Source organism: Nocardiopsis sp. EMB25, assembly GCF_026797795.1.
In the GTDB taxonomy this organism is placed as follows: domain Bacteria; phylum Actinomycetota; class Actinomycetes; order Streptosporangiales; family Streptosporangiaceae; genus Nocardiopsis; species Nocardiopsis lucentensis.
The window spans coordinates 747,234-862,576 of record NZ_JAMTDN010000001.1; the positions used below are offsets into that span (position 1 = coordinate 747,234).

At 71.0% G+C, this 115,343-nt stretch carries 109 protein-coding genes, 1 tRNA gene and 1 pseudogene (2 of these 111 cut by a window edge); 82 read left to right on the top strand and 29 right to left on the bottom strand.

Features of this window, described 5'->3' with window-relative positions:
* Positions 1-228 carry the end of a nucleotidyltransferase family protein gene (locus KIK06_RS03145; RefSeq protein WP_268645834.1) on the top strand. Its footprint begins 345 nt before the window's first position, so 228 of the gene's 573 nt are visible here — the last part of the coding sequence; its start codon lies off the left edge, out of view; the stop codon is at positions 226-228.
* A gap of 66 nt (positions 229-294) precedes the next feature.
* On the opposite strand, the gene KIK06_RS03150 is transcribed toward KIK06_RS03145, so the two are convergent.
* The 3 genes from KIK06_RS03150 to KIK06_RS03160 all read right to left on the bottom strand — a co-directional run bounded on the left by KIK06_RS03150 (position 295) and on the right by KIK06_RS03160 (position 4,233).
* On the bottom strand, positions 295-2,982 hold the full coding sequence (locus KIK06_RS03150) for a protein kinase domain-containing protein (protein WP_268641828.1): 2,688 nt from the start codon (positions 2,980-2,982) through the stop codon (positions 295-297).
* A 208-nt stretch (positions 2,983-3,190) separates the two neighbouring features.
* Entirely contained in the window at positions 3,191-3,445 is a 255-nt protein-coding gene (locus KIK06_RS03155) for a DUF2470 domain-containing protein (protein ID WP_083924267.1), read from the bottom strand.
* Between the two features lie 245 nt (positions 3,446-3,690).
* Complete coding sequence (locus KIK06_RS03160) at positions 3,691-4,233, bottom strand: YceI family protein (protein ID WP_017600268.1); 543 nt, start codon at positions 4,231-4,233, stop codon at positions 3,691-3,693.
* Between the two features lie 143 nt (positions 4,234-4,376).
* On the opposite strand from KIK06_RS03160, the gene KIK06_RS03165 reads away from it, so the two are divergent.
* From KIK06_RS03165 to KIK06_RS03215, 11 genes are all read left to right on the top strand, one after another.
* Positions 4,377-4,853 carry a MarR family winged helix-turn-helix transcriptional regulator gene (locus tag KIK06_RS03165; RefSeq protein WP_268641829.1) on the top strand — a complete coding sequence of 159 codons (477 nt, stop codon included), beginning with the start codon at positions 4,377-4,379 and terminating at the stop codon, positions 4,851-4,853.
* 43 nt (positions 4,854-4,896) lie between these two features.
* On the top strand, positions 4,897-5,604 hold the full coding sequence (locus KIK06_RS03170; protein WP_268641830.1) for an SseB family protein: 708 nt from the start codon (positions 4,897-4,899) through the stop codon (positions 5,602-5,604).
* An 84-nt stretch (positions 5,605-5,688) separates the two neighbouring features.
* Positions 5,689-6,621, top strand: coding sequence for a prepilin peptidase (locus KIK06_RS03175; RefSeq protein ID WP_268641831.1), 933 nt, complete (start codon positions 5,689-5,691; stop codon positions 6,619-6,621).
* Positions 6,622-6,666: 45 nt separating this feature from the next.
* Positions 6,667-7,848 (top strand): chorismate synthase, encoded by a 1,182-nt coding sequence (gene aroC, locus KIK06_RS03180; RefSeq protein ID WP_268645835.1) that lies wholly within the window; start codon positions 6,667-6,669, stop codon positions 7,846-7,848.
* A gap of 181 nt (positions 7,849-8,029) precedes the next feature.
* Positions 8,030-8,545 carry a shikimate kinase gene (locus KIK06_RS03185; RefSeq protein WP_026127895.1) on the top strand — a complete coding sequence of 172 codons (516 nt, stop codon included), beginning with the start codon at positions 8,030-8,032 and terminating at the stop codon, positions 8,543-8,545.
* The gene (gene aroB / locus KIK06_RS03190) at positions 8,542-9,624 is read left to right on the top strand and encodes a 3-dehydroquinate synthase (protein WP_268641833.1); all 1,083 of its coding nucleotides are present in this window, start codon (positions 8,542-8,544) and stop codon (positions 9,622-9,624) included. The genes KIK06_RS03185 and aroB overlap by 4 nt, the downstream gene beginning before the upstream one ends.
* 159 nt (positions 9,625-9,783) lie before the next feature.
* Entirely contained in the window at positions 9,784-10,344 is a 561-nt protein-coding gene (gene efp / locus KIK06_RS03195) for an elongation factor P (protein ID WP_017600261.1), read from the top strand.
* Entirely contained in the window at positions 10,344-10,757 is a 414-nt protein-coding gene (gene nusB / locus KIK06_RS03200) for a transcription antitermination factor NusB (RefSeq protein WP_017600260.1), read from the top strand. Before efp ends, nusB begins: the two co-directional genes overlap by 1 nt.
* 54 nt (positions 10,758-10,811) lie before the next feature.
* On the top strand, positions 10,812-11,603 hold the full coding sequence (locus KIK06_RS03205; protein WP_268641834.1) for a methyltransferase domain-containing protein: 792 nt from the start codon (positions 10,812-10,814) through the stop codon (positions 11,601-11,603).
* Between the two features lie 79 nt (positions 11,604-11,682).
* A complete protein-coding gene (dinB, locus tag KIK06_RS03210) occupies positions 11,683-12,969 on the top strand; it encodes a DNA polymerase IV (protein ID WP_268641835.1) in 1,287 nt (428 codons plus the stop codon).
* 243 nt (positions 12,970-13,212) lie between these two features.
* Positions 13,213-13,617: a DUF3040 domain-containing protein gene (locus KIK06_RS03215; RefSeq protein WP_268641836.1), complete on the top strand. Its 405-nt coding sequence runs from the start codon at positions 13,213-13,215 to the stop codon at positions 13,615-13,617.
* 254 nt (positions 13,618-13,871) lie between these two features.
* On the opposite strand, the gene KIK06_RS03220 is transcribed toward KIK06_RS03215, so the two are convergent.
* The 3 genes from KIK06_RS03220 to KIK06_RS03230 are packed head-to-tail and all read right to left on the bottom strand — an operon-like array spanning position 13,872 to position 18,480.
* The gene (locus tag KIK06_RS03220; protein WP_268645836.1) at positions 13,872-16,202 is read right to left on the bottom strand and encodes a transglutaminase family protein; all 2,331 of its coding nucleotides are present in this window, start codon (positions 16,200-16,202) and stop codon (positions 13,872-13,874) included.
* 17 nt (positions 16,203-16,219) lie between these two features.
* Positions 16,220-17,491 carry a DUF58 domain-containing protein gene (locus KIK06_RS03225; protein WP_268641837.1) on the bottom strand — a complete coding sequence of 424 codons (1,272 nt, stop codon included), beginning with the start codon at positions 17,489-17,491 and terminating at the stop codon, positions 16,220-16,222.
* Complete coding sequence (locus KIK06_RS03230; RefSeq protein WP_017600254.1) at positions 17,488-18,480, bottom strand: AAA family ATPase; 993 nt, start codon at positions 18,478-18,480, stop codon at positions 17,488-17,490. The genes KIK06_RS03225 and KIK06_RS03230 overlap by 4 nt, the downstream gene beginning before the upstream one ends.
* A 411-nt stretch (positions 18,481-18,891) precedes the next feature.
* Here KIK06_RS03230 and mraZ point away from each other — a divergent pair, with 411 nt between their 5' ends.
* The 4 genes from mraZ to KIK06_RS03250 all read left to right on the top strand — a co-directional run bounded on the left by mraZ (position 18,892) and on the right by KIK06_RS03250 (position 23,059).
* Positions 18,892-19,323, top strand: coding sequence for a division/cell wall cluster transcriptional repressor MraZ (gene mraZ / locus KIK06_RS03235; RefSeq protein WP_017600253.1), 432 nt, complete (start codon positions 18,892-18,894; stop codon positions 19,321-19,323).
* Positions 19,324-19,603: 280 nt separating this feature from the next.
* Complete coding sequence (gene rsmH / locus KIK06_RS03240) at positions 19,604-20,644, top strand: 16S rRNA (cytosine(1402)-N(4))-methyltransferase RsmH (RefSeq protein WP_268645837.1); 1,041 nt, start codon at positions 19,604-19,606, stop codon at positions 20,642-20,644.
* Positions 20,645-20,660: 16 nt separating this feature from the next.
* Positions 20,661-21,092: a hypothetical protein gene (locus KIK06_RS03245; protein WP_017600252.1), complete on the top strand. Its 432-nt coding sequence runs from the start codon at positions 20,661-20,663 to the stop codon at positions 21,090-21,092.
* Positions 21,089-23,059: a peptidoglycan D,D-transpeptidase FtsI family protein gene (locus KIK06_RS03250; RefSeq protein WP_268641839.1), complete on the top strand. Its 1,971-nt coding sequence runs from the start codon at positions 21,089-21,091 to the stop codon at positions 23,057-23,059. The genes KIK06_RS03245 and KIK06_RS03250 overlap by 4 nt, the downstream gene beginning before the upstream one ends.
* A gap of 193 nt (positions 23,060-23,252) precedes the next feature.
* Here the strand turns inward: KIK06_RS03250 and mmuM are convergent, their stop codons facing one another.
* Positions 23,253-24,164, bottom strand: a complete 912-nt coding sequence (mmuM, locus tag KIK06_RS03255; RefSeq protein WP_268641840.1) for a homocysteine S-methyltransferase — start codon at positions 24,162-24,164, stop codon at positions 23,253-23,255.
* A 175-nt stretch (positions 24,165-24,339) separates the two neighbouring features.
* On the opposite strand from mmuM, the gene KIK06_RS03260 reads away from it, so the two are divergent.
* The 15 genes from KIK06_RS03260 (at position 24,340) to KIK06_RS03330 (ending at position 42,659) form a co-directional block, all read left to right on the top strand.
* Positions 24,340-26,010 carry a UDP-N-acetylmuramoyl-L-alanyl-D-glutamate--2,6-diaminopimelate ligase gene (locus KIK06_RS03260; protein WP_017600249.1) on the top strand — a complete coding sequence of 557 codons (1,671 nt, stop codon included), beginning with the start codon at positions 24,340-24,342 and terminating at the stop codon, positions 26,008-26,010.
* Between the two features lie 379 nt (positions 26,011-26,389).
* Positions 26,390-27,838: a UDP-N-acetylmuramoyl-tripeptide--D-alanyl-D-alanine ligase gene (locus KIK06_RS03265; RefSeq protein ID WP_268641841.1), complete on the top strand. Its 1,449-nt coding sequence runs from the start codon at positions 26,390-26,392 to the stop codon at positions 27,836-27,838.
* The gene (gene mraY, locus KIK06_RS03270) at positions 27,835-28,908 is read left to right on the top strand and encodes a phospho-N-acetylmuramoyl-pentapeptide-transferase (protein WP_268641842.1); all 1,074 of its coding nucleotides are present in this window, start codon (positions 27,835-27,837) and stop codon (positions 28,906-28,908) included. The genes KIK06_RS03265 and mraY overlap by 4 nt, the downstream gene beginning before the upstream one ends.
* A 4-nt stretch (positions 28,909-28,912) precedes the next feature.
* Positions 28,913-30,355, top strand: coding sequence for a UDP-N-acetylmuramoyl-L-alanine--D-glutamate ligase (gene murD, locus KIK06_RS03275; protein WP_268641843.1), 1,443 nt, complete (start codon positions 28,913-28,915; stop codon positions 30,353-30,355).
* Positions 30,356-30,519: 164 nt separating this feature from the next.
* Entirely contained in the window at positions 30,520-31,950 is a 1,431-nt protein-coding gene (gene ftsW / locus KIK06_RS03280) for a putative lipid II flippase FtsW (protein WP_268641845.1), read from the top strand.
* Complete coding sequence (gene murG, locus KIK06_RS03285) at positions 31,947-33,107, top strand: undecaprenyldiphospho-muramoylpentapeptide beta-N-acetylglucosaminyltransferase (RefSeq protein WP_268641847.1); 1,161 nt, start codon at positions 31,947-31,949, stop codon at positions 33,105-33,107. Before ftsW ends, murG begins: the two co-directional genes overlap by 4 nt.
* Positions 33,104-34,558 carry a UDP-N-acetylmuramate--L-alanine ligase gene (gene murC, locus KIK06_RS03290; RefSeq protein WP_268641848.1) on the top strand — a complete coding sequence of 485 codons (1,455 nt, stop codon included), beginning with the start codon at positions 33,104-33,106 and terminating at the stop codon, positions 34,556-34,558. Before murG ends, murC begins: the two co-directional genes overlap by 4 nt.
* Before the next feature lie 398 nt (positions 34,559-34,956).
* Positions 34,957-35,721: a cell division protein FtsQ/DivIB gene (locus KIK06_RS03295; RefSeq protein WP_268641849.1), complete on the top strand. Its 765-nt coding sequence runs from the start codon at positions 34,957-34,959 to the stop codon at positions 35,719-35,721.
* 487 nt (positions 35,722-36,208) lie between these two features.
* Positions 36,209-37,744, top strand: coding sequence for a cell division protein FtsZ (ftsZ, locus tag KIK06_RS03300; protein WP_268641850.1), 1,536 nt, complete (start codon positions 36,209-36,211; stop codon positions 37,742-37,744).
* Positions 37,745-37,984: 240 nt separating this feature from the next.
* Positions 37,985-38,704, top strand: coding sequence for a peptidoglycan editing factor PgeF (pgeF, locus tag KIK06_RS03305; protein WP_268641851.1), 720 nt, complete (start codon positions 37,985-37,987; stop codon positions 38,702-38,704).
* A 155-nt stretch (positions 38,705-38,859) separates the two neighbouring features.
* A complete protein-coding gene (locus KIK06_RS03310) occupies positions 38,860-39,588 on the top strand; it encodes a YggS family pyridoxal phosphate-dependent enzyme (RefSeq protein ID WP_017600238.1) in 729 nt (242 codons plus the stop codon).
* A gap of 136 nt (positions 39,589-39,724) precedes the next feature.
* Positions 39,725-40,252: a cell division protein SepF gene (locus KIK06_RS03315; protein ID WP_017600237.1), complete on the top strand. Its 528-nt coding sequence runs from the start codon at positions 39,725-39,727 to the stop codon at positions 40,250-40,252.
* A 39-nt stretch (positions 40,253-40,291) separates the two neighbouring features.
* On the top strand, positions 40,292-40,591 hold the full coding sequence (locus KIK06_RS03320; protein ID WP_017600236.1) for a YggT family protein: 300 nt from the start codon (positions 40,292-40,294) through the stop codon (positions 40,589-40,591).
* A 127-nt stretch (positions 40,592-40,718) separates the two neighbouring features.
* Entirely contained in the window at positions 40,719-41,606 is an 888-nt protein-coding gene (locus KIK06_RS03325; protein WP_017600235.1) for a DivIVA domain-containing protein, read from the top strand.
* 93 nt (positions 41,607-41,699) lie between these two features.
* Positions 41,700-42,659, top strand: coding sequence for a hypothetical protein (locus tag KIK06_RS03330; RefSeq protein ID WP_268641852.1), 960 nt, complete (start codon positions 41,700-41,702; stop codon positions 42,657-42,659).
* A gap of 83 nt (positions 42,660-42,742) precedes the next feature.
* Here the strand turns inward: KIK06_RS03330 and ileS are convergent, their stop codons facing one another.
* Positions 42,743-45,943, bottom strand: a complete 3,201-nt coding sequence (gene ileS, locus KIK06_RS03335) for an isoleucine--tRNA ligase (RefSeq protein WP_017600233.1) — start codon at positions 45,941-45,943, stop codon at positions 42,743-42,745.
* A gap of 367 nt (positions 45,944-46,310) precedes the next feature.
* Between ileS and KIK06_RS03340 the strand changes: the two genes are divergently transcribed.
* The 4 genes from KIK06_RS03340 (at position 46,311) to KIK06_RS03355 (ending at position 48,697) form a co-directional block, all read left to right on the top strand.
* Positions 46,311-46,571 carry a hypothetical protein gene (locus tag KIK06_RS03340; RefSeq protein WP_268641853.1) on the top strand — a complete coding sequence of 87 codons (261 nt, stop codon included), beginning with the start codon at positions 46,311-46,313 and terminating at the stop codon, positions 46,569-46,571.
* A 187-nt stretch (positions 46,572-46,758) separates the two neighbouring features.
* Positions 46,759-47,169: a TraR/DksA family transcriptional regulator gene (locus tag KIK06_RS03345; RefSeq protein WP_017600231.1), complete on the top strand. Its 411-nt coding sequence runs from the start codon at positions 46,759-46,761 to the stop codon at positions 47,167-47,169.
* A gap of 29 nt (positions 47,170-47,198) precedes the next feature.
* Positions 47,199-47,774 (top strand): signal peptidase II, encoded by a 576-nt coding sequence (lspA, locus tag KIK06_RS03350; protein ID WP_268641854.1) that lies wholly within the window; start codon positions 47,199-47,201, stop codon positions 47,772-47,774.
* Positions 47,771-48,697: an RluA family pseudouridine synthase gene (locus tag KIK06_RS03355; protein WP_268641855.1), complete on the top strand. Its 927-nt coding sequence runs from the start codon at positions 47,771-47,773 to the stop codon at positions 48,695-48,697. Before lspA ends, KIK06_RS03355 begins: the two co-directional genes overlap by 4 nt.
* A 55-nt stretch (positions 48,698-48,752) precedes the next feature.
* Here KIK06_RS03355 and KIK06_RS03360 read toward each other — a convergent pair whose 3' ends face one another.
* A complete protein-coding gene (locus tag KIK06_RS03360) occupies positions 48,753-49,718 on the bottom strand; it encodes a DMT family transporter (protein WP_268641857.1) in 966 nt (321 codons plus the stop codon).
* 73 nt (positions 49,719-49,791) lie between these two features.
* Between KIK06_RS03360 and KIK06_RS03365 the strand changes: the two genes are divergently transcribed.
* Complete coding sequence (locus KIK06_RS03365) at positions 49,792-50,697, top strand: LysR family transcriptional regulator (protein ID WP_268641858.1); 906 nt, start codon at positions 49,792-49,794, stop codon at positions 50,695-50,697.
* A 35-nt stretch (positions 50,698-50,732) separates the two neighbouring features.
* Here KIK06_RS03365 and KIK06_RS03370 read toward each other — a convergent pair whose 3' ends face one another.
* The 3 genes from KIK06_RS03370 to KIK06_RS03380 all read right to left on the bottom strand — a co-directional run bounded on the left by KIK06_RS03370 (position 50,733) and on the right by KIK06_RS03380 (position 52,700).
* Positions 50,733-51,050 (bottom strand): AzlD domain-containing protein, encoded by a 318-nt coding sequence (locus KIK06_RS03370; protein WP_017600226.1) that lies wholly within the window; start codon positions 51,048-51,050, stop codon positions 50,733-50,735.
* On the bottom strand, positions 51,047-51,772 hold the full coding sequence (locus tag KIK06_RS03375) for an AzlC family ABC transporter permease (RefSeq protein ID WP_442789734.1): 726 nt from the start codon (positions 51,770-51,772) through the stop codon (positions 51,047-51,049). Before KIK06_RS03375 ends, KIK06_RS03370 begins: the two co-directional genes overlap by 4 nt.
* Before the next feature lie 70 nt (positions 51,773-51,842).
* Positions 51,843-52,700, bottom strand: a complete 858-nt coding sequence (locus KIK06_RS03380; RefSeq protein ID WP_268641860.1) for an AraC family transcriptional regulator — start codon at positions 52,698-52,700, stop codon at positions 51,843-51,845.
* Between the two features lie 63 nt (positions 52,701-52,763).
* Here KIK06_RS03380 and KIK06_RS03385 point away from each other — a divergent pair, with 63 nt between their 5' ends.
* From KIK06_RS03385 to KIK06_RS03400, 4 genes are all read left to right on the top strand, one after another.
* A complete protein-coding gene (locus KIK06_RS03385) occupies positions 52,764-53,207 on the top strand; it encodes a GNAT family N-acetyltransferase (RefSeq protein ID WP_017600223.1) in 444 nt (147 codons plus the stop codon).
* A 134-nt stretch (positions 53,208-53,341) separates the two neighbouring features.
* Positions 53,342-54,010, top strand: coding sequence for a PaaI family thioesterase (locus tag KIK06_RS03390; protein ID WP_268641861.1), 669 nt, complete (start codon positions 53,342-53,344; stop codon positions 54,008-54,010).
* Between the two features lie 249 nt (positions 54,011-54,259).
* A complete protein-coding gene (locus tag KIK06_RS03395) occupies positions 54,260-54,571 on the top strand; it encodes a chorismate mutase (protein ID WP_017600221.1) in 312 nt (103 codons plus the stop codon).
* A gap of 102 nt (positions 54,572-54,673) precedes the next feature.
* Positions 54,674-55,618: a hypothetical protein gene (locus KIK06_RS03400; protein ID WP_268641862.1), complete on the top strand. Its 945-nt coding sequence runs from the start codon at positions 54,674-54,676 to the stop codon at positions 55,616-55,618.
* A gap of 10 nt (positions 55,619-55,628) precedes the next feature.
* On the opposite strand, the gene KIK06_RS03405 is transcribed toward KIK06_RS03400, so the two are convergent.
* On the bottom strand, positions 55,629-56,816 hold the full coding sequence (locus tag KIK06_RS03405) for an endonuclease/exonuclease/phosphatase family protein (RefSeq protein ID WP_268641863.1): 1,188 nt from the start codon (positions 56,814-56,816) through the stop codon (positions 55,629-55,631).
* Positions 56,817-56,942: 126 nt separating this feature from the next.
* On the opposite strand from KIK06_RS03405, the gene KIK06_RS03410 reads away from it, so the two are divergent.
* Positions 56,943-57,791: a hypothetical protein gene (locus tag KIK06_RS03410; RefSeq protein WP_268641864.1), complete on the top strand. Its 849-nt coding sequence runs from the start codon at positions 56,943-56,945 to the stop codon at positions 57,789-57,791.
* Here the strand turns inward: KIK06_RS03410 and KIK06_RS03415 are convergent.
* Together KIK06_RS03415 and KIK06_RS03420 are read right to left on the bottom strand one after the other, a co-directional pair.
* A complete protein-coding gene (locus KIK06_RS03415; RefSeq protein WP_017600217.1) occupies positions 57,788-58,096 on the bottom strand; it encodes a helix-turn-helix domain-containing protein in 309 nt (102 codons plus the stop codon). The genes KIK06_RS03410 and KIK06_RS03415 overlap by 4 nt on opposite strands.
* On the bottom strand, positions 58,096-58,452 hold the full coding sequence (locus KIK06_RS03420) for a type II toxin-antitoxin system RelE/ParE family toxin (RefSeq protein WP_327084672.1): 357 nt from the start codon (positions 58,450-58,452) through the stop codon (positions 58,096-58,098). The genes KIK06_RS03415 and KIK06_RS03420 overlap by 1 nt, the downstream gene beginning before the upstream one ends.
* 173 nt (positions 58,453-58,625) lie before the next feature.
* Here KIK06_RS03420 and KIK06_RS03425 point away from each other — a divergent pair, with 173 nt between their 5' ends.
* Positions 58,626-58,796, top strand: a complete 171-nt coding sequence (locus KIK06_RS03425; protein ID WP_268641865.1) for a hypothetical protein — start codon at positions 58,626-58,628, stop codon at positions 58,794-58,796.
* On the opposite strand, the gene KIK06_RS03430 is transcribed toward KIK06_RS03425, so the two are convergent.
* Positions 58,793-59,113: a hypothetical protein gene (locus tag KIK06_RS03430; RefSeq protein WP_268641866.1), complete on the bottom strand. Its 321-nt coding sequence runs from the start codon at positions 59,111-59,113 to the stop codon at positions 58,793-58,795. The genes KIK06_RS03425 and KIK06_RS03430 overlap by 4 nt on opposite strands.
* A gap of 264 nt (positions 59,114-59,377) precedes the next feature.
* On the opposite strand from KIK06_RS03430, the gene KIK06_RS03435 reads away from it, so the two are divergent.
* The 5 genes from KIK06_RS03435 to KIK06_RS03455 all read left to right on the top strand — a co-directional run bounded on the left by KIK06_RS03435 (position 59,378) and on the right by KIK06_RS03455 (position 65,746).
* Positions 59,378-60,259 carry a helix-turn-helix domain-containing protein gene (locus KIK06_RS03435; protein WP_268641867.1) on the top strand — a complete coding sequence of 294 codons (882 nt, stop codon included), beginning with the start codon at positions 59,378-59,380 and terminating at the stop codon, positions 60,257-60,259.
* Positions 60,256-60,453: a DUF397 domain-containing protein gene (locus tag KIK06_RS03440; protein WP_017600212.1), complete on the top strand. Its 198-nt coding sequence runs from the start codon at positions 60,256-60,258 to the stop codon at positions 60,451-60,453. The genes KIK06_RS03435 and KIK06_RS03440 overlap by 4 nt, the downstream gene beginning before the upstream one ends.
* A gap of 320 nt (positions 60,454-60,773) precedes the next feature.
* Positions 60,774-61,028 carry a DUF397 domain-containing protein gene (locus tag KIK06_RS03445; protein ID WP_268641868.1) on the top strand — a complete coding sequence of 85 codons (255 nt, stop codon included), beginning with the start codon at positions 60,774-60,776 and terminating at the stop codon, positions 61,026-61,028.
* 141 nt (positions 61,029-61,169) lie between these two features.
* On the top strand, positions 61,170-64,733 hold the full coding sequence (gene dnaE / locus KIK06_RS03450) for a DNA polymerase III subunit alpha (RefSeq protein ID WP_268641869.1): 3,564 nt from the start codon (positions 61,170-61,172) through the stop codon (positions 64,731-64,733).
* 200 nt (positions 64,734-64,933) lie between these two features.
* Positions 64,934-65,746, top strand: coding sequence for a PadR family transcriptional regulator (locus KIK06_RS03455; RefSeq protein ID WP_268641870.1), 813 nt, complete (start codon positions 64,934-64,936; stop codon positions 65,744-65,746).
* 49 nt (positions 65,747-65,795) lie between these two features.
* Here the strand turns inward: KIK06_RS03455 and KIK06_RS03460 are convergent, their stop codons facing one another.
* Complete coding sequence (locus KIK06_RS03460) at positions 65,796-66,083, bottom strand: hypothetical protein (RefSeq protein ID WP_268641871.1); 288 nt, start codon at positions 66,081-66,083, stop codon at positions 65,796-65,798.
* A 109-nt stretch (positions 66,084-66,192) separates the two neighbouring features.
* Between KIK06_RS03460 and KIK06_RS03465 the strand changes: the two genes are divergently transcribed.
* Positions 66,193-66,735 carry an ABATE domain-containing protein gene (locus KIK06_RS03465; protein WP_268641872.1) on the top strand — a complete coding sequence of 181 codons (543 nt, stop codon included), beginning with the start codon at positions 66,193-66,195 and terminating at the stop codon, positions 66,733-66,735.
* A 16-nt stretch (positions 66,736-66,751) separates the two neighbouring features.
* On the opposite strand, the gene KIK06_RS03470 is transcribed toward KIK06_RS03465, so the two are convergent.
* Positions 66,752-67,282, bottom strand: coding sequence for a DinB family protein (locus KIK06_RS03470; RefSeq protein WP_268641873.1), 531 nt, complete (start codon positions 67,280-67,282; stop codon positions 66,752-66,754).
* A 77-nt stretch (positions 67,283-67,359) separates the two neighbouring features.
* Here KIK06_RS03470 and KIK06_RS03475 point away from each other — a divergent pair, with 77 nt between their 5' ends.
* Positions 67,360-68,031 carry a hypothetical protein gene (locus KIK06_RS03475; protein WP_268641874.1) on the top strand — a complete coding sequence of 224 codons (672 nt, stop codon included), beginning with the start codon at positions 67,360-67,362 and terminating at the stop codon, positions 68,029-68,031.
* 10 nt (positions 68,032-68,041) lie between these two features.
* Here the strand turns inward: KIK06_RS03475 and KIK06_RS03480 are convergent, their stop codons facing one another.
* The 4 genes from KIK06_RS03480 to KIK06_RS03495 form a co-directional block, all read right to left on the bottom strand.
* Entirely contained in the window at positions 68,042-69,910 is a 1,869-nt protein-coding gene (locus KIK06_RS03480; protein ID WP_268641875.1) for an AMP-dependent synthetase/ligase, read from the bottom strand.
* Positions 69,911-70,019: 109 nt separating this feature from the next.
* Positions 70,020-70,478: a Cys-tRNA(Pro) deacylase gene (gene ybaK, locus KIK06_RS03485; RefSeq protein WP_026127888.1), complete on the bottom strand. Its 459-nt coding sequence runs from the start codon at positions 70,476-70,478 to the stop codon at positions 70,020-70,022.
* A 121-nt stretch (positions 70,479-70,599) separates the two neighbouring features.
* Complete coding sequence (locus tag KIK06_RS03490) at positions 70,600-71,376, bottom strand: LON peptidase substrate-binding domain-containing protein (RefSeq protein WP_268641876.1); 777 nt, start codon at positions 71,374-71,376, stop codon at positions 70,600-70,602.
* A 126-nt stretch (positions 71,377-71,502) separates the two neighbouring features.
* Entirely contained in the window at positions 71,503-72,063 is a 561-nt protein-coding gene (locus tag KIK06_RS03495; RefSeq protein ID WP_017600201.1) for a ferritin, read from the bottom strand.
* Between the two features lie 250 nt (positions 72,064-72,313).
* Between KIK06_RS03495 and hisD the strand changes: the two genes are divergently transcribed.
* The 10 genes from hisD to KIK06_RS03545 all read left to right on the top strand — a co-directional run bounded on the left by hisD (position 72,314) and on the right by KIK06_RS03545 (position 82,746).
* Positions 72,314-73,615, top strand: a complete 1,302-nt coding sequence (gene hisD, locus KIK06_RS03500; RefSeq protein WP_268641877.1) for a histidinol dehydrogenase — start codon at positions 72,314-72,316, stop codon at positions 73,613-73,615.
* A gap of 40 nt (positions 73,616-73,655) precedes the next feature.
* Positions 73,656-74,738, top strand: a complete 1,083-nt coding sequence (locus KIK06_RS03505; RefSeq protein WP_017600199.1) for a histidinol-phosphate transaminase — start codon at positions 73,656-73,658, stop codon at positions 74,736-74,738.
* Positions 74,739-74,806: 68 nt separating this feature from the next.
* Positions 74,807-75,400, top strand: a complete 594-nt coding sequence (gene hisB, locus KIK06_RS03510; RefSeq protein WP_017600198.1) for an imidazoleglycerol-phosphate dehydratase HisB — start codon at positions 74,807-74,809, stop codon at positions 75,398-75,400.
* Positions 75,401-75,559 carry a hypothetical protein gene (locus KIK06_RS03515; RefSeq protein WP_268641879.1) on the top strand — a complete coding sequence of 53 codons (159 nt, stop codon included), beginning with the start codon at positions 75,401-75,403 and terminating at the stop codon, positions 75,557-75,559.
* Between the two features lie 16 nt (positions 75,560-75,575).
* Complete coding sequence (gene hisH, locus KIK06_RS03520; RefSeq protein ID WP_040690415.1) at positions 75,576-76,232, top strand: imidazole glycerol phosphate synthase subunit HisH; 657 nt, start codon at positions 75,576-75,578, stop codon at positions 76,230-76,232.
* Between the two features lie 46 nt (positions 76,233-76,278).
* Positions 76,279-77,031 (top strand): bifunctional 1-(5-phosphoribosyl)-5-((5-phosphoribosylamino)methylideneamino)imidazole-4-carboxamide isomerase/phosphoribosylanthranilate isomerase PriA, encoded by a 753-nt coding sequence (priA, locus tag KIK06_RS03525; RefSeq protein ID WP_017600195.1) that lies wholly within the window; start codon positions 76,279-76,281, stop codon positions 77,029-77,031.
* On the top strand, positions 77,028-77,801 hold the full coding sequence (gene hisF / locus KIK06_RS03530; protein WP_268641880.1) for an imidazole glycerol phosphate synthase subunit HisF: 774 nt from the start codon (positions 77,028-77,030) through the stop codon (positions 77,799-77,801). The genes priA and hisF overlap by 4 nt, the downstream gene beginning before the upstream one ends.
* Positions 77,802-77,960: 159 nt before the next feature.
* On the top strand, positions 77,961-78,557 hold the full coding sequence (locus KIK06_RS03535; RefSeq protein ID WP_017600193.1) for a peptidoglycan-binding domain-containing protein: 597 nt from the start codon (positions 77,961-77,963) through the stop codon (positions 78,555-78,557).
* 275 nt (positions 78,558-78,832) lie between these two features.
* On the top strand, positions 78,833-80,896 hold the full coding sequence (locus KIK06_RS03540) for an ABC transporter ATP-binding protein (RefSeq protein WP_017600192.1): 2,064 nt from the start codon (positions 78,833-78,835) through the stop codon (positions 80,894-80,896).
* A complete protein-coding gene (locus tag KIK06_RS03545; RefSeq protein WP_017600191.1) occupies positions 80,896-82,746 on the top strand; it encodes an ABC transporter ATP-binding protein in 1,851 nt (616 codons plus the stop codon). The genes KIK06_RS03540 and KIK06_RS03545 overlap by 1 nt, the downstream gene beginning before the upstream one ends.
* 25 nt (positions 82,747-82,771) lie before the next feature.
* Here the strand turns inward: KIK06_RS03545 and KIK06_RS03550 are convergent, their stop codons facing one another.
* Positions 82,772-83,773, bottom strand: coding sequence for an SIS domain-containing protein (locus KIK06_RS03550; protein WP_017600190.1), 1,002 nt, complete (start codon positions 83,771-83,773; stop codon positions 82,772-82,774).
* Positions 83,774-83,934: 161 nt separating this feature from the next.
* Between KIK06_RS03550 and hisI the strand changes: the two genes are divergently transcribed.
* The 14 genes from hisI (at position 83,935) to KIK06_RS03620 (ending at position 96,403) form a co-directional block, all read left to right on the top strand.
* Entirely contained in the window at positions 83,935-84,279 is a 345-nt protein-coding gene (hisI, locus tag KIK06_RS03555) for a phosphoribosyl-AMP cyclohydrolase (RefSeq protein ID WP_017600189.1), read from the top strand.
* Positions 84,276-84,986 (top strand): Trp biosynthesis-associated membrane protein, encoded by a 711-nt coding sequence (locus tag KIK06_RS03560; protein WP_268641881.1) that lies wholly within the window; start codon positions 84,276-84,278, stop codon positions 84,984-84,986. Before hisI ends, KIK06_RS03560 begins: the two co-directional genes overlap by 4 nt.
* The gene (locus KIK06_RS03565) at positions 84,986-85,303 is read left to right on the top strand and encodes an HGxxPAAW family protein (RefSeq protein WP_017600187.1); all 318 of its coding nucleotides are present in this window, start codon (positions 84,986-84,988) and stop codon (positions 85,301-85,303) included. Before KIK06_RS03560 ends, KIK06_RS03565 begins: the two co-directional genes overlap by 1 nt.
* A 267-nt stretch (positions 85,304-85,570) precedes the next feature.
* Positions 85,571-85,966, top strand: coding sequence for a CD225/dispanin family protein (locus KIK06_RS03570; protein WP_017600186.1), 396 nt, complete (start codon positions 85,571-85,573; stop codon positions 85,964-85,966).
* A gap of 110 nt (positions 85,967-86,076) precedes the next feature.
* Positions 86,077-86,598, top strand: coding sequence for a DUF2752 domain-containing protein (locus KIK06_RS03575; RefSeq protein ID WP_017600185.1), 522 nt, complete (start codon positions 86,077-86,079; stop codon positions 86,596-86,598).
* Positions 86,599-86,688: 90 nt separating this feature from the next.
* Positions 86,689-87,036, top strand: a complete 348-nt coding sequence (locus tag KIK06_RS03580; protein ID WP_017600184.1) for a CD225/dispanin family protein — start codon at positions 86,689-86,691, stop codon at positions 87,034-87,036.
* 251 nt (positions 87,037-87,287) lie between these two features.
* On the top strand, positions 87,288-88,094 hold the full coding sequence (trpC, locus tag KIK06_RS03585; RefSeq protein WP_017600183.1) for an indole-3-glycerol phosphate synthase TrpC: 807 nt from the start codon (positions 87,288-87,290) through the stop codon (positions 88,092-88,094).
* Between the two features lie 285 nt (positions 88,095-88,379).
* Positions 88,380-89,597 carry a tryptophan synthase subunit beta gene (gene trpB / locus KIK06_RS03590; RefSeq protein ID WP_268641883.1) on the top strand — a complete coding sequence of 406 codons (1,218 nt, stop codon included), beginning with the start codon at positions 88,380-88,382 and terminating at the stop codon, positions 89,595-89,597.
* A complete protein-coding gene (gene trpA, locus KIK06_RS03595; RefSeq protein WP_268641884.1) occupies positions 89,594-90,409 on the top strand; it encodes a tryptophan synthase subunit alpha in 816 nt (271 codons plus the stop codon). The genes trpB and trpA overlap by 4 nt, the downstream gene beginning before the upstream one ends.
* Positions 90,410-90,848: 439 nt before the next feature.
* Complete coding sequence (locus KIK06_RS03600) at positions 90,849-91,364, top strand: MauE/DoxX family redox-associated membrane protein (protein WP_268641885.1); 516 nt, start codon at positions 90,849-90,851, stop codon at positions 91,362-91,364.
* A 57-nt stretch (positions 91,365-91,421) separates the two neighbouring features.
* Positions 91,422-92,402, top strand: a complete 981-nt coding sequence (locus tag KIK06_RS03605) for a DsbA family protein (RefSeq protein WP_268641886.1) — start codon at positions 91,422-91,424, stop codon at positions 92,400-92,402.
* A gap of 51 nt (positions 92,403-92,453) precedes the next feature.
* Positions 92,454-93,569, top strand: a complete 1,116-nt coding sequence (gene lgt, locus KIK06_RS03610; RefSeq protein WP_268641887.1) for a prolipoprotein diacylglyceryl transferase — start codon at positions 92,454-92,456, stop codon at positions 93,567-93,569.
* Positions 93,570-94,013: 444 nt separating this feature from the next.
* Positions 94,014-95,189, top strand: a complete 1,176-nt coding sequence (locus KIK06_RS03615; protein ID WP_268641888.1) for a hypothetical protein — start codon at positions 94,014-94,016, stop codon at positions 95,187-95,189.
* Between the two features lie 392 nt (positions 95,190-95,581).
* Positions 95,582-96,403, top strand: coding sequence for a hypothetical protein (locus KIK06_RS03620; protein ID WP_327084625.1), 822 nt, complete (start codon positions 95,582-95,584; stop codon positions 96,401-96,403).
* A 76-nt stretch (positions 96,404-96,479) separates the two neighbouring features.
* Here KIK06_RS03620 and KIK06_RS03625 read toward each other — a convergent pair whose 3' ends face one another.
* Positions 96,480-98,246, bottom strand: coding sequence for a bis-aminopropyl spermidine synthase family protein (locus KIK06_RS03625; RefSeq protein ID WP_268641890.1), 1,767 nt, complete (start codon positions 98,244-98,246; stop codon positions 96,480-96,482).
* A 582-nt stretch (positions 98,247-98,828) separates the two neighbouring features.
* Here KIK06_RS03625 and gltB point away from each other — a divergent pair.
* The 4 genes from gltB to KIK06_RS03645 all read left to right on the top strand — a co-directional run bounded on the left by gltB (position 98,829) and on the right by KIK06_RS03645 (position 106,293).
* Positions 98,829-103,385 (top strand): glutamate synthase large subunit, encoded by a 4,557-nt coding sequence (gene gltB / locus KIK06_RS03630; protein WP_268641891.1) that lies wholly within the window; start codon positions 98,829-98,831, stop codon positions 103,383-103,385.
* A 33-nt stretch (positions 103,386-103,418) separates the two neighbouring features.
* Positions 103,419-104,873: a glutamate synthase subunit beta gene (locus KIK06_RS03635; RefSeq protein ID WP_268641892.1), complete on the top strand. Its 1,455-nt coding sequence runs from the start codon at positions 103,419-103,421 to the stop codon at positions 104,871-104,873.
* A 66-nt stretch (positions 104,874-104,939) separates the two neighbouring features.
* Entirely contained in the window at positions 104,940-105,317 is a 378-nt protein-coding gene (locus KIK06_RS03640) for a DUF2784 domain-containing protein (RefSeq protein WP_268641893.1), read from the top strand.
* A gap of 82 nt (positions 105,318-105,399) precedes the next feature.
* Positions 105,400-106,293: a prenyltransferase gene (locus KIK06_RS03645; protein ID WP_268645839.1), complete on the top strand. Its 894-nt coding sequence runs from the start codon at positions 105,400-105,402 to the stop codon at positions 106,291-106,293.
* 31 nt (positions 106,294-106,324) lie between these two features.
* On the opposite strand, the gene KIK06_RS03650 is transcribed toward KIK06_RS03645, so the two are convergent.
* On the bottom strand, positions 106,325-107,035 hold the full coding sequence (locus KIK06_RS03650; protein WP_268641895.1) for a maleylpyruvate isomerase N-terminal domain-containing protein: 711 nt from the start codon (positions 107,033-107,035) through the stop codon (positions 106,325-106,327).
* A 180-nt stretch (positions 107,036-107,215) separates the two neighbouring features.
* Between KIK06_RS03650 and pyk the strand changes: the two genes are divergently transcribed.
* The gene (gene pyk / locus KIK06_RS03655) at positions 107,216-108,649 is read left to right on the top strand and encodes a pyruvate kinase (RefSeq protein ID WP_017597185.1); all 1,434 of its coding nucleotides are present in this window, start codon (positions 107,216-107,218) and stop codon (positions 108,647-108,649) included.
* Positions 108,650-108,777: 128 nt separating this feature from the next.
* Here the strand turns inward: pyk and KIK06_RS03660 are convergent, their stop codons facing one another.
* The 4 genes and pseudogenes from KIK06_RS03660 to KIK06_RS03670 form a co-directional block, all read right to left on the bottom strand.
* Entirely contained in the window at positions 108,778-109,740 is a 963-nt protein-coding gene (locus KIK06_RS03660) for a DUF1266 domain-containing protein (protein WP_268641897.1), read from the bottom strand.
* Positions 109,741-109,956: 216 nt separating this feature from the next.
* Positions 109,957-110,280, bottom strand: a complete 324-nt coding sequence (locus KIK06_RS29215) for an LAGLIDADG family homing endonuclease (RefSeq protein WP_327084691.1) — start codon at positions 110,278-110,280, stop codon at positions 109,957-109,959.
* Between the two features lie 366 nt (positions 110,281-110,646).
* Positions 110,647-110,766: pseudogene (locus KIK06_RS29220) on the bottom strand (helix-turn-helix domain-containing protein); the annotation flags it as partial.
* A 94-nt stretch (positions 110,767-110,860) separates the two neighbouring features.
* Positions 110,861-110,933: transfer RNA gene (locus KIK06_RS03670), tRNA-Leu, on the bottom strand.
* A 161-nt stretch (positions 110,934-111,094) separates the two neighbouring features.
* Here KIK06_RS03670 and KIK06_RS03675 point away from each other — a divergent pair.
* The 4 genes from KIK06_RS03675 to KIK06_RS03690 all read left to right on the top strand — a co-directional run.
* Positions 111,095-111,664 (top strand): ANTAR domain-containing response regulator, encoded by a 570-nt coding sequence (locus KIK06_RS03675; RefSeq protein WP_017597188.1) that lies wholly within the window; start codon positions 111,095-111,097, stop codon positions 111,662-111,664.
* A 322-nt stretch (positions 111,665-111,986) separates the two neighbouring features.
* Entirely contained in the window at positions 111,987-113,549 is a 1,563-nt protein-coding gene (locus KIK06_RS03680; RefSeq protein ID WP_268641899.1) for a branched-chain amino acid ABC transporter permease, read from the top strand.
* 12 nt (positions 113,550-113,561) lie between these two features.
* Positions 113,562-114,551, top strand: a complete 990-nt coding sequence (locus KIK06_RS03685; RefSeq protein ID WP_017597190.1) for a branched-chain amino acid ABC transporter permease — start codon at positions 113,562-113,564, stop codon at positions 114,549-114,551.
* A protein-coding gene (locus KIK06_RS03690; RefSeq protein ID WP_268641900.1) for an ABC transporter ATP-binding protein crosses the window boundary here: on the top strand, positions 114,541-115,343 show its 5' portion. Its footprint extends 79 nt past the window's final position; the window shows 803 of its 882 coding nt (coding positions 1-803); it begins with the start codon at positions 114,541-114,543; its stop codon lies beyond the right edge, outside the window. Before KIK06_RS03685 ends, KIK06_RS03690 begins: the two co-directional genes overlap by 11 nt.

A 115,343-nucleotide genomic window follows, 5' to 3' on the forward strand; every position in this document is an offset into this window, starting at 1 on the left:
GCCGCCGTGGCCACCTACGCGGGAAATCCGCGCAACCCCGTCCTCCTGGGCCGGGAACACTGGTCCACGGTGCACGCCATGGCCGTGCGCGACGTGGGAGCACGCCCCTTCCTGCGCACCTACTCGCACCTGGTGACCACCGTGGAGTGCGACGACGTCGCCAGCCCCGAGGACATCGACACCACCGAGGACCTCGTACGGGTCAGCGGCATGATCGACGGCCACTGACGCGCGCGTGGGCCCGTGAGGGCGACGGGTGGGCCGAAGCGAAGCGGCAGGCCCGAACAGGCACTGCTAGCCCAGCAGCCCGTCCAGCGGGATGAGCACCCCCGAGCCCAGCGCCAGCAGCCCCGTCGACAGCAGGATCAGGAGCATGGACAGCGATCCCGCCACGGCCAACCGGAAGGCGGCGAGTCGGCGCCGGGCACGGGAGGAGCTGCGCTGGTTGGCCGCCGACCGTCCCAGCAGCACCAGGACCACGGCCAGCACCACCGGCAACCACCACGCGGTCTCCACCGGTTCCGGCAGGAGACCGGTCACCATGCCCGCGGCCCGGGACAGCCCCGCCAGGACGCCGTCGCGAGCGGAGTCCACCAGGCCGCTGTAGAGCGGGGTGACGAACGCGCTCTCCGGGTAGTAGCCGCCGTCGGGGCGCAGTGCCCGGCCCAGCCCGTCGATCAGGCCGAGCAGGGCGGCGGGGTAGGCGAACCGACGGCACCGGCCCGCCCGCATCGCCCGCTGGATCTGGTTCATCGTCCGGTCGACACGGCGCCTGGCCCGCTCCTGGGCACGCCGCGACCTGGACGTCTCCTCGGGGCCCTGCGGTACCGGGCGGCCGAACTCGTCGACCCTCGGGGGGCCGTCCGGTCGTACCGGTGCGGTGGCGGCCTCGGCGCGGCGCCGGCGGGCGCCCTCCCAACGCTCCTTGGCCCCGTCCCACCGCTCCCGCGCGGACCCGGCCAGTGACGCCCACCGGTCCTGCCGCCGTGCGCGGCCGTCGGCACGCTCGCGGTCGGCGATCAGGCCGCCGACCCGGTCGGCTTCGGGCAGCAGCGTCGCGGCGGCGACCAGGGCGGCACGTGTCGTGACCGCCTCGCCGCCCTTGCCGTCACGCAGGGCCAGGCGCCGCTGTTCGACCCACCAGGGGGCGTGCGGCGCGGCGCTGCGCTCGGTCGGGTGCCAGGACTGGCGGCGCAGCACGGAGCGGTGGTTCGATGCGGTCTCCGGGTCCAGCACCAACTCGACCGCCCGGGCCCACGCCGTGTCCATCTCGTGCGGTTCGGGCCGCCGGGGCGCGTCGGCGCCCGACACGACCACTCGCTCGACGGTCTCGACCACCTTGCGCATGACCAGCGGTACCTCGTGCTGGACGCGCTCCAGCAGGGCGCACCGCCCGGAGCCGCCCGAACGGCAGGACGGGTGCGGGCACCAGTGCTGCGCGGCCAGCCCCACGACTCCCGAGGCGACCGCCTCACGCACCACCGCGTGGCGGCTCGCCTCACCGGTGGCCAGCGCCATGAGTCCGTCCGCGCTGATCTCGTGGCCGCGGAACCTGGGCGGCATGCCCGGGACGTAGCGGGCCGCCAGCGCGCTGATCGCCACGTGCGCCAACCGGGGATCGGCGTCCAGACCGGTCAGGTACGAGCGGTCGAAGGTGTAGTCGTTGACCTCGCGGTCCAGCCAGCTGCGCAGCTCCGGCCAGTGCGTGCGCAGCCACATCGCGCCGGTGTCGGAGCGGTCGAGCAGATCGAAGGCCAGGCTCGGCGGGTCCTCGTGGCTGGCGCCGGCGAACACGATCGGACGGGTGCGGCGTGCGGTCCGGATCTGGGGCCGCTCACCGGCCAGCCACTGGGTCACCTCGTCGTGGCCCCATCGGGCGGCGGGGGAGGGCGCGAGCAGTCCGCGTGCGAGCAGGCGCCAGCGTTCGTCGGTGATCGCCGAGACGTCCACCTCGGTGTTGCGGGCGGTGAGCCAGTTGCCGCCGCGTTCGGGACGGCGTCCGGTGACCAGCTCGTGGACCATGACGCCGAGGGACCACCAGGCGGCCGGGGCCTCCCGGCGACCCTCGATCACCTCGGGCGCGGCGTAGTCCTCGGTGACGGCCAGTCCGCCGTAGACACGGCTCATCGTGGCGCGGACCGCGCCACCGAAGTCGGTGAGGGCCACGACCGGCGGGTCGAGGGAGCGCAGCAGCAGGTTCTCGGGCTTGACGTCGGTGTGGTTGTGCTGGAGGTCGTGCTGCCAGTGGTGCAGGCACTCGGCGACGGCGGACACCACCGCGCGGGCGCGCCCGTCGTCGAGCGGCGCCTCGTCCATGAGCGTGCGCAGTGATCCTCGCGCGAAGTACTCCTGGGCCTCCCAGGCCAGGTCCTCGCCCCAGGAGCTGGAGGAGGACCCGTAGCCCTGGATGGCGGGTGTGTGCGGTGAGGAGGTGCCTCGGGCGCGCAGCCGGTCCAGGAGTTCGCGGTTGATGTCGTGACCGGGGCGGTACACCTTGAGGGCCAGTTCGCGGCCGGGTTCGTCGGTGGGTTCGGCGAGGTAGACGACGGCCTCCCCGCCCGAACCCAGGTGGCCGCGGATCTGGTAGCGGCGGCGCAGGTCGGCGGGTACCGCGTAGTCCAGGTCGTTCGCCGGCCCGACGACCACGCGGGAGACCAGACGGGTCAGCCAGCCCAGCACGGGGCCGAGGAGTGTCCGCCACCACGCGCCGTGGCCGGGGGGCCGGCCGCCGGTGGCGCCGCCGCGCGGCCGGGCGGTCGGCGGCGCGGGGGAGTCCACACGCGTGCCGTTGGGCGGGACGGAACCCGCCCCGGGGCCGACCACGCGCGTGGGAGCGTCGTCGTCCGCGTGCGCTGAGCCGGGCCGCAGTACGCGTGTGACCCACCGCGTGGCACCAGCGGTGGGACCGGTCCGCGTGGTTGGCGCGGCGGGCTCGATCCTTCGTGTCGGCGCGTTCTCGTCACCGGGTTCGGGCGTGACCATCGAGGTCGGGGCCACCCTTCGGCTAGCTGGTCGGGTACGGGTTCCGGGGGACCGGCGGACCCTTCCACACTAGGTCGCACGCCCGACCCCTCGTGTGGGGTCGCGCGTTCGGGTCACCGCTCACTCCTGTCTCTCCTTGGACTCCCGACGGAGGGCGGGAGTTCCGGATCAGGGGTGTCGTCTCCGGCTCGCCCCGTGCGCGTGGCGATCAGTGCCCGCGAGGGGTGACGCCGAGCCGCTCGCAGGCCTCCTGGTACATGCGTACGACCTCGGTCCGGATCTGCGCGCGCTCGGTGAGCGGGTGGGACCAGGGGACGCGTACGGTGCGCTCGGCGCCCTCCACCACGACCGCGTAGTCGCCGCCGTCGCCGTCCAGACCGGTCATCCGGGCCGCCGTGGCCTCGGGACAGCCGCCCAGGGCACGGCAGATGAGCAGGGTGTCCTCCGGGTGGTCGCCGTTCATGTGCGCGGTGACGGCGGAGACGACCTCGTCGGAGAAGGGCTTGGAGGGCACGAGCGCTCCCGTGGGTGGGTCGGGGACACGAGTGGGGGAGGGCACACGAGGCCCTCCCCCAACGACGATATCCGACATCCACAGTTTCATGACGGTGTGTCGTCACCTGTGGCGCGTGCTCGCCCCTCTCCGGCGCGCGGGGCCGGTCCGGTGTCCGCCCTCGCGTCCGTCGCGCGCCGTTCGCCCGACCGGTCTCAGGCCTGGCGGGTGAACTCGGCGTCGATCTCGATCGCGATCTTGTCGCCGATGACCACGCCGCCTCCGTCCATCGGCAGCTCGATGTCCACGCCGAACCGCTTGCGGCTGATCGTCGTGGTGGCGGCGAACCCGGCGCGCTCCAGGCCGTAGGGGTCGAGGGTGGAGCCGTTGAACTCCAGCGCGAGCTCGACCGGGTTGGTGATGCCCTTGATGGTCAGGTCGCCCTTGAGGACGAACTCCTCGCCCTTGGCCTCCAGGCCGGTGGAGCGGAAGGAGAACTCCGGGTGCGTGTCGACGTGGAAGAAGTCGGCGGACCGGACGTGGTTGTCGCGGTCGGCGTTGTCGGTGTTGATCGAGCCGGCGTCGATGGTCGCGACCACCGAGGCCTTCGCCGGGTCCTCGGGGACGGTCAGCGTGGCGTCGAACTTCTCGAAGCGTCCGCGCACCTTGCTCACCATCATGTGGCGGACCGAGAAGCCGACCACCGAGTGGGTGGGATCGATGCTCCAGGTGCCGGCCTTGAGTTCCTGTGCTGCCATGGTCTGTCTCCCTGTGCTGGCTGGACCCGGGCGCGGGCCCTTGTGCTTGCTAGTAACAAAGTACTCCAGAAGTATCTTCCTGGGAAGGGGAATTGCGTGCGTGTCCCCGCTCACACGACGGATTCGCCGATAGAATGGGCGGTATGGAGAAGGCCACGTGGCTCAGCGCCGACGAACAAAGCGTCTGGCGGAGCATCCTGAGAGTCAACGCGGCGCTCTACGACGGCCTGGAACGGGACCTGCGCTCCCGGTGCGGCATCTCACTCGTGGAGTACGGCATCCTCGTCCACCTCTCCGAGGCCGAGGACCGACGGCTGCGCATGCGCGCTCTGGCCGACAGCGTCATCGTGTCCAAGAGCCGCCTCTCACACCAGGTCGCGCGGCTGGAGCGCGACGGCTACGTGCGTCGCGAACACTGCGACGACGACCGCCGCGGCCTGTGGGCCATCCTCACCGACGAGGGCGCCGAACTCCTGGAACGCGCCGCCCCCGGCCACGCCACGAAGGTGCGTGAACTGCTGTTCGACCGACTCAACGCCGTGCAGCTCGTCCAACTCGGCTCGGTGGTCACCGCCCTCGAAGGTGACACCTCCGCGGGAACCGGCCGGAACCCCGCCTGACGGCCGGCCACCGATCCGTCGACGCCCGGTAGAGTCGGGATCCGTGAGCAGACCATCCATCATCGGCGCCCAGAACTTCCGCGACGACGACGGCAGCGCCGACCCCGAGGTCGAGACGCGCCTGCGCGACCACGCGGCGGGCCGGGTCGGGGACCGCCAGGTCCTGTCCGCGCTCGCCGACTCCCGTGTGCTCATCCCCGTCGTGGCCGTGGCCACGGAGACGGAAACGGGCGCCGCCGGGCTCACCAAGGACAAGTCGAGCGAGGTCGCCGTCCCCATCATGACCGGCAAGGACGGGCGTCGCGGCGTGCTCGCCTTCACTTCCGTCGACGCGGTGCGGCGCTGGCGCCCCGACGCCCGTCCCGTCCCCTTCACCACCCAGGACGCGTGCAAGGCCGCGGTCGAGGAGGGCGCCGACGCCCTGGTCGTCGACGTGTCCGGACCCCAGCCCTACACCATCCAGGGCCGGTTCCTCGGACTGCTCGCCGAACACGGGCACGTCCCCGAACCCAAGGACGACCCGCAGGTCCTCGCGCTCATCTACCGCGTCACACACGCCGAGTTCGGCATCGATCGAGTACGCGTCCACCGGTCCGAGCGCGCTGAGATCGGCATCCGCCTCGAACTCGACGAACGGGACGACGAGGTCCTGCGCCGGGTCGCCGAGCGCCTGCGGGCCGAGCTCGGCCACGTCCTGCCCGGGGGCGTCGAACTCAGCGCGGTCGTGCGCGCACGCCGGGACGCGGACTGACCCGCGTGCGGGTCGTCCAGGGTTTGTCCACAGGTCGAGGTCGGGTACTGTCGCCGCACCCTCGCCGCGGGTAGGTTTCCTACCATGGCCACCCCCTCGCTGCTCGCGCTCCCGGCCCAGCTCTGGCCGGTCGCCACCGCCGTCGCGGTCCTGCTCGGGCTGTCCGGGGCGCTGGTCGGCCTCGTCACCGGACGACTCGTGTACCTGTTCGCCGCGGCCCGCCCGGACACCCGCTCGCGCGGACGCGCCGCCGTCCACGCCGTGGAGGCGGCTCCCTCCGCGCCCGGCGCGGACCCGGACCCCGCCCTCGACGAGGACGAGGGGCCGCCGCCCCCGCGCTGCCCGCACTGCCGCGCCGAACTCCGCTTCGTCCGCGGACTCCCCACCGTCGCGGACCGCGGTTTCCGGCGCCGGGGCAGATGCCCCCACTGCGAACAGGTCGTGGGTCCGCATCCCGCGGCCGTCGCCGCCACCGCGGTCCTGTACGCGCTCGTCGGCGCCCTGGCGGTCCACCACGTCTCCTGGTTCCCCCTCGGTCACCTGGCCGTGCTCTGGCTGGTGACGATCGGGGTGCCGCTGGCCGTCGTCGACCTGCGCGTGATGCGGCTGCCCAACGACCTCGTCGCCCCCGCCTACCCGGTGGCGGGACTGCTTCTGGCCGGCGCCGCCCTCACCGCGCCCGGCGGACCCGACCTCGGCGCGGCGGTGGGGGCCCTCACCGGCATGGTGCTCGTCGCCGTGCTCTTCTGGCTCCTGTGGCGCGTCAACCCCCGGGGTATGGGCTTCGGCGACGTGAAACTGTCTGGACTGACCGGGCTCTACTGCGGCTGGGCGGCCGGGCCCATGGGCGCCCTGGTGGCGATCTTCTGGGCCTTCGCCGCCTTCTGCCTGGTGGTGGCGGTCCTCCTCGCCCTGCGCCGCCTCGCCCGGAGCGAACCCTTTCCACTGGGGCCCTTCCTGTTGGCCACGACCCTCGCCACTGTTCTGGCAGGTCAGCCCCTGGTGTCCGGATGGTGATATCCGATGCCGCGTCCAGCGGCGATCCATGGGAAGATCGTGCACATGTTGCGTTGGCTGACCGCGGGGGAGTCCCACGGGCCGGCACTCGTCGCGATTCTGGAGGGCCTTCCGGCCGGTGTGTCCGTCACCTCTGACGACATCGCCGCCGCACTGCTCCGCCGACGCGCCGGGTACGGCCGTGGTGCCCGGATGAAGTTCGAACAGGACCAGGTCTCCGTCATCGGAGGCATTCGCCACGGCCGGACCCAGGGGGGACCGGTCGCGATCGAGGTGGGTAACACCGAGTGGCCCAAGTGGGAGAAGGTGATGTCGCCCGACCCCGTGTCCGCCGAGGAGCTGGCGGACATCGCGCGGGGCGCGCCGCTCACCCGGCCCCGCCCCGGGCACGCCGACCTGGTCGGCATGCAAAAGTACGGCCACGAGGAGTCCCGGCCGATCCTGGAGCGCGCCAGCGCCCGTGAGACCGCGGCCCGGGTCGCCGTCGGCGAGGTCGCCCGGCAGTTCTGCCGCCAGGCGCTGGGAATCGAGATCCTCAGCCACGTCGTGTCCATGGGGCCTGTCGCGGTTCCCGAGGGCTCCGCCGAGCCCCGCCCCGAGGACCTGGCCGCCGTCGACGCCGACCCGGTGCGCTGCTTCGACGCCGAGACCAGCGCCCGCATGGTCGAGGAGATCGACGACACCAAGAAGAGCGGCGACACCCTCGGGGGCGTGGTCGAGGTGCTCGCCTACGGCCTGCCTCCCGGTCTGGGCAGCCACGTCCACTGGGACCGCCGCCTGGACGCCCGGCTGGCCGGAGCCCTCATGGGCATCCAGGCCATCAAGGGGGTGGAGGTCGGCGACGGCTTCCGCACCGCCGCGCGCCGCGGCTCCGTCGCCCACGACGAGATCGAGCCCGGCCCCGACGGCGTACGTCGCCGGACCAACCGCGCGGGCGGTGTCGAGGGCGGCATGAGCACCGGCGACCCGCTGCGCGTGCGCGCCGCGATGAAGCCGATCGCCACCGTGCCCAGGGCGCTCGACACCATCGACACGGAGACGGGTGAACCCGCCCAGGCCCACCACCAGCGCAGCGACGTCACCGCGGTCCCGGCCGCGGGCGTGGTCGCCGAGTCCATGGTCGCGCTGGTCCTGGCCGAGGCCGCCGTGGAGAAGTTCGGCGGGGACTCGGTCGCCGAGACCACCCGCAACCTGCGCGGCTACCTGGACTCGCTCACCATCCGGTAGGGCGTGTGCGCCGAACACGCCCTGAGCCGGAGGCGGTGGTCCCGGCCGGGTGCCGGGCCCACCGCGTGCGCGTGGTCGCGGGACGGGCGGGTCTGCTAGACAGATGTTGGACGAGGACGACATGCGGTTCCCCGCGTGCGCGGGGATGGACAGGCGGGCGAGTGTGGCCAGAGCGATCGCGGTGCTCATCGGATCCCCAGGGTCGGGCAAGTCGACCGTGGGGCGTGCCCTGGCCGAACGCCTGGGCGCCGAACTCCTGTGCACCGACACCGAGATCGAGAAGCGCGCGGGCAAGCCGATCGGTGACATCTTCGTCGAGGACGGCGAGCCGCACTTCCGCGCGCTGGAACGCGAGGTCGTCGCCGAGGGGTTGCGCTCATGGGAGGGCGTGATCGCCGTCGGCGGCGGCGCCGTCCTGGACGAGGACACCCGAGCCGACCTCGCCGACCACCACGTGGTCTACCTCCAGGTCGAGTTCGCCGAGGCGGCCAAGCGCGTGGGCATGGACGTCGCCCGGCCCCTGCTCGCGGGCAACCCGCGCACCCGGCTCCGCAAGCTCCTCGACGAGCGCCTGCCCATCTACGAGGGCCTGGCCACGGTCACCGTGCCCACCACGGACCAGCACCCCGAAGAGATCGTCGACGCCATCCTGCCCACCCTCGGGTCCGGGCGGACGACTGGAAAGGCCCAGCAGTGACCGTGACCCGCATCGGCGTCGGCGAACCCTTCGCCCGCTACGACGTGGTGGTCGGCAGCGGCGTCCTCGCCGAACTGCCCTCGTTGGTCGGTTCAGCGGCCCAGGTCGCCGTCATCCACCCCCGGAGCCTCGGCGAGATCGCCCGTCCCGTCATCGGCGCGCTGGAGGCCGCCGGGTACACGGTCCGGCCCATGCCGGTACCGGACGGTGAGGCCGCCAAGACCGCCGCCGTGGCCACCGACCTGTGGTCCCGGCTCGGCCAGCACAACTTCACGCGCACCGACGCGATCGTCGGCGTCGGTGGCGGCGCCACCACCGACCTGTCCGGCTTCGTCGCCGCCTCCTGGCTCCGCGGCGTCCGCTCGGTCCTGGTCCCCACCACCCTGCTCGGCATGGTCGACGCCGCCGTCGGAGGCAAGACCGGGATCAACACCCCCGAGGGCAAGAACCTCGTCGGAGCCTTCCACCCGCCCGCCGGGGTCCTGTGCGACCTGGCGACTCTGCCGAGTCTGCCTCGGGCGGACTACGTGGGCGGCCTCGCCGAGGTCGTCAAGGCGGGGTTCATCGACGACCCCGTCATCTGCGACCTCATCGAGGACGACCCCGAGGGCGCCACCCTCCCCGAGGGCAAGCACACCCGCGAACTCATCGAACGCGCCATCCGGGTCAAGGCCGACGTCGTCTCCGGCGACCTCAGGGAGAGCGGTCGCAGGGAGATCCTCAACTACGGCCACACGCTCGGCCACGCCATCGAACGCGCCGAGAACTACACCTTCCGGCACGGCTACGCGGTGTCCATCGGCATGGTCTTCGCCGCCGAACTGGCCCGCCTCGACGGCCGTATCGACTCCGGTCTGGTCGAACGCCACCGCTCGTTGCTGACCTCGGTCGGCCTGCCCGTCTCCTACGCCGCCGAGGCCTGGCCCGAGCTGCGGGCCGCGATGAGCGTCGACAAGAAGGCCCGCGGGGCCACCCTGCGCTTCGTCGTGCTGGACGCTCTGGCGAGCCCCACCATCCTCAGCGCCCCCGCCCCCGAACTGCTGGACGCGGCCTACCGCGCGGTTACCGGCGGCGCCTGAGTCCCGCGAAGCCACTAGACTGCCCATAGGAGGGGTGCGCCCCGGCGGCCCGACGCCGCTGGTCAGTACCTGAGGACTTCCGGTCCCCACCCCACCGATCACCGGCCGGAGCACCGCGCCCGGTCCCGACGTGTCAGACCCCTTGGAGAGACGACCGAAGTGGCCACGACGAACGACATCAAGAACGGCAAGACCCTGCGACTCGACGGCGTCCTGTGGAACGTCCTGGAGTTCCAGCACGTCAAGCCGGGCAAGGGCGGCGCGTTCGTCCGCACGAAGCTGAAGAACGTCCTCACGGGCAAGATCGTCGACAGGACCTTCAACGCCGGGGCCAAGGTCGAGTTCGCCGATGTCGACCGCCGCGACATGGAGTACCTGTACAACGACGGCGCGAACTTCGTCTTCATGGACTCCACCACCTTCGACCAGCTCGAGGTCGGCTCCGCGGTCGTCGGCGACAACGCCAACTTCCTCCTGGAGAACACCAAGGTCACGGTGGCCACCCACGAGGGCGACCCGCTCTACATCGAGCTTCCCGCCGCCGTCGAGATGGAGATCACCCAGACCGACCCCGGTGTCCAGGGCGACCGCTCCACCGGCGGCACCAAGCCCGCCACCGTCCAGACCGGCGCCACCATCCAGGTGCCCCTGTTCATCACCACCGGCGAGCGCGTCAAGGTCGACACCCGCACGGGTGACTACCTCGGGCGAGTCAACTGATGAGCGGAGCACGGCGCAAGGCGCGGCGGCGCGCGGTCGAGGTCCTCTACGAATCCGAGGTCCGCGGTATCTCGGTCGACGACGTCATCAGTCGTCGCCGGGCCCAGCCCGAGCCGCCGATCAACGAGTTCACCGAGAACCTGGCCCGGGCGGTCGACGAGCGGCGCACGCGTATCGACGAACTGCTGGACACCTACGCCATCGGCTGGACCCTGGAGCGCATGCCCGTCGTCGACCGCAACATCCTGCGGATGGGCGCCTACGAGCTGCTGTGGGCCGAGGACATCCCCGACGGTGTGGCGATCGCCGAGGCGGTCGGTGTGGCCAAGGAGCTGTCCACCGACGAGTCGCCGAACTTCGTCAGCGGACTTCTGTCACGCTTGATGGAGAACAAGGCACAGCTCGCCCTCTGACGGCGGCCACGCGAGGGCGGCCACGGGCGGGGACACCGGATTGAGGGGACGCAGGTGACTGACAGGACCAGCGCGACCGCGACCACCAGCGGCTTCGGCGCGGGCGGCGCGACCGGGCCGGGACGGGCGGCCAACGCGGCGCGCACCGCCGTGGTGTGGGACGCCCTCGCGGAACTGCTGGCCCGTCTCGGGTCGGGGCCCCTGGAGATCGTCGACGCCGGTGGCGGCACGGGCGGTGCCGCCGTCCCGCTCGCCGAACTCGGCCACCGCGTGACCGTCGTGGAGCCCAACCCCGACTCCCTGGCCGCCCTGGAGCGCCGCGCCGCGGAGCGCGGTGTCACGGTGCGCGGCGTCCAGGGCGAGACCCGTGACCTGGCCTCGCTGTTCGCCCAGGGCAGTGCCGACCTCGTCCTTGTGCACAACGTGCTGGAGTACGTGGAGGACCCCGCCGGGGCACTGCACGACGTCGTCGGAGTCACCCGCCCCGGCGGGGCGGTGAGTCTGCTGGTCACCAACGCCGTCGCCGGGGCACTGCACCGGGCGCTGGCCGGGCACATCGCCGATGCCGCTCACCTGCTCGCCGACCCCGAGGGACGGTGGGGCGAGGGCGACCCGATGCCGCGCCGCTTCACCCGCCAGCAGCTCCTGGCCCTGATCGGTGAGGCCGGTCTCACCGGCGAGCGGATCCGCGGCGTGCGCGTGTTCGCCGACGTCCTGCCCGGGCACGCCTGGGAGGGCGACCTCCACGCCGGGCAGCGCCTGGTGGAGTTGGAGAAGGCCGCCGCCGACCACCCGGAGCTGGTCGGTATCGCCACGCAGTTGCACGCCGTCGCGCATCGCCCCTGAGGCTGCCCGCCCCGCGCGGCCGCGACGGTCGGCCCGCGCGGTGGGGCGGCCGTCCCCGGAGCGGGCGTAACCTGGGCCCATGAGCCGACGCCAACTGGAGCGCGGTGCCGCGCTGCGCGGAATGGCCACCCCCGACGGGATCGTCGCGCTGGGATCGGACTTCCCCGCGGACGGGTCGGGCCCCGACGCGGGATGCGACATCCTGCACCTGGACATGGACGCGTTCTTCGCCAGCGTCGAGCAACGGCGCGACCCCGAGGCCAGGGGGCGCCCGGTCATCGTCGGCGGGACCGGACCGCGCGGGGTGGTCTCCTCGGCCGACTACCTCGCCCGGGCCAAGGGCGTCCACTCGGCGATGCCCATGGTGCGGGCGACGCGCCTGTGTCCGGAAGCGGTCGTGTTCCCTCCGGACGGAGCCGCCTACCGTGCCGCCTCCGAGGCCGTCATGGACATCCTGCGGTCGGTGACCCCCCTCGTCCAGCCGCTCTCCCTCGACGAGGCCTTCCTGGACGTGTCCGGGGCGCGCAGGCGGCTCGGCGGACCCGTGCGCATCGCGGCGATGATCCGGGAACGCGTCCGATCCGAGCAGCGGCTGACCTGCTCGGTGGGTGTGGCCGCCACCAGGTTCGTCGCCAAACTCGGCTCCACGCACTGCAAACCCGACGGTCTGCTCTTGGTCCCCACCGACCACACGCGCTCCTTCCTGGACCCGCTCCCGGTGGGGGCGCTGCCCGGTGTGGGAGACCGGACCGAGCAGACCCTGGCGAGGCTGGGACTGCGCACGGTCGGCGCCCTGGCCCGAACCGACCCCCACCTGTTGCGGATGGAGCTGGGAGCCAAGGCGGGCACCCGCCTGTCGGAGCTGGCACGCGGTGTGGACGGGACTCCGGTGGTGCCGGAGACCCACGACAAGAGCGTCGGGGCCGAGGAGACCTTCGACGCGGACGTGGGTGACCCGGAGGTGATCAACCGCGAGCTGTTGCGGCTGTCCGAGAAAGTGGCACGGCGCCTGCGCACCTCGGGGCAGGTGGGGCGCACGGTGAGCGTGAAACTGCGGCGGGCGGACTTTTCCACCATCACCCGGTCGCGGACCCTTCCCGAAGCCACGGACGTGGGCCGGGAGATCAGCGCGGTGGCACGCGAACTGTACGCCGCGGCGGGACTGGAACGGATGAAGTTGCGGCTGGTCGGCGTTCGGGTGGAGGGGGTGCTCCCCGCCGCTCAGGCTCCGCGTCAGCTGGCCCTGGGCGAGAAGGAGAGCGGTTGGCGTGACGTCGAACGCGTGATGGACCGGGTGACCGCCCGGTTCGGTCCTGGCGCGATACAGTCGGCGGTACTGGCCAAGCGTGACGAAAACGACGTATGATTCCGCAACTTCCGGACCCCTCCGAGCGTTCTTACGGTAGGACCGGAGTCAGGGTAGGCAGAGAGGCATGGAAGCCGGTGTTTCCGATACAGGGTGTGGGTACCGTGACCCAAGTGGGTCAGGTGGTCACGCAGCTTTTCTTTCCAGCAGGCGCTAGCGCGCCGTATTCTGGGCATACCACTGACCGAGAGACTGTTCATCAGTACCCGTCACCCCAACCGGGGACTGTCGTAGGGAGGCGCCGTGCCGCTCTCTGAACACGAGCAGCGCATGCTCGACCAGATCGAGCGGGCGCTGTATGCCGAGGACCCGAAGTTCGCGAACACCGTTCGGCAAACGAACCCCGCGGTCCATTACAAGCGCTGGATCATCAAGGCCGTACTCGGTTTCGTCATCGGTGTCATATTGCTGCTGGCGGGCCTCCTGATCGGTAACCCGGTCATGCAGGTACTCATCAGCGTCCTTGGCTTCATCGTCATGCTGGCGTGCTTCCTATGGGGCGCCAACGCGTGGCGCAAGGCAGCCGGAGGGGGAGCCGAGGCCGCGGTGCCCGCCGCGGACACGAAGCAGAAGCGCAAGGGCACACGTCCGGGCATGATGCACCGGTTCGAGGAGCGGTGGCGTCGCCGCCAGGAGGGCGAGGAGTAACCCCTCCCTCGCGGTGGGCCCGGACGGCGCTCCGGCTCCCACCCCTTGGAGTGATGCGTCGGCGCGGCCGGGGACGGCACGAAGAGCACGGAAGCGGCGGGGTCGGGATGAGGACCCCGCCGCTTCTCGTGTTCGGGGGCGCAGCCGCCGACCGGGGGCGCCGGTCAACCCCTCCCGCCCGGACGCCGGACACGGAAGACCCCCGGGCCCGTCCCGGGACAAGGGACCGGCTCGGGGGTCTGCCCGCGGTTCTCTCAGGCGGTCGTCGGCGCGGGTCGCACGGTTGGTCGCGGACGGTGCCACGGCGCCAGCGAACGCGGTAGCAGCACCGCCCTGAACCTGGCCCATCGGCCGCTGGCCGCGACCAGTCCGGCACGGGCCACGCGCAGGTCCTCCCGCGCACCCGGAGCGGCGGCGGGCTCGGGCGCGTACCGGGCGGACTCCTCACCCAGCGCCAGGCGCCACAGCGCCGCACGGGCCTCCTCCGGGACCGCTTCCCGCGCCGCGAGGCGTGCGGCCGTCGCCCGCGGGCTCTCCGTCAGATCCCACGCCACACCCAGGTCCAGGCAGGTGTCCCGCAGCTCCCGCCACGCGGCGTGTGCCGCGACGGCGGCGGAGCCCCCCGTGAGGGCGGCCGTGCGTGATCCGCGCACCGCGATCCGGGCGAGGGCGGGAAGGGCGACCAGCAGCAGCGCGCCCAGGACCGCGCCCACGACCGGCAGCCACACGAGGGCGGCCCAGCCGCCCGAGTCCGACTCCGTGTCGGCGCCCGCCGCCGTCTCGTCCGTCTCCTCGTCCTCGGGGGCCGCGCTCCCCTCGGGCCCGTCGGTCGGCTCGTCGTTCTCACGCTCGTCGTCGGCGGAGGGCTCGGTCTCCGGACGCTCCGTCTCCTCGTCCTCCGGCTCGCCGACACCCTCGCCTTCGGTGTAGTCGGGCACGGTGGCCGTCTCCTGGCCGTCGGTGGGGGTCGGCTCGAACCGCACCCAGCCCACGCCCTCGAAGTACAGCTCCGGCCAGGCGTGCGCGTCACCCGTGGACACCGACCAGCGGCCGTCGCCCATCCGCTGGCCCGGAGTGAAACCGGTCGCCACGCGGGCGGGGATGCCGGCCTGGCGCGCCATGACCGCCATCGCGCCCGCGAACTGCTGGCAGTACCCCACCCGCTCCTCCAACAGGAAGTGGACCAGCGGGTCGCCTCCCTCAGGGACCGGGGGCGGACTCAGGTCGTAGCGGAAGTCCCCCTGGGTGAAGTGCTCCCGGAGGGCGACGGCCCGTTCGTAGGGCGAGTCCGCGCCCTCGGTCACCGTCTCGGTCAGCTCCGCCACGCGTGGGTCCACGTCGTCGGGCAGCCAGAGGAAGGAACCCGGCACCGACCGCGGCCGCCCCGTCTCCGCCAGCTCGTCCGCCGACAGCGTGACCGACGCGGACTCGACGGTGTAGCTGAGGCCGGTGCGCGGGCTGTCGGTCGTGAACACCACGAGGCTCTCGGGGTCGGCGTACCACTCACCGGACACCTCCACCGAGCGCGGCCAGTACGGCATCGGCAGGAAGTCCGGGCCGAGAGCGTCGGAGTCCATGGAGATCCGCGTGGTCGCGGTGGGACCGTCGGGCTCGCCGGACCACCCCGTCGGCAGCGGCAGGTCGTCCCCGATCCGGGAGTCGCGGTCCGCCTCGACCGGCGTCATCGTCCAGTCCACGCCGTCGAACTCGTCCAGCACGTGCGTGCGCAGGTAGTCGGGCTCCTCGGCGTCGGTGGTGTAGGTGAACAGCGTTCGGTTCGAGTCGGCGTTCAGGTTGCTGCGGAGCGAGACCAACGGGTCCGTGATGGTGATGCCGTTCGGCCCGTTGCCGATGTAGGTGCCGTCCGCGGCCTGGTGGATGACGTCGCTGCGCAGCGACGGAACCGCCAGCGGGACCGTGAGCGCCAGCAGCACCGCCGCCGCGACGGACACCCCGACGACGGCCGTGCGCCGCAGGCCGACCAGGAACCGCGTCGAGAGGTCGCGCCGGTCGGGCACGAGGATCCCCCATTCCCGTCCGCGCAGCCACACGTCCACGGCCAACAGGGCGAGGAACCCGACCGAGGCGCTGATCGCGGCTCCCGGGGCCACCCCCCCGTCGTCCACCACCAGGGGGACCGCCAGCAGCGCGACCAGTAGACCCCCGACCATCCCGGGACAGCGGGCGGTCACGGCGAGGAAGTCCGCGGCCATCGCGATGACGCCGAAGGCCACCGCGATGATCAGTGCGACCCCCGCGGTCCCGGTGACCGGAGGCGTGCCGGTGTCGATGGCGTCGATGCCACGCTCCAGCACGCGTACCAGTTCGAGGAAGGTACCGGAGGTGGGGACCACCCCCAGGACGGCGGTGTGCGCCGCGAACAGCGGGGTGAGCAGCAACGTCATGACGAGGATCTGGAGGAAGGGCACGGCCGTGGCGCTCCACCCGGTCAACCGGTAGAGCGCCGAGGCCGCCGCCGCGCCGACCATCATCGCCACGGCCGGGAACCACCAACCGGAGCCGGTCACGACCGTGCCGAGCAGCGGAACCGCCGTCACGAGGCTGACCAGTGTGACCGTCGGCATCAGGGCGGGCAGGGCTCTCAACGCGGACCCTCCAGGGGGGTGGTCGGCCCGGCCGCCGGGGCGGGGGCGCTCGCCCGCCGCCACAGGGGAGGCAGCTCACGGGGCGTGGAGACGGTCAGGACTCGCCACCCGGCGGACGCCAGGAGCTCACCGGCGCCGTTCAGGGCGTCGGCGGAGGACCAGGCGGCCCGGGCGCACAGTACGGCCAGGCGCGTGCCGCCGCGGATCGCCGACAGCGCCGCGACCTCCTCGGGGTCCATCGCTCCCAGGACCGCCACCACCAGGCTGGGGGATCCGCCCCTCTGGGCGCCGAGCATGTCGAAGCCGCCGAGCAGCCCCGGGACGTCGGAGGGCGCGGTCACGGCCAGACTGTCCAGGGCCTCGGAGGAGACGGCGGTGGGAACACGACCGCGCTCGGTGTACAGCCGCAGTTCGTGGCCGTTGTCGATCAGATGCACCGCGACCGAGGCGGCGGCGGACACGGCGGTCTCCAGTGAACCGGCCGGGCCCTCGCCGAGATGGGCCCGCAGTCGGGTGTCCAGCAGGACCGCGCTGTGCTCGCGCCGGTGCTGTTCGTCGCGGCGCACCATGAGTTCACCGTGCTTGGCGGTGGACCGCCAGTGCACCCGGCGCAGCTCGTCGCCGTACCGGTACTCGCGGGGAACCGGATCCTGCTCGCCGACGCCGGTCACCGACCGTCGCGGCGACTCCTCACCCTGGGAGCCGTCGACCGCCCCGAGAGGGGACAGCGGCACGGTCGACGGTGTGACGAGCAGGTGTGAGGGGGACCCGACCACGCGGGTGACGCGCACGCATCCGAGCGGGTCGGTCATTCCCACCATCAACGGGCCGATGGCGTAGCTGCCGCGTACGGCGGGGCGCACGAGGTAGGACACGTCGCGGACCGCGCGTGCCCCCAGGTAACCGATGGTGAAGCGGGGGTGGGTGCCCAGGGGCACGGGCAGGCCGTCCTGGACGAACACCGACGTGACGGGCCAGACGGAGGAGGCGTTGCCGATCCGCACCAGCACGCGCGCTTCGTGCCCGGCCGGGACCCGGTTCGGGACGAGGGTCCGGCCGTTCACGATCCGCGCCGCCGCGCCGACCAGGACGAGCGAGGCGACCGACGGAACGGCGATCAGCAGCACGCCCAGGCCCACGGCCTCGCGTTGGCGCGTGACGAGACCGGCCACGAGGGCCAGGACGCCGAAGAAGAGCACGAGGCCGCCGCGTACGGTGAGGGTCCGCCTGGTCCGGGACGGTTCCGGGGGCGTCGACTGTCCGGTCACTGCGGGCCGGGGACGGGGAGACGGGAGACCAGCTTGGCGACGATCTGCTCGGCGGACAGACGCTCCATCCCCGCCTCGGGGCTGGGCAGCAGCCGGTGCGCCAGGACCGGTACGGCCAGGGCCTGGATGTCGTCGGGGACGACGTAGTGCCGACCGTCCAGGGCGGCGTAGGCGCGGGCGGCGCGTACCAGGTGCAGTGTCGCGCGGGGGGAGGCGCCCAACCGCAGCTCGGGGCTGGTTCGCGTGGAGTTGACCAGGTCGACGATGTAGCGGCGCATCCCGGGCGCGACGTGCACCGAACGTACCTGGTCGGCCAGGTCGCGGACGTGCGCCGCGTTGGTGACCGGCGCCAGGGCGTCCAGGGGCGAGTGGGCGCTGTGCGCGTCGATCATGTCCAGTTCGGCCTGGGGCGCGGGGTAGCCGACGGAGACACGGGCCATGAACCGGTCCCGCTGCGCCTCGGGGAGGGCGTAGGTGCCCTCCATGTCCGAGGGGTTCTGCGTGGCCACCACCATGAAGGGGCGCTCCAGCGTACGGGACTGGCCGTCGGTGCTGACCTGGCGCTCCTCCATGCACTCCAGGAGGGCGGCCTGGGTCTTGGGGGAGGCGCGGTTGATCTCGTCGCCCAGGACGATGTTGGCGAACACCGGGCCGGGGTTGAACTCGAACTCGTGCCGGTCCTGGTGGTAGACGTTCACGCCGGTGATGTCGCTGGGCAGCAGGTCCGGGGTGAACTGGATCCGCTGCACCGAGCAGTCGACCGCCCGGCCCAGGGCCTTGCCGAGCATCGTCTTGCCCACGCCGGGCACGTCCTCGATGAGGAGGTGGCCCTCGGCGAGCAGGACCGTCAGCGCGACGCGCAGGACCTCCGGCTTGCCCTCGATGACGGTCTCGATCGCGCCGCGGACGCGGTCGGCGACGGTGACGATCTCGCCGACGTTGGCTTGGACCCCGCCCTCGTGACCGCCGTGGTGTGTGCCGAGTGACACGAGACCCCTCCCGCTCGTCCTGGCTCTGTGTGTCGGTGTCGCTCCGAGGCTAGGCCCATTCGGAGCGATTGCAAATCAAAGTGCCGGAATCGGTCGCCGTTCGTGCTGGTCGGCGAGGTCTGACGTGAGAACCGGGGGTGCGACGCTCCGAAACCCCGCCACCCGCCTCCGTTCCGGCTCCCTTTTCCTCTTCTTCCCTATCCCCCTACTCCCCGCGCGCGGGCGCGAGGGGGCGGGCCGGACTCGGGCCGCCCGGCGCCCCACCCGGACCCCACGCTCGTGACCTGCGTTTTCGAGGACGAATCGGCGCAGGGACACGGGTTGGCGCTGTTGACGGTGGGGGAGAGTGGAGTAAGGTGGGGAATCGTGGGGAAAACGAGGTTCCCACGACGGGGTGAGGGAGGTGAGGCCGTGTTTCTCGGCACTCACACGCCTCGCCTCGACCAGAAGGGGCGGCTGTTCCTTCCGGCGAAGTACCGCGACGAACTGTCGGGGGGGTTGGTGATCACGAAGGGTCAGGAGCACTGCCTCTACGTGTTTCCGGTAGAGGAGTTCCGGCGCGTCACGGAGGCGCTCAGCTCCGCCCCGGTCACCGCCAAGGCGGTTCGCGACTACGGTCGGGTCCTCTTCGCCAGCGCGTCCGACGAGTCCTGCGACAAGCAGGGCAGGATCACCATCCCGCCGAAACTGCGTGACTACGCGGGTCTGGACCGTGAGTGCGTCGTCATCGGCGCCAACACGCGGTTGGAGATCTGGGCGGCTCAGGCCTGGTCGGACTACGAGGCCGAGCAGGAGCAGGCCTTCGCGCGACTCTCGGAGGAGGTGCTGCCCGGGGTGCTGTGACACCGGCGTTGTCGCCGGTGTGTCCAGCACGACAGTCCACACCCTCGCAAGCCGGGGTCCGGCCGGACCCGCGGACACGGCACGGACGAGCTGGCGCGACTTCCCCGGCGCCAGGTCGTCAACGCGAGCCCGCCGAAAGGTGGACAATGGCGGCCGTGTCCGGACGAGGTTCGGCCGGAACCCGGTCGGGCCACGCCAAGGACACCGCGTGACGCACACATCCGTGCGCCCGCGTGGACACTCAGGGGGAGAGGGCGACAGCGTGGAGGAACGGCACGGCATGGGGGACGACCGGCGGCACGGGGGCCCGGGCGGTTCGGACGACGCCGACGGCATCGCCGCCCGGATCGCGGCCGCCAGGGCAGGGCTCGATCCCCTGCACGTACCCGTCATGCTCGATCGGATCGTGGAACTGCTCGCGCCCGCGCTCAGCCATCCCGGCGCCGTGTTCGTCGACGGCACCCTCGGTCTGGGCGGCCACTCCGAGGCCCTGCTGAAGGCGTGCCCCACCGCGCGCCTCGTCGGGGTGGACCGGGACACCACCGCGCTGGAACGCAGCGCGAGGCGGCTGGCCCCCTACGCCGACCGCACCCACTTCGTGCACGCGGTCTACTCCGACATCCCGCGCGCCCTGGACGAGGCGGGCGCACCCGAGGCCGACGCGGTTCTGCTCGACCTGGGTGTGTCCTCACCCCAGCTCGACGAGACCGAACGCGGCTTCGCCTACGCGCACGACGCCCCCCTGGACATGCGCATGGACCGCACCCAGGACCTCACGGCCGCGGACGTCGTCAACACCTACCCCGTCGCCGAGCTCACCCGGGTCCTGCGCGTCTACGGCGAGGAGCGCTTCGCCTCCCGCGTCGCCCGCGCGATCGAGCGGCGGCGCGCCAAGGCCCCCATCGCCTCCACCCGCGAACTGGCCGAACTCGTCCGCGACGCCATCCCCGCCGCCACCCGCCGCACCGGAGGGCACCCGGCCAAGCGCACCTTCCAGGGGCTGCGCATCGAGGTCAACGCCGAACTGTCCATCCTCGAACACGCCCTGCCCGCGGCGGTCTCCCGCCTGTCGGTCGGCGGACGGATCGCGGTGCTGTCCTACCACTCCCTGGAGGACAGGATGACCAAACGCGCTCTGGCCGACCTGGCCACCGACACCACCCCCGCCGACCTCCCCGTCCCGCTCCCCGACCGGCAGCCGGAGCTGCGGCTGCTCACCCGGGGCGCGGAACTCCCCACGGACGCAGAGATCGAAGGCAACCCACGTGCGCAGTCCGCCCGCCTCAGGGCGGCCGAGCGCGTACGCCGGGCATCGCGGTAGAGCGGTAGGAGAGCAGATGAGTTCGAGTACGGACACACGCCGCGCACCCGACCGCGGGGAGGGCGCCGGGCGGACGCGGTCGGCCCGCGGCGGCGCGCGGGCGTCGGCCAAGACGGGTGCCGCCCGCGACGCGGGCGGGCAGGGCCGCGCCCCGCGCATCCCGTTCGTCCTGCTCATCCTCTGCCTGCTCGGCGGCGCGCTGGTCAGCCTCCTCGTGCTGCGCAGCGTCATCGCCCAGGAGGCCTTCACCATCACCCGGCTCCAGGCCGAGAACCGTGAACTCGCCTATACCCAGCAGCAGTGGCGCGACCGGATCGCGCGGCTGGAGAGCTCCCAGCGCATCGCGGACGAGGCCGAGAACCTGGGCATGGAGCGACCCGAGGAGGGGCCGCGCTTCCTGGACCGGGACCGCGGTGAGGTCCTCGGCGGCACCGGGGGCGACGAGTGAGCTTCCCGCGCGACCGACGCCCCCGCGACCCGAAGCGGCCCGGGGCGACCGGGCGTTCGGGGTCGCGGCCCGACAAGCGCCCCCGTAAGTCGTCGAGCCGTCCCGCGGGCGGCAGCCGTCCCAGCGCCAACACGCGCTCCGCGGGACGCCCGACCCGTGGATCCGGACGTGACCGGGAGCGCACGCGCGGACGCGCCGCGCCGCCGCCCCCGCCACTGCTCAGGCGTACCTTCCACAAGGGCGACCCGCACAAGCGCATCAAGTTCGGCGGTGTGCTGATCGTCGTGGTGCTGCTGCTCTTCGCCGGACGGCTGACCCAGATCCAGGGCCTGGACGCCGAGACCTACGCCGAGGCGGCGTCCAACCTGCGCCTCCAGACCATCGACATCCCCACGTTGCGCGGCCAGATCACCGACGTCAACGGCAGCCCGTTCGCGCTGTCGGTGGAGGTGCGCAGGATCTTCGTCGACCCGGAGGAGGTCGAGGAGGACGAGCGGGCCCAGCTCATCGACGAGCTCGTCACCCGGTTCGACCTGGATGAGGACGAGGTCACCGCGCGGGTGGACGCCCGCCCCAGCCGGTACCAGGTCGTGGCCACCGACATCCTGCCCCGCGACTGGGCGGACCTGCGCGGCCTCGGCCTGTCCGGGGTCGGCGCCGAGGTCGACTACCGGCGCGTCTACCCCGAGGAGACCGGAGCCGCCGACCTGGTGGGCTTCGTCGGATCCGAGGGCTACGGACTGGAGGGGCTGGAAGGCTACCTCGACTCCACCCTCGCGGGTGAACAGGGCAAACGCCAGGTCGAGGTGGGCAGCGACGGCACGCAGATCCCCATGGCCGGCGGCCTGGTCCGCGAACCCGTCCCGGGCCAGGACGTGCGCCTCACACTGGACCGCGACATCCAGTGGTACACGGCCCAGGTCCTGGCCGAACGGGTCGAGGAGCTGGAGGCCGAGGGCGGCAGCGCCATCGTCATGCGCCCGAACGGGGAGATCCTCGCGATGGCCGACTACCCCACCTACTCCCAGGACGACATCTCCGACGCCAGCCCGGCGGACTGGGCCAACGGGGCGGTCCACGACACCTTCGAGCCGGGCAGCACCAACAAGGTCATCACGATGGGCGCGGCCCTGGAGGAGGGGGTCACCACCCCCGACACCGTCTACACCGTGCCCTACGCCATCCAGTACTACGACCAGACCTTCCGCAACTCCAGCAACCGCGGCACCCAGCGGCTCACGGTCAACGGCATCATGGCCCAGTCCAGCAACGTGGGCACCATCAAGGTCGCCGACCAGGTCGGGGCGGGGGTCCTGCACTCGTACCTGGAGACGTTCGGGCTCGGCCAGCCCACCGGACTCGCGCTCCCCGGCGAGGAGGCGGGCATCCTCACCGACCCCGAGGACTGGTGGGGCACCCAGCTGCCGTCGGTGTCCATCGGCCACGGCCTGTCCGTGAACGCCGCCCAGATGGCGTCGGTCTACGCGACCATCGCCAACGGCGGGGTTCGGGCCGAGCCGCGGGTCGTGGCCGGGACCGTGGACAGCGAGGGCGAGTTCACCCCGTCCGAACAGGGTGAGCGGCGCCGGGTGCTCAGCGAGGAGACCGCGGAGCAGCTCGCGCTCATGCTGGAAGCGGTCACCAGCGACGAGGGCACCGCACCCCAGGCCCGCATCGACGGTTACCGCGTGGCGGGCAAGACCGGTACCGCCAACCGGATCGACCCCGAGACCGGCCGCTACGAGCGCGGCGCCTACACCGCGACGTTCGCCGGGTTCGCCCCCGCCGACGACCCCGAGCTGGTCGTCCAGGTGGTCCTGCACAACCCGCAGGAGTCCTACTACGGTGGCGAGGCGGCCGGGCCCGTGTTCAACGACATCATGTCCTTCGCGCTCCGGTCGATGCGCGTCCCGCCCACGGACACCGAGCCGCCCGCCATCCGCCTCTTCGGCGACGAGCAGGGTTAGGACGAGCGGGCTAAGACAGTGTTCCTCGGGGTCCGCCGCCGCGCTTCGGCCCGTGTTCGGGCGCCCACGGGGCAGGGGTCCTTCGTCCTCGGCCTCGCCTGCCGCTCGTTCCTCGCTCGCGGCTCGCCTCGTCCCGCAGAACCCCGCCGACGCCCGAACAAGGCCCCTGGGGTGACCCTCCGGGAGGCAGGCCTCAGGCGAACCGCTCGTCCACACGGGCGCGGATCGACCGCACGTGCTCGGGTCCGGTGCGGCAGCACCCGCCCACGAGCACGGCGCCGGCCTCGCACCAGGTGACGGCGGCCGCCCCGAACTCCTCGGGGTCGCTCGTGCCGGTCCACCTGCGTCGACGCGCGTCCCACACCTCACCCGAGTTGGGGTAGGCCACCGCGGGCAGTCCGACCGCCGCGACGGCGCGTACCAGCGACGGGACGAACCGGGGCGCGGTGCAGTTGACCCCGACCGCCACCAGCCGCCCCTCGGCGTGCCGCGGGGCGAGTTCGGCAGCGACCTCCGCCAGCGGCGTGCCGTCGCCGATGTGTTCCCCGTCCACGCACGAGAAGCTCATCCACGCGCGCACCCCCGGCGTCCCGTCCAACAGTCGTGCCAGGGCCCGGGCCTCGTCCAGTGACGGAATCGTCTCGCACGCCACCAGGTCGGCTCCCGCTCCGGCGAGCAGTTCCCACCGCTCACGGTGCCACGCCACGAGTCCGTCCTCGTCCAGGTCGTAGTCCCCGGTGTACTCCGAACCGTCCGCCCGCGCCGCGCCATAGGGCCCCACCCCCGCCGCGACCAGCCCCGCACCGAACGCGTCCCGCGCCTCGCGGGCCAACTCCACGGATCGCACGACCAGCTCCCGGCCCCGCGTCCGGCCGGTCCCCCTCGCGACGAACGCCTCCACGGTCGCCTGGTAACCGGCGGCGATCGCCACGTCAGCGCCCGCCTCGAAGTAGTCCGCGTGCACCCGGCGCACCAGCTCGGGCTCCTCCGCCAGCAGCCGCGCCGACCACAGCCCGCCGCCCAGGTCCCGTCCGTAGGACTCCAGACGGGTCGCGAGCCCCCCGTCGAGGACGAGCGGCCGCTCACCCGAAGCGATCCGAACCATGGGCTGCCTCCCAGTCGTGTGTGATCCACCGTATCGATGCGCCGTGGACCGCCCTCTCCGGGCGCACCCCGCGTAACCTGGGGGAAACTCCCGCGCGGGGAAACCACGCCGCGCGCAGCGTGGAAATTACCGAGCGGTCGTCCACAGCCGTTAACCTCCACTCGTGCCACCGGTAATGCGACCTGAACACACCCAATTCCGTCCGCTGTCCGCCCTCGCGACGCTGCTCGGGCCGGACACCACACTGCTGCGCCCCAACCCCGGCGCCGACGACACCGCCGAGGTGCCCGGCGAGGAGGTGCACGTCCGCGGCATCACCCACGACTCACGCCAGGTACACCCCGGCGACCTCTACGCCGCCCTGCCCGGTGCGCGCGCCCACGGCGCCGACTTCGCCGCGCAGGTCGCCGAGGCCGGGGCCGCCGCGATCCTCACCGACGCCGCCGGAGCCGAGCGGGCGTCGGCCACCGGACTGCCGGTGCTCGTCGTCCCGGACGCGCGGGCCGCACTCGGCACCGCGGCCGGATGGGTCTTCGGCGATCCCGCCCGGGACCTCCTCCTGGTCGGGACCACGGGCACCAGCGGCAAGACCACCATCACCTACCTGGTCGAGTCGGGCCTGCGCCAGGCCGGGATGAGCACCGGTCTCGTCGGCACCGTCGAGATGCGGGTCGGTGACGAGCGAGTCGCCTCCTCCCTCACCACCCCCGAGGCCACCGACCTGCACGGCCTGTTCGCGGTCATGCGTGAGCGCGGCGTCACCGCCGCCGCCATGGAGGTCTCCAGCCACGCCCTCGCCCTGGGCCGGGTCGGCGGCACCCACTACGACGTCGCCATCTTCACCAACCTCTCCCAGGACCACCTGGACTTCCACGCCGACCTGCGCGACTACTTCGACACCAAGGCGCGCCTGTTCACCCCCGAGTACTGCGACATCGCCGTCGTCAACACCGACGACCGCTTCGGCCGCGCGCTCGTGGACATGGTGCGGGGGGACGGCGCCGTGCCCGTCACCACCTTCGCCGTGGACGGTTTCTCCGACGCGGCCCCCGAGGCGGGCGGCATGCCGGCCGACTGGCGCGCCGTGGACGTGCGCCTGGGCGCCACCGGCAGCACCTTCCGCATCGTCGGTCCCGGAGGTATGGAGGCCAACGCCTCCGTCTCCCTGCCCGGGCCGTTCAACGTGTCCAACGCCATGGCCGCCATCGTCGGCCTGGTCGAGGCCGGGTTGCCGCTGGAGACCGCGATCGCCGGGGTGGCCGCGGCGCCCGGTGTGCCCGGACGCATGGAGCCCGTCGTCGTCCACGACGTGCCGAGCGCGGTCCAGGACTTCACCGCGATCGTCGACTACTCGCACAAGCCGGGCGCGATCGAGGCGGTCCTGACCGCCCTGCGCACCACCACCCGAGGGCGGCTGACCATGGTCGTCGGCTGCGGAGGCGACCGCGACCGCGCCAAACGCCCGCTCATGGGCGAGGCCGCCGCGCGCCTGGCCGACCACCTGGTCATCACCAACGACAACCCGCGCACCGAGGACCCCGTCACCATCGCCACCGCGATGCTGGAGGGCGTGGCCAAGGTCTCCGAGGACGTCCGGGCGCGCGTCACCGTCGAACTCGACCGGGCCGAGGCCATCCGCCTGGCCGTGGCCGGGGCCGACGCCGGGGACGTGATCGTCGTCGCGGGCAAGGGCCACGAGACCGGCCAGTACGTCAAGGGAGAGGTCCTGCCCTTCGACGACCGCGAGGTCCTGCGCGCCGCGTTGGAGGAGCGGCTCAGCGTCAGCGCCCGCGAGCGCCTGGGGGTCGCCCTCCAGGACATCCACCGGGCCCCTGACGAGGGCTGACGGCGCCACACGCCCGGACGTGACCGTTCGGGTCGCCCGGGGCGTGGCCGCGCCATCGCCCCGGGCGTGTCCGTGGGGCGCGCCGCATCGAGTACGGCCCGGTGCGGCGGTACGGTCACGAAGTGGCGCATATTGCTCTACACGGGCCCCGACAGGACCTCAGACACCTCAACATGTTCTAAGGTAGGTCCGGCAATCGCAGCCCGGAAGCGTGCCGCCCATGGTGGCTCCCACGGCAGTGGCGCGTGCCGACCCCGTGGTGAGGCCCGCGCGCCGTCGCGCGCACGGCATCCGCGGTGCCATCCCCTGACCTGAACTCCGGCCGGGTGGCCAAGCGCTCCTGCGGCGCCGTGAGCCGGGCCTGACATGAGGAGTGGATTTGATCGCGCTCACGCTCGATCGGATCGCTGAGATCACCCATACCGCGATCGGCGGATCAGCGCGCCCCGACACCGTCGTGGACGGCCCGGTCGTCATCGACTCGCGCCAGGCCGCGCCGGGAGCGCTCTTCGTCGCCCTGGCCGGCGAACGCGTGGACGGGCACGACTTCGCGGCCGCCGCCGTCGAGGCGGGGGCGGCGGCCGTCCTGGCGTCCCGCCCCGTCGACGCGCCACACCTGCTGGTGGACGGCGGCGACGACGAGGTCGTGGCGGCGTTGACGCGACTGGCCGCCCACGTGGCCGGGGAGCTCGGCGATCCCCGTCGGGGAGCGGACACCACCGAGGTCGTCGGGGTCACCGGGTCCTCCGGTAAGACCACCACCAAGGACCTCATCGCCCAGGTCCTCGCCCGACACGGCACCACGGTCGCCACCGCCGGTTCGTTCAACAACGAGATCGGCCACCCGCTCACGGTGCTGCGGGCCGGCACGGACACGCGCCACCTCGTGCTGGAGGCCGGGGCGCGAGGGATCGGGCACATCGCCCACCTGTGCCGTGTCGCGCCTCCGCGCATCGGTGTCGTCCTCAACGTCGGCAGCGCGCACATGGGCGAGTTCGGCGACCGCGACGCGATCGCCCGGGCCAAGGGCGAACTCGTCGAGGCGCTCCCGCCCGGCGGGCGGAAGCGCGGCGGAGGCGGCGTGGCCGTCCTCAACGCCGACGACCCGCGGGTGAGCGCGATGGCCGGACGCACCGAGGCGCGCGTGGTCACCTACGGTCTGGCCGAGGACGCGGACGTGCGCGCCACCGACGTGGTCCTGGAGTCGACCGGGGCCCCGTCCTTCACGCTTCACCTGGGCGGCGACTCGGCCCGGGTGCGGTTGGCGCTCGTGGGCGCCCATCAGGTGCACAACGCGTTGGCGACCGCCGCGGTCGCCGACGAACTCGGCATGGACATCGCGGAGGTCGCCGACGCCCTGGGAGCGGCGACCCCGGTGAGCCGGTGGCGCATGGAAGTCACCGAGCACGACGGCGCCACGCTCGTCAACGACGCCTACAACGCCAACCCCGAGTCCATGCGCGCGGTCCTGACCACCTTGGGCTCCCTCGCACGCGAGCGCCGTTCCATCGCCGTGCTCGCCCACATGGCCGAGCTGGGCGAGGACGGACACGCGGAGCACGAGCGAGTGGGCGAGTTCGCCGCCCAGACCGGTGTGTCCCACCTGATCGTGGTCGGAGAGCAGGCCGAGGGGATCGCCGTCGGCGCCGAACGCGCCGCCAGAGAGGGGCGGTGGCGTGGCGAGACCGTCCGGGTGCCGGACGCCGGGGCAGCTGCCTCGGCGGTGCGCGAGCGGATGCGCACAGGAGACGTCGTCATTGTGAAGGGATCGCGGGTGGCAGCGCTCGAAAGGGTTATCGACCTCATCACCAAGGGTGATGTCCAGTGATCGGCATCTCCATCGCGGCGGCGATCTCGCTCATCGTCTCCATGGCGCTGATGCCGCCGCTGATCAAGCTCCTGTACCGGTTCAAGTTCGGCCAGGAGGTCCGCGACGACGGTCCCGAGGGCCACAAGACCAAGCAGGGCACGCCCACGATGGGCGGCATCGTCATCATCCTCGGCGCGGTCGTGGGCTACTTCGGCTCGCACCTGGTGCTGTGGCTGGTCCAGCCCGGCGCGAACGGACCCACCGCCTCCGGCCTGCTGGTGATGTTCCTCTTCGTCGGCATGGGGTGCGTCGGTTTCCTCGACGACTTCATCAAGATCTACAAGCGCCGCAGTCTGGGCCTGCGCAGCGGGGCCAAGATGGTCGGCCAGGCCGTCGTCGGCGTCGGCTTCGCCTACGGCGTCACCCAGTTCCCCAACGGCTACGGATACACGCCGGCCGCCCCCAGCCTGTCCTTCCTCCGCGACTTCGGCCCCGCGCTGATGCTCCCGCTGTTCATCCTCTGGGCGCTGTTCCTCATCGTCGGCTTCTCCAACGCGGTCAACCTCACCGACGGCCTCGACGGCCTGGCCACCGGCGCGACGATCCTGTCACTGGTCGCCTATGTCATCATCGGCAACTGGCAGCTGCGCCAGTCCTGCGTCTCCTACCTGGCCACCAACTGCTACACGGTCCGCGACCCCCTGGACCTGGCCGTGGTCGCCTCCGCCGTCCTCGGCTCCTGCATCGCCTTCCTGTGGTTCAACGCCCCTCCCGCGAAGATCTTCATGGGCGACACCGGCTCCCTGGCCCTGGGCGGTCTCATCGTGGGTCTGGCCATCACCACCCGCACCCAGCTCCTGCTGCTGCTCATCGGCGGTCTGTTCGTCATCATCACCATGTCCGTGATGATCCAGATCAGCTCGTTCCGCCTGACCGGCAAACGCGTCTTCCGGATGGCCCCGCTCCAGCACCACTTCGAGCTCAAGGGATGGGCCGAGACGACCATCGTGATCCGCTTCTGGATCATCCAGGGCTTGTTCGTGGCGATCGCCATCGGACTGTTCTACCTGGAATGGATGCCAAGGTAGAGGCATGGCGAACCACGAGAACCCCGACACCGCGACCGCCTTCGCCGACCGCACGGTCTGCGTCGCCGGGCTGGGCGTCTCCGGTCCCCCCGTGGCCCGGGCGCTCCTGGCCCGCGGCGCCCGCGTGGTCGTCGTCGACGGTCGCGACGACGACACCACCCGCCCGGTGGCGGCCGAACTGACCGCGGCCGGCGCCGAGGTCGTCCTGGGGGACACCCCGCTGCCCGAGGGGTGTGACCTGGTCGTCACCTCGCCGGGGTGGCGGCCCGACTCCCCGCTGCTGCTCCGCGCCGCGGAGGCGGGGATCGAGGTCGTCGGCGACGTGGAGCTGGCCTGGCGGCTCAAGCCCGCCGACCAGGTCTGGCTGGCCGTCACCGGCACCAACGGCAAGACCACCACGGTCCGGATGCTGGAGGCGATGCTGCGCGCCGACGGGCGTGACGCGCTGGCCGTGGGCAACGTCGGCACCCCGATCATCGACGCCGTCCTGCCCGACGCCGACGGACACGTCCACGACGTCCTGGCGGTCGAGCTGTCCAGCTTCCAGCTGCACTGGTCCTCCACCGTCCGCCCGCACGCCGCCGCCGTGCTCAACGTCGCGCCCGACCACCTGGACTGGCACGGCGGACTCACCGCCTACGCCCGTGCCAAGGGCCGGGTCTTCGCGCGCGGCACCGTGCGCGTGGTCAACACCGCCGACCCCTGGTCGGTGCGCCTGGCCGAGGAGGACGGCGACCCGCACACGCCGATGGTGGGGCTGCGTCTGGAAACCCCCAAGGCGGGGGAGCTGGGCGTGGTCGAGGACCTGCTGGTGGACCGGGCGTTCGTCGCGGAGCCGCACAGCAGCGCCGAGGAGCTCGCCACCCTCGCCGACGTGCGTCCAGCCGCCCCGCACAACGTGGCCAACGCCCTGGCCGCCGCCGCGCTGGCCCGCTCGATCGGTGCGGCTCCGGGGTCGGTGAAGGCCGGACTGACGGCCTTCGTCCCCGAACCGCACCGCATCGCGTACGTGGCCACGGTGGGCGGTGTCGACTACGTCGACGACTCCAAGGCCACCAACCCGCACGCCGCGGCGGCCTCGCTCAGCGCCTACCGCTCGGTGGTGTGGATCGCGGGCGGACTGCTCAAGGGCGCCGAGGTCGACGATCTCGTGGCCATGGCCGCGGACCGGCTGCGCGGCGCGGTGCTCATCGGCGCCGACCGGGCCAGGTTGCGCGAGGCCCTGGCCGAGCACGCGCCCGACGTTCCGGTGGTGGAGGTCGAGGGACCGGCCGCGGACGCCCCCGAGGGGCACACGGTCATGGACGCGGTGGTGTCCGCCGCCGCGGAGCTGGCCGCGGAGGGCGACACGGTGCTCCTGGCGCCAGCCGCCGCCTCCATGGACATGTTCACCAATTACCCCGAGCGGGGCCGATTCTTCGCCGAAGCGGTCGAACGACGACGCTGAGTATCGGATTGACGCCCGCGCGTCACGAATGTGCGCGCGGGCGCCTCCAGTGTGCCCGGTACCACTCACCCGGGCGCCAAAGATAGCCAACACGCGGGAAATGTCCGCGCTCTCGCACGTGCCCGTACGCCAGTATTGAGGCGCGAATCGTGCGGAGGGTGTGGATGGCGGCGACGACAACGGTCCCAGGGGTGACCCGGCCCAGGGGACGCGCGGCGACCGGTGGGCGCCAACGGGCGCTCTGGCGTGAGTGGGCGCGGTCCCTCGACCGTCCCCTCACCTCCTACTACCTGGTCCTGGGCACCGGCGTGATGCTCATCGCCCTGGGCCTGGTCATGGTGCTGTCGTCGACGATGGTCAACTCGATCACCGAGACCGGCTCAGCCTTCTCGATGTTCCAGCGCCAGATGGTGTCGGCGTGCATCGGCCTGCCGCTCATGCTGCTCGCCTCCCACCTGCCGCAGTGGGTGCTGCGCATCGCGGGCTACCCGGCGATGATCATCTCCGTGGCCTTGCTGCTGCTCACCACGTTCCAGGGCACCGAGGTCAACGGCGCCATGCGGTGGCTGGAGATCGGTGGTCTGACCATCCAGCCCTCGGAACCGGCCAAGCTCGCCTTCGCCCTGTGGGGCGCCAACGTGCTCGCGCGCAAGGAGGAGCTGCGGGAGCTCACCGAGTGGCGGCACCTGCTCTTCCCCCTGTTGCCCGGATGCGGGCTGCTCGCGCTGCTCGTGCTGCTGGGGTCGGACCTGTCCACGACGCTCGTCCTGCTGCTCGTCTTCCTCTCCCTGCTGTGGGTGGTCGGTGCGCCCGGGCGGCTGTTCGTGGCCATGTTCGGGCTGGTCACGGCACTGGCCGTGATCGTCATCGCGATCGAGCCCTACCGCATCACCCGCGTCACCGCCTTCCTGGACCCCGGCTCCGACCCCACCGGGAACGGCTTCCAGTCACTGCACGGGCTGTACGCGCTGGGCACCGGTGGGGTGTTCGGCCTCGGTATCGGGGCGAGTCGGGAGAAGTGGGGCTTCCTGCCGTTCGCCGAGTCGGACTTCATCTTCGCGATCATCGGTGAGGAGTTCGGCCTCATCGGCACGCTCGTGGTCATTTCCCTGTTCGGCGTGCTGGGGTACGCCGGACTGCGCGTGGCCCGCAGGGTCGATGAACCCTTCGCGCGCCTGGCCGCCATCGCGCTCGTCGCCTGGATCCTCGGCCAGGCGATGATCAACATCGCCGCTGTCATCGGCCTGGTCCCCGTCACCGGGATCCCGCTGCCCCTCGTCTCCTACGGCGGTTCCGCGCTCATTCCGACCATGGTGGCCCTCGGTGTCCTGCTCGCCCTGGCCAAGGCCGAGCCCCAAGCGAGGAAAGCCCTGGCGGCCCGGGGTCCCAGTGGGGCCCAAAGGGCTCTAAGCTGGCTGGGCCTGGACAATGTCGGTACCGCGGTGCCCAAACGGAGTGGCGCCGCGGTCCCCAGGCGCTCCACCACAGCGCGCGGCTCCCGGACGGCGGGCCCCCGTGGTGGCAGGACGACGGCCAAGCACAGGAGCGGACCGGTCCCGGCGGGTGACCGGCCAAGGAGGAATCGGCGACGATGAGGGTAGCCCTAGCCGGAGGCGGCACGGCCGGGCATATCGAGCCCGCACTCTCCCTTGCCGACGCGCTCAGGCGCGTCGACCCCAGCACGGAGATCCTCTGTCTGGGCACCGAACGGGGGCTGGAGACCAGACTGGTTCCCATGCGCGGTTACGAGCTCGGCCTGATCCCGGCGGTTCCCCTGCCACGCAAGCTCACCCCCAAGCTGCTCACGGTCCCGGGCAAGCTCGCCGGCGCGCTCAGCGCCGCGGGTGAGCAGCTCGACCGGCTCCAGGCCGACGTCATCGTCGGTTTCGGCGGCTACGTGGCCACACCCGGCTACCTGGCCGCTCGGCGGCGGCGCATCCCGATCGTCGTGCACGAGGCCAACCCGCTTCCCGGCCTGGCCAACCGGCTGGGGGCGCGGTTGACCCCGCACGTGTACACCGGGCACCCGCACACCCAGATCCGCAACGGCCGTTTCGTCGGCATCCCCCTGCGCGAGCAGATCACCAAGCTGAACCGGCTGGCGATGGGCGACAAGGCCCGTGCCTACTTCGGCCTGCGCCACGATCTGCCCACCCTGCTGATCTTCGGCGGCTCCCAGGGCGCCCAGCGCATCAACGAGACCGCCTTCGCCGCCGCCCCCTACTTCCGGCAGAGCGGTGTCCAGGTCCTGCACGTCGTCGGCCCCAAGAACGCCGAGGAGCCCCAGGACCTGACCCAGGACGGCATCCCCTACGTCGCGGTCCCCTACGTGGACCGGATGGACATGGCCTACGCCGCGGCCGACATCGCGATGTGCCGCTCCGGTGCGATGACCTGTGCCGAACTCACCGCCGTCGGTCTGCCCGGCGCCTTCGTCCCGCTGGCCATCGGCAATGGTGAGCAGGCCCTGAACGCCGAACCGATCGTGCAGGCGGGCGGCGGCCTCATGGTCAACAACGCCGACGTCTCCGTCGAGTGGATCACCGGTCAGCTCATCCCCCTGCTCACCGACACCGACCGGGTCGTGACCATGTCCGAGGCGGCCGCACGGATGGGCCGCAGGGACGCCGACATGGAGTTGGCCCGCGAGGTCATGGCTATCGCCCGCGGCGACAAACCCACCCCGGAGCTGCCCGTCGAGGACGGCGACGGCGACGAGGTCTTCTACGACGACGGCAAGGACGCTCGATGAGTCTTGTTCCTCCCACCGACCCGGTCCCCGTGGACAAGCTCGGCCGCACCCACTTCATCGGCCTGGGCGGCGCGGGCATGTCCGGTATCGCCCGTGTCCTGCTCCAGTCCGGGGTCGAGGTGTCGGGCAGTGACGCCCGGGACAGTGAGACCCTTCGCGAACTGGAGGAGATGGGCGCGAGGACACACGTCGGCCACGCGGCCGAGCACCTGGGCGCCGCCGAGACGCTCGTGGTCTCCTCCGCCATCCGCGACGACAACCCCGAACTGGTCGAGGCCCGCCGACGCGGTCTGCGGATCCTGCCGAGGGCCGCCGCCCTGGGCGCGCTGCTGCTGGGCCGTGAGGGCGTCGCCGTGTCCGGTACGCACGGCAAGACCACCACCACGTCGATGGTCGCCGTCGTGCTCCAGCACCTGGGCGCCGAGCCCGGCTACGTGATCGGCGGCAAGCTGGTCACCACCGGCCTGGGCGCCGACGCGGGGATCGGCCCGGCCATCGCCGTGGAGGCCGACGAGAGCGACGGCTCCTTCCTCATGCTCTCCCCGAAGATCGCCGTGGTCACCAACGTCGAAGCCGACCACCTGGACAACTACAGCGGTCTGGACGAGATCCACGCCAATTTCGCCGCGTTCGTCGACCGGGTCGAGCGCACCCTGATCGTCGGCGTTGACGACCCGGGCGCCCGTCGGGTCGCCGAGATCGCCCGTGAGCGCGGCAAACGCGTCGTGACCTACGGAGAGGCCGACGACGCCGACTACCGGATCACCCGGACGGTCGCACGCGGCTTCACCACCGAGTTCACGATCGAGACCGCCGGCGGCGATCCCATCGACGGCACCCTGGCGGTCCCGGGGCGGCACAACGTGCTCAACGCGGCCGCCGCGCTCGTGGTCGCCGACGAACTCGGCCACGACCTGGACGTCGCGGTGGAGGGTATCGCCGACTTCGCCGGTGCCGCGCGCCGCTTCGAGCTCAAGGGCGAGGCGGACGGTGTGGCGGTCTATGACAGCTACGCCCACCACCCCACGGAGATCGAGGCCGACCTGCGCGCCACCCGGGCCGCCCTGGAGTCGGTGGCCGGGGAGGCGGCGGAGCGGGGACTGCCCCAGGGCCGGGTCGTCGCCCTCTTCCAACCCCACCTGTACAGCCGCACCCGCTTCTTCGCCGACGAGTTCGCCGCCGCGCTCAGCCTCGCCGACGAGGTCGTCGTCATGGAGGTCTACGCCGCCCGTGAGGACCCCGATCCCGGGGTGACCGGCGAGCTGATCACCTCCAGGGTCGACCACGACCGCGTGTGGTACGTGCCCGGAAGGGACGAGGTCGTGCGCCGTGTGGCCGAACTCGCCCGCCCCGGGGACATCGTGCTCACCATGGGCGCGGGTGACGTCACCGAGCTGGGGCCGCGGATCGTGGAGGCCTGTGCCGAGGCCGCGGAGATCGCGGCCGGGTAGGCCGTCCGGGCGACGGGCGGGCGAGGCGAGCCGCGTGGCGAGGAACGAGCGACAGGCGTGGCCGAGGATGAGGCATCCCTGCCCTCGGGGCGCCCGAACACGGGCCGAAGCCAAGCGGCAGGCCCAAAGTAAGCAGGGGGAGACACGTGAGCGCTGACCAGGGCGGGACGAAGACCAGCACGAAACCGGCTTCGAAACCTGCTTCGAAGCCGGGCACGAGAGCGCGGAGGAAGTCCGACCCCTGGAAGCTCGCCTTCGTGGCGCTGCTGGTGGTCGCCCTGGTCTGCGTGGTCACAACGAGCGACAGGCGTGGCCGAGGATGAGGCATCCCTGCCCTCGGGGCGCCCGAACACGGGCCGAAGCCAAGCGGCAGGCCCAAAGTAAGCAGGGGGAGACACGTGAGCGCTGACCAGGGCGGGACGAAGACCAGCACGAAACCGGCTTCGAAACCTGCTTCGAAGCCGGGCACGAGAGCGCGGAGGAAGTCCGACCCCTGGAAGCTCGCCTTCGTGGCGCTGCTGGTGGTCGCCCTGGTCTGCGTGGTCACCTGGGTGCTCCTCGGGTCCCGGCTGCTCGTGGTGCGCGACGTCGCCGTCACCGGCCTGGACAGGGTCTCGGCGGAGGAGGTCGTGGCGGCCGTCGACGTGCCCACCGGCACGCCGCTGATCCGTGTCGATCTGGAGGGCGGCGCGCAACGGGCGGAGTCCGTCGAACTGGTGGAGTCGGCCACGTTGACACGCGGCTGGCCCGCCACCCTCCGCGTGGAGGTGGTCGAGCGCCAACCGCTGTTGGCGGTCCGGGCCGGTGACGAGTACCGCCTCGTGGACGGGGACGGCGTGCGCATCGAGGATTCGCCGACGCGCCCGGGCACCCACCCGGTGGTGCGCGTCACCGGTGAGGTCGAGGGGAACGAGGCGGTCCGGGCGGCGGCGGACATCGTCGAACGCGCACCGGACTCGCTCCTGGCGCAGATCCAGCTCATCGACGCCACCGAGACCGACGCGATCACCCTCGACCTCGGTGACGGCTCCCTCGTGGAATGGGGCGACCCCTCAGGCACCGCCGACAAGAGCGCCGTCCTGCGCGTGCTCATGCGTGAGCACCCCCCGCAGGACGGGCTGGTCTACGACGTGAGCGTTCCTGACCTGGCCATCGTTCGGTGAAGCGTTACCCAGTGCGAGGAAAAGGAACGACAGGGTCGCTCACCGCGCCCAGGAGGAGTGTCGTGGGCCACCCCGCGGGACGTTTTGCCGATCGGCGCGGACATTCCAGACGCGACGCGCCGAGTGCGCACATCGCTTCCCCGTGTTATGCGCGGTTAGGCTGATCCCAGCACGGTTGCCCGTACTCGGCAGTCCGCTTACTGTCGGGAAGCACAACCACCGTCAAGAACGTAGCAAAACACGCTTTTCGGGGTACGCAGGAACCGTTCTCATCCGTCCACGAGGCGGAGGGCATCGGCCGGTCGGCCGGATGCGGAACGGGATCAGGTGGCCCCGGGTCCCTTGACACCGGCGTCGTGGACGCCGCGGTGTGGGGAACCCGAAACGCACATGGAGTAAACCGGATGCCGAACCTGAGGCGTCTCCGGCGGCCAGAGCCCCGGACACGGTGAGGGGACGGCTCATGCGAGCGGAAAGGCCCCTCGTCGTGGCAGCACCGCAGAACTACCTCGCGGTCATCAAAGTCGTCGGCATCGGCGGCGGCGGTGTCAACGCCGTCAACCGAATGATCGAAGAGGGGCTCAAGGGCGTCGAGTTCATCGCCATCAATACCGATGCCCAGGCGCTGCTGATGAGTGACGCCGACGTCAAACTCGACGTCGGTCGTGAGCTCACCCGCGGTCTGGGAGCCGGAGCCAACCCCGACGTCGGCCGTAAGGCCGCCGAGGACCACCGTGAGGAGATCGAGGAGGTCCTCAAGGGGGCCGACATGGTCTTCGTCACGGCAGGCGAGGGCGGTGGGACGGGCACCGGAGGGGCACCCGTCGTCGCCAACATCGCCCGCTCCCTCGGGGCCCTCACCATCGGTGTGGTCACCCGCCCCTTCGGGTTCGAGGGCAAGCGGCGGGCCACCCAGGCCGAGTCGGGAATAGCGATGCTCCGTGAGGAGGTCGACACACTCATCGTGATTCCCAACGACCGGCTGCTGTCCATCTCCGACCGTCAGGTCAGCGTGTTGGACGCCTTCAAGGCGGCCGACCAGGTCCTGCTCTCGGGTGTTCAGGGCATCACCGACCTCATCACCACCCCCGGCCTGATCAACCTGGACTTCGCGGACGTGAAGTCGGTCATGCAGGGCGCCGGCTCCGCGCTCATGGGAATCGGATCGGCGCGCGGGGACGATCGCGCGGTCGCGGCGGCGGAGATGGCGATCTCGTCACCGCTCCTGGAGGCGAGCATCGACGGGGCCCACGGGGTCCTGCTGTCCATCCAGGGCGGCTCCGACCTGGGCCTGTTCGAGATCAACGAGGCCGCCCAACTCGTGGCCAACTCGGCCGCGCCCGAGGCCAACATCATCTTCGGCGCCGTCATCGACGACGCGCTCGGCGACGAGGTGCGCGTCACCGTGATCGCCGCGGGCTTCGACGAACCCGAAGTGACCGGTCCCGTGGTGCGGGAGCGCCGCCCCGTGGACCCTTCTGAGGCCGCCGCCCCCAAGGCGATCACCGAGACCGCACCGGAGGCGCCGAAGGAGCGGGCGTCGTCCGTGGCGGACACGGGTGGGGCGACGGCCGGCACCGTGCCGTGGACCGCTCCGACGCGACCGGAACCGACCAGCGCCCCGGAGCCCGCGCGCCCGCAGGCCCAGCCGGTCCAGTACCAGCAGGTGGAGCCGGAGCGGCCGACGCCGGCCGTCCCGACCGCCTCCTTCGCGCCGACCACCCCGGCCACGCCGTCGACTCCGTCGGCGCCGACCGAATCGGAGCCGCCCGCGGAGACGCCGTCGCACGCCCCGACCTCCTTCCCGGAGAGCCACGCCGAGCCCGCCGCCGAGGCGGCGCCCGCTCAGGAGCGGCCGGTCGAGCGGGAGACGGAGGAACCCGCTGCGCGGGAGGGGCGCAACGGTCCCATCCACGCCGTCACCGACTCCACCGCCGAGCGGCGCGGCGAGGTTCCCACACCCCGGCGCCGTGTCATCTTCGACGACCCCGACGACCTGGACATCCCGGAGTTCCTGAAGTAACGGGATCCAACCCCGGTAGCATCTGAGTGCCGACGGCCCCGCCTTCCGTGGCGGGGCCGTCGTCGCCCCCGGGGATGTCGTTCACACGGCCGTGCCTCCCCGTGCGGGCCCGAGGACAGACCACCGTTCCGCGAAGCCGCTCCCTGGGCGGTGGTGGGCGGCGAAAAGGTAGAACTGCGCCGGAGGCGTCCGTTGAGGGGGTCCCCCCACGAAGCGGCCTCCGGGCTAGGGGAGGGCCGGATGGGCAACGTCATCGACCTGGGCCGCGGCGTACGCGCGGCCGTCACCGAGCGGAGCGGCGGTGTGAGCGCGCCGCCCTACGACTCCCTCAACCTCGGACTCGGCACGGGGGACGCGCGCGAGGCGGTTTCGGCCAACCGGGAGACCGCGGCTCGGAACCTCGGCTTCGACGTGGACCGTGTCGTGTGGATGAACCAGGTGCACAGCGCCGACGTCCTCGTGGCCGCCGGACCGGGGGAGGTGGGCACCTGCGACGGGGTGGTCACCACCCGTTCCGACCTGGTCCTGGCCTCGATGGCCGCCGACTGCCTGCCCGTCCTGGCCGCCGACGCCGAGGCCGGAGTGCTGGGCGCGGCCCACTCCGGCCGCCTGGGGACGGCGGAGGGTGTGGCCGCCAACCTGGTGGAGACCATGGTCGCCCAGGGCGCCGACACCGACCGGATCACCGTCTTCCTCGGCCCCGCCATCTGCGGCAAGTGCTACGAGGTGCCCGAGCACGTACGGGACGAGACCGCCCGGAACACGCCCGAGGCCGCCTGTGCGACCCGCCAGGGCACGGCCGGTGTGGACATGCTCGCCGCCGTCACCGCCCAACTGCGCCGCGCCGGGGTCACCGACATCACCGCCGACGGCCGCTGCACCCTGGAGAGCCCCGAACTCTTCTCCCACCGCCGCGACGCCCCGACCGGACGGTTCGCCTCGTTCCTCTGGCGGGTCTGAGCCCCGGACCGGGTCACCCGGTACCGTTCCCCACCCCGGGAGACGGGACGCCAGGTCGTACTCTGTGTCTGCGATGGTGGGTGGGCCCGTCACCACCACGGGCCACCTCGAATGACTCGATTCACCCCGGTCCTGCGGGGAACAGAAGGGAAACAGTGTCACACCCCGACCCCGCGCGCGTAGCCCAGGTCCGCGCGAACCTCGACGCCGTACGGGCCAGGATCGACGCCGCCTGCGCCAAGGCCGACCGTGACCCCGCCGAGGTGTCGCTGGTCGCCGTCACCAAGACCTACCCGGCCAGCGATGTGCGCGTCCTCGCCTCCCTCGGCGTCACCGACGTCGGGGAGAATCGCGACCAGGAGGCCGCGCCGAAGGCCGCCGAGACCGCCGACCTGGATCTGACCTGGCACTTCGTCGGCCAGTTGCAGACCAACAAGGCCCGCTCGGTGGCCGGTTACGCCGACGTCGTCCACTCGGTGGACCGGGCTCGTCTGGCCCGGGCCCTGGGCGAGCGCGCCGCGGCCGCCGGACGGCATCTGACCTGTCTGATCCAGGTCAACCTCGACTCCGACTCCCAAGCGGGCGTGATCGGACCGCGCGGCGGAGTCGACCCACGGGACGCACTCGACCTGGCCGAGCGGATCGACGAGCACGAGGCGCTCACCCTCGGGGGTGTCATGGCGGTGGCTCCGCGCGAGGGTGACGCCCACGCCGCCTTCGCCCGATTGCGGGCGGTCGCCGACCGTGTCCGCGACCGCTACCCGGGGGCCGCGGCGATCTCGGCGGGGATGAGCGGTGACCTGGAGGCGGCCGTCGCGCACGGTTCGACACACCTGCGACTCGGCACGGCGTTGCTCGGCGACCGGGCGCCGATCGTGGGGTAATGTCCCCACATAGACCTTGGGGCCCGTCTGTGGAGTTCGCCCCAATGGGCGCTCCGCCCCGCGAGGGTGGTGAGGGACGGGTGAAGATGGAGGAGCTGGCTGCGGTGAAGGCCGCGGGGACGACGGAGGGCATGGGATGGCCGGCGCGATGCGCAAGATGGCGGTCTACCTCGGCCTCGTGGAGGACGACCGTTACGATCACCGCTATGCGGACGAATATGATGAGTTCGACGAATTCGACGAGGGGTCGGATGAGGGGCGGGACGGCGACGCCGACGCTCCGCGAGGCGAGGAAGCACGGGGCGACTCAGTGACGGACACCGACGACTACCTGGGTTCGGGCGACCGGCGCGGTGGCTCGACCACGGTGGCCTCCACCGCCGACCTCGCGCGGATCACCACGCTCCACCCCCGCACCTACAACGAGGCGCGTACCATCGGAGAACACTTCCGGGAGGGTACACCGGTGATCATGAACCTGACCGAGATGGTCGACAGTGACGCCAAGCGTCTCGTCGACTTCGCGGCTGGTCTGATCTTCGGTCTCCATGGCAGTATCGAGAGGGTCACCAACAAGGTGTTCCTGCTCTCTCCGGCGAACGTCGAGGTGACCGCCGAAGACAAGGCGCGGATTGCTGAGCGAGGGTTCTTCAATCAGAGCTAGACCATCACACCTGTCCAAAGATTGGGTCGGGGAACGACCGTGAGTATCGTCCTGTCAGTGCTGCTCATCGCGCTCCAGATCTTCCTTTTCGTGCTGATCGCGAGAGTGGTCCTGGAGATGGTGCAGTCCTTCTCCAGGACATGGCGTCCCACGGGGTTCGTGCTCGTGCTCGCTGAGATCGTGTACACGATCACCGACCCACCACTGAGGTTCCTGCGTCGGTTCATCAAGCCGGTGCGACTGGGGAGCATCGCACTCGACCTGAGTGTGTTGATCCTGTTCATCGCCGTGTGGCTGCTGATGAACGTACTCGGGGGCCTCGCAGCTACGGTCGCGTAGGGATACACAGGGCAACGAGATACCCCTGATTCCGTTATGTGGTCTTGGTCATGATCTGGATTGCCGTAAGGTCACGATCAGGTAGCGTCCCTACGGACAGACTCCCAAGCGCGCCAAGGAGACGAAGATGCCGCTGACACCCGCGGACGTGCGGAACAAGCAGTTCAGTACCACCCGGCTCCGACCGGGATACGACGAAGAAGAGGTCGATGCCTTTCTCGACGAGGTCGAGTCCGAGCTGGACCGGCTGATCCAGGAGAACGAGGAACTGCGCGGCAAGCTCGCCGAGTGTCTGCGCGGCAAGGTCCCCAACGCCGGCATGCAGGACTTCCAGCAGCAGGAGGCCGCTCCCGAGCCCCAGCAGCACGTCGAGCAGATGCGCCCGGAGCCCGTCCAGCCGCCGCAGGCCGTCGAGGCTCCCCAGCCTCCCGCCCAGCCCGCCCAGATGTCGATGACCGGTGCGAACCTGGCCATGGGCGGCGAGGAGAACATGGACACGGCCGCCCGTGTCCTGGCGCTCGCCCAGCAGACCGCCGACCAGGCGATCTCCGACGCCCGCCGCGAGGCCGACGAGACGCTGGGCCGCGCCCGCCACGAGTCCGAGGACATCCTCGGCAAGGCGCGCCGTCAGGCCGACCAGATCATCGGTGAGGCCCGCGCCCGCTCCGAGAACCTGGACCGCGACGCCCAGGAGCGCCACCGTCAGGTCATGGGCAGCCTCGTGCAGCAGCGCGAGGAGCTGGAGCACAAGGTCAACGTCCTCAAGGACTTCGAGCGCGAGTACCGCAGCCGCCTGAAGGACTACTTCGAGCGGCAGCTGCGCGAGCTCAACGAGGAGGGCAAGTCCGGTGAGCCCAACCCGAACACCACGGGTGGCTTCCAGACGATGGCTCCCCAGTCCGGAGGGGCTCCGTCGCTCCAGCAGCACGGCCCCGCGGGCAACCCGTTCGGGCAGCCCGAGCCCGCCCCGCACGGTGGTTTCCACCCGGGTGAGGCTCCGCACGAGCGCCGCTGAGCTCGGCGGTGTGCGGTTCCGAACAACTGAAGACTCCGGCTCAACGCGTGTAAAGGCCCTGGTCGACCCGTGATCCTTAGCGTCATCGCAACCGTGGCGGTGCTGGCGGCCATCGCCGTCATCGCGGCTGCCCTGCTGTTCGCCGAGACCACCTTGGTGTACGTCGCACTCGGACTCGGCGCGGTCAGCGCCCTCCTCCTGGTGGGGGCGATGATCCAGGGCCGGTTCAGCGGGGGAGGATCGCAGCGGGAACGTTCCGGGACGGACGGTTTGGGGAAGGCGTCCGTCCCCGTGACACCCCCGGTTCCCCACGAACGGCCGGAGGACCCAGGGCGTGTACCCGCACCGGTGCCGGAACCGGTGCGGGAGGTCACCACGGCCCAGGAGCCACGCCTCCAGGACACACGGGTCGTCGAGGAGCCCGGCGAGCCGGAGCCCGGTCCTCCCGGTGGAGAGACGCCCGTGGCGGCCGCGTGGCCGAAACCGGACACCGGGCCTCCCGCCCCCGAAGACTCCCGCGAGCGGATCGCGGAGGAGGAGACGAGCCCCGCGGACACACCGGACACGGTGTCCGCCCGGGAGGCCGCGGACGAACCGGCCCCCGCGCACGACGACGGGACGCCCCCCGAATCCCCCACCGAGCGGGACACCCCCGCCTCCGAGACCATTCCTGACGGGGACGATACTCCCGCCACCCCCTTCAGCTACCGGATCCCGAGCCTTCAGGACACGGTCGACGCGGCCGCACCGGCCCCCGCGGCGACCGATACGGTGCCCGCCGCATCCGATGCGGCGGAGATCGCCGCGCCGACCGCCCACGAGGTGACCGAAGCCGACGACGAGCCCTCACCGAACGACGCCGGGGAGCGCGAGGAGGCCCGCGCCGAACCGGACGAGGACGCCGCCGACGGGGAGGCCGGGGCCGAAAGCCACGAGCCGGAGCCGCAGACCCCGGCGGACACGGTCGAGGACGACACCGACACCGCCCCCACCACGCCCGCGGAGGACCGTGCCTCCGCCACCGAGGACGAGGAGCCCGACCGAGTCCACTGACACGGACCCGAACGCACGACGGGCGCCGCTCCACCCTCCGGAGCGGCGCCCGTCCGCCTTCACGGTCAGTCGGAGCCCGACCGTCAGACCCGGCGGAACCCGAAGGTCACACCGAACTCCTCGGACGAGGCGGTGAACAGGTCCTCACCCGACTCACCGGCGACGAAGGCGTCCGCCAGGACCTCCCCGGCGATCGCGTCCCCGTGCTCGACCAGAGCCTGTTCGGTGCTCTCCTGCGACGCCGACCACCACACGTGGATCCGGTCGGAGACCTCCAAACCGCTGCGCTTGCGGGCGTCCTGGAGCATCCGGACCATCTCCCGGGCCAGGCCGGCGCGGCGCAGCTCGGGAGTGAGCTCCAGGTCCAGGGCGACGGTCTCCCCGGACTCGGAGGCCACCGTCCAGCCCTCCCGGGGCTGCTCGGTGACCAGCAGCTCGTCGGCGCTGACGTCGACGGGTTCGTCCTCGACGCGCACCTGCGCCCAACCGGTGTCGCGGACCCGGGCGACCAGCTCGGCCGGATCGGCCGCCTGGATCGCCTTGGCCACCAGCGGGGTGCGCTTGGCGAACCGCTTGCCCAGGGCTCGGAAGTTCGGCTTGACGACGTAGTCCACCAGGTCGCCGCCCACGGAGGACAGCGCGTCCAGCCGCTCGACGTTGAGCTCGTCGGCGACCTGGTCGCGCAGCTGGACCGGCAGTTCCGCGAACCCGGGCGCGCCCACCAGGGCACGGGCCAGCGGCTGGCGGGTGCGCACCGCCGAGTCGACGCGGGCCGACCGGCCCAGTTCGACGAGACGGCGGGTGAGCCCCATCTGCTCGGACAGCCCGGTGTCGATCAGGTCCTCGTCCACCGTCGGCCACGACGCCAGGTGCACCGAGTCGGGGGAGTCCGGTCGGCGCAGCGCCGACCACACGTGGTCGGTCAGGAACGGCACGATCGGCGCCATCAGCAGGGTCACCGTCTCCAGCGCCTCGAACAGCGTCGCGAACGCGGACGCGCCCTCCGGGGTGTTCGCCCCGCCCCAGAACCGGCGGCGGGAGCGGCGCACGTACCAGTTGGACACGTCGTCGACGAACGCGGTCAGGCGCCGCCCGGCCGTGGTGGTGTCGAAGGAGTCCATCGCCTCGGTGACGTCGCGGACGACCTCGTTGAGCTCCGACAGCAGCCAGCGGTCCAGCAGCGGACGGTCCTTCGGAGCGGGCGCCTGCGCCAGCTTGGCGTGGTCCCAGCCCTCACCGGCGTTCGCGTACAGGGTGAAGAAGGAGACCGTGCTGTAGTAGGTCAGCAGGACCTTGCGGACGATCTCCTCCAGGGCGGCGTGACCGACCCGCCGGGCCGTCCACGGGGAGCCGCTGGCGAGCATGAACCAGCGCAGCGCGTCGGCGCCGTGCCGGTCCATCACCGGGATGGGCTCCATGACGTTGCCCAGGTGCTTGCTCATCTTGCGGCCGTCCTCGGCGAGGATGTGGCCGAGCACGACCACGTTCTCGAAGGAGTTGCGGCCAAAGACCAGGGTGCTCACGGCCAGCAGCGAGTAGAACCACCCGCGCGTCTGGTCGATCGCCTCGGAGATGTACTGCGCCGGGAAGTTCTCCTGGAAGGTGTCGGCGTCCCGGTGCGGCGCGCCCCACTGGGCGAACGGCATCGACCCGGAGTCGAACCACGCGTCGATGACCTCCGGCACACGGCGCGCCACCCGCTCCTCCTCGGGCAGCGAGGGGTCGGCGTCGGGGTCGGGGATGACGACGTCGTCGACGTAGGGGCGGTGCGGGTCGAGGTTGGACAGGTCCTGCCCGCTGAGCCGGCTCAGCTCCTCCAGGGAACCGACGCAGATCTGGCGTCCGTCGGGGAACTCCCAGATCGGCAGCGGCGTGCCCCAGTAGCGGTTCCGGGAGAGCGCCCAGTCGACGTTGCCCCGCAGCCACTCGCCGAAGCGGCCCTCCTTGACGTTCTCCGGAACCCAGTTGGTGACGTCGTTCTGGGCGATGAGCTCGTCCTTGACCGCCGTCGTGCGGATGTACCAGGACGGGACCGCGTAGTACAGCAGCGCGGTGTGGCAGCGCCAGCAGTGCGGGTAGGAGTGCTCGTACTGCTGGTGGCGGAACATCAGGCCGCGGTCCTTGAGGTCGCGGACCAGGGTCTTGTCGGCCTCCTTGAAGAAGGTCCCGCCCACCAGCCCCAGGTCGCCCTCGAACGTGCCGTCGGGGCGCACCGGATTGACCACCGGCAGGCCGTAGGCGCGGCAGGTGGTCATGTCGTCCGCACCGAAGGCGGGGGCCTGGTGGACCAGGCCGGTACCGTCCTCGACGGTGACGTAGTCGGCGAGCAGGACGAAGTGCGCGGGCTCGTCGAAGGGGACGAGGTCGAAGGGGCGCTGGTAGGTCCAGCGCTCCATCTCGTCACCCTCGAACCGCTCGCCGGTCAGCTCCCAGCCCTCGCCCAGGACCTTCTCGAACAGGGGCTCGGCCACCACCAGGCGCTCGGTGCCGTCCGTGGCCACCACGTACGACACGTCCGGGTGCACGGCGACGGCCGTGTTGGAGACCAGCGTCCACGGGGTCGTGGTCCACACCAGGAGCGAGGTCGGGTGCTCGGGCGTGGCCAGCGGACCGGAGGTCACCGGGAAGCGCACGTAGACGGACGGGTCGGTGACCGTCTCGTAGCCCTGGGCGAGCTCGTGGTCGGACAGCGTCGTGCCGCACCGGGGGCAGTAGGGGCTGATCCGGTAGTCGCGGACCAGGAGCCCCTTCTCCCAGATCTGCTTGAGCGCCCACCACACGGACTCCACGTACTGGGGGTCCATGGTGCGGTAGGCGTCGTCCATGTTCACCCAGTAGCCCATGCGCTCGGTCATGGCGGTGAAGGCGTCCACGTTGCGCAGGACGGACTCGCGGCAGCGGTCGTTGAACTCGGCGATGCCGAAGCTCTCGATGTCCTTCTTGCCGGACAGGCCCAGTTCCTTCTCCACGGCGACCTCGACGGGCAGGCCGTGGCAGTCCCACCCGGCCTTGCGGTCGACGTGGTAGCCGCGCATGGTGCGGAAGCGAGGGAAGACGTCCTTGAACGCACGGGCCTCGACGTGGTGCACGCCGGGCTGGCCGTTGGCGGTGGGCGGCCCTTCGTAGAAGACCCAGTTGGGGCCGCCGCGGGTCTGGTCGAGCGAGCGCTGGAAGACGTTCTCCTTCGACCAGCGGCCGAGGATCTCGCGCTCCGTCGCGGGTAGATCGATCTGCGCGGGCAGTTGGGGCAGCGCGCGGGATTCGGGCCGGGGGTCGTTGGCCACCGTCGTACCTTTCCATCAGGGGTGTGCCTGACGGAGGGACGAGGCTCAAGCCCCGCGGTACCACCCTCCTTGGAACCGCGGCCGATCCGCTGGGCGGTCGGCGGGCGGGTCCCTCTTCGTTACGCCGGTGCCGGTTCTACTGGGGAGCGCGGGGCTCCCGTTCCTCCGGCGGCTCCGGGGTGATCTTCGCGCTGGTCGTGCCCCCGGGCTCCCACCAACCCCGGGTCGCTTGGACGGAGTGGGCCCTCTAGGCTGTGTCCGTCCGGTCGGGGCCAGCGTTACTCGTCCCCATCGACGCCTTGAGAGTCAGGATAACGCAGCGCGGTGCGGTGCACGGCGCGATTTCGCCCAGGGGAGGGTGCCGGTCATGGCGGAGGGCACGCGCGGCGCGGTCATGGTGAGCCTGCCCGACCGCGAGGACGCCGACGAGCTGGCCGAGCAGTTGCTGGAACAGGGCTACGAGCCCTGTCACGTGCACCGGGACATGCTCGCCGGGGAGGACGACGCGGAGGACGTGGACTGGGTGATCGAGGTGTGTACCGGCCCCCACGGCGGTCCGGCCGTGTTCGACGAACCCCACCTGTCCGCGCTCGCGGAGGACTACGGCGGGTTCGCCTCCGCGCAGTAGCACCGGGAAGCACCGGGGCTTGGCCGTCGTTTGAACCAGGTGAGACGAGGGCACACCGCCTGGATCATTGCCTTGGGCTCGTGTTTTGCCTAGGCTTCCGGCACCGCTCGCGCAACGTCCCACGTGGGGGAGGTCCCGCGGTCCGCGGGGCATGGGGCGGGCGAGCCCGTCTGGGAGGGGAAGTGCGATGAAGGCCACTGAAGCCGCCAGGCTGCCAGTCCGTCCGGGGGAGGAGCCCTGGACACCGGAGGAGATCGCCGAGGTCCGCGAACAGCTCCAGAACGAGATCGCGGCCCTGCGCGAGGAGATCCGCGAGAGCGAGGACGAGCTCGCCGCCCGGCTGAGCGACCCGGTCGAGGGGGCGGGGGACGACCCCGCGGACACCGGGGCCAAGGCCTTCCAGCGCGAACACGATCTGGCGTTGGCCTACAATACTCGTGACCTGCTCGCCAAGAGCGAGCGGGCGATCGAACGGATGGACGCGGGAACCTACGGGGTCTGCGAGTCTTGCGGCCAGGCCATCGGGAAAGCACGCCTGCAGGCCTTCCCCAGAGCCACCCTGTGCGTCACCTGCAAACAGCGCGAGGAGCGTCGCTGACTGAGGTAGAGCCCTCCGGGGACAGCAACATGACCACGCCCGACACCGCCGGGGCGCGACCGCGCAGGTACCTGCTCCTGCTGCTGGTCGCGCTCGCCGCGGTCCTCGCCGACCTCGCCACCAAGCAGTGGGTCCTGTCGACCTTCTCCGAGGGGGAGAGCGTCGACGTGATCGGCGGGCTCCTCCAGTTCACACTGGTGTACAACACCGGGGCGGCGTTCTCACTGGGCACCGACCACACGTGGATGTTCACCGGCATCGCCATCGTCGTGGTGGCGGCCATCGCCTACCTGGGTCTGCGCGTGCGCAACGTCTGGTGGGGGATCACCCTCGGCCTGATGATGGGTGGGGCGGCCGGAAACCTCCTGGACCGTCTCTTCCGTGACCCCGCCCCCTTCCACGGCGCGGTCGTCGACTTCATCCGCGTGCCGTACTGGCCGGTGTTCAACATCGCCGACTCCTGCGTCGTGGTGGGCGCGTGCCTGGTGGTGCTGTTGACCTTCAAGGGGATCAATCTGGACGGCAGCCTGGCCGTGGACGAGAAGAAGAAGGACGGCGCGGCGGACCGTTCGGACGATGACACCGACGAGGGGACGGGCAAGTGACCGACACACGGAGCCTGCCGGTGCCCGACGGGCTGGAGGGCGACCGGCTCGACGCGGCGATCGCCCGCATGTTCGGTCTGTCGCGCACCCGCGCGGCCGAACTCATCCTCGACGGCAGTGTTCTGGTCGACGGGGCCGAGGCGGGCAAGTCCGACCGGGTCCAGGCCGGCGCCTGGCTGGAGATCACGCTCCCGCCGCCGCCCGTCGCGCCGGTGCCGCGCCCCGAAGCGGTACCGGGTCTGCGGATCGTGCACGAGGACGCCGACATCATCGTCGTGGACAAACCGGTCGGCGTGGTCGCCCACCCCACCGTGGGCTGGACCGGGCCGAGCGTCCTGGAGGGGCTGCTCGCCTCCGGTATCCAGGTGGCGACCAGCGGAGCGGCCGAGCGACAGGGGATCGTGCACCGCCTGGACGCCAACACCACCGGTCTGATGGTCGTGGCCAAGAGCGAGACCGCCTACAGCGTGCTCAAGCGGGCGTTCAAGGAACGCACCGTGGACAAGCGGTACCACACGCTGGTGCAGGGGCACCCCGACCCGTTGCGCGGCACCGTCGACGCGCCGATCGACCGGCACCCCTCAGGGGACGGGCGTTGGGCCGTGGTCGCCGGGGGGCGTCCCTCCGTCACCCACTACGACACCCAGGAGGCCTTCCGGGCCGCCAGCCTGCTGGAGATCAAGCTGGAGACCGGGCGCACACACCAGATCCGCGTGCACATGTCGGCGTTGCGTCACCCGTGCGTGGGAGACATGCTCTACGGAGCCGACCCCACACTCGCCGAGCGGCTGGGCGTGCGGCGCCAGTGGCTGCACGCGGTGCGGCTGGGCTTCGACCACCCGACGGAGCACCGCCCGGTGGAGTTCGCCAGTCCCTATCCGGACGACCTGGCAGCGGCGGTGGAGACGCTGCGCGAGGACTGAACCGCCACACGCGCCGAGGGGGCGGTCATGGGGGGCACCCACCTGACCGCCCCCGTCACGTTTCCCGGGACGGGGGGCGACGGGTGCGTAGAACCCCCTGGCACAGGGCCGCGCCCAGGATGATGACCACGGCGCCCAGCGGCTGGTTCCACGTCAGCGTCTCGCCCATGAGCACGATGCCGGCCGCGATCGCCACGACCGGCACCACGTAGGTGACCGTCGTGGCCACGGTGGCGCCCGCGGCGCGCACGATGGCGTACTGGAGGATGTAGGCCGCTCCGGTGCCCAGGGCGCCCAGCGCGACCACCGAGGCGACCACCCGCCAGCCCATGTCCGCGGGCGCGTCGGTGACCAGCGGCGCCAGGATGACCAGCGGTACCGATCCCAGCAGGAGCTGGAGCGTACTCAGCTCCAGGGCGCCGTGTGAACTGCCCGCCACGAACCGCCGCAGGTAGGGCGTGCCGAGCCCGTAGCAGGCGGTCGCGCCCACCACGAGCAGCATGCCGACCAGGGCGTCCTGGTCTCTGACCGACACCTCGCTCAGGGAGTTCCACACCCCGAACACGGTGAGGACGCCGACGAAGCCGATGACCAACCCCAGCATCCGGTCCCGGTCGGGACGCTCGTCGGCGAGCAGGAGCATGGAGAACACCACGGCGAACAGCGGTGTGGAGGCGTTCACGATGCCCATGAGGGCGGAGGGAATGAGCTGCGCGGCGTATCCGAACAGGGTGAACGGCACCGTGTTCAGCAGCAGCGCGGTCACGAACAGGTGACCCCAGAGCCGGGGTGAGCGCGGTAGCCGTCCGCCGCGCAACAGCAGGACGGCCAGGAGCGGGAGCGCCCCGCAGACCATCCGTCCCAGCGTGAGTTGGATCGGGGGCAGCGCCTCGGCGCCGATCTTGATGAAGACGAAGCTGGTGCCCCAGATCAGGGCCAGGAGCACGAACTTGGTACGCCAGTCGGACAACACACGGGTGACGGTCCCGGACGTGGTCGGGGACGGGGAGAGCACGGACATACGACCGTTGTACCTTTGTCGGACGTCTTAGGTCTACTTACAGTTCCTTAATCAGTGAGTTAGAATTCCTTACATGCTCAGTGTCGACCGGCTCCGCGTCCTCCACGCCGTCGCCGCGCACGGTTCCCTCAGCGCCGCGTCCCAAGCCCTCCACGTCACCAACTCCGCCGTGTCCCAGCAGCTCACCAAGCTGGAACGCGAGGTCGGTCAGCCCCTGGTGGAGCGGACCGGGCGGGGCGTGCGCCTCACCGACGCTGCCGAGCTCCTCGTCGAGCACACCGCCCGCATCCTGTCCCTGGTCCAGCGGGCCGAGGCCGAACTGGAAGCCCACCGCGACGACGTCGTCGGACACCTGCGGCTGTCGGCCACCCCCACCGCCGTGCGCGGCCTCCTGCCGCACGCCCTGGTCTCCCTCCGCGAGGCCCACCCCGGACTGCGCCTGGAACTGCACGAGGAGGAACCGCACGAGAGTCTGCCCGCCATGGCGCGGGGGGACGCCGACCTCGCCATGGTCGTGGACTGGGACGGCGCCCCGCTGGATCTGCCCAGCGGCATGAGCCGGGCGCCCCTCATGGAGGACGTCGGTGACATCGCGCTGCCCGCCGACCACCCCCTGGCCCACCGTGAGCTGCTGGACCTGGAGGAGATCCTCACCCTGCCGTGGATCAGCTGGTCGCGCAGGTCGATCTGTGACGACTGGCTGCACGACATGATCCGCTCGCGCGGCGCCGAGCCCGTCATCATCCACAACGTCGAGGAGCACCAGACCAAACTGGCCCTCATCGCCGCCGGGATCGGCGCCGCGGTCATGCCCCGGCTGGGACGGGGACCCGTGCCCGAGGGGGTGCGGATCGTTCCCGTCCAACCCGCGCTGGTCCGCCAGGTGTACGTCTTCTGGCGCAGCGACGGCTCACGGCGGCCCGCCATCCGCGCGGTCGTGCGCGCGCTGAGGGAGTCCGCCGCGACCTACACGGAGTGACCGGGCAGCGTCCGACGCGGGCCCGCGGCTTCGCCTCAGCCCACACCCCACCACCGGAGCGCGGCCGTGGCCGTCGCGGCCACCACGACCACGACGAGGAAGGGCGCCCGCAGAACGAGGGCGACCACGGCCGCGCCGATCCCGCCCATCCGCGCGGTGTCCCAGGCCAGCGCCTGGCCCTCGCCTCGCAGTGCCTCCACGGCGATCAGCGCGGCGAGCAGGGCGATGGGGACGGTCATGGCGAACCGCTGGAGCCAGGGGTTGTCCAACAGGCGACGAGGGGCGGCGAGCCCGGCGTACTTGAGCAGGTAGCACCCGGCGGCGGTGGCGACCAGGGCGATCCACAGGGTCATGGCCGACCCTCCTCGACGGTCGCGCGGCCGGTCCGGGGCACCGTTTCCGGAGCGGGGCCGAGGAGCCCGACCAGGGCGGCCGAGGCGGCCAGCAGTACCGGCACCCCGGGTGGCAGGAGGGGTGTGGCGGCCAGCGCGACACCCGCGCCGAGCAGGGCGATCACGCGCACCCGTGTGTCCCCGTCGCGCAGCCGCGGCCACAGCAGCCCGAGGAAGACCGCCGGTCCCACCGCGTCGAGTCCGAACGCCGACACGTCGGCCACCCGGTCCGTGGCCAGTGACCCCACCAGGGTCGTGGCCACCCAGAACGCGCCCAGGACCACGTAGGTGGCCGTGAACGCCTCGCGGGCCGAGGCCCGGTCGGTGTGGGGCAGGGTCATCGCTGCGGTCTCGTCGATGACCCCGTGGGCCGCGACGGCCCGCCGTAGGCCGCGCCATCCCAGGATGTCGGCCAACCGCAGGCCGTAGAGGGTGTTGCGGGCGCCGAGCAGCAGGGCCCCGAGCACGCCCGCGACCAGACTGCCGCCCCCGGCGACCACACCGACCAGGGCGAACTGGGAGGCGCCGGTGAACGCGAACAGACTCAGGAACACCGCCTGCGCGGGCGAGAGCCCGGCGGTCACCGCCGCGGTGCCGAAGGCCAGGCCCGCCGCGCCCACGGCGACACCGAGCCCGACGCCGTCGCGCACGGCGGTGGAATGAAGGAACGAGGGAGCTTTCACGTCCACCGACGGTAGGTACGCGCCCCGGTCCAGGTCTTGAACGTTCTTGCGCGCGTGGACGGCGGCCGCCTCAGGAGGCCAGGATCGCCCGTTGGTAGGTGCCGGGCGGCACGCCCAGATGGCGTTTGAAGTGGCGGGTCAGGTGCGATTGGTCGGCGAAGCCCACCTCGGCGGCGACCTCGCCCACACGGCGGCCGGAGCGCAGCAGGGAGCGGGCGCGGTCGATCCTGAGCTGGTTCAGGTAGGCGTGCGGGGGCAGGCCGTGGGCGGCACGGAAGGCCCGGGTCAGCGCGAACGGCCCCATCCCCACCCGCGCCGCCAGTTCCTCCAGCGTGGGCGGGTCCACCATCCGCTCCGCCAGGACCTCGCGGGCCAGGGCGACCTGCGGTCGGGCGGTGCGCTCGACCGGCTCGGCGGCGCGTTCGCGTCCGTGGGAGCTCAGCAGCAGCCCCATCCCCAGCCGGGCGTGGGAGGAGGCGTCCAGCGGCTCGCCCCGCTCGGCGGCCAGGTGCGCGCGGGCCAGGGCCCGGGCGGCCTCGGGCGCGTGGATGCCCGAGTCCGTGAAGGCGGGCGTCCCGCGCATCCCCAGTTCGCGGGCGACGTCCTCGACCACCGCGGGGGAGGGGTAGAAGACCCGGTAGCTCCACCCCTCCGGGGTCCCGGCGTGGCCCGTGTGCACCTCACCCGGGCCGACGACGGCCAGACCGCCCGGACCCACGCGCGCGTGGCCGCGCTCGTGGGTGTACTCCTCGATCCCGCCCGTGATGACCCCGATCGTGTACGTGGGGTGGGTGTGTCGGACGAACGCGGTGGTGACGAAGCGCGCGGTGAGCAGTTCGGTGTCGGGCAGCCCGGAGAAACGCCAGTAGCGCGCGTGCTCCGCGCGCGGGTCCTCGACTGGCGGGTGAACGGTCTCGGGCTGGCCCATACGCCCAAGACTAGGTGCGGCGCCGGCGGCCCGACCGGTTCCGGGTGCGGTTAGTCTGCGGACATGACCAGTACCGAACCGCTGATCCGCCTGGCCGTGGACGAGCCCGACCGCGCCGCCGTGTTCGTCATCCGGGGCGCCGTGTTCGTCTCCGAGCAGCAGGTGCCCATCGAGGAGGAGTGGGACGAGCGCGACGCGACCGCGGACCACCTCCTCGCCCTGGTCGACGGTGTCCCCGTGGGCACGGTCCGACTCGTGGAGGAGGACGGGGGAGTCGGCCTGCTCGGTCGGCTGGCCGTCCTGCCCAAGGGAAGGGGGACCGGCACCGGAGCGGCCCTGGTGCGCGCCGTGGAGGACCGGGCCAGGGAGCGCGGTCTCACGGCGGTCGAACTGCACGCGCAGACCCACGCGCTCGGCTTCTACGAACGGCTCGGCTACACCGCCCACGGCGAGGAGTTCCTGGACGCGGGCATCCCCCATCTGCACATGGTGCGCCACCTGGGCTGACCGCTGACCGCGGCTCGGGGCGCGGACACGAGCGCAGGGCACGAGACGTCTTCCCGGAATACTACCGAGTAGGATTCGGTTTTGACGTTCGTGCCCCCCACCTCCCGTGCACATCCCGATCCGACGAGGAACACATGACGGTCAACACGCAGCCGGTCTCCGCACTGCCCGACCCCCGGGAGTTCGGCCTCCCCGTCGTCGACGGCGCCAGCATCCCCCCGGAACTGCGTTCCCTGGTGGCCCGTGTCCACGACCTCATCGACGCCGTCGCCAACACCGAAGCCGACGCGGAGGCCCTCGCCGAGGCCGCCGCCGCCGTCGAGACGCTCACCGACCGGCTCAACGTCGCCCGCCGCGAGGTCGGCACCATGGTCGAGCGCGATCTACGCGACGGCACGACCGAGTACGGCACCATCACCAACATCGTCGCGGGCGACACCAACCCCGCCGCCCCGCCGCTCTCCCTGGAACGCACCGCCGAGGGCCTGCGCGGTGAGGTCACCCTCAACACCGTCTACCAAGGGCCGCCCGGGCTGGTCCACGGCGGATGGGTCGCCGCCCTGCTCGACCAGGCCCTCGGCAGCGCCGCCGCGGTCGCGGGCATGCCCGGCCTCACCGCCAGACTCGAGACCGACTACCGCAGGCCCACCCCGCTGTTCACCCCGCTGGAGATCACCTCGCGCGTGACCGGGGTGGAGCGGCGCAAGGTGTTCGTCTCCGGTGAGATCCGTGCGGGCGGCGAGGTCACCGCCGAGGGAACCGCCATCATGGTGCAGTTCAAACTGCCCGAGCCCGGCGCGTAACGAGGGTCGGGCGGGCGAGCGCCGGACGGAGGAGGTAGGATCGGCGCCATGATCCACCGCTATTTCGTGTTTAGCCAGCCGACGGTCCCGTCGGCCGCTGACACGTAGGCGGACACAGGGATCGTCGGCAACGGAGCACTCGGGCATCGCCCCGGTGCTCCTTCGTCTTTCAGGCGGCCGATGCTCCCCACCGACGGCATCCCGACGGGACGTTCGGCCGCACCACGCCCACACCCGTTGGAGAGCACCGTGCACCGTCAGGCCACCACGCCCGAGCCCGCCGCCGACGAGCGGATCCGCCACCTGCGCGGCCGCATCGACCGGATGGACGCCGAACTCGCCGAGCTCCTGGAGCGCCGCGCCCTCGTCGCCGCCCAGGTCCAGCGGCTCAAGCCGGTCGGCTACTTCGCCGGACGCGACGCGCGCCGCGAGCGCGAACTGGTCGAGCGCATGGCCGAACACGCCCCGCGTCTGGGCCCCGACCGGCTCGCCGCGATCATGGACAGCGTCATCAGCGCGGGACTGGCCGCAGCCCAGGAGGAGGCCGAAGGGCGGCGCTGACCAGTGCCGACCCCCAGGCGCGGGAACCGTCCGGTTCGGAACCGCGTCCCATCTCCCGTGGCCCGGGTCCCGCCCCCGCACCGGGCCGCGGAAGGAGAGAGCGTGGCCCGGTTCCGTGGACGGAGGGAGGCCGCCTCCCACACCTCGCCCGAGGTGCGGAGGCGGCGCCGTGAGAAGCTGCGCAGGGAGGCGAACCGCTGGCTGCTCCCCGCCCTGCTGCTCCTTCTCGTGGGGCTGGCGTCCGCGGTGTTCGCCGGGGCCTGGGCGTGGGAGAACCACGCGCTCGACACCCAGGGCGAGGACGGTACCGCGCAGGCCCTCTGGTTCCTCGCCGACGACCAGTACGTGTGGTACGAGCAGGACGGGCGGTGGCGTGCGGACCCCGCACTCAGCGACGGGGTTCACGCCCACGGAACTCCCGTCACCGTCGAGGTGGTGCCCGGCCCCGACCCCCTGGTCGCGATCGACGGTGCCCGGCACCCGGCCGGGGCGGCCGCCGTCGTCGCGGCCGCCTCCCTGGCCCTCGGCACCGCTTTCTTCCTTCTGCACCTGAGGGTGTCCAGGGACCAGCGCGAGCTTCCGGGACGGCGCGGTGTGACCGACCTGGCACTCGACGCCTTCATCAGTGATCGGGGCATGGTGTTCTGCTTCATCGCCCTGATCACGTTCGGCGTCCTCGTGCCCATCGCCGTCGTGGACCCGGTCCCCGTCGACAACCCCAGACTCGCCACGGCCACTGTTCTGGACGTGTGGCCGTGCGATAAACGCGGGTGCCAGCACCAGGACGGAGAGATCTCCTACGCGGTCCGGGGCGCCGAGTACGTGCGGGAGGTCGAGAACGTCGTCTCAGGCGTGGGGGAGGAGGTCGAGGTCCTCTACAGCCACGACGACCCGGCTGACGTCGTGACCGTTGAGGAAGCCGACGGATACGACGCGTGGTTCACCACCCTGGTCCTCCTGACCGTCCTGCTGGTCGGCCTCGCCTTCCACGGAGTGGTCACCCAGCCCCTGCGGGTGCTCTGGCGCCGTCGACCGCAGAGGTCCTGATCCTCCCCACTCACGGGCGTCCCACGTCCACCCAGACCAGCCGGTGGTCGGAACTGGGGAAGGGGTGGTCGCCGGTCAGCCGGAACAGCGGATCGTCCGCCGCGGGCCAGAACACTCCGGCCCTGCCCACGGGAAGTTCCGCCGACGGCAGCACGTAGTCCGCGCGAAGATGCCCCTCGGACGGCGCGGCCGCCGCGTCCAGGGCGGCGGCGCCCAGGCCGCCTCGGCTGGACGGTTCCACGTCCCGCACCCGGGGATGCTCCAACAGGCGGGTGATCGCCTTGGGGTGACCGTCTCCCGCCGCCGGGTCGGCGTTCAGGTCCCCGGCGACGACGAACGGGGCCCCGGGCGCCAACCCGCCCCGCCGCCCCTCGTCGTCGTACACGTGCCCGGCGTCCCGGGACAGGTAGTCGACCCAGAACCGGATCTCGTCGTGGTTGCGCAGCACGTTGCGCCGCTCGGGGCCGTCGAAGGCGGGCGGTGTCGGATGGCTCGCCAGCACGTGCACCGGACGCCGTCCGCCCACGTCCACCGGAACGTCCCAGTGGCTCTTGGAGGACAGGCGCAGCACCGCCAACGCCTCGTCCGAGTGGAACCGCGCGCCCGTGTCGGGGCGCACCGGCAGCAACGCCCCCGGCAGGTCCGCCCAGCGGAACGTCCGGAACGTGCGCGCCCGGTCGGCGAGGATCGGGTACCGGGAGAACAGGACCATGCCGTACTGGCCGGGGAACAGTCCGAAACCGAACGCGTCCCCGGCGTAGGCGACGCTGCCGGGTTCGGTCACCACCCGGCCGTCGCCGTCCAGGTCCGTCCCCGAGGCCACCCCGGTGTTCACCGGGGCCGTGTACACGTACGGGTACACGATCCCCTCGGCGTCGCGGTGGCCCACCGACAGATAGCGGTCCTGGAACAGACGCGGACCCATCCCGCCCGGGTCGTGGTCGAACTCGTTGACGAGCAGGACGTCGGGGCGCACGCGCTGGACGATCTCGGCGACGTTGCGCGGCTGTGCGCCGCCCGGTCCGGCCAGTTCGGCCAACAGCGCACCGGCCGTCGGTCGGGTCAGCGCGGCGTTGAAGGTCGCGAACCGCACCTCACCGGGGCCGGGCGGGCCCGGAACCGAGGGCGAGACCACCGACACCGGACGCGCCGGACGCACACCTGAGGACGTCAGCACCAGGGTGGCGGTCGAACACACGGGAGGGCCTCTCACAAGGAGCACGGGGCACACCCGCCCCGTGGGCCGGACGTTAGCAGGTCGCCCCTCCACGGGGAGCGTAAACCGGTTGTCCCAACCACGCTCACCTTGCTTTCATGGCGCCCCATGGAACCGATTCGCCCCTTCCGCTGGAACGTCGCGCGCGGTGACCGGCTCGGCTCACTGCTCGACGGCCACGGGTACGAGCCCCTCTACCTGTCCGAACTCACCGAGTGCGCCGCCAAGGTGCTCGCCCGCAGCTCCGACGGGGATCTGTACTTCGTCGGCCGGTCCGCCGACAGTGTGTTCGACCTGCTCAGCGGCGTGCTCGCGGACACCCCGTACGATGCGCGGCTCCACCAGCTGCCGCTGTCCCTGTACGGCCTCGACGGCATGGGGCTCACGGGTGAGGAACGCGCCCGGCTGCGCGTCAACCTCACCGCCTCGGATCTGTCCCCGAAGGCGCTCGCGGCGAGGCGGCGCCCCTTCGTGTTCGCCGACCTCGTCCTGCACGGGTCGACGTTCACCAACCTCCACCACCAGCTGTGCGACTGGATCGAGGACGAGCGCGCCGCATGGAACGTGATCCGCGCCAAGATCCGCTACCTCGGGATCACCGCCCGGGAGAAGACCAGTCCGAACACCTGGCGGTGGCAGCAGAACAAGGACTGGGTCGCGCAGCTGCCGGGCAGGGCGGTGCGCAACGTCTCGATCGAGGGATGGTTGTGGCGCTACCTGGGCAACGACCAGCCCAAGACCGCCCGCTCCTTCCGGCGCACCCGCTGGGCGGACCCGGAGGTGACGGTGCCGCGCCGTGACGAGGAGGCGCGCCGGGGCCTGGCCGCCGCGGTCGCCCTCCACCAGTACGGCCGCACACGTGGGGTGCGCGAACACGTCCACGAGGTCCTCACCGGTGAGCCGGCCTTCCGCGAGTCCTGGCTGCGTGACATCGCCCGCGCGATCCGGGGGCGTTAGGCCACCCTTGGGGTGAACTCGATCAGCTCCACACCGTCGGCATCAGTACGGGTCACCGCTCCCTCGGCACCGAACACGTGAGCGAGCCTGACCAGGAGTTCCGGTCCGGGGTAGGTGGCATTCTCCTCCAGCTCCTCCGCTTCGTCGATACCGATACCCATACGTTCGGCCAATTCGGCGTGGGACCAGCCGCGCGCCGTCCGTTCCTGGTGGACGACGGTGGAAAGAGCCACACACCACCCGGCGCGTTCGTAGCCGGGGTGTCCCGACCAGTCCCCGGAGATCCTCCACACGCTGTGCGCCATCACTTCTCCTCCCGAGGGCGGTCGAACCAGCTACCGTGCGGGTCAGCGGCGAAGTGTTCTCGCTCGCACCGCTTCCGTGTGCTCTTGGCGTAGGTGACCTGGCGGGTGTCCCTGTCGCGCTGTTTGCGAAACATCGTCAGGAACACGACACGGTCCTCGCTGGGAAACCAGTAGGTCAGGCGCCAGGCCCCCGGCCGGAGCTCGTAGACATCCTCTCCCAACGGCTTCGCCTGTGGCTCTGTGAGCCTGCGCCCCATCAAGGCGAGCATCTCGGCCAGACGTAGAACGACCACGTACTCGTCCTCGCGGATCGCGTCCAGCTTCGCCTCAACCTCAGGTTCGAGCTCGAGGGTGATGCAGTCGGCTCTGTCCCGGTGCCGGGCCGAACGGCATGAGACGACGGTGCCGCCTGTTCGGAGTGGCCAAGATACTTCTCTTTCCGGTCAGTCACGTGCTGTTACCGTACGGGGCAGTGGGTGGCCGTGTGGTGGAATCAGCGTGGAATGTGATTTGCGCCGGGTTCCGGACGGTGCCGCGCCGTGACGAGGAGGCGCGCCGGGGCCTGGCCGCCGCGGTCGCCCTCCACCAGCACGGCCGCACACGTGGGGTGCGCGAACACGTCCACGAGGTCCTCACCGACGAGCCAACCTTCCGCGAGTCCTGGCCGCGCGACGTCGCCCGCGCGATCCGGGGGCGTTAGGCCGCCGGGGTCGGGTCCGGTTCCGGATCGACCCAGGTCACGTATGTGGTGTCCTCGCCGTGCCGGAAGAGCCGGAGCGCGGAGTCCAGGGAACCGAACGTGCCGCGAATCGGTGCGGTCTCCCCGGTGAGGACGACACTGCCGTCCCCGAAACACAGTCCCCAGGCGAGGATGACGCCGTCCTGCTCCGCGTAGTCCAGTGCGAGGACCGCGAACCGTCGCGGTGCCTGTTCGGCGGCCAGGGCATCGGCCTCGGATCGCAGATCTTCGGATATGAGGGCGAAGGTGTGGGCGCGCTGTGCGGTGGTGTTCTCCATGCGTCGAGACTGCGACAGGGGCGTCACCCTGCGCTACTGGTTCCTGTTCGCCTGTTGATCCGTGGATTCCCGTCCGAAATACCGCAGGGGCCGGTGGAGTGCTGTGGGCGTGCGCGATCCGCTGTGAACAGGTGAGGAGCGGTCGTGACCAGGTGACCGAACTCGGCCTGTGGAAAACCTCCACCGAAGGTGAGCGCGGAACTACGCTGAGATTGCCGATTCATCGGGATCGGCGTCACCCCTCACCCCTCCGGAGAGCCAGATATGACCGACCTGCACCTCGTGCCCGAGGAAGACGCGGACGAGCCGCAGCGGGCGACTCCGTTGGCTCTGCGGTACCACGCGAGTGAACTCAAGCGGTATCGGGAGGCGGCGGGGCTCACGCAGGAGCAGCTCTCGAACCTCATCCCGTACTCCAAGTCCATGATCTCGATGGTGGAGACAGCCAAGCGGTCGCCGTTGGAGACGCGGGGAGGCGAGAAACTCACATCCAGGTTCACCGACTACTGCGACCAGGTGCTGGACACCGGGGGAGCGCTCAGCCGGATACTGCCTCTACTGGAAGATGCGGGTGACCCGTACCCCTCCTGGTTCAGGCCGTACGCCAACCTGGAAGCCGAGGCTACGGCCATCTACATCTTCCAGTCCCAAACGGTGCCTGGACTGCTACAGACGGAGGAGTACGCGCAGGAATTGGCCAGGTGCCTGTATCCGGTTCCCAGTGAGACGGAGGTAGGGAGTCTCGTCACCGCTCGAATGCAGCGCCAGGAGATCCTGGGCCGGACGGAACCACCGCATCTGTTCTTCGTGATCGATGAGGCAGTCCTCAAACGGCGGATCGGGACGGCGTCGGTGATGAGGCAGCAGCTTCAACGACTGATGGACGTATCCCAGTGGCCGACTGTCAACCTTCTCATCATGCCCTTCTCGGTCGGTGGCCATCCGGCTATCGACGGGTCGCACGTGATCCTAGATCTGCCAGAGGGGGAGTCTGCCCTGTACGTTGAGGGGCCGGGAAGTGCGACCATCACCACCGTTCCCAGTGAGGTAAGGCCTGCGCAGCTTCGCTTTCTCGCTCTGTGTGGTGCCGCACTGCCGTCGTCCCTGTCGGTGGAGATGATCGAGAAGTACATGGGAGAGACATGAACAGGACCCCCTCCGCGACGGGTATGCAGTGGCGGAAATCCTCTTACAGCAGTGCCCAGGGTGGCGAGTGCGTGGAGGTGGCCGAGGGAGAGCACAGCATGTATCTCCGGGACTCCAAGAACCCGGGGCTGGGCTACTTCTCCTTCGACGCGGGGGAGTGGGACGCCTTCCTCGCCTCATCCAAGCAGAGCTGACCCCTTTCCCCTGTCCGGTGGCCGGAGACACCCGGCCACCGGACAGTGCGTTTCACGGGTGTGCTTCAGAGGTTCGTGCTAAGTATCGGGGGACGCGTGTTCAGCGCGGTGGATCCTGGTCACAACTCCGTCGTGAGCAGGTGCCTGAGATGCCCGAATCTCCTGTGGTCACGTGTGATCGCGCTCGCGCCATTCGTGAGCACGGTGTACGTATCCGCTGGTTCGCGTAGGGGCATGGTGACAGCGATCGCGACAGCGTGGTCACCGGCCTCCAGGGCTCCTGCGAGGGCCCGGTGCGTGTGGTCGCGGCGCTGGATTAGGTGAGGAACCAAGGAGGGGCGCTCATACGCAACCTGTACAACATCAACCTGAGTGGTGCCGACTGGGTGAAGCCCTGCGGTGGCAACAACGACTCCGACGGTGACGAGGAGTCCTGCGTCCTCGTCGTGAACACCCCCGAGGTGGTCGCCATCCGTGACTCCAAGAACCCGGTGGCCGAGCCACTGCGGTTCACGAAGGCCGAGATGGACGCCTTCGTCCGCTACTACGTCCGTGAGAACGATGTCGTGATCTAGATCGCGGCTCGTCGGGCGGGTCCCGCACTGATCAGTGGGGGACCCGTTTTGGTTGTCCACAGGGGTCCGCGAGAGTCGTGGGACGGGCGTAGGCTCAGGAGTCATCACCCGTCCGTCGACCCTCCTGGGGGCACCCGAGCCATGGCTGACTCCTTCACCCATCTGCACGTCCACACCGAGTACTCGATGTTGGACGGCGCCGCGAAACTCAAGCCCCTGTTCAAGGAGGCCTCGCGGTTGGGCATGCCAGCGGTCGCCATGACCGACCACGGCAACATGTTCGGGGCCTACGAGTTCTTCCAGCAGTCCAAGGGCACCGGGGTCAAACCCATCATCGGCATCGAGGCGTATGTGGCGCCGGAGTCGCGGTTCCACAAGAAGCGCGTCTTCTGGGGTCGGGCCAGCGGGTCCGACGACGTCGCCGGTGAGGGTGGCAAGGACGTCTCCGGTGGCGGTCGGTTCCTCCACATGACGATGCTCGCGGAGAACGAGACCGGGCTGCGCAACCTGTTCAAGATGTCCTCCCTGGCGTCCATGGAGGGCTACTACATGAAACCTCGAATGGACCTCGACCTCATGGCCGAGCACAGCGAGGGCATTATCGTCAGCACCGGTTGTCCCTCCGGCGGTGTGCAGACCCGTCTGCGACTGGGCCAGGAGAAGGAGGCGATCGCCTACGCCTCCCAGCTCCAGGACATCTTCGGCAAGGACAACGTCTTCCTGGAGTTGATGGACCACGGCGTCGATATCGAGAAGGAGGTTCGCGACGGCCTCCTCAAGGTCGGCCGTGAGCTGAACATCCCGCCGTTGGTCACCAACGACTCCCACTACGTCTACGAGAGCCAGTCCGCCGCGCACGACGCCCTGCTGGCGGTCGGCGTGGGCAAGAACCTGGACGACCCCACCCGGTTCCGCTTCAACGGGTCCGGTTACTACCTCAAGACCGCCGATGAGATGCGCGGCATCCTCAACTTCGACGAGTGGGCCCAGGGGTGCAAGAACACCCTGCTCATCGCCGAACGCATCGCGCCGGACGCCTACGACAACGTGTTCGCGCATCGCGACCTGATGCCCGCCTTCCCCATCCCCGAGGGGGAGACCGAGTCCTCCTGGCTGGCCAAGGAGGTCGAGAAGGGGCTCCATTTCCGGTACCCCAACGGCGTCTCCGAGGAAGCACGTCGGAGGGTCGAGTACGAACTCGGGATCATCAACGAGATGGGTTTCCCGGCCTACTTCCTCGTGACCGCCGACATCTGTCAGCACGCTCGTAAGACGGGGATCGCGCTGGGGCCGGGGCGTGGCTCCGCAGCGGGGTCGATGGTCGCCTACATCCTGGGCATCACCGATCTGGACCCCCTGGAGCACGGTCTGCTGTTCGAGCGGTTCCTCAACCCCGAACGTGTCTCCATGCCCGATATCGACCTCGACTTCGACGAGCGTCGGCGCGCCGAGATGATCGATTACGTCACGGAGTTGTACGGGGAGGAACGCGTCGCGCAGATCCTCACCTTCGGCACCATCAAGGCCAAGGCCGCGATCAAGGACTCCACCCGCATCCTCGGCATGCCCTACTCCGTGGGTGACCAGATCACCAAGGCGTTCCCGGCCCCCGTCGGCGGTAACGAGATCCCGCTGGACGCGGTCTTCAACACCGAGCACGAGCGCTACCCGGAGACCACCGAGCTGCGCGGCCTCATCGACAACGACCCCCAGGTCGCCAAGGTCATGGAGACCGCTCGTGGTATCGAGGGCCTGACCCGCGGCACCGGTGTGCACGCGGCGGGTGTCATCCTGTCCCGGGACCCCCTGCTCGACGTCATTCCCGTGCACAAGCGCGACACCGACGGCGCCATCATCACCGGCTTTCCCTACCCTCAGTGCGAGTCCATGGGTCTGCTCAAGATGGACTTCCTGGGCCTGCGCAACCTCACGATCATGGATGACGCGGTCAAGAGCATCAAGGAGGCCGAGGGGATCGACATCGACCTGGGGAGCCTGCCCCTGGACGACAAGAAGACCTTCGACCTGCTGGCACGCGGCGACACCCTGGGCGTGTTCCAGCTCGACGGCGGAGCGATGCGCAACCTGCTGCGCCGCATGGAACCCAAGCAGTTCGGCGACCTGACCGCCGTGATCTCCCTGTACCGGCCCGGCCCGATGGCGGCCAACGCCCACAACGACTACGCCGACCGGTCGAACGGGCGCCAGGAGATCACACCGATCCACCCGGATCTCAAGGACGCACTGGATCCGATCCTCGGTGAGACGTACCACCTCATCGTCTACCAAGAGCAGATCATGGCCATCGCCCAGCAGCTGGCCGGGTACAGCCTGGGCGGCGCCGACCTGATGCGTCGCGCCATGGGTAAGAAGAAGAAGGAGGCCCTGGAGGCGGAGGAGGCCAAGTTCTTCCCCGGTGCCGCCGAGCGCGGCTTCTCCAAGGAGGCCACCCAAGCGCTGTGGGACGTCATGCTCCCCTTCGCCGGGTACGCGTTCAACAAGTCGCACGCCGCCGGATACGCCCTCGTCGCGTACTGGACCGCCTACCTCAAGGCCAACTACCCGGCCGCGTACATGGCCGCGCTGCTCACCTCGGTCAGTGACGACAAGGACAAGATGGCGGTCTACCTGGCCGAGTGCCGGACCCAGGGCATCAAGGTGCTCCCGCCGGACGTCAACGAGTCGGGTCTGCGGTTCACCCCGGTGGGCAAGGACATCCGCTTCGGCATGGGCGCGGTCCGCAACGTCGGCGCCAACGTCGTCAACTCGATCATCAAGACCCGTACGGAGAAGGGCAAGTTCACCTCCTTCACCGACTTCCTGTCCAAGATCGAACTGGCGGCCTGCAACAAGCGCGTCATCGAGTCGCTGATCAAGGCGGGCGGGTTCGACTCCCTGGGCCAGCCCCGGCGCGAGCTGTACCGCCACCACGAGACGGCGGTCGACGGCATGATCAGCTCCAAGAAGCAGGAGGCGCACGGCCAGTTCGACCTGTTCGGCGGCGGTGACGACGACGGTGACTCCACGCCGATCGGGCTGAACATCCAGTGGGGCGACGAGGAGTGGGACCGCAAGACCAAACTCGCCTTCGAGCGCGAGATGCTGGGCCTGTACGTGTCCAGCCACCCGCTGGCCGGTGCCGAACGCATCCTGGCTCGCTCGCGTGACACCTCCATCGCCCAGGTCGTCGCCGGTGAGCTGAGCCGGGAACGCGGCGAGGTGCGTATCTCCGGCCTGATCTCCAAGGTGGACAAGCGCGTCAACAAGGCGGGCAACCAGTGGGCGATCGCCACGGTGGAGGACCTGGACGCCAGCATGGAGGTCCTGTTCTTCCCCAAGACCTATCCGCTGTACGTGGAGGCCCTGCTGGAGGACACCGCGGTCACCGTCAAGGGCCGCCTGAACGAGCGTGACGGCACCTACTCGATGTTCGCCTCGGAGATGTCGATCCTGGACATCTCGCACGTGTCCGACGGGGAACCCCCGGTCCTGCTGACCGTGGACGAGAAGCGGCTCACCACGGAGCTGGTCGACGACCTGCGCCAGGTCCTGAGCTCCCACAAGGGGGAGACCCCGGTGCGTATCCGGGTGGACAACCCGGTGCGGTCGCGGATCTATGCCGTGGACCGGTACTCCGTGCGGATCTCCCCGGAGTTCAACAGTGAGATGAAGAGCCTGTTGGGGGCCTACGCGGTCGACTACTGATCCCGAAGGACCCCAGGGGGTCCCGTGTGCCGTTCGGGCACGCGGGACCCCCTTCGTCGTGTCCGAGGCGACTTCTTCGCGGCGGTCCTCTTGCGCCGATGAAGTTAGCGATATATCTTTGAGCTATCAGAAACGAAAGATGACTGTCGTAATTAGATCAGACAGTCGCTTCGTGTCGCTACGACGCAGAAGGAGTACCCATGAGCGCCATGGCACTACCCGGCCCCTGGTCCTGGGAGGGGCGCGGCGGTCGACCGTTCCGCGGTCCCTGGTCCTGGCGGCCGACCGACACCCCGCGCGGTCACCACGACCACGGTCACGACGAGGCGCCCGGCGAGGAGCGCCACGAGCACCATCGCGCCGAGTTCGGCCACCGGCCGCCACCTCCCCCCGGGCCTCCCGGCCCGCCCCCCACGCCGCCCTGGGGTGGCGGCCCCGCAGCGCACGGCTTCGGCGGGTTCGGCGGTTTCGGCCCGCACGGCGGCCCCCTCGGGCACGGCGGAGGCCGTCGCGGTGGCTCCCGCCGCGCCCGGCGCGGCGACGTCCGCACCGGCATCCTGCTGCTGCTCGCCGAGGAGCCGCGCAGCGGATACGAGATCATCCGCGAGGGCCGTGAGCGCAGCGGCGGCATGTGGCGGCCCAGTCCCGGCTCCGTCTACCCCATGCTCCAGCAGTTGGAGGACGAGGGGCTGGTCAGTCAGATCGCGGAGGAGGGGCGCCGCCGCCCCTACCAGCTCACCGAGGAGGGCATCGCCCACCTGGAGGAGCACGGCGCCGACCTCACCCCGCCCTGGGCGGCGGGGGACGACGCCCACGCCGACACCCGCTCACGCTACGAGGAGATGGGCGAGCTCGCCTACCAGCTCAGCGCCGCTGCGGCCCAGGTCGCCCAGGCGGGTACCGACGAGCAGTCGGAACGGGCCAAACGGCTCCTGAACGAGACCAAACGAGGCCTGTACCGAATCCTGGCCGAGGACGACGGAGCCGACGAACACTCCGACATAGAGGAGTGACACACGGCGGCGCCCGCTGACGAGAAGCTCGTCAGAGGGCGCCGATGTGTCACGCGCTGTGCAGGACCTCGGCGTGGCGCATGTCGTGCACGGTGGTGATCTGGCCGAAGAAGTCGGCGACGGCCTCGTCGGAGGGCATCTCCTTCGCGGCCCGCTCGGCGGTCTCGCGGGACCGCCACTGGATGAGGTCGCCGATGCTGCCGTCGTCGAAACGCACGAGCTGGGCGCTGACGAACTCGTCCCCGTAGCGCTCCTTCAGCCGGTGGAGGAGCCCGTCGCGCCCTGCGACCAAGGCGTCGGCGTCGCTGGTCTCGAAGCGAACGTACTCAAGCGTCATGGAGGACCATCCTGTTCCTGACGATCAGACCTGTCACGGATTTACTTGTTCAAACCCGTGACGTGAAGGTATCACGGATTCAGGTTGCAAAATCCGGTAGTTTGAGGGGATGGCGCTGCGTGAGTTCTACGACATGCCGTGGATCGGCCACGAGCACCCCGTCCTCGACCTGACCAACACCGTCGTCATCGGCGCCGGTCCCGGACACGGCGACGTCGACTTCCTCTCCGATCCCGGGCTGACCGCGGCGTGGCGGGAGCGGCTCGGAAACCGGGCGCTGGCGCGGGAACCGCTCGGCGCGCTGCGTGCGCTCCGCGCCCCGTTGCGGGCCGCGGTGGACGCCAGAGCGAGGGGTGAGCAGATCCCGGACCGGACGCGGGAGGAGCTCAACACCCTGGCCGCGGGCGCCCCCGTGACCATGCGTCTGGGCGCCGACGGCGGTCTCGTCCACGAGGAGGCGGCCGACGACGTCGGCGCCGTGCTGGCCAGGGAGGCGCTCGTGCTGCTGGCGCGGGAGGGCAAGGAGCGGCTGCGCCGTTGCGACGCCCCCAGCTGTGGCATGTACTTCCTGCGTACGCGCAGGGACCAGGCGTGGTGCACGGTGATGTGCGGAAACCGGGCGCGTGCCGCCCGGCGGCGCCCGGCCTCCTGACCACACGGACGCGGGGCTACTTGCCGGTCACACCATCGGCGAGCTCGCGCACCACATCCAGGTGCCCGTTGTGTCGGGCCGTCTCCTCGATCATGTGCAGCAGCACCCATCTCAGGGTCGGGTTGGGCCGTGCCTTGCGGGCGGTCGTACCCAGCTCCAGCCGGGCGGTGATCTCCCGCGAGCGCGCACACTGGGCGTCGTACTCGTCGAGCAGCTCCGCCAACGGTCGCTGCGCGCCGACCCGGAACTCCGCGTCGGGATCCTCGGGCGAATAGGGTGCCCGATCGGGTTGGTTGAGCATGACGGTGTCGAACCAGTAGGCCTCCACCCAGCGCAGGTGCGACACGATGCCGCCCACCGTCATCAGCGGCGAGGCCGGCAGCGGGCTCGCGCCCACGTGTTCGGGGGCGAGCCCGGCGCACTTGCGACGCACGGTCGCGCGGTGCCAGTCCAGCCACGACGAGAGCATCGTGCGCTCGTCGGCGGCCATCGGAGGGTCGACTCGGGCGGGTTCGGTCAGGGGCGAGGGGACGGTGATGTCGCTCATGCGGGTATTCTCCTTCCGGCCGTGCCCCGCAGCCAGTGCTTTTCCGGGGCGTCGACGAGCCCGGGAGAAGGGGGAACATGACCGATCACAGTCGTGCGGGGGCAGCGCGCCACGCGCTCCTCGTGAGCGCGTGCGTCCTGGTCGGCATGGCCCTGATCGGCACCGTCCTGGGCCCGGTGTGGTGGCTGCTGGCCCCCGACCGCGCGGTGGGCACCGCGCTCGGGGACGGCCGGGTCTTCACGGGCACCGCCGGGGAGGTCTTCGCGGGGGAGGCGTACTTCGCCCTCATCACGGGGGCCGCCGGTATGGCCACCGGTTACGCCGCCTACATGGTCCAGTTCTCCCTGGCGCGCTATCGGATCCAGGACCTGCGCATGGTCTTCCTGGTCGCGGGCACCCTGGGCGCGATGGCCGCGACCGTGCTCACCTGGCAGGTCGGGACCCTGATCGACGCGCCCCTCCACGCGGCCGCGGCCGCCGCCGAACGCGGGGAGTCCGTCACCGTCGGTCTCGACCTGCGCGCGACCTCGTTCCTGGTGGTCTGGCCCTTCCTCTTCGTCCTCCAGTACGGACTGTTGGACGGGATCAGCGCCCTGCGCTCCGACCAGCCGGGCGTGCTCCCGCCCGCCCCTGATCCGGAGCCCCCGCAGGCCGTGGAGCACCCGCGACCCCCGCGGGCCGCGGACCCGACCGACACCTCCGCGACCCCCGAACACGGCCAGACCGGCACCGAGGACTCCGCTCCCTGAGCCCCGCGGGTCAGAGGCTCTGGACGGTGCCCTCGTACATGCCGTCCAGCAGTTCGCGGTACTTCTCCTCGATCGCCCGCCGCCGCATCTTGAGACTCGGGGTGATCTCCCCCTCCTCCACCGACAGGTCACTCGGCAGGATCGCGAAGCGCTTCACGGTCTCGTGCCGGGGCAGATCCCGGTTCAACGTGTCGATCGCCTCCTGCACGATCGCCCGAACCGCGGGCTCCCCGGTCAGCGCGGTGTAGTCGAGCCCGCCCAGGCCTTTGTCGGCGGCCCACTCGGCGATCGCCTCGGGGTCCAGAGCCACGAGTGCCACGCAGTACGGCCGCCGATCCCCGTGCACGACCAGGTTGCTCACGTACGGGCACAGCGCCTTGAACCGGCCCTCGATGCCCTGCGGTGCCACGTACTTGCCGCCGGAGGTCTTGATCAGTTCCTTCTTGCGGTCGGTGATACGCAGGTGCCCGTCCTCCAGGACGCCGATGTCACCGGTCGCGAACCACCCGTCCTCCGTCAGCACCGCCTCGGTGGCACCGGACAGGTTGTGGTAGCCGCGCATCACCCCGCCGCCGCGCAGCATCACCTCGCCGTCCTCGGCGATCCTGACCTCGGTACCGGGCATCGGCAGCCCCACACTCCCGAACCGCACCTCGCCCGGCCGATTGACGAACGTGGCTCCACTGCTCTCCGTGAGCCCGTACCCCTCCAGGATCGTGATCCCCGCACCGTGGAAGAACCGGCCGATCTCCGGGGCCAGGGGCGCGCTGCCGGAGACGAAGAATCGGAGCCGTCCCCCGAACCGGGCACGCAGCTTGGAGAACACCAGCCGGTCGGCGACACGGTGCTGCGCGGCCAGTACACCGCCGGGTTCGCGCCCCCGCTCGTGCTCGCGCGCGACTCGGTCGGCCACGCCCGCCGCCCACCGGAAGATCCGATACCGGGCCGCGCCGCCCTCCTTGGCCTGTATCACCACGCGGTTGTACACCTTCTCGAAGATGCGCGGCGCCGCCGCCATGAACGTCGGCCGGACCACGGCCAGATTGTCCACGATCCGGTCCATGCGCCCGTCCACCGCCGTCCGGTAGCCGATGCGCAGCTGGCCCACCTGGATGACCTTGCCGAACACGTGCGCCAGCGGCAGCCACAGGTACTGCACGTCGTCACCGGTCAACAGCGCCCGCCCCTGAGCGCGCAGCTCCTGGTCGAGGGTGTGCAGGGCCTCGGCCTCGTACAGCCAGTTGGCGTGGTCGAGCCGTACCCCCTTGGGCCTGCCCGTGGTGCCGGAGGTGTAGATGAGGGTGGCCAGGTGTTCGGGGCGCACCCGTGCCACCAACTCCCCGAACAGGCCGGGCCGCTCGGCGGCCAGTCGTGCGCCGCGCGCCTCCAGTTCGGCGAGCGACATCACCCACTCGTCGTCGCCCCCGGCCTCGCCCTCGAAGGCGATCACCCGGGTCAGGCCAGGCATCTGGGCGCGCTGTCGGAGCAGCTTGGCGACCTGTTCGTCGTCCTCGGCGAAGGCGACCATGCTGCCGGAGTCGGAGACGATGTAGGCGCAGTCGGGCGGGGTGCACGAGGGGTAGATGGTCGTCGTCGCCCCTCCCGCGCACAGCACGCCGAGGTCGGCCAGGATCCACTCGATCCTGGTGCTCGCCGCGATCGCGCACCGGGCCTGGGAGGTCACCCCGAGCGAGTGCAGCCCCAGGGCGATGTCGCGGACACGGTCACAGGTCTGGGCCCAGGTCAGCTCGGCCCAGGTCTCGCCGTCGCCGGAGGGCGCCGGGACGGGGTGGGTGAAGGCCACGGCGTCGCCGGATTCGGCGACACGGGCGGTGAACATGGCGGCGATCGAGGGAAAGGGGGATGAACTGTTGTTCATGTCACAACGCTACCCCCGGGTAGCGGGTCCGGCAACGGTCCGTGGCCGACTGTGCGCGGAAGCACCGGCCCCTGTGGCGCGGGGGATGGGCGACCGTGCCCGCCGTCACTCAGGAGGCGCCGATCGGGGCGGTGACCGCCTCCGTCAGCCGGATCAGGTCCCGGGGCGCCAACTCCATCTGAAGCCCCCGCCGCCCCGCTGAGACGTAGACCGACGCCAGCTCCGTCACCGACGCGTCGATCACCGTCCGCAACCGTTTGCGCTGCCCCAGCGGGCTGATGCCCCCGCGCACGTACCCGGTGATCCGTTCGGCCCGGGCCGGGTCCGCCATCGTCGCGCGCTTCCCGCCGACCGCGGCGGCCAGCGCCTTGAGGTCCAGCGACGCGCTCACCGGCACCACCCCGACCGTGAACACACCGTCCACCTCGGCGATCAGTGTCTTGAGGACCCGCTCGTGCGGGACCCCCAGCGCGTCGGCGGCGTCGGTGCCGTAGGAGTGCCCGTCCGCGCCACCGTCCACCTCATAGGGGTGCAGCGTGTAGGCGGTCTTGGCCCGCCCCGCGGCCACGGTCGCGGGTGTGCCCCTTCCACTCATGCCGGACGTCTCCTCAACTCTCACGGGGTCACTGAAGGTCACGGACGCCGGACACGCGTCGCGTGCGGCGACCGCACCAGCAGCCTAACCCCGGCTAGTTGAAGGAGACGCCGTTGTTCAGGAAGGGACCGGCGGGCAGGTTGGGGAGGGTGGGAGCGTCCACGATCCGGTTCTCCCGGCGTAGGAAGCGCGCGGCCACCGCGAGGCGGGTGGCGGCGTCCTCCGCCTCCAGCATCCGCTGCTTCTCCGCCTGGTCCAGGACCACCGACGCCGCCACCGTGTAGGACAGTGCGATCGGGTCCTTGGGCAGATCGGGGTGGGTCTCCGGCGCCATCCCAATGGCGGCCAAACGCTCGCAGTAGGTGTCGTACAGATCCCGGACCCGCTCGGCGTGCTCCTCGGCGTCCGGACCCACCGGTTCGGGCAGGAGCGACACCGAGGCGGTCGAGTACTCGTCCGGCGAGGAGGGGTCGACCTCGGACAGGTCGGTGACGGCGAACCGGGCGCCGCCCTCGACGACCAGGTCGTAGCGCCCGTCCTCGTAGGTGCGCACGTCCCGCACGACCGCGGTGCACCCGGTCCCGCTCACCCTCGGCAGGGACACCTCGCTCCGGCCGGTCGTGGGTACGCCCGTGTCGGCGCCGCCGGAGCCCTGGCCGGACTCGCTGGCCACCTCGTGGCCGAGCTCGATCCACACCACGCCGAAGCGGTGCGGACCACCACGGCGGGTCGAACCCTCACCCCCGGTCAGGGTGGGGCCCAGGAGTTCGGAGACGAGGCGGCGGTAACGCCGCTCGAACACGTGCAAGGGAACGCTCATACCGGGGAACAGGACGGTGTTGAGCGGAAAGATCGGCAGTGCCACGGGCATGGTTCCAGTATGCCCGTGGAGCCCGCGCACGGCACGGCCCGGGCGGCGACCGGCCTCCCCTCAGGGCCGGACGCCCGCACCCGGGCCGCCTGGAGCGGACCCTCCCATCACCGGGACGGCCCGAGGTCAGGACACCGACGGACCCGCCGTCTCCGGCGCGTCCTGGCTGCCGTGCTCCTCGCTGGGCATGTCACGCGCCACGAAGGTCTCCACGTCGAAGAGGTTGCCGTCGGCGCGGTCGACCACGTTGAGGAGGGTCGACATCTTGGCGATCTCCTCCGTCTGCTCCTGGACGAACCACTGGAGGAACTGCTCGCCCGCGTAGTCGTCCTCGTCACGGGCGACCTTGGCCAGCCGGTGGATCTGGTTCGTCACCTCGCGCTCCTGACGCAGGGCCAGGGCCACGAGATCGCGCGCGGTGTTGAAATCGGTCTCGATCTCGTCCACTGCGGGAAAGGCGAAGTCCACGTCGCTGTCGATGAGGTATCGCACGATCATCTGCGCGTGATCGCGCTCCTCCAGCGACTGCTCGTAGAAGACGCGTGCCAACTGCGGAAGGTCCCGGGCGTCGAACCATGTCGCGATGGCCACATACTGGTGCGACGCGGTGTACTCGTGCCGTACCTGGTCAACCAGGAGGCGGTGGAACTTGGAAAGGCCGCTGTCGCCGCTCTTGCTCGAAGTCATGGCATCACGATAACGCATTCAAATGCATTATGCGACACGCTGAAAAACGTGTCTCAATTTGTTAGGCAAGCCTTTCTGAAGATAGCTGAGGTTAGGTATTCCAAAGTAAGGGGAAGCTTATTAAGGGCATTCGTGTCGGGCTGGTCGGCGATGTCCACGGACGAACGCGACCCACCGGACGCGCACGTGCGCTGTCCAACATGCGGAACACGACACCCTCGGTCACGGTGAAGCGCCCTAGACTGGGGCCGTGATCAGTCGAATCGACCTCCGAGGCACCCAAGGCGACCCCCGCGAAGCGCTCCCGCGCGCGGAACTGGACGTGGCGGACGCGGCCGAGCGCGTACGCCCCCTGTGCGAGGACGTGCGCCATCGCGGAACCGAGGCGCTGATCGAGCTCACCGAACGCTTCGACGGCGTCCGCCTCACCGACATCCGGGTTCCGCGCGAGGCGATCGACGCCGCCCTGGCCGACCTCGACCCCGCCGTGCGCGCCGCGCTGGAGGAGTCCATCCGCCGCGCCCGCAAGGTCCACCGCGACCAGCGCCGCACCGACCACACCACCCAGGTCGTCCCCGGCGGCACCGTCACCGAGAAGTGGATCCCGGTCGGCCGCGTCGGCCTCTACGTGCCCGGCGGCCGGGCCGTGTACCCGTCCAGCGTCATCATGAACGTCGTCCCCGCCCAGGAGGCGGGCGTGGCGTCCCTGGCCGTCACCTCACCGCCCCAGCGCGAGTTCGGCGGCCTGCCCCACCCGACCATCCTCGCGGCCTGCGCCCTGCTCGGCGTCGACGAGGTCTACGCCGTCGGCGGCGCCCAGGCCGTGGCCATGTTCGCCCACGGGGCGGGCGAGTGCGCGCGCGTCGACATGGTCACCGGCCCCGGCAACATCTGGGTGGCCGCCGCCAAGCGCCTGCTCAAGGGTGTCATCGGCATCGACGCCGAGGCCGGGCCCACCGAGATCGCCATCCTGGCCGACGCCACCGCCAACGCCGACTACGTCGCCGCCGACCTCATCAGCCAGGCCGAGCACGACGTCGTGGCCGCCTCCGTCCTGGTCACCCCGGACGAGGCCCTGGCCGACGCCGTCGCCGAACGGCTCGCCGTGCGCGTCCCCGCCACCAAGCACGCGGACCGCGTCCGCGAGGCTCTCAGCGGTCCCCAGTCCGGCATCGTCCTGGTCGACGACGTCGAACACGGGCTCGCCGTCGTGGACGCCTACGCGGCCGAGCACCTGGAGATCATGACCGCCGACGCCGCCGGTGTCGCCGCCCGCGTGCGCAACGCCGGAGCGATCTTCGTCGGCGACCACTCCCCGGTCTCGCTCGGCGACTACGCCGCGGGATCCAACCACGTCCTGCCCACCGGCGGCTGTGCCTGCCACAGCGGCGGCCTGAGCGTCCAGACCTTCCTGCGCGGCGTCCACGTCGTCTCCTACGACCGCGACGCGCTGGCCGAGGTCGCCCATCACGTCGTCACCCTGGCCAACGCCGAGGACCTGCCCGCGCACGGTGAGGCGGTCACCGCGCGCACCGGCCACGGCACGGCCTGAACACCCGACGGACGACCCGAGACACCAAGAGCGTGCAACCGTGAGCTTCACACTGAACGACCTGCCCCTCCGTGACGACCTGCGCGGCCGATCACCCTACGGCGCGCCGCAGCTGGAGGTGCCGGTCGTCCTCAACACCAACGAGAACCCGTACGCGCCCTCGCCGAGCCTGGCCAAGGCGGTGGCCGAGGCCGTCGCCGAGACCGCGTCGGGCCTCAACCGCTACCCCGACCGGGACGCCGTCCACCTGCGTGAGGGGTTGGCCGGCTACCTCGGCCACGGGCTGACCGCGGATCAGGTCTGGGCGGCCAACGGCTCCAACGAGATCCTCCAGCAGATCCTCCAGGCCTTCGGCGGGCCCGGACGGACCGCGATGGGCTTCGAGCCGTCCTACTCGATGCACCCGATCATCGCGCGCGGCACCAACACCGACTGGCTGTCCGTGCCCCGCGACGCGGACTTTCGGGTCGACGTCGACGCCGCCCTGGCCGCGATCGCCGAACACCGGCCCAGCGTCGTGTTCCTCACCTCGCCCAACAACCCCACCGGCACCGCCCTCGACATCGCCGCCATCCGGCGCATCGCCGAGGCCGCACCCGGCGTGGTCGTCGTCGACGAGGCCTACGCCGAGTTCCGCCGCGAGGGCACACCGAGCGCCCTGACCCTGCTGCCGGAGTACCCCCGGCTCATCGTCTCGCGCACCATGTCCAAGGCCTTCGCCCTGGCCGGGGCCCGCGTCGGCTACCTCGCCGCGCACCCGGCCGTGGTCGACGCCCTCCAGCTGGTCCGCCTGCCCTACCACCTGTCCGCCGTCACCCAGGCGGTCGCGTCCACGGCCCTGGAGTACGCGGACGAACTCCTCGCCGCCGTCGCCGACCTGCGAGCCGAACGCGACGACCTCGTCGCCTGGCTTCGCGAACAGGGCTTCTCCGTCGCCGACTCCGACGCCAACTTCGTCCTGTTCGGCGAGTTCGAGGACCGCACCAAGGTCTGGAACACCATGCTCGACCACCAGGTCCTCATCCGCGAGACCGGCCCGCCCGGATGGCTGCGCGTGACCGTCGGCACCCCCGACGAGATGGCCAGTTTCCGCCGTGCCCTGCTCCAGGCCACCGGGCGCTGACCGCGCTCCACCGCCCCGGCGGACGGCCCTCGGCCGCAGCCCGTCCACCCACCACCGAGAGAGTCACCATGAGCCGCACCGGACGCGTCGAACGCACCACCAAGGAAACCAAGGTCCTGGTCGAGATCGACCTCGACGGCACCGGCGTCGCCGACGTCTCCACCGGCGTCGGCTTCTTCGACCACATGCTCGACCAGCTCGCCAAGCACGGTCTGTTCGACCTCACCGTGCGCACCGAGGGCGACCTGCACATCGACTCCCACCACACCATGGAGGACACCGCGCTCGCCCTGGGCGCCGCCTTCCGCGAGGCGCTCGGCGACAAGCGCGGCATCCGCCGCTTCGCCGACACCAAGGTGCCCCTGGACGAGGCGCTGGCCGAGGTGACCGTCGACGTGTCCGGCCGCCCCTACCTGGTGCACAGCGAGCCCGAGGGCATGGCGCCGATCATCGGCCGCGACTACGACACGACCATGACCCGCCACATCCTGGAGTCGTTCGTGGCCCAGGCGCGCGTGGCCCTGCACGTCCACGTGCCCTACGGACGCAACGCCCACCACATCGTCGAGTGCCAGTTCAAGGCCCTGGCCCGCGCCCTGCGCGCCGCCACCGAGAACGACCCGCGCGTCACCGACATCCCGTCCACCAAGGGTGCCCTGTAAATGGGCGACGACGTGTGGGCGCTGCTGCTCATCGTCCTCGGCGGCTTCCTCATCGGGGGCGCCTACTCCCTGTGGAAGGTCAACCGGGTCGTCGCCGTCGCCCTGGGCGCCTGCGCGGTCCTCGCCGTGGCCTCCGGGGCGCTCCGGCTCTACCCCTAGCGGAAAGGCAGACTTCATGCCGTCACGAGTGGTCGTCTTCGACTACGGATCGGGCAACCTGCGCTCGGCGCAGCGCGCCATGGAGCGCACCGGCGCGGACGTGACCGTCACCTCCGACCCGCACACCGCCCTCGACGCCGACGGGCTCGTCGTCCCCGGCGTGGGCGCCTTCAGCGCCTGCATGTCCAGCCTGCGCGCCGCGGGTGGGGACCGGATCATCGGCAAGCGTGTGGCCGGGGGCCGCCCCGTCCTGGGCATCTGCGTGGGCATGCAGGTCCTCTTCGAGCGCGGCGTCGAACAGGCCGACGTGCACGCCGAGGACGTGGCCACCGAGGGCTGCGGAGAGTGGCCCGGCACGGTGGAGCGCCTGCGCGCCCCCGTCGTGCCGCACATGGGCTGGAACACCGTCCGCCCGCCCGAGGACACCCGGCTCTTCGCCGGGATCGGCCCCGAGGACCGCTTCTACTTCGTGCACTCCTACGCCGTGCGCACCTGGGAGTTCACGCCCACCAACGCGCGCATCCCCGCCCCGGGGGTGACCTGGTCCGAGCACGGTGAGCCGTTCGTGGCCGCGGTCGAGAACGGGCCCCTGTGCGCCACCCAGTTCCACCCGGAGAAGTCCGGCGACGCGGGCGCCCGCGTGCTGGCCAACTGGGTGGGCATGCTCGGGTGACCCCGGCATCCGACCGACTCTTCAGCACCGACCACGAGAAGGCTTCATGACTGACACCGTGTCGTCCACCGCACTCGAACTCCTGCCCGCCGTGGACGTTGCGGGCGGCCAGGCCGTCCAGCTCGTCCAGGGCGAGGCGGGCTCCGGCGGCCGCTACGGCGACCCCCTCACCGCCGCCACGCGGTGGCAGGAGGCCGGAGCCGAGTGGATCCACCTGGTGGACCTCGACGCCGCCTTCGGCCGCGGCCACAACCGCGACCTGCTGCGCGACATCGTCGGCCGCCTGGACGTGAAGGTGGAGATGTCCGGCGGCATCCGCGACGACGAGTCGCTCGCCGCCGCCCTGGCCACCGGCTGCACCCGGGTCAACATCGGCACCGCCGCCCTGGAGAACCCCGAGTGGTGCGCCAAGATCATCGCCCAGCACGGCGACCGCATCGCCATCGGCCTCGACGTGCGCGGCACCACCCTGGCCGCCCGCGGCTGGACCCGTGAGGGCGGCGACCTGTTCACCACCCTGGAGCGCCTGGAGTCGGAGGGCTGCGCCCGCTACGTCGTCACCGACGTCAACAAGGACGGCACCCTCAAGGGCCCCAACCTCGACCTGCTGCGCACCGTCTGCGCGCGCACCGACAAGCCCGTCGTGGCCAGCGGCGGAGTGTCCAGCCTCGACGACCTGAGCGCCATCGCCACCCTCGTCCCCGAGGGAGTGGAGGGCGCGATCATGGGCACGGCGCTCTACGAGGGCGCCTTCACCCTGGAGGACGCCCTGGCCGTCGTGAGGGGGGAGCGTCGGTGAGCCTCGCCATCCGTGTCATCCCCTGCCTGGACGTGGACGCCGGGCGGGTGGTCAAGGGCGTCAACTTCGAGAACCTGCGCGACGCGGGCGACCCGGTCGAACTCGCCGGGACCTACGACGCGGGCGGCGCCGACGAACTCACCTTCCTCGACGTCACCGCCTCCAGCGGCGACCGCGAGACCACCTACGACGTGGTGCGCCGCACCGCCGACCAGGTGTTCATCCCGCTCACCGTCGGCGGGGGAGTACGCACCACCGACGACGTCGACACCCTCCTACGCGCGGGCGCCGACAAGGTCGGCGTCAACACCGCCGCCATCGCCCGCCTCGAGCTCATCGGGGAGATCGCCGAACGCTTCGGCCGCCAAGTCCTCGTCCTGTCCGCCGACGTGCGCCGGGTCCGCGACGGCGACGAGCCGACCCCGAGCGGCTTCGAGGTGACCACCCACGGAGGACGGCGGGGCACCGGAATCGACGCCCTGGAGTGGTGTGAGCGCGCCGCCGCCCTCGGCGCGGGCGAGATCCTGCTCAACTCCATGGACGCCGACGGCACCAAGGAGGGCTTCGACCTGGAGCTCATCCGCGCCGTGCGCGCCCGCGTCGACGTACCGCTGATCGCCTCCGGCGGAGCCGGGGCCGTGGAGCACTTCGTCCCGGCGGTCGCCGCCGGCGCGGACGCGGTCCTGGCCGCGACCGTCTTCCACTTCGGCGAGTTCACCATCGCCGACGTCAAGGCGAGCCTGCGCGAGGCCGGATACGCCGTACGCTGAACCCGGCCGCACCCTGCGGGCACGGCGCCCCGGCACCACGCCCGCGGGGGAGGGGCCGAGGCGCCACGGGAACCATCGGCGTCCCGGGGCGAACGGTATGCCCGGAACGGTCATCCCACGGAGTACCGGAGGACCACCCACCGGGGAAGGAGCACCCCCATGCCCACCCAGACGCGTACCCGCCTTCCCGGCCGCCTGGCGGCCCTGCTCACGGCCGGACTCATGGTCCTGGCCGTCGCCCTCGTCGGCTCGTCGTCGGCTTCCGCCCACGACCGGCCCGCCGCTCCGGCCCCGGCCCCCGCCGCCGGCGCCGATCCCTGGCCCGAGTACGGCCTCGGCGACGCCGACGTCGACATCGCCGTGGCCAAGCTGCTGCTCATCCAGATCGGGTTCGACCCGCACATGGACCTCGACCGACCGATCCCCTTCGACGCCCAGATGGGCCACGCCGTCCGCGCCTACCAGGAGTACTCGGGGATCGCCCAGACCTCACGGCTGGACGCGGCGACCTGGGAGGCGCTGCGGTCGGAGACCTTCGGCCTGTACCGGAGCGGCTCCAGCGGCCTGGTCGTCGAGGCGATCCAGCGCCTGCTCAACGCCAAGTTCGCGCTCCACCTGATCACCGACGGCCTGTACGGGCCGCAGACCGAGGCCGCGGTGCGCGGCGCGCAGGACTCCCTGGGCATCGGGGTCGACGGCATCGCCGGACCGGCCACGTTCCGCGCACTGATCACCTACCAGGACTACGACCGCTGACCTCCGGCCCGCCCCGGCCGCACGCGACACCCGTCCGCGCCGCCCACCCGTACACCCCGCCGGGGTGTGCCGCACCACATCCGGAAACCGGGTGACACACGTGGAATACCCCCCACACGTCCGGTGCTGAAACAACTCGGTGGAACCTGTCGGCACCGCTGGATAGGTTGACCCGACGAGCGCCCCGACACCCTCCGGCACGACCGGAGCCCTGCGGGGCGCCACCGGTCGGCCCCCAACCGGGCCGATCGCACGCGGACGTGAACGGGGGGCGTATGGCGCAGGCGACGAGGAGCACGGGACCGGACGAACAGGAAGAAGGCACCCCGGTCGCGGCACCCGGGAACGTCGACGACCCCGCCTCTCCCGACCCCGGACGGGACGCCACCGGCGAAAGCGGCGACCGGATCTTCACCCGCGGGATGCGCGTCCTCGGCGTCGCCATCCGCACCGAACCCTGGGTGTTCCTCATCGCCGTCGCCGGCGCCATGCTGCACGCCGCGATCACCGTCGCCTCCGCCTCCGTCCTCGGCCACCTCACCGACGAGACGATCCTGCCCGCCTTCGAGAGCGGCTCCACCACCTTCGCCGCCCTCCTCGGCGCGTCCGCGCTCCTCCTGGCCGTCGGACTCGGCAAAGCCGTCGGCCTGGCCCTGCGGCGGCTCTTCGCCGGACTCATGCAGTTCCGCATGCAGGCCCGCTACCGTCGCGCCGTCGCCCGCAAGTACCTGGACCTCCCCCTGGCGTGGCACCACCGCCACCCCACCGGGCAGCTGCTGTCCAACGCCAACGCCGACGTCGAGGCCGCCTGGCAGCCGCTCGCACCGCTGCCGATGGCCGTCGGGTCCGTGTTCATGCTCGGCACCGCCGCCGTCGCCATGATCGTCACCGACCCCGTCCTGGCCCTGATCGCCTTCGTCGTCTTCCCCGTCCTGACCGCCGCCAACGTCGTCTTCCAACGCCGGATCTCACCCATGGCCTCCCGGGCCCAGGCCCTGCGCGCCGAGGTCAGCGGCGTCGCCCACGAGTCCTTCGACGGCGCCCTCGTCGTCAAGACCCTCGGCCGCGAGGACACCGAGACCGAACGCTTCACCCACGCCGCCCACCGCCTCCGCGACGCCCTCATCCAGGTCGGCCGCATGCGGTCCATGTTCGACCCCTTCATGGAGGCCCTGCCCAACCTCGGAGTCCTCGCCGTCCTCCTCCTGGGCATGTGGCGACTGTCCACAGGCGCGGTCGACCCCGGCGAACTCGTCACCATCGCCTATCTGTTCACCCTCATGGCCCTGCCCATCCGCTCCTTCGGCTGGCTCCTGGGCGACCTGTCCCGGACCGTCGTCGGCTGGGACCGGGTCCAGTCGGTCCTGCGCTCCGAGGGCGCCATGGACCACGGCGACCGGACCCTGGAGGACACCCCCACCGGCATCGCGCTCACCATGCGCGAGGTCACCTTCTCCTACGCCGACACCTACGACGCCGACGACCACGTCCGCGACCTCATGGACGGCGCCGGGAACGAGGCCCGCACCACCGTCCTCGCCGGCGTCGACCTCGACATCGCCCCCGGCCGCACCGTCGCCCTGGTCGGCCCCACGGGCGCGGGCAAGTCCACCCTGACCACCGTCCTCATGCGACTGGTCGACCCCGACTCCGGCACCGTCGCCTACGACGGCGTCGACACCCGCGACCTGGCCCACGGGCAGATCCCCCGGCACGCCGCACTCGTCCCACAGAACACCTTCGTCTTCGAGGACACCGTCCGCGACAACATCACCCTCGGCGCGACCGACCTCGACGACGACCACGTGTGGGCCGCCCTACGCCTGGCCCGCGCCGACGGCTTCGTCCGCGAACTCGACGGCGGGCTCGACGCCCGGCTCGGGGAGAAGGGCACCACCCTGTCCGGCGGCCAGCGCCAGCGCCTGGCCCTGGCCCGCGCCATCGTCCGCCGCCCCCGACTGCTCGTCCTCGACGACGCCACCTCCGCCGTCGACCCCCAGATCGAGGCCCAGATCCTCGCCGGACTACGTGAACGCGACGACGCCGCCACCGTCGTCGTGGTCGCCTACCGCCGCGCCACCATCGAACTCGCCGACGAGGTCGTCTACCTGGAGGGCGGCCGCATCCTGGCCCGCGGTACCCACGAGGAGCTCCTGGCCACCTCGCCCGGCTACACCCGACTCGTCACCGCCTACGAGCGCGCCTCCGCGGAGAACGCGGCCGGACACGCACCGACACCCGAGGAACCGGGCCCGCCCCACCCCCAACGGACCTCCGCGGCGCGGCCCGACACCGACACCACCCGCCACCACGCCGTCGCCACCGAGGAGTCCCGCTGATGAGCGCACCCGCCCAGCCCCGCACCGGGCGGCGGTCCGCCCCGGAGGCCGACCGCCCCGGCGCCGACCGGGCCGAGACACCCGCACTCAGCAAGTCCCAGGACTCGGCCCTGCGGACCCTGCGCCGCGGACTCCACCTCTCCCCGGAGTTCGCCCACGGCCTGTGGCTGACCCTCGCCCTCGCCGTCGTGGCCACCGCGGGCAAGGTCATCGTGCCCGTCGCCGTCCAGCAGATCATCGACAACGGGCTCTCCGGCCCCGGCGGACCCGACCTCGGCTTCGTCACCCGCATGGTCAGCGTGTGCGCCGCACTGCTCGTGGTCACCATGGTCTGCTCCTACCTGATGAACGTGCGCCTGTACCGGGCCACCGAGTCCGGGCTGGCCACCCTGCGCCGCAAGGCCTTCCGCCACGTGCACGACCTGTCCGTGCTCACCCAGAACAGTGAACGCAAGGGCGCCCTGGTCTCCCGCGTCACCGGCGACGTCGACCAGATCAGCACCTTCATGCAGTGGGGCGGGCTGCTGCTCATCGTCAGCGCGGGCCAACTGGTCGTCGCCACCGCCCTCATGGCGGTCTACTCCTGGCAGCTCACCCTCGTGGTGTGGATCTGCTTCCTGCCGCTGCTCTTCGGCGCCCGCTGGCTCCAGAAGCTGCTCTCCCGCGCCTACCTCAAGGTCCGCGAACGCACCGGCGACATGCTCGGCGCCATCGGCGAGACCGTCATGGGCGCCGCCGTCATCCGCGCCTACGGCACCGAGGAGCGCACCGCCCACCGCATCGACTCCACCGTCCTGGCCACCCGCCGCGCCCAGGTCAAGGCTCAGCGCCTGTCCATGGCCGTGTCGCCCTTCGCCGAGATCATCGCCGCCATCGGCAACGTCGCCGTGGTCCTGGTCGGCGTGTGGCTCGGTATCGACGGCCAACTCACCGCCGGGCAGCTCGTCGCCTTCCTCTTCCTCATGACCCTGTTCGTCATGCCGATGATGATGGCCACCGAGATCTTCAACGAGGCGCAGAACGCCATCGCCGGGTGGCGCCGGGTCCTGGGCGTGCTCGACACCGTCCCCGACATCGCCGACCCCGGAGAGGCCGGGCACGTGCTGCCGCGCGGCCCCGTCGAGGTCCGCTTCGACGACGTCACCTACGCCTACCCGGACGGGCCGACCGTCCTCGACGGCATCGACGTCCGGATCACCCCCGGCACCCGCCTGGCCGTGGTGGGGGAGACCGGATCGGGCAAGACCACCTTCGTCAAGCTCCTCACCCGCCTGATGGACCCGGGCGGCGGGCGCGTCCTCCTCGACGATGTCGACCTGCGCGAGGTGGCCTTCTCCTCCCTGCGCAGCCGCGTCGTCATGGTGCCCCAGGAGGGCTTCCTGTTCGACAGCTCCCTGGGCGACAACATCCGCTTCGCCCGGCCCGAGAGCACCGACGTCGAACTGGAGGCCGCCATCACCGAACTCGGCCTCGCCGACTGGCTCGCCAGCCTCGCCCACGGCCTGGACACCCCCGTCGGCCAACGCGGCGAGTCCCTCTCAGCGGGGGAGCGACAGCTCGTCGCCCTGGTCCGCGCCTACATCGCCGACCCCGACCTGCTCGTCCTGGACGAGGCCACCTCCGCCGTGGACCCGCACACCGAGGTGCGCATCCAGCGCGCCCTGGACCGGCTCACCCGCGGCCGCACCTCCGTGGCCATCGCCCACCGCCTGTCCACGGCCGAGGCAGCCGATCGGGTCCTCGTCTTCGACCAGGGACGCGTCGTCCAGAGCGGCACCCACGACGAACTGGTCGCACGGCCGGGCGTCTACGCCGACCTGTACGCCTCCTGGGTCCGGTCCTCGGCCTGAACGGCACAGCGGGCCGCGGTGGCGGTCAACGGCCGCGGGCGTGCCACCAGTGCGCCGCCACCAACTCCGCCACCAGCGGCTCCACCAGCAGGCTCACGTCCGGGTCCCGGTCACCCGGGTAGCGCACGGTCAGCTCCGCCCCCGCGACGCTCTCGCGTTCGGGGGTGGCTCCCACGGCCACGAACCGTCCCCGCAACTGCGCCAGGTGCTCGGCGAACCTCTGGTCGTAGGCCGAACCCGCGAACAGCAGCGCGCGGTAGTCGGTCACCGCCGCGAGGTAACGGTCGGTGTGCGACCACTCCCCGGTCTCGACCGCGTGCGCCACCCGCACCGGCCCACCGCGCAGGACGCGCACCCCCTGCCCCGCCGACGCCAACCGCTCGGCCGGAGCCACCAGATGCACGCCGTGCGGCGAGTCCAGGGCCCGCGCCGCCTCCGGCACCCACCGCTGAGCGTCGGCCAGCAGCACCTCCGTCGCGTTGGCCGCCCGCCGCAGCAACCCGGGGAAGTTCCCGCTGCTCCCCGACACGGGAGCGCCCAGGCGGTGCCCCAGCAGCAGAGCCAGCGCCATGGCGTGCTGGTAGGAGCGGCACCCCAGCCCCGACGACTCCGCGCCCGCGTTCAGCGGGACCACCAGGTCCGCCAACCGGGACACCACCGCGTCCGGATCGGGTGTGAGCACGATCACCGGGGAGCGCGCCACGTAGCGGTCCAACACCGTGCACAGCTCACGCTGTCCCCCGCCCAAGCTCACCCCCACCACCAGGGTCTCCGGGCCGGCCGGAGGCTCCTCGGCCGACGAGGCGTGCTCGGCGCTCGCGGCGATCCCCGCCCGCCGCAGCCGAGCCGCCGCCGTCTCGCACACGCGCCGGGCCGCGCCCAGACCGAGCAACCGCACCGCGGCGGGCTCGTCCTCCAGCAGCGCCGGCAGCGCCGCGTACGGGTCCCACCGGGGGAAGCGTTCAGCGAGGGCGGTCAGGGCGGCGGGCTTTCCCGCCAGGTCGGCGGACAGGAACTCGGCGGTCACGGGACTCCCATCGTGCGGGCCCGTCGGAACGGAAAGGCGGTGTCGGACGGACGAACCCTACGCCCTCCGGCCACCCCGGCGGCGCACCCACGGACCGGACCGCCGCGCGCGAACCGCGCCCCGGTGCACGGTGGCCGCACAGCGGTCATAACCTGGGAATCATGAGCGTCTCCAGCCTCGACCCGGACATCGCCGCACGCCTGAAGCGCAACCCGGACGGCCTCGTGCCCGCCGTCGTGCAGCAGCACGACACCGGGGAGGTCCTCATGCTCGCCTGGATGGACGACGAGGCCCTGCACCGCACCCTGACCACCGGCGCCGCCACGTACTGGTCGCGCAGCAGGGGGGAGTACTGGGTCAAGGGGGCCACCTCCGGGAACACACAGCGTGTGATCTCGGTCGCGCTCGACTGTGACGGCGACACCCTTCTGGTGCGCGTCGACCAGACCGGGGCCGCCTGTCACACCGGCGACCGCACGTGTTTCGACGCGGGACGGCTCCTGTGAGTTCCACCGAACCCCCCGCGCGCGCGGGCCGCGAGTACGCCGTCGTCACGGTCACTCTGGCCGCCGGAGCCGGGCTGCTGCTCGCCGCGGGCGGCAGACTCTGGGTCACCGGTGAGATCGCCGTGCCCGGTCCTGTCGAACCCGTGTCCGTCGAACTGACCGGCGGCGACCTCACCGGCGCCCCGTCCGGGATCGGATGGGTGGGACTGGCCGCGATCGTGGGACTGTACGCCGCCCGTGGATGGGCGCGCCGGGTCATCGGAGGGCTCGTCCTCCTCGGAGGGGTCGGAGCGCTCGCCGCCGTCTGGAACGCGACCCGGGCCGAGGCGCTGGTGTCCGAACTCGCCGGCCACGCGGCCGACGGCACCGGCGCGGCGCAGGTCACGGCGGATCCGCGACTCCTGCTCCTGGGGCCGCTGATGGCCGGGGCCGGGGCCCTGCTCGTCACGCTCGCGGGGGCGGTCGCCGTCGTGCGCTCCCCCGCCTGGCCAGGTATGGGGACCCGGTACGATCGGGACGCCGCACCGCGCTCGACCCGGGCGGACACACCCGCCGACCTGTGGAGATCGCTGGACGCCGGTGACGACCCCACGCTCGACGCCCGCGGTGGCGACGCCGCGGCCGACACCGGCCGCGCCGACACCGAGGACGGCACCGCACCCGCACCGCTGGCAGCACGGCCAGCCGAACCGAAGGAGAACCACTGATGGCTGACGAACACCACGACGACCACGGCAACACCGTCTCCGCCTGGTTCCTCACCATCTCCTGGATCGCTGCCTGGTCCGTCGCCGGCGTCGCCATCATCATGGGGGGCGGGCTGATCACCTGGACCGTGATCGCCCTCGCACTGAGCGTCGTCCTCGCGATCGTCGCCGGTGTGATGAAGAAGGCCGGGCTGGGCCGCAAGGAGCCCCGCCCCGTGCCGCCCACACGCGCGGAGTGGGAGGCCACGCGCAAGGCCGCGGCCAAGAAGGACTCCGGTACGAACCGTGAGGTGGCCGCCACGGCCGGCAAGGCCTGAGGCGCTTCTCACCTTCCCGGGAACGCGCAGATCACAACGAGTGCGTAACGGAAAATGGACGAAGGTCCGGTGTGGCGGGTAGATTCTCCCCACCGGACCCGGTCCGCCGCGTTGGATGCCATCGGTGAGAGTCTGATCGATCTGGCATGATTTCTGTCCGCGGTGTGTGTCCGCCGGTCAATCACCCTGCCCCCGCACCGGACCGGCGCGCTCTCTGCGCACACCGATCCCATTTCCCCTGTCCGCTTCAGGAAAGATCTTTCGAACATGAGCTACGGTCCCCCGCCTCCCGGCAACCCCGGCCCGCCCCCGCCGCCCCCCGGCGGTGGCTACGGCCCGCCCCCCGGCAACGGCGGCTACGGTCCGCCCCCCGGCGGCACCGGCGGCTACGGGGCCATGCCGCCCTCGGCCGAACCGCCCAAGAACTTCCTGGTGTTCAACATCCTGGGGCTCTTCGGCTGCACGATCCTCGCCATCGTCGGTCTGGTCTTCGCGATCCAGGTCAACAGCAAGTGGCAGGCGGGTGACTACGCGGGCGCCGAGTCCGCGGCCAAGACCGCCAAGATCCTGGGGATCATCAGCTTCATCGGCTTCTGCCTGACGGTCGTCTACGTCGTCCTCATGATCTTGGGTGCTGTCGTCGCCGGTACCAGCGGTTACTAAGCCCGAGCGCATTCTGTCGCTCCTGCCCCCGGACACCTCGGTGTGCGGGGGCAGACGCCTTTCCCGGGGCCAGGACCCAGCCGTAGCCGCCCACCCGAACGCGTAGGCTGGTGCCCGTGCGACCACAGCAGACCGACCGGCCCGTGCACCCCCAACCCACGGACGCCGCTCCCCGATCCCCCGCCGACCGGGTCCGCCACCGTGTCCGGTCGCTGCATCCGGCCGTCTGGCCCCTCGGACTCGGAGCCCTGGCCCTGGTGGGGGCCACACTCGTTCACTTCGTCGACCCCAACGAGCCCGGGAACTACCCCACCTGCCCCTGGCTGCTCCTGACGGGGACGTACTGCCCGGGCTGCGGCACCACGCGAGCCGTCGCCCTCGTCACCCACGGCGACATCCTCGGGGCCGCCAGCATGAATCCCCTGCTCGTGCTCGCCTTCGGACCGTTCCTGCTCTACACCTACGTGCGGTGGTTCGGAGCCAGCCTCAGGAGACGTACGGTGCCCCGCAAGGCCGCGCCGATGTGGGTCTACTGGACCGTCATCACCTCGGTCTTCGCGTTCTGGCTTCTGCGCAACCTGCCCTGGTTCGACTTCCTCGCACCGGGTGTGCCGCTCTTCCCGGGCTGGTGACCCGCGGACACCCGATCGACCCGGGAACCCGTACCCCACATCCGGCGTCCCATGTGGAGACGTCGCATCACATCCGAAAGGAACACCCCCATGAGCTACGGTCCCCCGCCGCCCCACGGTGGTTACGGAACGGGCGGCTACGGCGCCGTGCCGCCCGCCGCCGAGCCGCCGAAGAACTACATGGTCCACAACATCCTGGGCATCTTCGGCTGCACGGTGGTCGGCATCATCGGCCTGATCTTCTCCCTCCAGGTCAACAGCAAGTGGCAGATGGGTGACTACGCGGGCGCCGAGGAGTCCGCCAAGGTCGCCAAGATCATGGGGATCATCAGCCTCATCGGGTTCATCCTCACGATCGTCCTCGTGGTGATCTACGTGATCATCATGATCATCGGGTTCGCCATGGTGGCCTCCACCGCCCCCGCGGGCACCTACTGACCCCTCCGGGCTTCCCGGACGACGACGGCGTCCCCCTCCGACACACCGGAGGGCGGGACGCCGTTCCCGCGACACCACGACACTTCCGCCTTCGTCATCCGGGGGTGGCGGCCCCCCGAGCCCCGAGGGTGGATACGATGACGGATAACACGGTGCGTGTGCGGTCGACCGGTCCCGCCACGCGGCCGCGCCCGCGCACGCGGGTGGATTCGACCATCCCGACCGGCCACACCACGAGGGAGCGGTAACTGGTGAGCGTGCTCGACGAGATCCTCGACGGAGTACGCGCTGACCTGGCCCGGCGTCAGGAGGCCCTGCCTCTGGACCGCCTCAAGGCCCAAGCCGAGTCAGTGCCCACTCCGCAGGACGCCGAGGCCGCCCTGCGCCGCCCCGGTGTCCACGTGATCGCCGAGGTCAAGCGCGCCAGCCCCTCCAAGGGGCCACTCGCGACCATCGCCGACCCCGCCGCCCTGGCCCGCGACTACGAGGCCGGCGGCGCCACCTGGATCAGCGTCCTGACCGAGGAACGCCGGTTCAACGGCAGCCTCGCCGACCTGGAGGCGGTCCACAAGGCCGTCGACACACCGCTGCTGCGCAAGGACTTCGTCGTCAGCTCCTACCAGCTGTGGGAGGCCCGCGTCCACGGCGCCTCGGCGATCCTGCTCATCGTCGCCGCGCTGCCCCAGGAGGCCCTGGTCTCCCTGGTCGAGCGGGCGCGCTCGCTGGGTCTGACCCCCCTCGTCGAGGTGCACGACGAGGACGAGGTCACCCGGGCCCTCGACGCCGGCGCCACCGTCATCGGCGTCAACGCCCGCAACCTGAAGACCCTGGAGGTCGACCGGGACACCTTCGCCCGGCTCGCCCCCCTCATCCCCGCCGACCGCGTCAAGATCGCCGAGTCCGGGGTACGCGGCCCGCACGACCTGCTGGCCTACGCCGGAGCCGGAGCCGGAGCCGTCCTGGTCGGGGAGAGCCTCGTGCGCGGAGGCAACCCGCGCGAGGCCGTCGCCGACCTGGTGACCGCCGGCGCCCACCCCGCTCTGCGCGACCGGAACTGAGCCCGATGCTGACGACGACGGCGTACCCACTCCACCCCGGTCACCGATGGCGTTAGGGCGTGTTCCGCGGACACGTACTCTGCTGCGCGACGAGCAGCGTCCACGGAACACGCCCTTGCACCAGGGAGCCCGCACCCACACCCGCACGCGTGAGTCGCGGGTTCCCGACGCCGCGTGACCCAACAGCCCAACCGCGCCGCCCCGCGGCGCGAGGCCGATCGTCGCGGGCCCCGAGGCCGTGCCCGGGGCGCGCACGCGGTCGGCCCCGTACCAGGAGACCCAGCCATGAGCCACGCCCAACCCGTGCCCGACGCGCACGGGCACTACGGCCGCTACGGCGGCAGGTTCGCTCCCGAGGCGCTCATCGCCGCCCTCGACGAGGTCGAGGCCGAGTGGGACAAGGCCCGCCAGGACCCGGACTACCTCGCCGAACTCGACGAACTGCTGCGCAGCTACACCGGTCGGCCCAGCCCGCTCACCGACGCGCGCAACTTCTCCAAGCACTCCGGCGGCGCCCGGATCCTCCTCAAACGCGAGGACCTCAACCACACCGGCTCGCACAAGATCAACAACGTGCTCGGCCAGGCCCTGCTCACCAAGCGCATGGGCAAGACCCGCGTCATCGCCGAGACCGGCGCCGGACAGCACGGCGTGGCCACCGCCACCGCCTGCGCCCTGCTCGGCCTCGACTGCGTCGTCTACATGGGGGAGGAGGACACCCAGCGCCAGGCGCTCAACGTCGCCCGCATGCGCATGCTCGGCGCCGAGGTCGTCCCCGTCACCATCGGCAGCCGCACCCTCAAGGACGCCATCAACGAGGCGTTCCGCGACTGGGTGGCCAACGTCGACCACACCCACTACCTGTTCGGCACCGTCGCGGGTCCGCACCCCTTTCCCAAACTCGTGCGCGACCTGCACTTCGTCGTCGGCAAGGAGGCCCGCGAGCAGGTCCTGGAACTGACCGGGAAGCTGCCCGACGCCGTCGCCGCCTGCGTGGGCGGCGGATCCAACGCCATCGCGATCTTCGCCGCCTTCATCCCCGACGAGTCCGTCGCCCTGTACGGCTTCGAGGCCGGGGGAGAGGGCGCGCGGACCACCAGGACCGCGGCCTCCATCACCGCGGGCAGCCCCGGGGTCTTCCACGGCGCCCGCACCTACGTGCTCCAGGACGAGTTCGGGCAGACCCTGCCCAGCCACTCCATCTCCGCGGGGCTGGACTACCCGGCCGTCGGCCCCGAGCACGCCTACCTCGCCGACACCGGCCGCGCCACCTACGAACCCGTCACCGACGCCGAGGCCATGGAGGCCTTCCGGCTGCTGTGCCGCACCGAGGGCATCATCCCCGCCATCGAGAGCGCCCACGCCCTGGCCGGGGCCCGCAAGCTCGGCGAGCGCCTCGGACCCGACGCCGTCATCCTGGTCAACCTGTCCGGGCGCGGCGACAAGGACGTCGACACCGCGGCGACCTACTTCGGTCTCGTGGACCCGGAGGGACAGCGATGACGACCACCACCCTGAGCACCGCCCTGGCCGCCGCGCGCGAGGAGGACCGCGCCGCGCTCATCGGCTACCTGCCCGCCGGCTTCCCCGACGTGGCCTCCTCCATCCGCGTCATCGAAGCCATGGTCGAGGGCGGGTGCGACGTCATCGAGGTCGGCCTGCCCTACTCCGACCCCATGATGGACGGACCCACCATCCAGCGTGCCGCCGACCGGGCACTGGCCGCCGGAACCACCACCGACGACGTCTTTCGCGTGGTCGAGGCGACCGCCGCGACCGGGGCCGCCGCCGTGGTCATGTCGTACTGGAACCCGATCGAACGCTACGGCGTCGGCCGGTTCGCGGAGGGGCTCGCCAAGGCGGGCGGGGCCGGGGTGATCACCCCCGACCTCATCCCCGAGGAAGCGGACGAGTGGATCGCCGCCTCCGACGCCGCCGGGCTCGACCGGATCTTCCTCGTCGCGCCCTCCTCCACCGACCGGCGCCTGGCCCTGACCACGGCCACGTGCACCGGTTTCGTGTACGCGGCCTCGCTCATGGGGGTCACCGGCACCCGGGTCCAGGTCGCCGACACCGCCGAGACCCTCGTACGGCGCACCCGTGAGGTCACCCGGGCCTCCGCCCTGCCCGTTTGTGTGGGCCTGGGCATCTCCACCGGTGCGCAGGCGGCCGAGGTCGCCGGGTACGCCGACGGCGTGATCGTCGGCGCTGGTTTCTGCCAACGCGTCCTGGACGCGCCCGACCTGGAGACCGGCCTCATCGCGGTCCGCTCCTTCGCCGAGGAGCTCGCCGCGGGGGTGCGCTCGCGCGGTTAGCGGTACGCGTTTCGGGCCTGCCGCTCGGCGGCGGGGCGGGCACCCCCGACCGGTGCCCGGCGGTGCCCGAACCGACCCCACGACGGCGGTGGACCGACCCGGAACCCGGGATCGGTCCACCGCCGTCGTCGTGTACCGGCACCACCCCGCCCGGTCGCGCCGGCGCCGGATAAGGGCGGGTTAACCGACTCAGGTTAAAAGAGTGAGAATCCGGTGAGAGAGCCGTCTTGATGCGCCCCACACCCCCCTCGGGACGTGTTCCGGTGGTGTGATGGACAAGGGTGGACGTGACGCGGTCACTCGTACGGACCCGTGTGTCCACAGCCCAGTGTCACGAGTCGCCCACAACGAGTAGGATCTGTGCTGTCACTCAGAGAGACGCCACGGACACCACACGTCATCTGACCGAACGGTCAACCTCCTCCCGAAGGCCAACACGATGGACACAGCCGACGCGACCACCGCACCGCCCGCCCGCGAACGCACCCCCCGCTGGCGGACCGTCCAACCCTGGCTGACGCTCGCGTGCAGGGTCGGGCTCGCGGCCGTCCTCATCACCGCCGCCGTCAGCAAGTACCCACCCGCGCTGTCGGTCCAGGCGGTCGAGGCCTACGACCTGTTCCCGACCGACCTGGCCAGGCTCATCGGGTACACCCTGCCCCTGTTCGAACTGGCGCTGGCCGTCCTGCTCCTGGTCGGACTGGCCACCCGCTACACCGCGGTCGTCACCACGCTGCTCATGGTCGCGTTCATCGTGGGGATCGTCTCGGCCATGGCCCGCGGACTGAGCATCGACTGCGGGTGCTTCGGCGGCGGTGGACAGGTCGACCCGGAGGAGACCACCTACGGCCTGTCCATCGCGCGCGACGTCGGCTTCGCCGCCCTGGGCGCGTTCATCGCGATCTGGCCACGATCCCCCTTCGCCCTCGACCGCCCGCTCGGGCTGTTCCGGTGACCCCGGAACCCCGTACGGCGGCCGACCACGTCCAGTAGCAGGAAAAGGAAGAAATTCATGGGGAGTGCAGCCCGCCAACGTTCTCGCGAGCGGCTCAGGGAACAGCGGGAGAAGGACAAGCGCAAGGCCGCGCGCGTGCGGACCCTCGGTGTCATCGGCGCCGCCCTCGGGGTGGTCATCCTCATCGTCGGAATCGGTTACGCCATCCTCAACTCCGACCGCAGCGGATCGGAGTTCGACGGAGCCCTCGCCTCGCAGACCGTCCAGGGGGACGGCAGCGTCGTCATGGCCCAGCCCGGGGCCGAGGCCCCCGTCGTCGAGGTCTACGCCGACTACCAGTGCCCCGCCTGCCGCCAGTTCGAACTCCTCAACGGAGACGTCCTCAAGGAGGCGGCGGCCGCCGGCGAGGCGATCGTCCACTTCCGCCCGGTCAGCATCTTCGCCCAGCAGGCCGTGCCGATCAGCAGCAACTCCCTGCGCGGCGGAGCGGCGGCCCGCGCAGCCGCCGAACACGGCGTCTTCGTCGAGTACAACGACCTGCTCTTCGAGCACCAGCCCACCGAGGGCCAGGCGGGATTCACCGTCGACGAACTCAAGGAGTGGTTCCGCGAGACCGGCGCCTCCGAGGAGGACGCCGCGGCCTTCGACGGGCGTATCGACGACGAGGCGGCCACCGTCACCCAGTTCACCGAGGACTACCTGCCCGCCCTCACCGAGGACGCCCTCGACCAGCTCGGGCAGGAGAACCTCAGCACCATGGTCCTGACCGACCTGATGGCCTGGGGCGCCGACAACGGCCACGACCCGTCCTTCCTGGACGGGACCTACACAGGTGAGATCATCGACGCCACCGGAAACGCCTACACTCGCTACAGCGGAGACAACGCGTTCCGCGCCACGCCCTCCGTCTACATCAACGGCGAGCTGCTCGACAACAGCACGACCATGACGGTGCGCGGCCTCCAGGGGGCGATCGACGAAGCCGGCCCCGGCGAGGTCCAGACCGAACCGTTGACCGACGGGGGTGGCGAGGAGTAGCCACCAGACACCCCCCGCGTGCGGGGCGAACCCGAGAGCAGAGAAGTGACTTTGTCGTCGACAGCTTCCGAGGGCGCGGCCGAGCTGGGCCGCGCCCTCGCGGCCATCCCCAGTCCCCAGGTGAACTCGATCCCCATCGGTCCGCTGGAGATCCACTTCTACGCCCTGTGCATCCTCGCGGGTGTCATGGTCGCGGTCTTTTGGAGCGAACACCGCTGGGCGGCCATGGGCGGTGAGAAGGGCACCATCGTCGACATGGCCGTGTGGGCCGTCATCCTCGGCCTCATCGGCGGGCGGCTCTACCACGTCATCAGCGACGCCCAGCTGTACTTCGCGCCCGGCCGCGAACCGATCCGCGCCCTGTTCGTGTGGGAGGGCGGCCTCGGCATCTGGGGCGCCATCCCGATGGGCGCGCTCGGCGTGTACCTGGTCGCCCGCAAGCGCGGGCTGTCGATGTCCAAGCTGTCCTTCGCCATCGCCCCCACACTGCCCCTCGCCCAGGCCATCGGCCGCTGGGGCAACTACTTCAACCAGGAGCTCTTCGGCCGCCCCACCGACCTGCCGTGGGCCCTGGAGATCTACCCCTACCCCGAGGGCGGGCTCCGCCAGGGCATGATCCCCGGCGAGACCACCTACCACCCCACGTTCCTCTACGAGTCCCTCTGGTGCCTGGGCCTGGCCGTCCTCCTGGCCTACCTCGGCCGCCGCTTCGAGGACAAGCTCCAGGGCGGCCGCCTGTTCGCCCTCTACGTCATGGGCTACTGCGCGGGCCGCTTCTGGATCGAGTACATGCGTATCGACCCGGCCAACGAGTTCTTCGGCCTGCGCCTGAACAACTGGACCTCCCTCGCGGTCCTCCTCGCCGCCCTGGCCTACTTCCTCTGGGCCGGCCGTCGCATCGAGTCCTTCTCCAGCGCCGTCGTCCCGCACGGCCATGACGCCGGAACCCAGGTGATCAAGTCCACGAGCGTGGACGAGACCGCCGACGACGGCACCGTCTACAGTGCCGTGGACACCGACGACGACTCCGAGATCGACTCCGTGACCTCCGACTCCACCGAGGCGGGCACGGAATACCACCCCAGCCCCGAGCGATCTAGTAGCGAGGGCTCGACGGAGAACGACGCCGACGACACGGGCACGAACTCCGAGGCGAAGCCCGAGTAGGGATCCGCGTGCGGCCGGTTGACCGGACACCCCGGTCAGACCGTGTGGTGCGCGCCTCTCCCTTCGAGCAGTCCACGGGTTGGCGGCTGTTGGCTTGGCTATCGGTCGTTGTCGGTCAGCGACCTACGGTGAGTTCGTTTCTGGCCGCGGTTCCGGGTTTGGGCTGTCATCGCTGTGGTGTGACTGGGCGTGACCGGAGTGGTCGCGTCGAGAGAGCTACCCAGCGGGTCCGTACCCGAGGGCCTCGGCCGACGGGGAGTACCCGGTTCCCGGGAGGATGTCGCGCACCGCTCACGAGCGGAGAAGGCGCGGTCACGCCGAACGGGGAACCGGCCCCTGTGACCCGAGGACCGTTCGCGGGGCAGCGGACCCCAGGTCCGAGATACGGTGATTTGGCCAGCAATGGTCAACTCTCCCAGGAACGGTTGACGATTGAGAAGGACCGTGAGCAGAACTGAGTTCGGTCACAGCCGGAGGAGTCGGCGCGGCGGTCGACGCCACGCCGAGGACACCCACGTCGAGGAGTACGACGTCCAGGGCCACGACGAAGACCGCGAGGACGACTACGACCCCGACGAGGACTTCTCCGCCGAGTACGGCCACACCCACGCCCACACCGGGGACACCGCGCCCGACGACGGCTATGACGACGCCGAACCCGCCGTAGAGGAGGACACCGCGGCCCCCGGGCGCGGATCCCGCCGCTCCCGTCGCGGGAAGGACAAGGACGGCGGCCGCAACACCTCCGGTAGACGCGGCGGCGTCGACCGCGTCTCGGCCTTCTCCGCCTCGGCGATCAAGCGCGTCTCGGTGCTGGGCGACCGGCCCAACCAGATCGTGTACACCCTCGCCGAACAGAGCAAGCGCAAGCGTGGCACAGCCGTCCTGGGCGTTCTCATGGGCGCCTTCGGCGTCGCCCTGGTCGCCCTCCTGGGCCTGCTGGTCTTCCAGCTGTTCAGTCCCGACGGGGGCGCCGTCGCCCGGGGCGAGCAGAGCATCGTCGCCCCGCCCGAGGGGCACGGCACGCTCACCCCGGACCAGTTCCTGTTCGGAGCCAACCTCGAGGACACCTTCGGCCCCATCGACGGGCGCCCCGAGGGCGCCGAGCCGATGACCGAGGAGGCCGTCTTCGGCGACTCCGAGGAGGTCGAGGTCAACGGAATGGAGCTGGCCCTCAGCGAGGGCCGCGTCACCGACTCGTGCACCTCGCTCGTGTGGGGTGAGGAGCTCGGCCAGAGCCTGATCGACGCCAACTGCTCCAGCGCCGCCACCGGTGTCTACACCGACCCCGACGAGGAGTACGTCGCCCAGGTCACCCTGTTCGACCTGGTCGACTCCGAGGGCGCCACCCGGGTCGCCGAGGCCCTGGACCCGAACAACGCCGAGACCGGTGCCGGGTTCCTGCTGGCCGACACCGGTGACGTGCCCGGGCTGGAGGAGGGCTTCAGCCAAGCATCCACCCAGGTCATGGGCCACTACCTGGCCGTGTTCTGGGTCGCGCGCACCGACGGGTCCCCGCCCGGGGACGACTCGGACATGGCGTCCGTGCGCGTGGCGGCGATGGACACCGTGCTCCTTCCCTACGAGGAGATCGTCGCCAGGAACCAGGCGGAGGAATGAGCCCTGTCAGGGGGTGTCGGGCACCCCGATAGGATCGCGGACGGATCGACCCGCGCGGGGGCACCCACGGGTGCCCCCACGTTATCCGGTGAGCCGGTGCCCACGCATCCGCCCGGAGCCTTGGGCGCGGACCGCGATCCGTCCGTCGACGTCCACACTTTCGAGGCCCGATGTACCCGGAACCGAACAGGCGAGCCCTCCCCGGGAGCGCCGCGCAAGAACCAGTCCAACGGACGGAGCCCGACCCGGCGCGGAGCCGTGGGGGCGAGGGTGCACCCCGCAGCGAGCCGGACGGGCGCGGCGCGCGGTCCGGTGGCCGCCGCCGCGGGGGCGGCCGGAGGAAGCAGGACCCGCGCCGCCGCGGACCGCTCCTGATCATCATCCTGGCCGTCGTGCTGGTCCTGGCGCTCCTCGCCGTCGGCGCCGTGTTCTACCTCCGCTCCTCCGACGAGGGGGGAGCGGACGCGGCCCCCGTCCAGACGCGCCCGGCCGTGTACCGGATCGTCGACACCGGCCGCATGAACGACGTGCTGGCCTCCCGTGAGGTCGACAGCCTCCCCCTCAACGAGGGTGAGATGTTCGAACGCAACAACGCCGAGATCTCCAGCCAGAGCATCGACTTCACCCTGCGGGACTCGGACCTGACCGACGACTGCTCGTCGGCCGTGTGGGGCCGGGAGCTGACCGAGGCCGTGACGGACGCCGACTGCACCCAGGTCGCCCGTGCGACCTACGTCTCGGACACCTACTTCGGCGTCACCGCCGTGTTCAACCTCGCCGACGTCGACGCCAGCCGCCAGCTCGCCGCGGCCATGTCCGATCCCAGCGAGGAGGACGGGGGCGACACGACCGCCGCCGCCCGCGGGTTCGTGCTCCCCCCATCCGGAGCGGACCCCTTCGACCGCCTCGGTGAGGGGTACAGCGCCAGCGAAGCGATCATCAGCGGTCACTACCTCGTCGTGGTCTGGGTCCAGTCCGCGTCCTCGGAGTCGGTGGAGGACCGTGTCAGCCTCGCGGGCCCGCTCGTGGCCCTGGCCAACGTCCGCGATCCGCTCTACCGGCGCATGGTCCAGCTCGACGACGGCTCCGACGAGGGCACGGACGGCACCGGCCAGACCGGCGGAACGGGGCAGACCGGTACCGAGGGCACCGGCCAGACCGGGACGACCGATCCCAACGGCACCGGCGCCACCGGGACGACCGGAACCGACTAGGACGCGCGTGGGGCCCGGGGAACACCTTCCCCGGGCTTCGTGTTCGTCGTGGGCCCCGCCGCGCTCCGGCCCGCTCCTACTCGGGTTCCACCCGCCCGACCAGGTCCCGGACCACACCGGGCAGCTCCGCCCACCGGTGGTCGGGCAGGTCCAGCGGCGTGTGCCCCGCCAACCACGCCGGAGCCGCGGCCACCGCGTGCCGCGACGTGCGCTTGTTGATCGGAGCGCCCATCCACGCCGCGATCTCGGTCAGTCCGCCGCGCAGCGTCGCCCGGAGCATCCCGTGCGCACGCTCCTGCACGTGGGTGAGCAGCCGGTCCGCCGCCGTCCCCGCCTCCGCGCGCCGGGTGAACCGCACCGCCGTCAGGTTCCGGGCCCCGAACCCCCGCAGGAAACGCACCTCGAACCGCGGCTCCACCATCGCCCGCAGCGCCCGCTGCCCAGCCTGGTCACGCACGGCCGCCGCGGCCGACGGCACCAGCGCGTACACCGTGTCCGAGGCCGCGGCCAGGGCCGCCCGCGCCACCAGGCGCTCCCAGCCGCCGGTGAGGTTGATCACGGCGTGCTCGGTCGCCGACGTGGGCGCCGCCAGCCACGTCGACAGCCGGATCCGGCCCGCCCCGGCCGCGCCGCCCATGTCCGTGGGCCATTCGCCCACCAGTGTCAGCGCCCGCACGTCCACCGCGCCGTCCACGTCGTCGAGCACCGCCTCGACCACGGCGTCCGCGCGTTCGGCGTCCAGGCCGCCCCGCGCCTCCTTGGCGTTGACGCCCTGGCTGTACACGCGCGCGGCGTCCCCTGAGGGGGCTGGCGCGGTACGCGACAGGGGCCGCAGCACGTACAGGTCCGAGGCGGCGCCGATCGACTCCGCGCCGTGGTACCGGTTGAAGTCCGGCCAGACGGCCTCCAGCAGCAGGTCCATCCGCACCATCCGCGCCTGCGTCGCCGCCGCCAGCCGGGGGGTGGTCTCACTGGCGCCGTAGGCCACCAACACCCGCCCCCTGCGGGGATCGGTCATCCCCTCCAACCCGCGCCGCACGAACAGCTCCACCCCGTCCGGGGTGTACGGCGGGTCGGTGAACACCAGGTCAGCGGCGCCGCGCAGCGGTGACGGCAGCCCCAGCCGCAGGTCCGCGAAGTGCGTCCGCACAGGCAGCCCCTCCCGCTCGGCCACCGCGTCGATGTGCGCCAGCACCCGCTCGTCCACGTCCACGACCTCGGCGCGCGCCCTCGGGCACACCAAGGTCACCGCCAGCGCGGTCAGGTCGTGGTCGCCCACGCACAGCAGCACCCGGTCGTCGAGGTCGAACCGCGTGGTCAGGAAGAGCGCGCGCCGCAGCGCCGTCTCCGCGGTCGCCGCCACGTGGTCCAGGTTCGGGTCGGAGGCGGGGCCCTCACTCACGGCCCGGGTCAGGATCGCGCCCGCCCGCGCGTGCCGGGGGAGCAGGTGGGCCACGGGGTCGGCGAGTTCGTCCGCCGCGGCGCCCCGGTACTCGGAAGGGGCGACCAGGCGCACCCTGCGCTGTCCGTCACCGCTCTCGGTGTCCAGTTCCTCGGCCTCGTCCAACTCCCTGAGCACGGCCGCCACGACCGAGTGGGCGACCCTGCTCGCGCGCACGAGGTCGTTGGCGCTCCACCACCGCCCGTCCGAGAGCAGGGCGAGGATCCGGCGGACCCGGGGCGCGTCCACACCCTGGTCGAGCAGCAGTCGCAGAGCCGCCTGCGGCAGCAGCTGCGGCGGCTCGGAGGTGACCGAAACCGGTGACCGTGGGGTGTGGGCGGTCGGGTGCGCGTACGCGGCGCCGGGGTGGTCCGGGCCGGGGGAAGTCGGGTGTCCTGCCATGCCCTGATCGTCCCACGTACGGGCGGTGGGGGTGGAATCGCTGGTCAGGGCGGTTCGGGGCGGATGAGGGAGATATCACTCACGAGCGGGCGGAACACCCCTTGGAGGTGGCGTTAACACCGGGGTAATGTGGGTGTGCGGAGCGCCATGTTCACGTTCTGATGTGGAGGGACCCGGCCACCAGTCGAGGTTTAATCCACTTTGGGAGGTTTAGCCGGGTTCCCAGGTGGAAGATACGGCTAGGCCAGCCCTCATCGGAGAACCCCTCCGAGAGGGACCCGTGCTCCCTTCCGCGAGGGGGCACAGCCCCGGAGTCGAGGGCGCACCGCGGCTCCACTTGGTCTAGACCTGCGATTCGCATCGCGGCTGGACCGACATGTATAAGAGAACCTGCCCGAACCACGGGCGACCCTCCGCTACTGCGGCCACGAGGACGTGACCGCCCCGACGGTAACGGACAGGGACGCCCCGCACACGGGAACCGGCCGTAACCCGGCCACACAACCGAATCTTGACGCAGCAGGGCCAATGTCGTCCCGGATGCGCTTTTCACGAAGCCGACGAAAGACGACAGGAGGGTAGATGCCTGCTGCTCAGGTGCGGCGTTCGTCCGTCCGAACGAACGCGGAAGCCACGTCCCAGGGCCTGTACGACCCCGCCTTCGAGCACGACGCCTGCGGTGTGGGCTTCGTCGCCGACCTCAACGGCCGACGCAGCCACGAGATCGTCCAGAAGGCACTCACCGTCCTGCGCAACCTCGACCACCGAGGCGCCTCCGGGGCCGACCCCGACGACGGTGACGGCGCGGGCATCCTCACCCAGATCCCGCACGAGCTCTACACCGAGGTCTGCGACTTCGACCTGCCCGACGCCGGCGCCTACGCCACCGGTATCGCCTTCCTGCCCGCCGACGCCGCCGCCCGCGCGGACGCCGTCGCGCGCATCGACGCCATCGTCGCCGACGAGGACCTGACCGTTCTCGGCTGGCGCGAACTGCCCTTCGAACCGCAGTACAGCGGCCCCGCCGCCCGTGAGGCCATGCCCTCCTTCGGCCAGCTGTTCATCACCGGCCGCCAGGGCACCCCCACCGAAGGCCTCACCGGCATCGCCCTGGAGCGCTACGCCTACTGCGTCCGCAAGCGCGCCGAACACGAGACCGACGTCTACTTCCCGAGCCTGTCCCCGCGGACCATCGCCTACAAGGGCATGCTCACCACCCCGCAGCTGGAGCCGTTCTTCCCCGACCTGTCCGACCGGCGCTACACCTCCGGCCTGGCCCTGGTCCACTCCCGGTTCTCCACCAACACGTTCCCGTCCTGGCCGCTCGCCCACCCGTTCCGCTACGTCGCGCACAACGGCGAGATCAACACCGTCAAGGGCAACCGGAACATGATGCGGGCGCGCGAGGCCAAGCTCGCCACCGACCTCATCCCCGGCGACCTCGACCGGATCTTCCCCATCGTCGACCCCGACGACTCCGACACCGCCTCGTTCGACGACGCCCTCGAACTGCTCCACCTGGGCGGACGCTCGCTCCCGCACGCGGTGCTCATGATGATCCCCGAGCCCTGGGAGAACCACACCGAGATGGACCCGGCCGTCCGGGCCTTCTACGAGTTCCACTCCACCCTCATGGAGCCCTGGGACGGACCCGCCTCGGTCACCTTCACCGACGGCACCGTCGTCGGCGCCGTCCTGGACCGCAACGGCCTGCGCCCCGGCCGCTACTGGGTCACCGACGACGGCCTCGTCGTCCTGGCCAGCGAGGCCGGCGTCCTCGACATCGACCCGGCCGCCATCGTCCGCAAGGGACGCCTCCAGCCCGGCCGCATCTTCGTCGTGGACACCGACCAGGGCCGCATCATCGAGGACGAGGAGATCAAGGCCGAACTGGCCGCCGAACACCCCTACCAGGAGTGGATCGACGCCGGCCTCGTGCGCCTGACCGACCTGCCCGACGCCGAACCCACCCCGGTCGCCGAACTCAACCTCGCCCAGCAGGTGTTCGGCTACACCGAGGAGGACCTCCGCGTCATCCTCACCCCGATGGCCCGCACCGGCGCCGAACCCATCGGATCCATGGGCACCGACACACCCGTCGCCGCCCTCTCCGACCGGTCCCGCCAGCTCTTCGACTACTTCTCGCAGAACTTCGCGCAGGTCACCAACCCGCCGCTGGACGCCATCCGCGAGGAGATGGTCACCAGCCTCAACACCCTGCTCGGAGCCGAGGGCAACCTCCTCAAGGCCGAAGCGGGCGACACCCGGCGCCTCGTCCTGTCCACACCCGTGGTCGACCAGGCCCAGCTCGCCGCCATCGTCAAGGCCGGAACCACCAACCCGGCCCTGCGCACCTTCACCGTCGACGGCACCTACCCCGTCGACGGCGGCGGCGACGCGCTCTCCGCACGCCTCGACGAGATCAACACCGAGGTGTCCCAGGCCATCGCCGACGGCGCCCACATCCTCGTGCTCAGCGACCGCGGCGCGGACGCCACGCGCGCGCCCATCCCGTCGCTGCTGCTCACCGGCTCCGTCCACCACCACCTCGTGCGCGAGAAGACCCGAACCGAGGTCGGACTGGTCGTCGAGGCCGCCGACGTGCGCGAGTGCCACCACGTCGCACTCCTCATCGGCTACGGCGCCTCCGCCGTCAACCCGTACCTGGCCCTGGCCAGCGTCCAGGACCTGGTCGAGCGCGGCGTCATCGGCGGCATCGACGCCGACCAGGCCGTCGCCAACACCGTCAAGGCGTTCGGCAAGAGCGTCCTGAAGATCATGTCCAAGATCGGCGTGTCCACGGTCAGCTCCTACACCGGCGCGCAGATCTTCGAGGCCCTCGGCCTCGGCCCGGAGGTCATCGACCGGTGCTTCACCGGCACCACCTCCCGCCTCGGCGGCGTCGGCTTCGACGTCCTCGCCGAGGAGGTCGCCATCCGCCACCGCCGCGCCCACACCGCCAACCCCAACGCCCACCGGCGCCTGGAGGTCGGCGGCGAGTACCAGTGGCGCCGCGAGGGCGAGCCGCACCTGTTCAACCCCGAGACGGTCTTCAAGCTCCAGCACTCCACCCGCACCCGCCGGTACGAGATCTTCAAGGAGTACACCTCCAAGGTCGACGACCAGGCCGAGAAGCTCATGACCCTGCGCGGACTCTTCCGCCTCAAGGAGGGCGTGCGCGAACCGGTTCCGATCGACGAGGTCGAGCCCGTCTCCGCGATCGTCAAGCGCTTCTCCACCGGCGCCATGTCCTACGGCTCCATCTCCGCCGAGGCGCACGAGACCCTCGCCATCGCGATGAACCGCCTCGGCGGCAAGTCCAACACCGGCGAGGGCGGCGAGGACCCGGCCCGCTTCACCCGCGACGCCAACGGCGACCTGCGCCGCAGCGCCATCAAGCAGGTGGCCTCCGGCCGGTTCGGCGTCACCTCCCACTACCTCACCAACGCCGACGACATCCAGATCAAGATGGCCCAGGGCGCCAAGCCCGGCGAGGGCGGCCAACTGCCCGGCCACAAGGTCTACCCGTGGGTGGCGCAGACCCGCCACTCCACCCCCGGCGTCGGGCTCATCTCCCCGCCGCCGCACCACGACATCTACTCCATCGAGGACCTCGCCCAGCTCATCCACGACCTCAAGAACGCGAACCCGTCCGCGCGGGTCCACGTCAAGCTGGTCTCCGAGGCCGGAGTCGGCACCGTCGCCGCCGGCGTGTCCAAGGCCCACGCCGACGTCGTGCTCATCTCCGGCCACGACGGCGGCACCGGCGCCTCCCCGCTGAACTCGCTCAAGCACGCGGGCACCCCCTGGGAGCTCGGCCTCGCCGAGACCCAGCAGACCCTGCTGCTCAACGGGCTGCGCGACCGCATCGTCGTCCAGACCGACGGCCAGATGAAGACCGGCCGCGACGTCGTCATCGCCGCCCTGCTCGGCGCCGAGGAATACGGTTTCGCCACCGCGCCCCTCGTCGTCTCCGGCTGCGTCATGATGCGCGTGTGCCACCTCGACACCTGCCCCGTCGGCGTCGCCACACAGAACCCGACCCTGCGCGAACGCTTCTCCGGCAAGGCCGAGTACGTCGTCAACTTCTTCGAGTTCATCGCCCAGGAAGTCCGCGAGTACCTCGCCCAGCTCGGCTTCCGCAGCCTCGACGAGGCCATCGGCGCCGTCGACCTGCTCGACACCACCGAGGCCGTCGACCACTGGAAGGCCCAGGGCCTGGACCTGAACCCGATCCTGCACGAGGTCGAGCCCTGGGCGGGCGACCACCGGATGCACACCCGCACCCAGGACCACGGCCTGGAGAAGGCCCTGGACAACACCCTCATCCAGCTCGCCGAGGGTGCCCTGGACTTCGGACAGCCCGTCAAGCTCGAACTGCCGGTACGCAACGTCAACCGCACCGTCGGCACGATGCTCGGCCACGAGGTCACCAAGCGCCACGGCGCCGACGGCCTCCCCGCGAACACCATCGACATCACCTTCACCGGATCCGCCGGCCAGTCCTTCGGCGCGTTCGTGCCCAAGGGCGTCACCCTCCGCCTCGAGGGCGACGCCAACGACTACGTCGGCAAGGGCCTCTCCGGCGGCCGCCTCATCGTCCGCCCCGACCGGTCCTCCCAGCTCGCCGCTGAGGACCACATCATCGCGGGCAACGTCATCGGCTACGGCGCCACCTCCGGCGAGATCTTCCTGCGCGGCATCGCCGGCGAACGCTTCTGCGTCCGCAACTCCGGCGCCACCGCCGTCGTCGAGGGCATCGGCGACCACGGCTGCGAGTACATGACCGGCGGCCGCGCCGTCATCCTCGGCCGCACCGGCCGCAACTTCGCCGCGGGCATGTCCGGAGGCGTCGCCTACGTCCTCGACCTCGACCCCCACCGGGTCAACCCCGAGATGGTCGACATCGAGGAACTCACCGACGAGGACCGCGTCCTCCTCACCGACGTCCTCACCCGCCACCGCGACGAGACCGGCTCCGCCGTCGCCGAACGACTCCTCGCCGACGGCCCCGCCGCCCTCGACCGCATCGCCAAGGTGATGCCGCGCGACTACAAGCGGGTCCTGCTCGCCCAGGCCGAGGCCGAACGCGACGGCCGCGACGTCAACGAGGCCGTCATGGCCTCCGCGCAGTCCTGAGCGTCAGCGAACACGAAAGGAGGAACACACACCATGGCTGACCCCAAGGGTTTCCTGAAGATCACCGAACGCGAACTGCCCGCCCACCGCCCGGTGGACGTGCGCATCCAGGACTGGCGCGAGGTCCACGAGGACTTCGACCGGGGCACCGTCACCAAGCAGGCCTCGCGCTGCATGGACTGCGGCATCCCCTTCTGCCACAACGGCTGCCCGCTCGGCAACCTCATCCCCGAGTGGAACAACCTCGTCTACACCCACGACTGGGCCGAGGCGATCGAACGCCTGCACGCCACCAACAACTTCCCCGAATTCACCGGACGGCTCTGCCCCGCCCCCTGTGAGTCCGCGTGCGTGCTCGGCATCAACCAGCCCGCCGTCACCATCAAGAACGTCGAGGTCTCCATCATCGACCGCGCGTGGGAGGAGGGCTGGGTCAAGCCCCTGCCCCCCACCACCCGCACCGGCAAGAAGGTCGCCGTCGTCGGCTCCGGCCCCGCCGGACTCGCCGCCGCACAGCAGCTCACCCGCGCCGGACACGACGTCACCGTCTACGAGCGGGCCGACCGCGTCGGCGGCCTCCTGCGCTACGGCATCCCCGAGTTCAAGATGGAGAAGCGGCACATCGACCGCCGCCTCGCCCAGATGACCGCCGAAGGCACCACCTTCCGCACCAGCGTCGACATCGGCGTCGACATCACCGTCGACCAGCTCCGCGCCGACAACGACGCCGTCGTCCTCACCGGCGGCGCCACCGCATGGCGCGACCTGCCCGCCACCGGACGCGAACTCCAGGGCATCCACCAGGCCATGGAATACCTGCCCCTGGCCAACCGGGTCCAGGAAGGCGACTACGACACCCCGGCCATCACCGCCGAGGGCAAGCACGTCGTCGTCATCGGCGGCGGCGACACCGGCGCCGACTGCGTCGGCACCGCCCACCGCCAGGGCGCCGCCTCCGTCACCCAGCTCGAGATCATGCCCAAGCCGCCCGCCAAGCGGCCCGACCACCAGCCATGGCCCACCATGCCCATGCTGTACAAGGTCACCAGCGCGCACGAGGAGGGCGGCAAGCGGATCTACTCCGTCAACACCCTCGAATTCCTCGGCGACGAGAACGGCAACGTCCGCGCCCTCAAGCTCGTCGAGGTCAAGCGCACCGACAAGGGCTTCGAACCCGTCGAGGGCACCGAACGCGAGATCCCCGCCGACCTCGTCACCCTCGCCATGGGCTTCGTCGGCCCCCAGAAGGAGGGCATGATCGAGCAGCTCGGCGTCGAACTCGACGGACGCGGCAACGTCGTCCGCGACGCCGACTACAAGACCAGCGTCGACGGCGTCTTCTGCGCCGGAGACATGGGCCGCGGCCAGTCCCTCATCGTCTGGGCCATCGCCGAGGGCCGCTCCGCCGCCGCCGGAGTCGACCGCTACCTCAGCGAGACCACCACCCTGCCGGTCGCCATCCCGCCGACCGAACGGCCCCTGGTCTGACCCCACCACCGACGGCGCCGGGCTCGGGGACACACCCCGCGCCCGGCGCCGCCCTAGGCTGATGGCATGCTCTACCGCCTGATCGGTGACGCCGCCATGGTGACCCACCTGGCGTTCCTCCTCTACGTCGCCCTCGGCGGATTCCTCACCTGGCGCTGGCCCCGCACCCTCTGGATCCACGCCCCCGTCGCCCTCTACGCACTCGGCATCACCCTCATCGGCTGGGCCTGCCCCCTCACCCACGTCGAGAACTGGGCCCGCGCACGCGCCGGACAGACCGGACTCCCCGGCGCCAGCTTCGTCGACCACTACCTCACCGGCGTCGTCTATCCCGAGGAACACCTCCGCACGGTCCAACTCGCCGTCGCCGCGGCCGTCCTCATCTCCTGGATCGGGCTGGCCGCATTCGCCTACCGGGGGCGACGCAAGGAGAACACTCCGTAACCAGCGTAAAGATCGCATATATTGCACGGCCGACTATTCTCCGCGACGATCCGCTGGTCGTACCGTCGAAGACATGAGCGTTGTGACCTGGGACGCATACCACGCGGCGGAGCACTTCACCATGCGCACCGCGCGCCTGATCGACCGCCACCGCTTCGCCTACCACTTCCAGAGCGGCCCCGCCGCCCCGATCCGCTCCGCCCTGGCCGCCTACCGCAACCTCGACGGCGGCTACGGCAACGGACTCGACCCCGACATGCGCGGCCACGCCAGCCAGCCCGCCGCCATCGCGATCGCCCTGCGCTACCTCGACGAACTCGGCCCCATCCCGCACAACATCGGCACCGGCGCCTGCCAGTTCCTCGCCAACGTCTGCGACCCCGACGGCAGCGTCCCCTTCGTCCTGCCCACCATCCGCCACACCGAGGCCGCACCCTGGTTCCTGGAGACCGAGGACTTCTCCGGGCGCCTCGACATCACCGCACTCATCTGCGGATACCTCCACAAACACCACATCACGCACCCCTGGCGCGACACAGCCACCGCCTACTGCTGGAAACGCGTCGACACCCTCGCCTGGACCGACCCCCACGAGGCCATCGGCGTGTGCGCCTTCCTCCAGCACGCCCCCAACCGCACCCGCGCCCTGAGAGCGGTCAACCGGCTGTCCACCATGATCCGCGCCGTCATCGACGTCCACCCCCGCCCCGAGGGCGGAGCCCACACCCCACTCGACCTGGTCCCTGACCCGCACCACATCGCCCGGCCTCTGTTCACCGACGCCGAGATCAGCCGCAACCTCGACGTCTTCGAGGAACAGCAGCGCGCCGACGGCGGCTGGGACGCCGCCCCTGGCCACTGGGACCCCGCGGCCACCCTCGAACGCGAAGGCATCCGCACCATCCAACGCCTGCGCGTCCTCCGCGCCTACGGCCGCATCGGCACCTACCTGCCCCAACCCAGGAGCGACCGATAGGTAGGAGCCTCCGCCCCGCCCCGGACCGTCCCTAACCCAACGCCAGGAACCGCACACCGGCCGCCGACAACGCGTCCCGCTCCACACCACCCTCCGAACGGCCGGTCACCGCACGCACCGCGGCCTCAGCCGCCGCGCCACCCGACCACACCCCCGGAAACACCCGCTCCAACGCCGCCCGGTCCGCCGCACCGAACACCAGGCGCGTCACCAGATCCAACCCGGACCGCGTCGTCCACGGCTCCCGCCCCAACGCGTCCGCCAGATCCCAGCCATGCAGCACCACCTCCACCACACGCGTCACCAGGAAGTCCCTCAGGAACATCGGATCACCATGCCGTGTGAACACCCGACGGCCACCGTCCTCGGCCGCCAGCCGCGCACTCAGCGCCGCCCAGCCCTCACGCAGCACCCGCCCCGGCTCCCCAGCGTCCGCGCGCCGAGCCGCGGCCTCCACCGCCGACCGCACCCGCTCCCCGTTCACCTCCGAGGAGAACCGCACATCCGGCGCGTAGTACCCCGCCGCCGACACCAGCTCGACCCCCCGCCCAGGAGCCTGGGCGTCCAACATGCCGTCCACCCGCAGCACCGCCCCCACCGCGTGCGCCGCCAACGCCGCCACATCCCACGGCTCGCACCGCGTCGGCGACACCGCCCCCTCCTCCGACAACCCCTCCAGAACCCCCGCCAACACCGCCGTCTCCGACTCCAAAGCCGCCACGACCTCTTCGTAGGCGAACACCACGCACCCACCCCCACACGAACCCCGCAGACACCGACCGAACCCCAACGGACCCCGCCCCACCAGGCGGATCCACGCCCCACCACCCCCGCCACCGTTCGCCCCACCGCAGCCAGACATACGTCCATTCGCAACCTGGTTTAGACCACTCCATCCCCCAGACGCTCTAGAGTTGGAGACGTGACACGTCGAGCAAAAATCGTCGCGACCCTCGGTCCCGCCACCTCGAGCCCGGAGACACTCCGCAAGCTCGTCGACGCCGGACTGGACGTAGCGCGACTCAACCTCAGCCACGGAACCCACGACGACCACAGCGCCAACCTCGCCAACGTGCGAGCCGCCGCTGAGGCCGCACAACGATCGGTCGGCGTCCTCGCCGACCTCCAGGGCCCCAAGATCCGCCTCGGCACCTTCGCCGACGGGCCCCACGAACTCGCCCCCGGCGACGAGTTCACCATCACCACCGACGACATCCCCGGCGACGCCACCCGAGTCTCCACCACCTACAAGGGACTCCCCGGCGACGTCCGCCCCGGCGACCGCGTCCTCATCGACGACGGCCGCGTCGTGCTGGAATGCACCAAGACCACCAGCACCGACGTCCACACCCGGGTCGTCTACGGCGGAGCCGTCTCCAACCACAAGGGACTGAACCTCCCCGGCGTCGCCGTCAGCGTCCCCGCACTCACCGACAAGGACGAGGCCGACCTGCGCTGGGCCCTCCAGCACGGCGTCGACATGGTCGCGCTCTCCTTCGTCCGCAGCCCGGCAGACGCCGAGGAATGCCACCGGATCATGGACGACGAGGGCATCACCGTCCCCCTCATCGCCAAGATCGAAAAGCCCCAGGCCGTCGAACGCCTCCACGACATCATCGAGGTCTTCGACGGCGTCATGGTCGCCCGCGGCGACCTCGGCGTCGAACTGCCCCTGGAAAACGTTCCCATGGTGCAAAAACGCGCCATCGAACGCTGCCGCGACAAGGCCAAACCGGTCATCGTCGCCACCCAGATGCTCGAATCCATGATCGGAGCCCCCCGGCCCACCCGCGCCGAGGCCTCCGACGTCGCCAACGCCGTCCTCGACGGCGCCGACGCCGTCATGCTCTCCGGCGAGACCAGCGTCGGAAAGTACCCGATCGAGACCGTCGAGACCATGGCACGCATCGTCAGCGCCGCCGAACAGGAATCCCTCCGCGCCTCGCACATCCTCACCCGGGTGCCCGAGACCACCGGAGGAGCCATCGCCCGCGCCGCCGCCGAGATCGGAGCCACCGTCGGCGCCAAGGCACTCGTCGCCTTCACCATGTCCGGCGAGACCGCGCGCCGCCTCGCCCGCTACCGGTCGCCCATCCCCCTGATGGCGTTCAGCACCGAGGCCAGCACACAGGGCCTGCTGTCCCTCGTCTGGGGCACGGAGACCAACCTCGTGCCGTGGGTCGACAACACCGACGACATGGTCCGCCAGGTGGAGGCCGAACTCCTCCAGCTCGGCGAGTACACCAAGGGCGACAAGGTCGTCATCGTCGCGGGCAGCCCGCCCGGGACCGTGGGATCCACCAACTCCCTGCGCGTCCACAAACTCGGCGACGCCGTCGCACTGAACACCCAGTAACACCCAGCCGCACCGGAGCGCCCACAAGGCGCCCGCAGACGGGCCGCATCAGGTCCGGCCCGGAGGAAGGCGAATGAGCCGCGCCGACCATCCGGGCCAGGACCGGTGCGGCCGACGCGTATCCGGAGCTAGTGCTGCTCCTGACCGCTGGACACCCCGCCCTCGGAGATCACCCGCTCCAACGGCATGTCCCACGGCAACAGGTTCCACGGACTGGCCGGATCCTCCGTCAACAGCCCCAACGCCGTCCACACCCGGTCGGCACCCCCGTGCTCACCCTCCACACCGCGCTCCGGCCACAACAGGTACCCGGCGTGGAAGGCCACCGACAACTGGTGCCACGACGAATAACGACGCTGCAGGTCGGAGGCCACCCGACGCAACAGCGTCTGCGTCTCCACCGGGCTCAGCCAGTCCAACGTCGCCCCACCGCACACCAGACGGATCACATGCACCGACTTCCACCACTGGAAGGCACCGATGATCACCGTCTCGTCGGCCTCCGGAGCGTCGGCCACCGAACGCAGCCGTTCGATCTGCTCCGCGGTCAACCGCACGGTCGCCCCCGTGGAGTGACCGCCCTGCTCCCGGGGCAGCCGCGACTTCGCCACGCCCGCGCGCAGGTCGACCACCAGGTCGAGGGACGGGCCCGAGTGCAGCTCCGCCTGGAGCTCCTCGACCGCGGCCAGGAGGGACTCACGGTCGATCACGCCCCACTGCTGGTCCAGGACCCGCCGGTAGCGGCGGCGCAGCGACGGCCGGGCCACCACGTCCCAGGGCTCGGCGAGCGCGACCCGGAACGGGGCCGCGACGGCGGCGGCCCACCGCTCGGTGCTCAGCGGGGCCTCGGGGTCCTTGGTCCGCACGGCGGGCGACTCGCGCGACCCGACGACCAGCTCGGCGAAGGAGCCGACGACCAGGGCCACGACGGGCAGGAACGACCATCCGGGCTGGTCGAGGGCGACGAGCAGCACGATGAGGAGCGCGAAGGGCGCCAGCAGCCACGGCAGGCGGCGCCGGGACCCCCAGGCCACCACGACCCAGGCGCCGATGACGAGTGCGCCGATCACCCCGGCCACCGCGGTCAGCACCTGCTGCTCCTCTCCTGGAAACCTCTCTGCACAACAAGGATCGGGGACGTGGGGCCCGAACGGCGCCCGAACCCACGGGTTGTACCCAGGTTGTGGCCGTGATGTGACCGGTTCAGCCCGCTTGCCCCGGCATAAAGTGACAAAAGGCCCAAGTGGGGTCGAACTGGCTGGGTAGATACCAAGGTTCTGGCCCGAACCTTCGGGCCCCGATCGCGGTCAGTACTTGGGGCCGACGAAGGAGTCCATCCGCGTCACGGCGGCCTTCCGGGAGATGGACACGATGTGCGCGTCCCTGTGCGGCGGCTTCTTGTTGACGTGGCTCTTCCAGGCGATCCCCAGCCGGTCGAGGGCCGCGGTGAAGATCCCGATGATGTCCGTGGACACGTTGGTGAAGTGGTAGCGGGGATAGTCGTAGTACTTCCACTCGCCCTGGACCATCCTCCGCACCCGATTGGTGATCCGACATCCGTCGGAGTGGATCAGTCCTCGAACGAACGCTTCGGGATGGGCGTCGACGACCTCCTGTTGCCATTCCGCCAAGGCGATGGTCCGGTGGTGTTTCTTCCCCGGACCGTGTTGGGGGAAGAGGCATGGCCAGTGCTTCCAGTCTCCGTAGACCTCTGTGCAGCCTGTGCACGGGGCCGTGTTCACGCGACGCCCCGGGTGGACACTGGCCATGCTTGACGAGCACTGTTCGATCAGGCCTGGCCAAGAGTCCGAGCAGAGGATTCGTAGGCGATGGACACCACGGCCGCCGTCACCGGTCCGCGAGATGCAACCGTCACCCAGATAGAGGCCGAGGAGGTAGCTGTAGGCTTCCGCGTCTGCGGGGGGTCGGGGTATCGGCTCGCATCGGGGGCAGGTGGAGTCCTGATGCTTGTCGACCAGCGAGGGGTCGGTTCGCCAGGTGCGCAGTGTCGACCGGTGGATGCCGAGGCGTCGACTGACCTCGCTATAGGAGATGCCAGAGTTCAGCATGTTCACCGCTGAGCGGCGAATGTGAGGTGCGTACATAGGGTGAAGCATTGCTCACGCATGCGACATTCCCTGGTGTCAGAGGTGGTCTCGGCGATGAAGGGTCCCGAGCAGCGAAAAAGCCACCCTCGCGGGTGGCTCTCGGTGCCCCGAGTGGGATTCGAACCCACACTGTATCGTGTTTGAGACGATTCGCTCTGCCGTTGGCGTATCGGGGCATTCTGCCTAAATCGGACACTGGATCGGTCCGCGCAGCTCTATCGAGCCGACCCTACCTCACCAACAGTGACGTCACGATTGGCGCGCATTGCCGGTCCCGACGTCCAGCATCCTAGCGGATCTCGGTAACCTCGTGTACGTGACGAGGACGCAGAGCCGCGTGGTGATCGCGGAAGACGAGGCCCTGATCCGCCTGGACCTCAAGGAGATGCTCGAAGAGGACGGATACACCGTCGTCGGCGAGGCCGGTGACGGCGAGACCGCTATCCGGCTTGCCCAGGAGCTGAAGCCCGATCTGGTGATCACCGACATCAAGATGCCGGTGCTCGACGGCCTGTCCGCCGCCGAGCGCATCGCCGGGGAGCGCATCGCCCCGGTCGTGATCCTCACCGCCTTCTCCCAGCGGGAGCTGGTGGAACGGGCGCGTGAGGCCGGGGCCATGGCCTACCTGGTCAAGCCCTTCAACAAGTCGGACCTGGTTCCGGCGATCGAGATGGCCACCTCCCGCTACGCCGAACTGGCCGCGCTGGAGTCGGAGGTCAGCAGCCTCCAGGACCGTCTCGAGACCCGCAAGCTCGTCGAGCAGGCCAAGGGACTGCTCCAGAGCCGCCACGGCATGAGCGAGCCCGAGGCGTTCCGATGGATCCAGAAGAACTCCATGGACCGTCGGCTGACGATGCGCAAGGTCGCCGAGACGGTCGTCGAGACGCTCGGCGGCGCGCAGGGCTGAGCGCCGGGACCCCAACCTCTCGCGGGGGCCGCACCCGATCGGGTGCGGCCCCCTTCTGTTCTCCTGCGCACCTCCTGTGGTGGAAACGTGCAGATCAGCTGGTGTTCGCGGCGAAAACTAGACACTCGTTCAGGGTCAACCGGGTGAAGGTACCGGTTCGGTCTCGGTTGCGCACGATGGGATGACGGTTGCATCACGTGGCTTAAGCAGGGCTGAATGACCTGGCTAAACCGGGCTAAACTCACCGCACCGAACAGCAAAGGACAACGGTGTCGAATGTGTGCATTCGGTGCCGCCAACCTCAGATGCGCAAGGAGCGCGCGTGCGCACACGTCTCGTGACCGTGCTGCTCGCCCTGATCACCGCCATCCTGGTGATCCCCGGGCCAGCGGCGACGGCAGACGAACAGGGCGGTGAGTCGCTGCACGGTCGGATCCTCAACCCGCAGGACCGGGACCAGGGTGTCGAAGGCATCCTGCTCACGGTCTTCGAGGGTGAGGACGAGATCGCTGCGGCCGAGACCGGCCCTGATGGAAATTGGGAAGCGGAGCTGCCCGGACCGGGTGAGTACCGCGTGGTCGTGGACCAGGAGTCCATCCCCAGCGAGTTCGCGCTACGGGAGACGTCGCTCGTGGTCGAGGGTGAGGCCACGGCCGAGGTCGAGGCGGGTGATCAGCGGCCGCTGATCATCGCGCTGGACGTGGCCGGCGCCGCGGACGAGGATTCCCCCTCTCCCTCGGGCGAGGGGGCGGAGGGCTCCGACGGCGGTGACGCACCGGCCGATGACGACTCCGTCGAGACGGGTGCCGACAGCGGCGGTTCCTTCGGGGACCGGTTCGCCCAGCTCACCGCGTCGGGTCTGCTCTACGGCCTGGTGATCGCGGTGTCCGCGATCGGTCTGTCGCTGATCTTCGGGACCACGAAGATGATCAACTTCGCCCACGGCGACATGGTCACCTTCGGCGCGATGATCGCCCTGCTGTTCAGCACGGGTGCGGCGGGGATGGGCAACTCCCTCCTGGCGATCTTCCTGGGGCTGGCCGGGGCCGTGCTCCTGGGCGGTTTCTTCGAGGACAGGCTTCCCCGTACGACGCTGGTCGTCGCCCAGTGGTCGGCCATCCTCCTCGGCATCGTGCTGGCGACGGTGCTCGGCGTGATGGGCGACTCGGTGGGCTGGCAGGTTCCCCTGTGGGGCGCGGCCGTGATCGCCGTGCTGATGGGCGGGGTCCTTGGCGCCGGTATGGAGCGCTACATCTGGCGTCCGCTGCGGCATCGCAACGTGGCGCTGATCCAGATGTTCATCGTCTCGATCGGGCTGGCCCTGGTGGTGCGGCACGTGGTCCTGGTGCTCTTCGGGGCGGGGCGTGAGCGGTACGCGGGTTACCAGATCCAGGATCCGGTGGACCTGGGGCCGATCGCGCTTCCGCCGCGTGACCTGGTGGTCATGGGTGTGGCCGTGGTGGTGCTGGTGGGGGTGGCCTGCCTGTTGCAGTTCACCCGGATCGGCAAGGCGATGCGCGCGGTGTCGGACAACCGGGACCTGGCGGAGTCGTCGGGTATCGACGTGGACCGCGTGACGCTGTACGTGTGGGGGCTGGGCGGTGGCCTGGCGGCCCTGGGCGGTGTGCTCTACGGGCTGAACCAGATCGTGGAGTACGAGATGGGCTTCCGTCTGCTGTTGCTGATGTTCGCCGCGGTGATTCTGGGCGGTCTCGGCACGGCCTACGGTGCGATGGTCGGTGGTTTGGCCGTGGGGTTGGTGGCGATGCTGTCGACCCTGTGGTTCCCGACCCAGATGATGCAGGCGTGGGCGTTGGCGCTGATGATCCTGATGCTGCTGGTCAGGCCGCAGGGCCTGCTCGGTCGGCGCGAGCGGGTCGGCTAGGGGAGGCAGACGATGGACATTGTTTCGATCCTCGCGGAGTCGACCCGGTCGGCGTTCGGTCCGATCGCGGCGATCTACGCGTTGGCGGCGATCGGCCTGAACCTGCATTTCGGGTACACGGGTCTGCTGAACTTCGGTCAGGTCGGGTTCATGCTGGTGGGTGCCTACGGTGTGGGCATCAGTGTGGCGGTGTTCGACCTGCCGCTGCTGGTCGGGTTCGCCGTCGGGATGCTGTGCGCGCTGGTGTTGGCGCTGCTGCTGGGTATTCCGACGCTGCGGTTGCGGGCGGACTACCTGGCGATCACCACGATCGCGGCGGCGGAGGTGATCCGCCTGGTCTATCGGGCGGGTTTCGCCGAGCCGCTGACCGGTGGTGTGTACGGTCTGCAGAACCTGGCGGACGGTTTCCGCGTGCTGAACCCCTTCGACGGGGGTGAGCGCTACGGTGTGGGCGCCCTGTCCTACAACGGCAACCACATGTGGGTGCTGGCGGTGACCTGGGGTCTGGTGGCCGTGATGTGCGGTCTGGTGTGGATGCTGATGCACAGCCCGTGGGGGCGTGTCATCAAGGGCATCCGGGAGGACGAGGAGGCCGTCCGCAGCCTGGGCAAGAACGTGTTCGCGTACAAGATGCAGATCCTGGTCCTGGGCGGTCTGGTCGGTGCTCTGGCGGGTTGCATGTTGGCGGTGTACCAGGCGTCGATCCAGCCGGACCAGTTCAAGCCGCAGGTGACGTTCTTCCTGTGGGTGATCCTGCTGCTCGGTGGTGCGGGTCGGGTGTTCGGTCCGGTGCTGGGGGCGATGGCCTTCTGGTTCCTGATGAACTTCACCGACGGCCTGCTCCGGGGTATGGGTTCGATGGGTTGGTTCCCGTTCCTGGACGGGCCGGACTACGGTGCGATCCAGTTGGCCTTCGTCGGTGTGCTGCTGGTGGTGCTGATCGTGTTCCGGCCGCAGGGTCTCATCGGCGACCGCAAGGAGATGTTGATCAATGTCAAGTGAGACGACGAACTCCTCCGCGGGTGTCGGGGTCGATCGGATGGCCGGTGCGGAGCCGGTGCCGGGTTCGGGTAAGTCGGATCCGATCCTGGTCGCTGACGGTGTGCGCCGTTCGTTCGGTGGTCTCAGGGCCGTCGACGTGGAGCACCTGGAGGTGCAGCGCGGGACGATCACGGCGTTGATCGGCCCGAACGGTGCGGGCAAGTCGACGCTGTTCAACCTGTTGACCGGGTTCGACCGGGTGGATCAGGGCGAGTGGACGTTCGAGGGCGCCAGGATCGACGGCAAGCCGGGCCACAAGGTCGCGCGCGCCGGGATGGTGCGGACGTTCCAGCTGACCAAGGCGCTGACGCGCATGACGGTGCTCGACAACATGTTGTTGGGGGCGCAGGGGCAGCTCGGTGAGCGGATGGCCGGCGCCTTCCTGCGGAACGTGTGGGCCGGGCAGGAGCGTGGGAACACCCGGCGGGCGCTGGAGCTGCTGGAGCGGTTCAAGCTCATCGACAAGCGCGACGACATGGCGGGTTCGCTGTCGGGCGGTCAGCGCAAGCTGTTGGAGATGGCTCGGGCGCTGATGACCGATCCGTCGATGATCATGCTGGACGAGCCGATGGCGGGTGTGAACCCGGCGTTGGTGCAGTCCCTGCTGGGTCACATCACGTCGCTCCGGGACGAGGGCAAGACGGTCCTGTTCGTGGAGCACGACATGGACGTGATCATGGGGATCAGCGACTGGATCGTCGTGTTGGCGCAGGGGCGGGTGATCGCTGAGGGCCGTCCCTCGGACATCCGCTC

Bases quoted from the DNA above. Each gene is read 5' to 3' on its own strand.
- priA (WP_017600195.1), top strand. From the start codon at position 76,279: ATGACTGACACCGTGTCGTCCACCGCACTCGAACTCCTGCCCGCCGTG.
- KIK06_RS03625 (WP_268641890.1), bottom strand. From the start codon at position 98,246: ATGGCAGGACACCCGACTTCCCCCGGCCCGGACCACCCCGGCGCCGCG.
- KIK06_RS03315 (WP_017600237.1), top strand. From the start codon at position 39,725: ATGGCCGGCGCGATGCGCAAGATGGCGGTCTACCTCGGCCTCGTGGAG.
- aroC (WP_268645835.1), top strand. From the start codon at position 6,667: ATGTTGCGTTGGCTGACCGCGGGGGAGTCCCACGGGCCGGCACTCGTC.
- KIK06_RS03490 (WP_268641876.1), bottom strand. From the start codon at position 71,376: ATGCCCGTGGCACTGCCGATCTTTCCGCTCAACACCGTCCTGTTCCCC.
- KIK06_RS03515 (WP_268641879.1), top strand. From the start codon at position 75,401: ATGGGCGACGACGTGTGGGCGCTGCTGCTCATCGTCCTCGGCGGCTTC.
- KIK06_RS03545 (WP_017600191.1), top strand. From the start codon at position 80,896: ATGAGCGCACCCGCCCAGCCCCGCACCGGGCGGCGGTCCGCCCCGGAG.
- nusB (WP_017600260.1), top strand. From the start codon at position 10,344: ATGAGCGGAGCACGGCGCAAGGCGCGGCGGCGCGCGGTCGAGGTCCTC.
- KIK06_RS03470 (WP_268641873.1), bottom strand. From the start codon at position 67,282: ATGAGCGACATCACCGTCCCCTCGCCCCTGACCGAACCCGCCCGAGTC.
- KIK06_RS03640 (WP_268641893.1), top strand. From the start codon at position 104,940: ATGCTCTACCGCCTGATCGGTGACGCCGCCATGGTGACCCACCTGGCG.
- KIK06_RS03605 (WP_268641886.1), top strand. From the start codon at position 91,422: ATGGGGAGTGCAGCCCGCCAACGTTCTCGCGAGCGGCTCAGGGAACAG.
- KIK06_RS03455 (WP_268641870.1), top strand. From the start codon at position 64,934: ATGAGCGCCATGGCACTACCCGGCCCCTGGTCCTGGGAGGGGCGCGGC.
- pgeF (WP_268641851.1), top strand. From the start codon at position 37,985: ATGGGCAACGTCATCGACCTGGGCCGCGGCGTACGCGCGGCCGTCACC.
- gltB (WP_268641891.1), top strand. From the start codon at position 98,829: ATGCCTGCTGCTCAGGTGCGGCGTTCGTCCGTCCGAACGAACGCGGAA.
- hisH (WP_040690415.1), top strand. From the start codon at position 75,576: ATGCCGTCACGAGTGGTCGTCTTCGACTACGGATCGGGCAACCTGCGC.
- KIK06_RS03345 (WP_017600231.1), top strand. From the start codon at position 46,759: ATGAAGGCCACTGAAGCCGCCAGGCTGCCAGTCCGTCCGGGGGAGGAG.
- KIK06_RS03390 (WP_268641861.1), top strand. From the start codon at position 53,342: ATGACGGTCAACACGCAGCCGGTCTCCGCACTGCCCGACCCCCGGGAG.
- trpA (WP_268641884.1), top strand. From the start codon at position 89,594: ATGACGACCACCACCCTGAGCACCGCCCTGGCCGCCGCGCGCGAGGAG.
- murC (WP_268641848.1), top strand. From the start codon at position 33,104: ATGAGTCTTGTTCCTCCCACCGACCCGGTCCCCGTGGACAAGCTCGGC.
- KIK06_RS03150 (WP_268641828.1), bottom strand. From the start codon at position 2,982: ATGGTCACGCCCGAACCCGGTGACGAGAACGCGCCGACACGAAGGATC.
- KIK06_RS03465 (WP_268641872.1), top strand. From the start codon at position 66,193: ATGGCGCTGCGTGAGTTCTACGACATGCCGTGGATCGGCCACGAGCAC.
- KIK06_RS03410 (WP_268641864.1), top strand. From the start codon at position 56,943: ATGGAACCGATTCGCCCCTTCCGCTGGAACGTCGCGCGCGGTGACCGG.
- KIK06_RS03160 (WP_017600268.1), bottom strand. From the start codon at position 4,233: ATGGCAGCACAGGAACTCAAGGCCGGCACCTGGAGCATCGATCCCACC.
- hisI (WP_017600189.1), top strand. From the start codon at position 83,935: ATGAGCGTCTCCAGCCTCGACCCGGACATCGCCGCACGCCTGAAGCGC.
- KIK06_RS03155 (WP_083924267.1), bottom strand. From the start codon at position 3,445: ATGAACGGCGACCACCCGGAGGACACCCTGCTCATCTGCCGTGCCCTG.
- hisB (WP_017600198.1), top strand. From the start codon at position 74,807: ATGAGCCGCACCGGACGCGTCGAACGCACCACCAAGGAAACCAAGGTC.
- KIK06_RS03325 (WP_017600235.1), top strand. From the start codon at position 40,719: ATGCCGCTGACACCCGCGGACGTGCGGAACAAGCAGTTCAGTACCACC.
- ftsW (WP_268641845.1), top strand. From the start codon at position 30,520: ATGGCGGCGACGACAACGGTCCCAGGGGTGACCCGGCCCAGGGGACGC.
- KIK06_RS03565 (WP_017600187.1), top strand. From the start codon at position 84,986: ATGGCTGACGAACACCACGACGACCACGGCAACACCGTCTCCGCCTGG.
- KIK06_RS03435 (WP_268641867.1), top strand. From the start codon at position 59,378: ATGACCGACCTGCACCTCGTGCCCGAGGAAGACGCGGACGAGCCGCAG.
- dinB (WP_268641835.1), top strand. From the start codon at position 11,683: ATGAGCCGACGCCAACTGGAGCGCGGTGCCGCGCTGCGCGGAATGGCC.
- KIK06_RS03165 (WP_268641829.1), top strand. From the start codon at position 4,377: ATGGAGAAGGCCACGTGGCTCAGCGCCGACGAACAAAGCGTCTGGCGG.
- mmuM (WP_268641840.1), bottom strand. From the start codon at position 24,164: ATGGTTCGGATCGCTTCGGGTGAGCGGCCGCTCGTCCTCGACGGGGGG.
- KIK06_RS03540 (WP_017600192.1), top strand. From the start codon at position 78,833: ATGGCGCAGGCGACGAGGAGCACGGGACCGGACGAACAGGAAGAAGGC.
- KIK06_RS03570 (WP_017600186.1), top strand. From the start codon at position 85,571: ATGAGCTACGGTCCCCCGCCTCCCGGCAACCCCGGCCCGCCCCCGCCG.
- KIK06_RS03415 (WP_017600217.1), bottom strand. From the start codon at position 58,096: ATGGCGCACAGCGTGTGGAGGATCTCCGGGGACTGGTCGGGACACCCC.
- KIK06_RS03260 (WP_017600249.1), top strand. From the start codon at position 24,340: ATGCGACCTGAACACACCCAATTCCGTCCGCTGTCCGCCCTCGCGACG.
- KIK06_RS03635 (WP_268641892.1), top strand. From the start codon at position 103,419: ATGGCTGACCCCAAGGGTTTCCTGAAGATCACCGAACGCGAACTGCCC.
- rsmH (WP_268645837.1), top strand. From the start codon at position 19,604: ATGGGGGACGACCGGCGGCACGGGGGCCCGGGCGGTTCGGACGACGCC.
- KIK06_RS03430 (WP_268641866.1), bottom strand. From the start codon at position 59,113: ATGGAGAACACCACCGCACAGCGCGCCCACACCTTCGCCCTCATATCC.
- KIK06_RS03220 (WP_268645836.1), bottom strand. From the start codon at position 16,202: ATGCCGACGGTCACACTGGTCAGCCTCGTGACGGCGGTTCCGCTGCTC.
- KIK06_RS03600 (WP_268641885.1), top strand. From the start codon at position 90,849: ATGGACACAGCCGACGCGACCACCGCACCGCCCGCCCGCGAACGCACC.
- KIK06_RS03685 (WP_017597190.1), top strand. From the start codon at position 113,562: ATGGACATTGTTTCGATCCTCGCGGAGTCGACCCGGTCGGCGTTCGGT.
- KIK06_RS03495 (WP_017600201.1), bottom strand. From the start codon at position 72,063: ATGACTTCGAGCAAGAGCGGCGACAGCGGCCTTTCCAAGTTCCACCGC.
- KIK06_RS03535 (WP_017600193.1), top strand. From the start codon at position 77,961: ATGCCCACCCAGACGCGTACCCGCCTTCCCGGCCGCCTGGCGGCCCTG.
- trpB (WP_268641883.1), top strand. From the start codon at position 88,380: ATGAGCCACGCCCAACCCGTGCCCGACGCGCACGGGCACTACGGCCGC.
- KIK06_RS03360 (WP_268641857.1), bottom strand. From the start codon at position 49,718: ATGTCCGTGCTCTCCCCGTCCCCGACCACGTCCGGGACCGTCACCCGT.
- KIK06_RS03370 (WP_017600226.1), bottom strand. From the start codon at position 51,050: ATGACCCTGTGGATCGCCCTGGTCGCCACCGCCGCCGGGTGCTACCTG.
- lspA (WP_268641854.1), top strand. From the start codon at position 47,199: ATGACCACGCCCGACACCGCCGGGGCGCGACCGCGCAGGTACCTGCTC.
- KIK06_RS03475 (WP_268641874.1), top strand. From the start codon at position 67,360: ATGACCGATCACAGTCGTGCGGGGGCAGCGCGCCACGCGCTCCTCGTG.
- KIK06_RS03175 (WP_268641831.1), top strand. From the start codon at position 5,689: ATGGCCACCCCCTCGCTGCTCGCGCTCCCGGCCCAGCTCTGGCCGGTC.
- KIK06_RS03480 (WP_268641875.1), bottom strand. From the start codon at position 69,910: ATGAACAACAGTTCATCCCCCTTTCCCTCGATCGCCGCCATGTTCACC.
- KIK06_RS03385 (WP_017600223.1), top strand. From the start codon at position 52,764: ATGACCAGTACCGAACCGCTGATCCGCCTGGCCGTGGACGAGCCCGAC.
- KIK06_RS03245 (WP_017600252.1), top strand. From the start codon at position 20,661: ATGAGTTCGAGTACGGACACACGCCGCGCACCCGACCGCGGGGAGGGC.
- KIK06_RS03340 (WP_268641853.1), top strand. From the start codon at position 46,311: ATGGCGGAGGGCACGCGCGGCGCGGTCATGGTGAGCCTGCCCGACCGC.
- KIK06_RS03440 (WP_017600212.1), top strand. From the start codon at position 60,256: ATGAACAGGACCCCCTCCGCGACGGGTATGCAGTGGCGGAAATCCTCT.
- KIK06_RS03365 (WP_268641858.1), top strand. From the start codon at position 49,792: ATGCTCAGTGTCGACCGGCTCCGCGTCCTCCACGCCGTCGCCGCGCAC.
- dnaE (WP_268641869.1), top strand. From the start codon at position 61,170: ATGGCTGACTCCTTCACCCATCTGCACGTCCACACCGAGTACTCGATG.
- murG (WP_268641847.1), top strand. From the start codon at position 31,947: ATGAGGGTAGCCCTAGCCGGAGGCGGCACGGCCGGGCATATCGAGCCC.
- KIK06_RS03380 (WP_268641860.1), bottom strand. From the start codon at position 52,700: ATGGGCCAGCCCGAGACCGTTCACCCGCCAGTCGAGGACCCGCGCGCG.
- KIK06_RS03460 (WP_268641871.1), bottom strand. From the start codon at position 66,083: ATGACGCTTGAGTACGTTCGCTTCGAGACCAGCGACGCCGACGCCTTG.
- KIK06_RS03580 (WP_017600184.1), top strand. From the start codon at position 86,689: ATGAGCTACGGTCCCCCGCCGCCCCACGGTGGTTACGGAACGGGCGGC.
- murD (WP_268641843.1), top strand. From the start codon at position 28,913: ATGGCGAACCACGAGAACCCCGACACCGCGACCGCCTTCGCCGACCGC.